General features: G+C 62.9%; 106 protein-coding genes, 5 pseudogenes and 3 riboswitches (1 of these 114 only partly in view). Of the genes and pseudogenes, 38 read left to right on the top strand and 73 right to left on the bottom strand.

The window, feature by feature from the left end; genetic code table 11:
- On the bottom strand, positions 1–169 hold the beginning of the coding sequence (locus ACRTG1_RS00555; protein ID WP_432515527.1) for a response regulator transcription factor. It extends 824 nt beyond the left edge of the window; only the first 169 of its 993 coding nucleotides appear in the window; the start codon lies at positions 167–169; the stop codon falls past the left edge of the window.
- Between the two features lie 682 nt (positions 170–851).
- Here ACRTG1_RS00555 and ACRTG1_RS00550 point away from each other — a divergent pair.
- Positions 852–1,781 carry a mechanosensitive ion channel family protein gene (locus ACRTG1_RS00550; protein ID WP_206995875.1) on the top strand — a complete coding sequence of 310 codons (930 nt, stop codon included), beginning with the start codon at positions 852–854 and terminating at the stop codon, positions 1,779–1,781.
- Between the two features lie 115 nt (positions 1,782–1,896).
- Here ACRTG1_RS00550 and ACRTG1_RS00545 read toward each other — a convergent pair.
- From ACRTG1_RS00545 to ACRTG1_RS00530, 4 genes and pseudogenes are all read right to left on the bottom strand, one after another.
- A pseudogene (locus tag ACRTG1_RS00545) lies at positions 1,897–2,037 on the bottom strand (YegP family protein); the annotation flags it as partial.
- Positions 2,038–2,070: 33 nt separating this feature from the next.
- Positions 2,071–2,232 (bottom strand): annotated as a pseudogene (locus ACRTG1_RS00540) (YegP family protein); the annotation flags it as partial.
- 112 nt (positions 2,233–2,344) lie between these two features.
- On the bottom strand, positions 2,345–2,929 hold the full coding sequence (locus tag ACRTG1_RS00535; RefSeq protein WP_206995876.1) for an NAD(P)H-dependent oxidoreductase: 585 nt from the start codon (positions 2,927–2,929) through the stop codon (positions 2,345–2,347).
- Positions 2,930–2,936: 7 nt separating this feature from the next.
- Positions 2,937–3,323: a hypothetical protein gene (locus ACRTG1_RS00530; protein ID WP_206546410.1), complete on the bottom strand. Its 387-nt coding sequence runs from the start codon at positions 3,321–3,323 to the stop codon at positions 2,937–2,939.
- Positions 3,324–3,480: 157 nt separating this feature from the next.
- Between ACRTG1_RS00530 and ACRTG1_RS00525 the strand changes: the two genes are divergently transcribed.
- Complete coding sequence (locus ACRTG1_RS00525) at positions 3,481–3,813, top strand: c-type cytochrome (protein WP_113156989.1); 333 nt, start codon at positions 3,481–3,483, stop codon at positions 3,811–3,813.
- A gap of 25 nt (positions 3,814–3,838) precedes the next feature.
- Positions 3,839–4,681, top strand: coding sequence for a universal stress protein (locus ACRTG1_RS00520; RefSeq protein WP_206546411.1), 843 nt, complete (start codon positions 3,839–3,841; stop codon positions 4,679–4,681).
- Positions 4,682–4,822: 141 nt separating this feature from the next.
- Here ACRTG1_RS00520 and ACRTG1_RS00515 read toward each other — a convergent pair whose 3' ends face one another.
- The 3 genes from ACRTG1_RS00515 to ACRTG1_RS00505 are packed head-to-tail and all read right to left on the bottom strand — an operon-like array spanning position 4,823 to position 9,211.
- A complete protein-coding gene (locus ACRTG1_RS00515) occupies positions 4,823–8,032 on the bottom strand; it encodes an efflux RND transporter permease subunit (RefSeq protein WP_432515526.1) in 3,210 nt (1,069 codons plus the stop codon).
- Positions 8,029–8,991: an efflux RND transporter periplasmic adaptor subunit gene (locus tag ACRTG1_RS00510; RefSeq protein ID WP_113156992.1), complete on the bottom strand. Its 963-nt coding sequence runs from the start codon at positions 8,989–8,991 to the stop codon at positions 8,029–8,031. Before ACRTG1_RS00510 ends, ACRTG1_RS00515 begins: the two co-directional genes overlap by 4 nt.
- Positions 8,992–9,010: 19 nt before the next feature.
- Positions 9,011–9,211: a YgaP family membrane protein gene (locus ACRTG1_RS00505; RefSeq protein WP_113156993.1), complete on the bottom strand. Its 201-nt coding sequence runs from the start codon at positions 9,209–9,211 to the stop codon at positions 9,011–9,013.
- Between the two features lie 181 nt (positions 9,212–9,392).
- Between ACRTG1_RS00505 and ACRTG1_RS00500 the strand changes: the two genes are divergently transcribed.
- A complete protein-coding gene (locus ACRTG1_RS00500; RefSeq protein WP_113156994.1) occupies positions 9,393–9,707 on the top strand; it encodes an ArsR/SmtB family transcription factor in 315 nt (104 codons plus the stop codon).
- On the opposite strand, the gene ACRTG1_RS00495 is transcribed toward ACRTG1_RS00500, so the two are convergent.
- Positions 9,683–10,606: a DMT family transporter gene (locus tag ACRTG1_RS00495; protein WP_206995881.1), complete on the bottom strand. Its 924-nt coding sequence runs from the start codon at positions 10,604–10,606 to the stop codon at positions 9,683–9,685. The genes ACRTG1_RS00500 and ACRTG1_RS00495 overlap by 25 nt on opposite strands.
- Before the next feature lie 99 nt (positions 10,607–10,705).
- Positions 10,706–11,809 (bottom strand): saccharopine dehydrogenase family protein, encoded by a 1,104-nt coding sequence (locus ACRTG1_RS00490; protein WP_113156996.1) that lies wholly within the window; start codon positions 11,807–11,809, stop codon positions 10,706–10,708.
- A 123-nt stretch (positions 11,810–11,932) separates the two neighbouring features.
- Here ACRTG1_RS00490 and ACRTG1_RS00485 point away from each other — a divergent pair, with 123 nt between their 5' ends.
- Complete coding sequence (locus tag ACRTG1_RS00485) at positions 11,933–12,364, top strand: Lrp/AsnC family transcriptional regulator (protein WP_113156997.1); 432 nt, start codon at positions 11,933–11,935, stop codon at positions 12,362–12,364.
- Between the two features lie 59 nt (positions 12,365–12,423).
- On the opposite strand, the gene ACRTG1_RS00480 is transcribed toward ACRTG1_RS00485, so the two are convergent.
- The 4 genes from ACRTG1_RS00480 to ACRTG1_RS00465 all read right to left on the bottom strand — a co-directional run bounded on the left by ACRTG1_RS00480 (position 12,424) and on the right by ACRTG1_RS00465 (position 16,764).
- Positions 12,424–13,230: an ABC transporter permease gene (locus ACRTG1_RS00480; RefSeq protein ID WP_206546414.1), complete on the bottom strand. Its 807-nt coding sequence runs from the start codon at positions 13,228–13,230 to the stop codon at positions 12,424–12,426.
- 190 nt (positions 13,231–13,420) lie between these two features.
- Positions 13,421–14,302, bottom strand: coding sequence for an ABC transporter permease (locus tag ACRTG1_RS00475; protein WP_113156999.1), 882 nt, complete (start codon positions 14,300–14,302; stop codon positions 13,421–13,423).
- Positions 14,295–15,359 carry an ABC transporter ATP-binding protein gene (locus tag ACRTG1_RS00470; protein WP_432515525.1) on the bottom strand — a complete coding sequence of 355 codons (1,065 nt, stop codon included), beginning with the start codon at positions 15,357–15,359 and terminating at the stop codon, positions 14,295–14,297. The genes ACRTG1_RS00475 and ACRTG1_RS00470 overlap by 8 nt, the downstream gene beginning before the upstream one ends.
- A 280-nt stretch (positions 15,360–15,639) precedes the next feature.
- Positions 15,640–16,764, bottom strand: coding sequence for an extracellular solute-binding protein (locus ACRTG1_RS00465; RefSeq protein ID WP_113157001.1), 1,125 nt, complete (start codon positions 16,762–16,764; stop codon positions 15,640–15,642).
- Positions 16,765–17,004: 240 nt separating this feature from the next.
- Here ACRTG1_RS00465 and ACRTG1_RS00460 point away from each other — a divergent pair, with 240 nt between their 5' ends.
- Together ACRTG1_RS00460 and ACRTG1_RS00455 are read left to right on the top strand one after the other, a co-directional pair.
- Positions 17,005–17,754 carry an SDR family oxidoreductase gene (locus tag ACRTG1_RS00460; protein WP_432515524.1) on the top strand — a complete coding sequence of 250 codons (750 nt, stop codon included), beginning with the start codon at positions 17,005–17,007 and terminating at the stop codon, positions 17,752–17,754.
- A 419-nt stretch (positions 17,755–18,173) separates the two neighbouring features.
- Positions 18,174–19,391 carry a GTP-binding protein gene (locus tag ACRTG1_RS00455; protein ID WP_113157003.1) on the top strand — a complete coding sequence of 406 codons (1,218 nt, stop codon included), beginning with the start codon at positions 18,174–18,176 and terminating at the stop codon, positions 19,389–19,391.
- 233 nt (positions 19,392–19,624) lie between these two features.
- On the opposite strand, the gene cobF is transcribed toward ACRTG1_RS00455, so the two are convergent.
- The 8 genes from cobF to cbiE are packed head-to-tail and all read right to left on the bottom strand — an operon-like array spanning position 19,625 to position 26,655.
- Positions 19,625–20,386, bottom strand: coding sequence for a precorrin-6A synthase (deacetylating) (cobF, locus tag ACRTG1_RS00450; RefSeq protein WP_432515765.1), 762 nt, complete (start codon positions 20,384–20,386; stop codon positions 19,625–19,627).
- A 2-nt stretch (positions 20,387–20,388) separates the two neighbouring features.
- Positions 20,389–21,402 carry a nicotinate-nucleotide--dimethylbenzimidazole phosphoribosyltransferase gene (gene cobT, locus ACRTG1_RS00445; protein WP_432515523.1) on the bottom strand — a complete coding sequence of 338 codons (1,014 nt, stop codon included), beginning with the start codon at positions 21,400–21,402 and terminating at the stop codon, positions 20,389–20,391.
- A 9-nt stretch (positions 21,403–21,411) separates the two neighbouring features.
- Positions 21,412–22,176: an adenosylcobinamide-GDP ribazoletransferase gene (gene cobS / locus ACRTG1_RS00440; RefSeq protein ID WP_432515522.1), complete on the bottom strand. Its 765-nt coding sequence runs from the start codon at positions 22,174–22,176 to the stop codon at positions 21,412–21,414.
- Between the two features lie 4 nt (positions 22,177–22,180).
- Positions 22,181–23,494: a cobyrinate a,c-diamide synthase gene (locus ACRTG1_RS00435; RefSeq protein ID WP_432515521.1), complete on the bottom strand. Its 1,314-nt coding sequence runs from the start codon at positions 23,492–23,494 to the stop codon at positions 22,181–22,183.
- Positions 23,491–24,267: a uroporphyrinogen-III C-methyltransferase gene (cobA, locus tag ACRTG1_RS00430; RefSeq protein ID WP_432515520.1), complete on the bottom strand. Its 777-nt coding sequence runs from the start codon at positions 24,265–24,267 to the stop codon at positions 23,491–23,493. Before cobA ends, ACRTG1_RS00435 begins: the two co-directional genes overlap by 4 nt.
- The gene (cobM, locus tag ACRTG1_RS00425; protein WP_283801034.1) at positions 24,264–25,028 is read right to left on the bottom strand and encodes a precorrin-4 C(11)-methyltransferase; all 765 of its coding nucleotides are present in this window, start codon (positions 25,026–25,028) and stop codon (positions 24,264–24,266) included. Before cobM ends, cobA begins: the two co-directional genes overlap by 4 nt.
- Entirely contained in the window at positions 25,025–25,411 is a 387-nt protein-coding gene (locus ACRTG1_RS00420; RefSeq protein WP_432515519.1) for a cobalamin biosynthesis protein, read from the bottom strand. Before ACRTG1_RS00420 ends, cobM begins: the two co-directional genes overlap by 4 nt.
- Entirely contained in the window at positions 25,408–26,655 is a 1,248-nt protein-coding gene (cbiE, locus tag ACRTG1_RS00415) for a precorrin-6y C5,15-methyltransferase (decarboxylating) subunit CbiE (RefSeq protein WP_432515518.1), read from the bottom strand. The genes ACRTG1_RS00420 and cbiE overlap by 4 nt, the downstream gene beginning before the upstream one ends.
- Between cbiE and ACRTG1_RS00410 the strand changes: the two genes are divergently transcribed.
- Complete coding sequence (locus ACRTG1_RS00410) at positions 26,654–27,427, top strand: cobalt-precorrin-6A reductase (RefSeq protein WP_432515517.1); 774 nt, start codon at positions 26,654–26,656, stop codon at positions 27,425–27,427. The genes cbiE and ACRTG1_RS00410 overlap by 2 nt on opposite strands.
- Here ACRTG1_RS00410 and ACRTG1_RS00405 read toward each other — a convergent pair.
- Genes ACRTG1_RS00405 through cobW form a run of 6 tightly spaced genes read right to left on the bottom strand, consistent with a single transcriptional unit; the run spans position 27,391 to position 35,110 of the window.
- Entirely contained in the window at positions 27,391–28,155 is a 765-nt protein-coding gene (locus tag ACRTG1_RS00405; protein WP_317562172.1) for a precorrin-3B C(17)-methyltransferase, read from the bottom strand. The two genes, ACRTG1_RS00410 and ACRTG1_RS00405, sit on opposite strands and share 37 nt — an antisense overlap.
- Complete coding sequence (locus ACRTG1_RS00400) at positions 28,152–28,892, bottom strand: precorrin-2 C(20)-methyltransferase (RefSeq protein WP_432515516.1); 741 nt, start codon at positions 28,890–28,892, stop codon at positions 28,152–28,154. Before ACRTG1_RS00400 ends, ACRTG1_RS00405 begins: the two co-directional genes overlap by 4 nt.
- Complete coding sequence (locus tag ACRTG1_RS00395; RefSeq protein ID WP_206548973.1) at positions 28,889–29,521, bottom strand: precorrin-8X methylmutase; 633 nt, start codon at positions 29,519–29,521, stop codon at positions 28,889–28,891. Before ACRTG1_RS00395 ends, ACRTG1_RS00400 begins: the two co-directional genes overlap by 4 nt.
- Positions 29,522–30,733 carry a precorrin-3B synthase gene (cobG, locus tag ACRTG1_RS00390; protein ID WP_432515515.1) on the bottom strand — a complete coding sequence of 404 codons (1,212 nt, stop codon included), beginning with the start codon at positions 30,731–30,733 and terminating at the stop codon, positions 29,522–29,524. It lies immediately after the preceding gene.
- Positions 30,730–34,068, bottom strand: coding sequence for a cobaltochelatase subunit CobN (cobN, locus tag ACRTG1_RS00385; protein ID WP_432515514.1), 3,339 nt, complete (start codon positions 34,066–34,068; stop codon positions 30,730–30,732). Before cobN ends, cobG begins: the two co-directional genes overlap by 4 nt.
- A gap of 4 nt (positions 34,069–34,072) precedes the next feature.
- Entirely contained in the window at positions 34,073–35,110 is a 1,038-nt protein-coding gene (cobW, locus tag ACRTG1_RS00380; RefSeq protein WP_432515513.1) for a cobalamin biosynthesis protein CobW, read from the bottom strand.
- 176 nt (positions 35,111–35,286) lie between these two features.
- A riboswitch (cobalamin riboswitch) is annotated at positions 35,287–35,487 on the bottom strand.
- Between the two features lie 61 nt (positions 35,488–35,548).
- Positions 35,549–35,748: riboswitch (cobalamin riboswitch) on the top strand.
- 35 nt (positions 35,749–35,783) lie between these two features.
- Here cobW and ACRTG1_RS00375 point away from each other — a divergent pair.
- The 3 genes from ACRTG1_RS00375 to cobO are packed head-to-tail and all read left to right on the top strand — an operon-like array spanning position 35,784 to position 37,573.
- A complete protein-coding gene (locus ACRTG1_RS00375; protein WP_432515512.1) occupies positions 35,784–36,404 on the top strand; it encodes a HupE/UreJ family protein in 621 nt (206 codons plus the stop codon).
- Positions 36,405–36,420: 16 nt separating this feature from the next.
- Positions 36,421–36,957 carry a bifunctional adenosylcobinamide kinase/adenosylcobinamide-phosphate guanylyltransferase gene (gene cobU / locus ACRTG1_RS00370; protein ID WP_432515511.1) on the top strand — a complete coding sequence of 179 codons (537 nt, stop codon included), beginning with the start codon at positions 36,421–36,423 and terminating at the stop codon, positions 36,955–36,957.
- 1 nt (position 36,958) lies between these two features.
- Positions 36,959–37,573: a cob(I)yrinic acid a,c-diamide adenosyltransferase gene (gene cobO, locus ACRTG1_RS00365; RefSeq protein ID WP_206553102.1), complete on the top strand. Its 615-nt coding sequence runs from the start codon at positions 36,959–36,961 to the stop codon at positions 37,571–37,573.
- Positions 37,574–37,795: 222 nt separating this feature from the next.
- Here cobO and cbiB read toward each other — a convergent pair whose 3' ends face one another.
- Positions 37,796–38,764, bottom strand: coding sequence for an adenosylcobinamide-phosphate synthase CbiB (gene cbiB / locus ACRTG1_RS00360; RefSeq protein ID WP_432515510.1), 969 nt, complete (start codon positions 38,762–38,764; stop codon positions 37,796–37,798).
- Here cbiB and cobD point away from each other — a divergent pair.
- Entirely contained in the window at positions 38,757–39,803 is a 1,047-nt protein-coding gene (gene cobD, locus ACRTG1_RS00355; protein ID WP_317088404.1) for a threonine-phosphate decarboxylase CobD, read from the top strand. The two genes, cbiB and cobD, sit on opposite strands and share 8 nt — an antisense overlap.
- Complete coding sequence (locus ACRTG1_RS00350; protein WP_432515509.1) at positions 39,803–40,309, top strand: tyrosine phosphatase family protein; 507 nt, start codon at positions 39,803–39,805, stop codon at positions 40,307–40,309. Before cobD ends, ACRTG1_RS00350 begins: the two co-directional genes overlap by 1 nt.
- Before the next feature lie 64 nt (positions 40,310–40,373).
- Here ACRTG1_RS00350 and nhaC read toward each other — a convergent pair whose 3' ends face one another.
- The 4 genes from nhaC to ACRTG1_RS00330 all read right to left on the bottom strand — a co-directional run bounded on the left by nhaC (position 40,374) and on the right by ACRTG1_RS00330 (position 45,344).
- Positions 40,374–41,885 carry a Na+/H+ antiporter NhaC gene (nhaC, locus tag ACRTG1_RS00345; protein ID WP_206546436.1) on the bottom strand — a complete coding sequence of 504 codons (1,512 nt, stop codon included), beginning with the start codon at positions 41,883–41,885 and terminating at the stop codon, positions 40,374–40,376.
- A gap of 198 nt (positions 41,886–42,083) precedes the next feature.
- A complete protein-coding gene (locus tag ACRTG1_RS00340; RefSeq protein ID WP_432515508.1) occupies positions 42,084–43,088 on the bottom strand; it encodes an LLM class flavin-dependent oxidoreductase in 1,005 nt (334 codons plus the stop codon).
- A gap of 86 nt (positions 43,089–43,174) precedes the next feature.
- Complete coding sequence (locus ACRTG1_RS00335; protein ID WP_432515507.1) at positions 43,175–44,365, bottom strand: CaiB/BaiF CoA transferase family protein; 1,191 nt, start codon at positions 44,363–44,365, stop codon at positions 43,175–43,177.
- Between the two features lie 13 nt (positions 44,366–44,378).
- Entirely contained in the window at positions 44,379–45,344 is a 966-nt protein-coding gene (locus ACRTG1_RS00330) for a hydroxymethylglutaryl-CoA lyase (protein ID WP_432515506.1), read from the bottom strand.
- 150 nt (positions 45,345–45,494) lie between these two features.
- Here ACRTG1_RS00330 and ACRTG1_RS00325 point away from each other — a divergent pair, with 150 nt between their 5' ends.
- From ACRTG1_RS00325 to ACRTG1_RS00310, 4 genes are read left to right on the top strand one after another with little or no spacing between them, the layout of a single operon-like run.
- Positions 45,495–46,187, top strand: coding sequence for a GntR family transcriptional regulator (locus ACRTG1_RS00325; RefSeq protein ID WP_297559067.1), 693 nt, complete (start codon positions 45,495–45,497; stop codon positions 46,185–46,187).
- Between the two features lie 60 nt (positions 46,188–46,247).
- Positions 46,248–47,216, top strand: a complete 969-nt coding sequence (locus ACRTG1_RS00320) for a Bug family tripartite tricarboxylate transporter substrate binding protein (RefSeq protein ID WP_206548962.1) — start codon at positions 46,248–46,250, stop codon at positions 47,214–47,216.
- On the top strand, positions 47,213–47,644 hold the full coding sequence (locus tag ACRTG1_RS00315; protein WP_162742448.1) for a tripartite tricarboxylate transporter TctB family protein: 432 nt from the start codon (positions 47,213–47,215) through the stop codon (positions 47,642–47,644). Before ACRTG1_RS00320 ends, ACRTG1_RS00315 begins: the two co-directional genes overlap by 4 nt.
- A 4-nt stretch (positions 47,645–47,648) precedes the next feature.
- The gene (locus ACRTG1_RS00310) at positions 47,649–49,157 is read left to right on the top strand and encodes a tripartite tricarboxylate transporter permease (protein ID WP_317088408.1); all 1,509 of its coding nucleotides are present in this window, start codon (positions 47,649–47,651) and stop codon (positions 49,155–49,157) included.
- 425 nt (positions 49,158–49,582) lie between these two features.
- Here ACRTG1_RS00310 and purU read toward each other — a convergent pair whose 3' ends face one another.
- The 11 genes from purU to ACRTG1_RS00255 all read right to left on the bottom strand — a co-directional run bounded on the left by purU (position 49,583) and on the right by ACRTG1_RS00255 (position 60,236).
- The gene (gene purU, locus ACRTG1_RS00305; protein WP_113157158.1) at positions 49,583–50,437 is read right to left on the bottom strand and encodes a formyltetrahydrofolate deformylase; all 855 of its coding nucleotides are present in this window, start codon (positions 50,435–50,437) and stop codon (positions 49,583–49,585) included.
- Positions 50,438–50,574: 137 nt separating this feature from the next.
- Positions 50,575–51,324, bottom strand: coding sequence for a hydroxymethylpyrimidine/phosphomethylpyrimidine kinase (locus ACRTG1_RS00300; protein ID WP_432515505.1), 750 nt, complete (start codon positions 51,322–51,324; stop codon positions 50,575–50,577).
- Positions 51,315–51,920: a thiamine phosphate synthase gene (locus ACRTG1_RS00295; protein WP_206553092.1), complete on the bottom strand. Its 606-nt coding sequence runs from the start codon at positions 51,918–51,920 to the stop codon at positions 51,315–51,317. The genes ACRTG1_RS00300 and ACRTG1_RS00295 overlap by 10 nt, the downstream gene beginning before the upstream one ends.
- Positions 51,917–52,690: a thiazole synthase gene (locus ACRTG1_RS00290; protein WP_113157032.1), complete on the bottom strand. Its 774-nt coding sequence runs from the start codon at positions 52,688–52,690 to the stop codon at positions 51,917–51,919. Before ACRTG1_RS00290 ends, ACRTG1_RS00295 begins: the two co-directional genes overlap by 4 nt.
- 1 nt (position 52,691) lies before the next feature.
- Complete coding sequence (gene thiS, locus ACRTG1_RS00285) at positions 52,692–52,889, bottom strand: sulfur carrier protein ThiS (protein ID WP_432515504.1); 198 nt, start codon at positions 52,887–52,889, stop codon at positions 52,692–52,694.
- Positions 52,873–53,847, bottom strand: a complete 975-nt coding sequence (gene thiO / locus ACRTG1_RS00280; RefSeq protein WP_432515503.1) for a glycine oxidase ThiO — start codon at positions 53,845–53,847, stop codon at positions 52,873–52,875. Before thiO ends, thiS begins: the two co-directional genes overlap by 17 nt.
- 3 nt (positions 53,848–53,850) lie before the next feature.
- Positions 53,851–55,668, bottom strand: coding sequence for a phosphomethylpyrimidine synthase ThiC (thiC, locus tag ACRTG1_RS00275; protein ID WP_432515502.1), 1,818 nt, complete (start codon positions 55,666–55,668; stop codon positions 53,851–53,853).
- Between the two features lie 113 nt (positions 55,669–55,781).
- Positions 55,782–55,906, bottom strand: a riboswitch (TPP riboswitch).
- A gap of 109 nt (positions 55,907–56,015) precedes the next feature.
- Positions 56,016–57,206: an acetylornithine deacetylase gene (gene argE, locus ACRTG1_RS00270; protein WP_432515501.1), complete on the bottom strand. Its 1,191-nt coding sequence runs from the start codon at positions 57,204–57,206 to the stop codon at positions 56,016–56,018.
- Positions 57,199–58,692: a tripartite tricarboxylate transporter permease gene (locus ACRTG1_RS00265; protein ID WP_206546450.1), complete on the bottom strand. Its 1,494-nt coding sequence runs from the start codon at positions 58,690–58,692 to the stop codon at positions 57,199–57,201. The genes argE and ACRTG1_RS00265 overlap by 8 nt, the downstream gene beginning before the upstream one ends.
- Positions 58,693–58,717: 25 nt before the next feature.
- Positions 58,718–59,230, bottom strand: a complete 513-nt coding sequence (locus ACRTG1_RS00260) for a tripartite tricarboxylate transporter TctB family protein (protein WP_206546451.1) — start codon at positions 59,228–59,230, stop codon at positions 58,718–58,720.
- 28 nt (positions 59,231–59,258) lie between these two features.
- Entirely contained in the window at positions 59,259–60,236 is a 978-nt protein-coding gene (locus tag ACRTG1_RS00255; RefSeq protein ID WP_113157038.1) for a Bug family tripartite tricarboxylate transporter substrate binding protein, read from the bottom strand.
- Between the two features lie 137 nt (positions 60,237–60,373).
- Between ACRTG1_RS00255 and ACRTG1_RS00250 the strand changes: the two genes are divergently transcribed.
- The gene (locus ACRTG1_RS00250; protein WP_113157039.1) at positions 60,374–61,282 is read left to right on the top strand and encodes a LysR substrate-binding domain-containing protein; all 909 of its coding nucleotides are present in this window, start codon (positions 60,374–60,376) and stop codon (positions 61,280–61,282) included.
- 9 nt (positions 61,283–61,291) lie between these two features.
- On the opposite strand, the gene ACRTG1_RS00245 is transcribed toward ACRTG1_RS00250, so the two are convergent.
- The 3 genes from ACRTG1_RS00245 to ACRTG1_RS00235 all read right to left on the bottom strand — a co-directional run bounded on the left by ACRTG1_RS00245 (position 61,292) and on the right by ACRTG1_RS00235 (position 63,051).
- The gene (locus ACRTG1_RS00245; RefSeq protein WP_113157040.1) at positions 61,292–61,597 is read right to left on the bottom strand and encodes an XRE family transcriptional regulator; all 306 of its coding nucleotides are present in this window, start codon (positions 61,595–61,597) and stop codon (positions 61,292–61,294) included.
- Positions 61,598–61,668: 71 nt separating this feature from the next.
- A complete protein-coding gene (locus ACRTG1_RS00240; RefSeq protein WP_432515500.1) occupies positions 61,669–62,505 on the bottom strand; it encodes a universal stress protein in 837 nt (278 codons plus the stop codon).
- 96 nt (positions 62,506–62,601) lie between these two features.
- The gene (locus ACRTG1_RS00235; protein ID WP_206995926.1) at positions 62,602–63,051 is read right to left on the bottom strand and encodes a pyridoxamine 5'-phosphate oxidase family protein; all 450 of its coding nucleotides are present in this window, start codon (positions 63,049–63,051) and stop codon (positions 62,602–62,604) included.
- A gap of 244 nt (positions 63,052–63,295) precedes the next feature.
- Here ACRTG1_RS00235 and ACRTG1_RS00230 point away from each other — a divergent pair, with 244 nt between their 5' ends.
- The 6 genes and pseudogenes from ACRTG1_RS00230 to ACRTG1_RS00205 all read left to right on the top strand — a co-directional run bounded on the left by ACRTG1_RS00230 (position 63,296) and on the right by ACRTG1_RS00205 (position 68,601).
- On the top strand, positions 63,296–64,588 hold the full coding sequence (locus ACRTG1_RS00230) for an NAD(P)/FAD-dependent oxidoreductase (protein WP_206553088.1): 1,293 nt from the start codon (positions 63,296–63,298) through the stop codon (positions 64,586–64,588).
- A 12-nt stretch (positions 64,589–64,600) separates the two neighbouring features.
- Positions 64,601–64,960, top strand: coding sequence for a DUF5368 domain-containing protein (locus tag ACRTG1_RS00225; protein WP_113157044.1), 360 nt, complete (start codon positions 64,601–64,603; stop codon positions 64,958–64,960).
- A 163-nt stretch (positions 64,961–65,123) separates the two neighbouring features.
- The gene (locus tag ACRTG1_RS00220) at positions 65,124–66,551 is read left to right on the top strand and encodes an ISNCY family transposase (RefSeq protein ID WP_432515499.1); all 1,428 of its coding nucleotides are present in this window, start codon (positions 65,124–65,126) and stop codon (positions 66,549–66,551) included.
- Positions 66,552–66,680: 129 nt separating this feature from the next.
- Positions 66,681–67,289, top strand: a complete 609-nt coding sequence (locus ACRTG1_RS00215) for an exonuclease (RefSeq protein ID WP_206996251.1) — start codon at positions 66,681–66,683, stop codon at positions 67,287–67,289.
- Positions 67,290–67,658: 369 nt separating this feature from the next.
- Positions 67,659–67,793 (top strand): annotated as a pseudogene (locus ACRTG1_RS00210) (helix-turn-helix domain-containing protein); the annotation flags it as partial.
- A 289-nt stretch (positions 67,794–68,082) separates the two neighbouring features.
- Complete coding sequence (locus tag ACRTG1_RS00205; protein ID WP_206546455.1) at positions 68,083–68,601, top strand: helix-turn-helix domain-containing protein; 519 nt, start codon at positions 68,083–68,085, stop codon at positions 68,599–68,601.
- Here ACRTG1_RS00205 and ACRTG1_RS00200 read toward each other — a convergent pair.
- On the bottom strand, positions 68,563–68,898 hold the full coding sequence (locus ACRTG1_RS00200; RefSeq protein ID WP_432515498.1) for a DUF1801 domain-containing protein: 336 nt from the start codon (positions 68,896–68,898) through the stop codon (positions 68,563–68,565). The genes ACRTG1_RS00205 and ACRTG1_RS00200 overlap by 39 nt on opposite strands.
- A gap of 7 nt (positions 68,899–68,905) precedes the next feature.
- Positions 68,906–69,295 (bottom strand): VOC family protein, encoded by a 390-nt coding sequence (locus ACRTG1_RS00195; RefSeq protein WP_206546457.1) that lies wholly within the window; start codon positions 69,293–69,295, stop codon positions 68,906–68,908.
- A 279-nt stretch (positions 69,296–69,574) separates the two neighbouring features.
- Between ACRTG1_RS00195 and ACRTG1_RS00190 the strand changes: the two genes are divergently transcribed.
- Both ACRTG1_RS00190 and ACRTG1_RS00185 read left to right on the top strand, forming a co-directional pair.
- Entirely contained in the window at positions 69,575–70,156 is a 582-nt protein-coding gene (locus tag ACRTG1_RS00190; protein ID WP_432515497.1) for a TetR/AcrR family transcriptional regulator, read from the top strand.
- A 6-nt stretch (positions 70,157–70,162) separates the two neighbouring features.
- Entirely contained in the window at positions 70,163–70,450 is a 288-nt protein-coding gene (locus tag ACRTG1_RS00185) for a YciI family protein (RefSeq protein WP_206546459.1), read from the top strand.
- A gap of 501 nt (positions 70,451–70,951) precedes the next feature.
- Here ACRTG1_RS00185 and ACRTG1_RS00180 read toward each other — a convergent pair.
- The 11 genes and pseudogenes from ACRTG1_RS00180 to ACRTG1_RS00130 form a co-directional block, all read right to left on the bottom strand.
- Positions 70,952–71,191 carry a YMGG-like glycine zipper-containing protein gene (locus ACRTG1_RS00180; RefSeq protein WP_113157161.1) on the bottom strand — a complete coding sequence of 80 codons (240 nt, stop codon included), beginning with the start codon at positions 71,189–71,191 and terminating at the stop codon, positions 70,952–70,954.
- Between the two features lie 302 nt (positions 71,192–71,493).
- Complete coding sequence (locus tag ACRTG1_RS00175) at positions 71,494–71,961, bottom strand: VOC family protein (protein ID WP_317088415.1); 468 nt, start codon at positions 71,959–71,961, stop codon at positions 71,494–71,496.
- A 143-nt stretch (positions 71,962–72,104) separates the two neighbouring features.
- Complete coding sequence (locus ACRTG1_RS00170; RefSeq protein ID WP_113157050.1) at positions 72,105–72,857, bottom strand: ABC transporter ATP-binding protein; 753 nt, start codon at positions 72,855–72,857, stop codon at positions 72,105–72,107.
- Positions 72,851–73,918, bottom strand: coding sequence for a FecCD family ABC transporter permease (locus tag ACRTG1_RS00165; protein ID WP_206553084.1), 1,068 nt, complete (start codon positions 73,916–73,918; stop codon positions 72,851–72,853). Before ACRTG1_RS00165 ends, ACRTG1_RS00170 begins: the two co-directional genes overlap by 7 nt.
- Complete coding sequence (locus ACRTG1_RS00160; RefSeq protein WP_432515496.1) at positions 73,915–75,090, bottom strand: ABC transporter substrate-binding protein; 1,176 nt, start codon at positions 75,088–75,090, stop codon at positions 73,915–73,917. The genes ACRTG1_RS00165 and ACRTG1_RS00160 overlap by 4 nt, the downstream gene beginning before the upstream one ends.
- Entirely contained in the window at positions 75,083–76,303 is a 1,221-nt protein-coding gene (locus tag ACRTG1_RS00155; protein ID WP_432515495.1) for an MFS transporter, read from the bottom strand. The genes ACRTG1_RS00160 and ACRTG1_RS00155 overlap by 8 nt, the downstream gene beginning before the upstream one ends.
- Complete coding sequence (locus ACRTG1_RS00150) at positions 76,300–78,189, bottom strand: IucA/IucC family protein (protein ID WP_432515494.1); 1,890 nt, start codon at positions 78,187–78,189, stop codon at positions 76,300–76,302. The genes ACRTG1_RS00155 and ACRTG1_RS00150 overlap by 4 nt, the downstream gene beginning before the upstream one ends.
- Positions 78,189–79,328 (bottom strand): annotated as a pseudogene (locus tag ACRTG1_RS00145) (NAD/NADP octopine/nopaline dehydrogenase family protein). The gene ACRTG1_RS00150 and the pseudogene ACRTG1_RS00145 overlap by 1 nt, the downstream one beginning before the upstream one ends.
- A pseudogene (locus ACRTG1_RS00140) lies at positions 79,325–80,334 on the bottom strand (PLP-dependent cysteine synthase family protein). Before ACRTG1_RS00140 ends, ACRTG1_RS00145 begins: the two co-directional pseudogenes overlap by 4 nt.
- Complete coding sequence (locus ACRTG1_RS00135) at positions 80,267–81,709, bottom strand: Y4yA family PLP-dependent enzyme (RefSeq protein WP_432515493.1); 1,443 nt, start codon at positions 81,707–81,709, stop codon at positions 80,267–80,269. Before ACRTG1_RS00135 ends, ACRTG1_RS00140 begins: the two are co-directional and overlap by 68 nt.
- A complete protein-coding gene (locus tag ACRTG1_RS00130) occupies positions 81,706–82,137 on the bottom strand; it encodes a ParB N-terminal domain-containing protein (protein ID WP_432515492.1) in 432 nt (143 codons plus the stop codon). Before ACRTG1_RS00130 ends, ACRTG1_RS00135 begins: the two co-directional genes overlap by 4 nt.
- 204 nt (positions 82,138–82,341) lie before the next feature.
- On the opposite strand from ACRTG1_RS00130, the gene ACRTG1_RS00125 reads away from it, so the two are divergent.
- The 3 genes from ACRTG1_RS00125 to ACRTG1_RS00115 are packed head-to-tail and all read left to right on the top strand — an operon-like array spanning position 82,342 to position 83,753.
- Positions 82,342–82,809 carry a group III truncated hemoglobin gene (locus ACRTG1_RS00125; protein ID WP_206548946.1) on the top strand — a complete coding sequence of 156 codons (468 nt, stop codon included), beginning with the start codon at positions 82,342–82,344 and terminating at the stop codon, positions 82,807–82,809.
- Positions 82,802–83,284, top strand: coding sequence for a DUF4149 domain-containing protein (locus tag ACRTG1_RS00120; protein WP_432515491.1), 483 nt, complete (start codon positions 82,802–82,804; stop codon positions 83,282–83,284). Before ACRTG1_RS00125 ends, ACRTG1_RS00120 begins: the two co-directional genes overlap by 8 nt.
- 4 nt (positions 83,285–83,288) lie before the next feature.
- The gene (locus tag ACRTG1_RS00115) at positions 83,289–83,753 is read left to right on the top strand and encodes an RrF2 family transcriptional regulator (protein WP_206546470.1); all 465 of its coding nucleotides are present in this window, start codon (positions 83,289–83,291) and stop codon (positions 83,751–83,753) included.
- A gap of 39 nt (positions 83,754–83,792) precedes the next feature.
- On the opposite strand, the gene ACRTG1_RS00110 is transcribed toward ACRTG1_RS00115, so the two are convergent.
- The 6 genes from ACRTG1_RS00110 to ACRTG1_RS00085 form a co-directional block, all read right to left on the bottom strand.
- Positions 83,793–84,257, bottom strand: coding sequence for a pseudoazurin (locus tag ACRTG1_RS00110; protein ID WP_432515490.1), 465 nt, complete (start codon positions 84,255–84,257; stop codon positions 83,793–83,795).
- A 114-nt stretch (positions 84,258–84,371) separates the two neighbouring features.
- Positions 84,372–85,838 (bottom strand): M81 family metallopeptidase, encoded by a 1,467-nt coding sequence (locus ACRTG1_RS00105; RefSeq protein WP_432515489.1) that lies wholly within the window; start codon positions 85,836–85,838, stop codon positions 84,372–84,374.
- 25 nt (positions 85,839–85,863) lie between these two features.
- Positions 85,864–86,229 (bottom strand): RidA family protein, encoded by a 366-nt coding sequence (locus ACRTG1_RS00100; RefSeq protein ID WP_113157060.1) that lies wholly within the window; start codon positions 86,227–86,229, stop codon positions 85,864–85,866.
- Between the two features lie 21 nt (positions 86,230–86,250).
- Positions 86,251–87,075: a carbohydrate ABC transporter permease gene (locus tag ACRTG1_RS00095; protein WP_206995810.1), complete on the bottom strand. Its 825-nt coding sequence runs from the start codon at positions 87,073–87,075 to the stop codon at positions 86,251–86,253.
- A complete protein-coding gene (locus tag ACRTG1_RS00090) occupies positions 87,072–87,947 on the bottom strand; it encodes a carbohydrate ABC transporter permease (RefSeq protein ID WP_113157062.1) in 876 nt (291 codons plus the stop codon). The genes ACRTG1_RS00095 and ACRTG1_RS00090 overlap by 4 nt, the downstream gene beginning before the upstream one ends.
- Positions 87,948–88,042: 95 nt before the next feature.
- On the bottom strand, positions 88,043–89,275 hold the full coding sequence (locus tag ACRTG1_RS00085; RefSeq protein ID WP_432515488.1) for an ABC transporter substrate-binding protein: 1,233 nt from the start codon (positions 89,273–89,275) through the stop codon (positions 88,043–88,045).
- 274 nt (positions 89,276–89,549) lie between these two features.
- On the opposite strand from ACRTG1_RS00085, the gene ACRTG1_RS00080 reads away from it, so the two are divergent.
- The 5 genes from ACRTG1_RS00080 to ACRTG1_RS00060 all read left to right on the top strand — a co-directional run bounded on the left by ACRTG1_RS00080 (position 89,550) and on the right by ACRTG1_RS00060 (position 93,938).
- Positions 89,550–90,323, top strand: a complete 774-nt coding sequence (locus ACRTG1_RS00080) for an SDR family NAD(P)-dependent oxidoreductase (RefSeq protein ID WP_244974885.1) — start codon at positions 89,550–89,552, stop codon at positions 90,321–90,323.
- A gap of 11 nt (positions 90,324–90,334) precedes the next feature.
- Positions 90,335–91,405, top strand: coding sequence for an ABC transporter ATP-binding protein (locus tag ACRTG1_RS00075; RefSeq protein WP_113157065.1), 1,071 nt, complete (start codon positions 90,335–90,337; stop codon positions 91,403–91,405).
- 2 nt (positions 91,406–91,407) lie between these two features.
- Positions 91,408–92,319 carry a MurR/RpiR family transcriptional regulator gene (locus ACRTG1_RS00070; protein WP_113157066.1) on the top strand — a complete coding sequence of 304 codons (912 nt, stop codon included), beginning with the start codon at positions 91,408–91,410 and terminating at the stop codon, positions 92,317–92,319.
- Between the two features lie 4 nt (positions 92,320–92,323).
- Positions 92,324–93,382: a D-TA family PLP-dependent enzyme gene (locus ACRTG1_RS00065; protein WP_432515487.1), complete on the top strand. Its 1,059-nt coding sequence runs from the start codon at positions 92,324–92,326 to the stop codon at positions 93,380–93,382.
- 70 nt (positions 93,383–93,452) lie between these two features.
- Positions 93,453–93,938 (top strand): hypothetical protein, encoded by a 486-nt coding sequence (locus tag ACRTG1_RS00060; protein WP_206546475.1) that lies wholly within the window; start codon positions 93,453–93,455, stop codon positions 93,936–93,938.
- A gap of 64 nt (positions 93,939–94,002) precedes the next feature.
- On the opposite strand, the gene ACRTG1_RS00055 is transcribed toward ACRTG1_RS00060, so the two are convergent.
- The 6 genes from ACRTG1_RS00055 to ACRTG1_RS00030 all read right to left on the bottom strand — a co-directional run bounded on the left by ACRTG1_RS00055 (position 94,003) and on the right by ACRTG1_RS00030 (position 106,104).
- Positions 94,003–95,076 carry a sn-glycerol-3-phosphate import ATP-binding protein UgpC gene (locus tag ACRTG1_RS00055; RefSeq protein ID WP_297559110.1) on the bottom strand — a complete coding sequence of 358 codons (1,074 nt, stop codon included), beginning with the start codon at positions 95,074–95,076 and terminating at the stop codon, positions 94,003–94,005.
- A gap of 16 nt (positions 95,077–95,092) precedes the next feature.
- Positions 95,093–95,929, bottom strand: a complete 837-nt coding sequence (ugpE, locus tag ACRTG1_RS00050; RefSeq protein WP_113157070.1) for a sn-glycerol-3-phosphate ABC transporter permease UgpE — start codon at positions 95,927–95,929, stop codon at positions 95,093–95,095.
- 12 nt (positions 95,930–95,941) lie between these two features.
- Positions 95,942–96,823, bottom strand: a complete 882-nt coding sequence (gene ugpA / locus ACRTG1_RS00045; RefSeq protein ID WP_432515486.1) for a sn-glycerol-3-phosphate ABC transporter permease UgpA — start codon at positions 96,821–96,823, stop codon at positions 95,942–95,944.
- A 59-nt stretch (positions 96,824–96,882) separates the two neighbouring features.
- Entirely contained in the window at positions 96,883–98,208 is a 1,326-nt protein-coding gene (gene ugpB / locus ACRTG1_RS00040) for a sn-glycerol-3-phosphate ABC transporter substrate-binding protein UgpB (RefSeq protein ID WP_113157072.1), read from the bottom strand.
- Positions 98,209–98,653: 445 nt separating this feature from the next.
- On the bottom strand, positions 98,654–100,444 hold the full coding sequence (locus ACRTG1_RS00035; RefSeq protein ID WP_432515485.1) for a ShlB/FhaC/HecB family hemolysin secretion/activation protein: 1,791 nt from the start codon (positions 100,442–100,444) through the stop codon (positions 98,654–98,656).
- A gap of 2 nt (positions 100,445–100,446) precedes the next feature.
- The gene (locus ACRTG1_RS00030) at positions 100,447–106,104 is read right to left on the bottom strand and encodes an MBG domain-containing protein (protein ID WP_432515484.1); all 5,658 of its coding nucleotides are present in this window, start codon (positions 106,102–106,104) and stop codon (positions 100,447–100,449) included.
- A gap of 644 nt (positions 106,105–106,748) precedes the next feature.
- On the opposite strand from ACRTG1_RS00030, the gene ACRTG1_RS00025 reads away from it, so the two are divergent.
- Genes ACRTG1_RS00025 through ACRTG1_RS00010 form a run of 4 tightly spaced genes read left to right on the top strand, consistent with a single transcriptional unit; the run spans position 106,749 to position 109,355 of the window.
- Positions 106,749–107,387 carry a lysophospholipid acyltransferase family protein gene (locus ACRTG1_RS00025; protein ID WP_432515483.1) on the top strand — a complete coding sequence of 213 codons (639 nt, stop codon included), beginning with the start codon at positions 106,749–106,751 and terminating at the stop codon, positions 107,385–107,387.
- Complete coding sequence (locus tag ACRTG1_RS00020; RefSeq protein WP_432515482.1) at positions 107,387–108,337, top strand: phosphatidate cytidylyltransferase; 951 nt, start codon at positions 107,387–107,389, stop codon at positions 108,335–108,337. The genes ACRTG1_RS00025 and ACRTG1_RS00020 overlap by 1 nt, the downstream gene beginning before the upstream one ends.
- On the top strand, positions 108,334–108,720 hold the full coding sequence (locus ACRTG1_RS00015; protein ID WP_206546481.1) for a hypothetical protein: 387 nt from the start codon (positions 108,334–108,336) through the stop codon (positions 108,718–108,720). The genes ACRTG1_RS00020 and ACRTG1_RS00015 overlap by 4 nt, the downstream gene beginning before the upstream one ends.
- Complete coding sequence (locus ACRTG1_RS00010; RefSeq protein ID WP_432515481.1) at positions 108,717–109,355, top strand: CDP-alcohol phosphatidyltransferase family protein; 639 nt, start codon at positions 108,717–108,719, stop codon at positions 109,353–109,355. The genes ACRTG1_RS00015 and ACRTG1_RS00010 overlap by 4 nt, the downstream gene beginning before the upstream one ends.
- Positions 109,356–109,453: 98 nt before the next feature.
- On the opposite strand, the gene ACRTG1_RS00005 is transcribed toward ACRTG1_RS00010, so the two are convergent.
- On the bottom strand, positions 109,454–110,388 hold a 935-nt coding region (locus tag ACRTG1_RS00005), incomplete at its 5' end, for a histone deacetylase family protein (RefSeq protein ID WP_432515480.1).

Here is a 110,388-nt window from a genome sequence, read left to right as displayed (position 1 = left end):
TCACGTCGCGGCTTTCAGCCGCTCCGCCGCCCCAGACCGCGAAATCGAAATCGATCAGCTTTGTGAGCCGCTCCAGCGTACGAAGCCGAAAGGCCTCGGGATGGCAGTCGGCCGCGTCCGAATAGAGTTCGAGCAGGAAATCGGAAGTGGAGGCAAGCCGGTCGTTCATGCCAGTGAATCGTGGTTTTCAGCGAGTGAAATGAATGAAGTGAATCTGCATTTTCCTTACGTAAGGGCAATAGAAAATTTCAGATTCAAGAAATTTGTCAATCAACCACAATTCATGGAAATTAATCAGACGGGAAATGCCAATAAAAACCAAACAAATGGCTCCATTCATAAGCGAATGTCTCATTTGAGCGATGGTTTCTGATTATTATTGGATTCTGAGCTTGAAAACCAAATTTTTATAATTAAATAAAAACCATGCTTATGATTCTGAAAAACGCGACGATCAGGTGCGCCCGGGAAACTCATGTTTCTCCCGGGGCGGTGTGTCGTTGAGATAAGCATAAGTTCTCTTCCGTCCCGGGTGCCAGCCAGAGCATCGATCCAAAAAGTGGAAGCCGGTTTTCGGTTTCCTCCGATGCTCCATCGAAACTCTGGACCGTCTTTGGCGCGTCCGAATGGGTGCACGGCGATCCAAGTGCCTGGAAGAGATCACCAATGTCGAGAAAAATTCAGCCTCTGGTTTGCGCGCATTGCGGAAGCCTGTCTCCGCGCGCCGCTTCGCGGTGCCTTCACTGCCTGAGCCCCATTCGCCCGGACGATCAGCCGGTCAAACTGCCTGCGCGCCCGCGCGAGCGCCCCGGCCGCGGCTTCCGCCATGTCGACCTGGAGGTGAGCCTGATATGAGTGCGATCCGCAAAACCTTCCTGCGCATACTCTGGCCGCTGCTTTGCACCGGGCTCGCCATTGCCGCCTATATGCTGCACCAGCCGGTCATGGAGTGGCTGGAACTGGGCATCCCGCCCAAACCCATTCGCGTGCTGACAGGCGCTGTCGCCTATTTTTCGGCGGCGTGGCTGGGCGGGCGTCTTGTCGCCATGGCGCTGGAGCGGGCCGGGCGAAAGCGCCGTCAGGTGCCAAAGCTTCTGCCGGAGCTGATCTCGGCTGCCCTGTTCCTGGCCGCGACGCTGGCGACGGTGATGCTGGTGATCGGACAGAGCTGGAGCGGCGCGCTGGCCGGTTCCGGGCTTATCATCGCAATTCTGGGCTTCGCGCTGCGCAGCACACTGGCGGATGTCTTTGCCGGCATCGCGGTGGGCATCGAAGCGCCGTATCGCATAGGCGACTGGGTTTCCATCGACGACCAGACGCGCGGGCGGGTGATAGAGATCGGCTGGCGCACCACGCGCCTGTTCACCCGCAACGACACCTATGTGATCCTGCCCAACAGTCAGATCGCACGGCAGAAGCTCACCAACTACAGCGCTCCGAACCGGAAATACCGGACGCAGGTGGAAGTGGTGCTGTCTCACGCCTTTGCCGTCAGCGATGCGCGCAAGCTTCTGGCCGAGGCCGCCAGCCGTTCACCGATCATCGTTCAGACGCCGGCGCCGGACGTTCGGGTCGCGTCATACGATCCGGAAGGCATTCGCTATAATGTGCGGTTCTGGGTGCCCAGCTTCGCCGATGACATCGACTGCCGGGATGCAATCTTCGCCGAGATCGATGCGGCCCTGCGCAATTCAGGCCTGCCGCTGCCCGTGCCGGGGATACGCATTCTGAATGGTGGAGCGGAGGCGACCTCCGCTCCACGCAAGGTCATGGAGCACTAGAGGGAAAGCCGGGCTTGGAGCGTTTCCGCTTTTCGTTGAATTGCGAAAACGCCCTACTCATTGTTTTTACGCAATTCCGGTCGGAAAACCGGTTCCCACTTTTCCTGGAATTGCTCTAGGCCGTCAGATCTTCCAGCTTGGCGTCCGGGGCGTTGTTCTTCACGGACTGGATGCCGTTCTCGCGCGCGCTTTCGCTGCTGTAGGATTCGCTCGTGCCGATCACCTGGCCATTGGAGGCCTTCAGGTTGAACATGGGCTTGCCCGAAGAAGTATCCTTGCGCTCGTAGCGCTCGTCCTTGGGAGAGTTGGTGCGAACGGACTCGATGCCGTTCTCCGCGCTCGACTTCTGCTTGTAGCCTTCGCTGGCCAGAATGATCTCGCCATTGCCGGCTTTCAGGCGAAACCTGAATTCACCCGCCTTGTCCTTGTAGAGTTCGAACTTTCCCGCCATTGCGGATGCCCTCCTGATGATGATGCGTCGTCACGTCTGGATCCGTGAATCCATATGCGCAAGATGCTTTGTTATGCCGGGTCTGTCACCCCGGGCGGTGTGGATTTCACAACTAGAGAGCACTCTTGCCCAGCACGCGGACCTCTTCGATCCAGCTTTTGCGCTTTTCTTCACTCGCTTCTTCCACTGCGCCGAACAGGGTTTCGCGCACGGGCGAAAAACCGACGAATTTCAGCACGTGGCGGCGAAGGCTGCGCAGGCTGTGCGAGAAGAACCAGAGCCGGTAGATCAGCGCCGGCATGCCCATGGTAACGATAACCCGCGCCGACTTGCCCTTGAGCAGCGTTTCGGGAAACCCTTTCTCCTTGTAGGCAAAGGCAACGCCCGGACGCAGGAGCTGTTCGAGAAAACCCTTCAGGAGCGCCGGCATGGTGCCAAGCCACAGCGGGTAGATGAACACCACATGCTCGGCGGCGGTCACCGCCTCCTGCGCCGGTTTCAGCACGTCGGGCAGTGCTCCGTGCAGAAAATCCTGCTGTGAATTCAAAAGCGGGAAGTCCAGCGCCGCCAGATCGATGATGTCGACCACATGCCCGGCCCCCTGCGCCCCTTCCGCATAGGCGGCAGCGAAGGCGCGGCAGAGCCGGTCGGGGCTGGGGTCGGGATGCCCCAGCACGATGGCGATGCGCCGGGTCATCGGGCCGCTAAAGCCGTTCGACCAGCTTCACCTGAAAGGTGTGCATCTGGCCTTCACGGGAGATGGAAACATATTCGCCCTGCCGGAAGCGTTCCTCTCCGAGGCGGAAGCCGATCTCGTCATCGCGCTCGCCTTCCTCATAGTCGAAATACCACTGGCCGCCGGGCTTGCGGCGCAACCGGCCAATCTTGTCCTGCGCGTCCGGTTCAAAGCGGCGCACGCGGCACTGCATCTGGTGCTTCTTCCACTCCACGGGGTCGAGGCGGCCCTCCGTGTCCAGCGGTACGAGCAGATCGTAGCCCTCGTCATGCTCACCCATCGGGTGCCCTTTTTCGCGGGCGAGTTCGAGCCGGACATGGCGAAATTTCGGAGAGAGGTCAGAAACTGTGGTCATGCTGGATCCTTTCGTTCTTCACCACCCTAGAAAGCCGATTCTGAAGGCGCTTTGACAAAGATCAAGTCATTGTTTGCCACTGTTCCTTGACCCGCATCAAAGTTTGCTATGCTAAAGCTGATAGTTCTTGAATCAATTATGATCCGAAAGGCTGGAAATGCAGAACTTCACGCTCCGCACGGGCGTCTTCGCGGCGCTCTTCGCAGCAGCCTGCGCTCAGGCGATGGCAGACGAAGCTGATGAACTCGTGGCCTATGGCCGGGAGCTGATCGAGACGAACTGCTCCAGTTGCCATGCCGTCGGCGCGACCGATGAGAGCACGCATCCGGAGGCGCCGCCCTTCCGCGAGCTCTCGCAGCGCTATCCGCTGGAGGCGCTGGAAGAGGCGTTTGCAGAAGGCATTGTCGTGGGCCATCCCGACATGCCGGTCTTCATCGCCGAGCCTGACCAGATCGACGCGATCCTGACTTATCTCGCCACGCTCCAGTAGCGCTTTTTTAAGAAGGAGAAGAACCATGGCCGATAAACCGAAATGCATTCTTGTCGGCCTTGAGGCCAGCGAGGGGTTTACCTCCACGCCGGCGCTCGATTATGCGGTGGCGCTTGCCGCCCATCATGGTTCCTGTCTCACGGTCTGCGCGCTGCCGCCATCCATCTACCTGCCGATCTCGCGCACCGGTGGCGGTCTGGCCAGCATCGTCAAGAAAGAGCTGGACGCACTGGAAGCCACCACGCGCGAAACCGCAAAGGCTGCGGCGCGGCTTGCCGCAGGGGCCGGCGTGGAATGCGTGACCGAGCAGTCGCTTTCGCGGCTTGAGCCACGCAGCGCACGCCTTGCGCGCCTCGCAAGGGTCAACGATCTGTGCGTGCTCGACGCGCCGGGCGAAGGCTCGGATATGAAAAGCGATGTGGTCGAGGATGTGCTGTTCGACAGCGGCCGGCCTGCGCTTCTGGTGCCGCAGGCGGGTGGCAATCCAGCGCCGAAGCGTGTTGCGGTTGCCTGGGACGGCAGCGCCCGTGCGGCGCGCGCGGTGGACGATGCGCTGTCCTTCCTGCAGGAAGCAGAGCAGGTGTTCATCGTTTCGGTGACCGGCGAGAAGGATCTCTCGCGCATGGCGCCGGGGGCCGACCTTGCCGCCTATCTCGTCCGCCACGGGGTCAATGACCCGCAGATTGAAACACTCACCGCCATTGATGGCGATGTCACGGCGCGGCTGAATGCGTTTCTGTCGGCAGAGCAGGTGGAGCTGATGGTGATGGGCGCTTTCGTTCATTCCCGCTTCCGCGAGGCTGTCCTCGGCGGTGTCACCCGCACCATGCTCCAAAGCGCGCCCGCACCGCTTCTGTTAGCGCACTAAAGAAATTCCAGGAAAAGCGGGAACCGGTTTTTCGTCCGGAATTTCGTAAAAACAATGCGTCAGGGGGAGGGGAGAAGTGCCTTCCCCCTGACGGGCACATGTGCGCCCGTATGAGGGGGAAGGCGAGGGCTTTCGCCGCAATCAGGTGCGCAGCACACGGTAGATCGCGGGGATAACCAGCACGGTCAGCAGCGTCGAAGACGCCAGACCGAACAGGAGCGAGATCGCCAGACCCTGAAAGATCGGGTCCGCAAGGATCACCGCCGCGCCGATCATCGCCGCAAAGGCGGTGAGCAGGATCGGTTTGAAGCGGATCGCACCGGCTTCGATCAGCACCTCGGTCAGCGGCCGCTCGGGCGACGCCGCATGGCGGATGAAGTCCACCAGCAGGATCGAGTTGCGGACGATGATGCCGGCAAGCGCGATGAAGCCGATCATCGACGTGGCCGAGAAGGGCGCGCCAAACAACCAGTGCCCGCCGAGAATGCCGATGAAGGTCAGCGGGATCGGCGTCAGGATCACCAGCGGCACCTTGAACGAGCCGAACTGCGCCACCACCAGAATGTAGATGCCGAGCAGGGCAACCATGAAAGCAGCGCCCATGTCACGGAAGGTGACCCAGGTCACTTCCCACTCGCCATCCCACAGAAGCGTGGGGGTGCTTTCGTCCGAGGGCTGGCCGTTCAGGCTGATGGTCGGCTTTTCGAGCCCCGTCCAGTCCTGCGCATCCAGCGCCTCCTGCACGGCCATCATGCCATAAAGCGGAGCCTCGAAATCGCCGGCCAGTTCTGCCGTCACCATCTCGGCCGCACGGCCATTGTGGCGGAACACCGGATAGGAGGCGCGCTCCTCGGAAATCTGCACGACATCGCCCAGCTCCACCACGCCGCGGCTGCCCGGCAGCACATTGGCGGGAATCGGCGTCGTCAGGAAATCCTCGTCCAGCGTCTTCTCGCCCTTCGGCCGCTCAACACGGATCGGGATCGGCTGTCGGCCTTCGCCGCGATGCGAATAGCCAACGGTCTGGCCGCCATTGAGGATGGCCAGCGTGTCGAACACGTCGCTTTCCTCGACACGGTAGAATTCCGCATCATCGGTCGAGACCGTGGCGCGCAGACGCCGGGCAGGATCGCCGAAGGAGTTGTCCACGTCCACCACGAAGGGAACGGAGCGGAACGCAGCCTCTACCCGCTCCGCCACCTGGCGGCGCGTTTCGGCATCAGGACCATAGATCTCGGCCAGCAGCGTCGCCATGACCGGCGGGCCGGGCGGCGGCTCAACGACCTTCAGGCTCGTGCCCTCGGGCACCGGCAGCGTGGCAAGGCGCTCACGAATGTCGAGCGCGATGTCATGGCTGGCGCGGTCGCGCTCGCCCTTGCCGGTCAGGTTCAGCGCCACGTCGCCCTGTTCAGGGGCTGCACGCAGGAAGTAGTGACGCACCAGCCCGTTGAAGTTGAACGGAGCGGCCGAGCCCGCATGGGTCTGCACCGAGCGCACCTCGGGCAGTTCGAGCACGTTGCGCGCAACCGCCTGGGCAACCGCATCCGTGGCTTCCACGGAAGAGCCCTCGGGCAGGTCGATCAGCACCGCCAGTTCCGACTTGTTGTCGAACGGCAGCAGCTTCACGGTCACGTCCTTGGTGTAGAACAGACCGAGCGAGCCAAGCGTCACGAGACCAACGGCGATGAGGAAGAACCAGCTCCGCCCCTTGGTCTTGAGGATCGGCCGGGCAGCCCAGCTATAGATGCGCCCGAGCGAACCGCCCTGGTGATGACCGTCGCCACCATGCGCAGCGATGGGGGCCTTGCCGGCGGTCTTCATCATCAGCCACGGCGTGACCATGACGGCGACGAAGAAGGAGAAGATCATCGCAGCCGAGGCGTTGGCCGGGATCGGGCTCATATAGGGCCCCATCATGCCGGACACGAACAGCATCGGCAGAAGGGCGGCCACCACGGTCAGCGTGGCGACGATGGTCGGGTTGCCCACTTCCGCCACGGCCTCAATGGCCGCGCGGCGGCGGTCGCGCCCGTCACCCATGCCCCAGTGGCGTGCGATGTTCTCGATCACCACGATGGCGTCATCCACCAGAATGCCGATGGAGAAAATCAGCGCGAACAGCGAGACGCGGTTCAGCGTGTATCCCATCACGCGGGCGGCAAACAGGGTGAGCAGGATGGTGACCGGAATGACGATGGCCACCACGATCGCTTCCCGCCAGCCAATGGCAACCCACACGAGCGCGATGATCGAAATCGTCGCAAGAGCCAGGTGGAACAGCAGCTCATTGGCCTTTTCATTGGCCGTTTCGCCATAATCGCGGGTGATCTCCACGGAGACACTGTCGGGAATGACATTGCCTTCGAGCAGCTCCACACGCTCCAGAATCTGGTGCGCCACGGTCACGGCGTTTGCGCCGGCGCGCTTGGCGACTGCCAGCGTGACGGACGGAACGCGTTCGATTGCGCCATCCTCGCTGCGGGTCACGGTCGAGACCAGCGCTTCGCTGGCATCCGTCGTGAAGCTCACATCGGCCACATCACGCACATAGACGGGGCGTCCGTCACGCGCGGTCAGCAGCAGATTGCCGATTTCGGCCGGCGTGCGCAGCGTTTCGCCCGCAACAACGGTGATCTGCTCACCCGCATCGCGCACCTGCCCGACGGGGAAGGCGCGGTTTGCGCCCGACACCTTGCCGGCCAGCTGCTGCAGCGTGATACCGTTGAGCGCCAGGCGGCGCGGATCGGGCGCGATGCGGATCACCTCGCCGGTTTCGCCAACCAGATAGGTCAGGCCGACATCCTCGATCTTGGCGATCTCGGTGCGCAGCTCGCGGGCGATCCGGGTCAGATCGGTCGCCGTGGTGCTGTCGGCGGCCTCGGGCTTCGGAGACAGGGTGAGCGAGACGATGGCGACATCGTCGATCCCGCGTCCAACGATCAGCGGTTCGGGAATGCCGACGGGAATGCGGTCCATATTGGCCCGCACCTTGTCGTGCACGCGCAGCACTGCGGCGTCGGACGAGGTGCCGACAACGAAACGCGCGGTGACCATGGTGCGGTCGTCGCCGGTCTGCGAATAGATGTGCTCGACACCGTCAATGCCCTTGACGATGGTTTCCAGCGGCTCGGTCACGAGCTTGACGGCGTCTTCCGCCTTCAGCCCGTTGGCCTGGACGTGGATGTCCACCATGGGAACGGAGATCTGGGGCTCTTCCTCGCGCGGCAGGGTGGCAAGCGCCACCAGCCCGAAGGCGAAAGCCGCGATCAGGAAGAGGGGGGTGAGGGGCGAATTGATGAAGGTGCGCGTCAGCACACCGGCAATACCCAGCTTTTCTGGTGCTTGGTTCATGGCGCGATGACCGTGTCTCCGGCAGCGAGGCCGCTCAGGATTTCAACAAAGTCACCATCGTCGCGGGTAACGGTTTCGCCCGGAACCACCGTGCGTTCGATGGTTGCCCCGCCTGCTTCAACGGTGACGAAATCGATGCCCGAGCGCGTGGTGACGGCAGCGGCGGGAACGAGCAGCGCTTCGCGTTCGCCCACCGGCACACGCACGAGCACACGCGCATCGACAAAGGCAGTGTCGAGGCTTTCCACCTCCACATCCGCGATAACGCGGCCATTCTCGATCTGCGGATAGATCTTGGCGAGACGGCCTTCCACTTCCTGCCCCTGGCTGGTGATGTGAATGGCTGCATCTTCTTCGAGCGCAGCTGCGTGCCGTTCGGGGATTGCAAGACGCAGGAAGAACCCACCGCCGCCAATCGTGGCGATCGGTTCACCGGGCAGAACCACGGCGCCCCTTGTGACGGGAACCGTCAGGATCCGGCCATCGAGCGGCGCAAAGATTGCGCCCTCGGCACCCTGCTGTTCGATCACCGAACGCTGTGCTTCGGTGGCGGCGATCTGGTTGCGGATCACGTCCACCTGCGTGCGCAGCTGGTCGAGCCGCTGGGTGGTAACAACGCCGCGTTCCACCAGTGTCTGGCCGCGGGCGAGTTCTGATTCCGCCGTTTCCATCTGCGCCTCCAGCGCGCGCAGCTGCGCATCTAGAGCGGCGATCTGGAATGCGATCTTGTCGTCACGGATCGTGCCGATCTGCTGCCCCGAAGTGACATTGTCGCCCTCGCTGACATTCAGTTCGACAACGATGCCACCGATGCGCGCACGCGCCGGCACCGTATCCCGGGCTTCCACGCGGCCATAGACCGGCTTCCACTCGGTTATCGCAGTTGGCGTCAGGGTGATGTTTTCGGCGAGTGCCGGGCCTGCTGAAAGAAACCCGGCGAGAAGAAGTATGGCGCGCATCGGAGCCTCACTGTGGTGATTAAAACGCGGTGCCGGACTTCACGCCCAGCTTGCGGAATAGGAACGCGGCCGGGCAGAAGCCCGTGAAAGCCGACTGTAGCATGTTCAGGCCGATAAAGACCGTGAACCAGATGAACAGTGGCGAGACCCACATGGTCAGAACCACGGAGAGAAGTATCATGATGCCAGCAAAGGCGAGAACTGCGCGATCGAGTGTCATGGCTATGCCTCCTTGAATATTATGATGTCTTCATATATTAATATACGAGTGAAATGCAAGACCCGATGATTTGAACTTTCCCGCAACGATATGGATCGGATTGTGCAGCAGCCCGCGAGAGCGCTTGACATGACTGCCCGCGCACCCGACATCTGAGATGCTCATAAATTCATGTATTCAGATGAACGAAAACGACATCGCCGCCTTTGAAAGCAAGGCGCGGCAAGCCTCGGACCTCCTCAAGGCCATGGCCAACCAGAACCGGCTCATGATCCTTTGCCACCTGCTCGATGGCGAAGCGAGCGTGAATGCGCTGGCGGAAGCGGTTGGCATGTCCCAGTCGGCCTTATCCCAGCAGCTCGGCAAGTTACGGGCGCTGGGGCTGGTGGAGACGCGGCGAGACGGCCAGCAAATCTATTACAGCCTTGCCGCACAGGAAGTGGAGCAGGTGCTCCAGACTCTCTACGGAATCTATTGCGCGTCCGGCAAGGGCTGAGTCTGCATATCCCTTGCAATGGCCCGCTCGCGGAAAACGATGTAGAGCCCCGCGCCAATGGTGATGGCGATGCCGAGAGCGGCGAGCCCGTTGGGCAGGTCGCGGAAGATCAGCCAGCCGATCACGGTGGCGAAGGGAATCTCCAGATACTGGATCGGCGCCACGGTGGCCGATGGCGCAAAGCGCAGCGACCAGGTCATGAGCAGGTGCCCGAACGTTCCGAAAAAGCCCGATGCGATCAGGAGCAGCGTCTCCCGCAGGTCTGGCTGCACCATGCGCAGTTGCGGCAGGTCGAAGCCGAGATTAATGAACGCGACCGCCGCAAAACCGATGACGGCGTAAATGCCGCTCACCACCTGAAGCGCAATCGGGTCGGCCACGCGCGAGATCTTTCGCGTCACCAGCATGTAACCTGAGAAGGCAAAGGCGACGACCAGCGGCAGCAATGCCGGTGCGCCCACGGTCACGAGGTTCGGCTGCACGACCAGAAGCGTGCCGATGAAGCCGACCGTGCAGGCGGCAAGACGCCTTGGGCCAATCGCTTCGCCAAGAAAGAACTTTCCGAAAGCGAGCATGATGAACGGCATGACGAAGGCGATTGCCACGGCGTCGGCCAGCGGCAGATAGCGCAGCGACATGAACATTGCGCCGATGCCGGTGATGTGAAGCGCCGTGCGCAGCACCGTCAGCCGCATGACGTATCCGGGCAATGCGAGCCGCGTGCCGCTCCACCAGACGATAGGCAGAAGAAAGACCACCTGCGCGGCGAAACGTACGACCAGAAGCTCGAACAGCGGAATGGTCTCGCCCAACAGTTTCGCGATCGAGTCGCCCAGAGGGGCGACCGCGCAGAAACCGATCATCAGGAGGATGCCGACAAGCGGCCGGTCGTTTGTCATCGCGCGAGATTATGGACGGGCTCTGACCCGCGCAATGTCACATGAGGCCGAAACGGTACGGCCAGCGACCTATTTCGCCGCTGGCCGAAAAATGCCCGATCAGGCCGCTTTTGCCTGCGGGCCGCTGTCCGGCTGATAGGTGCGGCCGAAGCGGTTTGCCAAAAAGTCTTCCAGCGCAATGTCTTCCTGCTGCACGAAGCCTTTTGCGGGAAGTTTGCCATTGGCGAGCAGGTCAAGCACGGTGCAGATGCCGGCTGCCGTCGTCTTCTGGATGGCGCTGCGCGCATGCGGCCCTGCCGGATCGGCGAACACGGAGTTGGCGTAGCTCTCCTGCACCAGACGGCCATTCTTCAGGCCCGTGATCGTCACGAAGATCACCACCACGTCCTGCATGGTGGTCGGCAGTGCGTGCTCGAAGATCTCCTTCAACAGATCGCGGCGCTCGATCAGGCGCAGATCGTTCAGCAGCATCTTCATGATCGAGGCATGGCCGGGATAGCGGATCGTGCGGTAGTTGAGATTGCGCACACGCCCTTTTAGCGACTCGCAGATGGAGCCCAGGCCACCGGACGTGTTGAACGCTTCGTAGCGCACGCCATCGAGCGAGAACTCTTCCAGCCCTTCAAGCGGTGCGACTTCCTTCATTTCGCCATCGACGATGGCCTCGCAGGATTCGCAATACTCGTTGATCACGCCTTCCGGCGACCAGGTGAGATTGTAGTTGAGCGCATTGGCCGGAAACTGCGGCAGCGCGCCGACGCGCATCCGCACATCGTGCAACTCATCAAAGCGCTTGGCGAGCGAATTGGCGGCGATGGTGATGAAGCCCGGCGCGAGACCGCACTGGGGAATGAAGGCCGTGTCGGCGGTCGCCGCGATCTCCTTCACGCGACGCGTGCTTTTCACATCCTCGGTGAGGTCGAGGTAATGCACACCGGCTTCGGCTGCGGCCTCGGCAATGGGAACGGTCAGATTGTAGGGCGCGGCGTTAAGCAGGGCGAACTTGCCCTTCAAAACGGCAGCCAGCGCCTTAGTGTCGGAAAGGTCGACCTCGACACCCGCAATCTGCGGGTGCTCGGGCAGGGCCGCGAGCTGTTCGGCCGAACGGTCGGCAACGGTGACCGAATAATCGCCCGAGGCGACCAGCATGTCAGCAATGGCAGCGCCGATGCGCCCGGCTCCGGTGACGACGATTTCCTTCATTCCGTTCCCTTTCGATTCTGTAGAATGTGCACCAAGTGTCACCCCGATCTGCGTTGAATCGAAGAGATAAATCGGGTAATTTGACTTATCATTTTAAACATATTGACGATAAGATTGGACAATATGACGGTATCGCAAGCGGATCGTGCGGTGATCGCTCTCCTGCGGGAGAATGCCCGCATGTCGGTGTCGGAAATCGCACGACGGCTCGGGGTCTCGCGCTCCACCGCGCAAAGCCGGCTCGAGCGGCTGGAGCGCAGCGGCACAATCGCCGGCTATGCGGTGCGGCTCTCAGGCGAATATGACGCCGCGCAGATCCGCGCGCATCTTCTGGTAACGGTTTCGCCAAAGCTCTCCGGCGATGTCATCGCAGCCATGGAGAAGATGCCGGCCGTGCGCGCGGTCCATTCCGTCAGCGGCTCGTTCGACATGATCATCGTCGTCGAAGCGCCCTCGGTGGCCGAGCTTGATGCGGTGATAGACACGATTGGCGCACTGAAGGGCGTCGACCGGACAATGAGCTCCATCATCCTGTCGACGCGGATTGATCGTTAGATCGCTGGGCTAGAGCAATTCCGGAAAAAGCGGGTCCCGGTTTTCCGTCCGGAATTGCTCTAATCCGCCGCCATCCGCGCGGCGCTGCGGCGGCGGGCGACCTCATAGGCGATGGCTCCAAGCACCGTGATCGCGATCATGATCAACGCCAGCGCATTCACGGCGGGCGTCAGGCCCGTGCGCACCTTGGTGGCGATGTAGACCGTCAGCGGCGTATCGAAACCGCGCACGAACAGCGTCGTGTTGTAGTTCTCGATGGATTGCAGGATCGCCAGGAAACCGGCTGCGATGAGCGCGGGTTTCAGGAAGGGCAGGAGCACGCGGCGGAACACCATGAATTTCGATGCGCCGAGGCCAAGGGCCGCTTCTTCCTGTGTCGGGTCGAAGCGCTGGAGGCGCGCCGTGATCATCAGCATGACATAGCAGATGATGAAGCTCGCCTGCGCCACCACGATCAGAAACACGCCGCCGCCGACGCCGAGCTGCCGCCACAGAACCAGTGTGGCGATGCCGATGACCACGCCGGGCGTGAGCAGCGGCGACACCATGACCGCATACATGAAGCTGCGGGCGCGCGCATGCAGGCTCGTTAGAACAAGCGCTGCCGCCGTGCCGATGGGCAGAACGGTGATCACAACGAAGAAGGCGACGATGAAGGAGGTCCACAGCGACTGCCACATGCCGCTGTCGCTCCACAGCGCATCGAACCATTGAAGCGTCGTGCCGCGCCACGGCGTCACGGTCGGGAAGCGGCTGGTGTTGAATGTGGCGATGCCCATGATCGCAAGCGGTGCGAACAGGTAGAGAAAGAACGCCACCATATAGAAGCCGAACATGGCCCGGGCGATGCGGTCAGCGGCACTCATGCGCGAACCTCCGGGTCTGTCCAGAGAGGCTGGCGCTGCCCCTCACCTGCCTGCCGGCATCCTCTCCCCGTAAACGGGGCGAGGAAAGGCTGCGGATATCTCGGCGCGTTTCCTTCTCCCCGTGCGCGGGGAGAAGGTGCCCGAAGGGCGGATGAGGGGCAGCGCCTGCATGGACTAATGAACGCCAGACTCATTTCGCCACCTCCGTCAGGCTCACGCGGGCGATGCGCAGCGTGATCAGCACCACTGCCAGGCACAGCACCAGAAGAACCAGCGCATAGGCGGCGCCCCGGTTCCAGTCACCGCCTTCGAAGAACCAGTTGTAGATGATCTCGGTGAACCAGCGGCTGCCGGGCGCGCCGAGAAGGGCTGGCGCGACATAGCTGCCGGCGGCGAGCATGAAGGTGAAGACACAGCCCGTGGCGATGCCCGCCTTGGCATGCGGGATGACCACCCGCCAATGAATGCGCCAGGTGGATGCGCCAAGATCGCGCGCTGCCTCGATCTGCGATTTGTCGAGAGACTCAATCGCGTTGTAGATCGGAAACAGCATGAACAGGATGTAGGCGTAGGTCATGCCGGCCAGCACGCCGCCATCGCCATACCAGCGCACCGGTTCATCAATGATGCCAAGCGACAGAAGAAAGGCGTTCAGCGGCCCGCGAAACGCAAGCAGGATATACCAGGCAAGCGTACGCAACACCTCGTTGATCCAGAACGGAATGGTCAGCGCGAGAAGCACGATGGCCGTCTGGTTCACCGTCGCGTTCTGGGCAAGCCAGAAAGCCATCGGATAACACACCAGAAAGGTGATGAAAGCGACAAGCGCGCTCGCCCACACGGTCTTGAAGAAGATCGCACGGTGAACACCCTCATTCGCGAGGTAGAGAATGTTGTCGAGCGAATAGACATCATTCGGCCCGCCGAGCTGCGATGGCGGCAGGTTGGGCCGCAGCGCATAGTCGATCATCATCACATTGGGCGCGAGCACCATGCCGGCGAGCCACGCTCCGACCAGCGCCAGAAACAGCGTGCCAAGCCCCCCGCCAAAACGTCTGTAGAGGTCAGACATCGGGCAGCACCACAGCGTTTGCGCTCTCAAAGCCGAAACCGGATTTCTCGCCAATGGCAGGTGCGGCTGCGAGTTCCGTGCTGGCGATGGAGGCAACCAGCGGCATGCCGTCCCCGGCCATGCCGTGCGCGAGTGCAAAAGCGCCCTCGAAATCGATCCGCTCGATGGTGGCGGCCAACCGGTTGGTTCCACCGTTCGGCTTCAGCGCCTCGGGGCGCACATAAAGCTTCGCTGTCGCACCCGCTGAAAGCCCGTCGCCCGCGCGGCCGCTCAGCGGGCCATGGGCGCTCTCCACCGTCGCGATGCCGTTCTCGATGCCTTTCACCGTGCAGGGCAGGGCGTTGGTCTCGCCAACGAAGGTGGCGACGAAAGGCGTGGCCGGATTGTCGTAAAGTTCGCGCGGTGCGCCCACCTGCTGCACCACGCCGGCGCTCATCACCGCAACGCGGTCCGACATGGCGAGCGCCTCGGACTGATCGTGCGTGATGTAGATGAAGGTAACGCCCGTGCGTTTCTGCAGCGCCCGCAGCTCGGCGCGCATGTGCTGGCGCAGCTTGAGATCAAGCGCGGAAAGCGGCTCGTCGAGAAGCAGCACCTGCGGCTCGACCGCGAGCGCGCGCGCAATGGCCACGCGCTGGCGCTGTCCGCCGGAAAGCTCGCCCGGCATACGGTCGCCATAGCCTTCAAGCGCGATCAGTTTCAGAAGCTCGTCGGCCTTTTTGCGCCGCTCGGCCTTTGCGATGCCACGTGCCTCCAGCCCGAAGGCTATGTTTTCCCAGACTGGCATCAGCGGGAAGAGCGCAAGCGACTGGAAGATCATCGCGGTGGGGCGCTGATTGGGCCCCAGCGGGGTCATGTCCCTGTCGCCGATCAGAACGCGGCCTTCGGTCGGCTTCAAAAAGCCGGCGATCACCCGCAGCAGAGTGGTCTTGCCACAGCCGGAGGGGCCGAGAATGGAGAAAAACTCTCCGCCTTCGACCGTGAAGGAGACGTCGTCGACGGCACGGGTCGCCCCGAAAGTAACGCCGACATGATCGAGCTCTACGGAATGTGACATGGTCCCCCGATTATTAGTGGGCTTTCGCAATGCTTGTCCGGTAGCGACCGCCCCTCATCCGCCTGCCGGCACCTTCTCCCCGTATACGGGGAGAAGGAAGATGGCCGCAACCTCTATGCCTCCCTCTCCCCGCAAGCGGGGAGAGGGTAAGGGTGAGGGGCGAGCGCCGTCATTTCATCCGGAGCGTTTTCGTTTCTCCCTGAAACGCTCCATCTTTTTTGCTTTGCGCAATTCAGGACGGAAAACCGGCTCCCGCTTTTCCCGGAATTGCTTCAGCCCCTCAGGCCGAGAGGAAACGGTCCTGATATTCGTTGCGCTTGGCGACGAACCAGCTTTCCTGGATCGGCCACCACCACAGCTTGTCCAGCGCGTCGCCGGGATAAGCGGCGGCGAAGAAGGCCTTGGCCTCGTCCGTCGTCTTGTCGGCAGCGCCAACGGCGGTGGAGTTGATCGAGGTTGCATTGGTGTACATGGCGCCGGCTTCCGGCGTCAGGAACCAGTTGATGAAGGCATAGGCCTGCTCAAGGTTTTCCGCACCCTTCGGGATTGCAACGCCTTCCATCCACGCCAGCGCGCCTTCCTTCGGCGCGATGAAGCCGACGGGAAGACCTTCCTTGCCGAGAGCCGCTGCAGTGGAATCCCACGTCTGGCCGATGGTGCAGCCATTGATGCGGAATGCGCCCTGCGCTTCATTCTCGTTGGACCAGAACTGCGCGATGTTGGCCTTGCGGGCAATCGCTTCCTCGAGAATCACGTCATAGATCTTGACCATGTTCTCTTCGGACTTGAAGGCGTCCGCCATCGGCATGGGCAGCTTGCCTTCGGCTTCGAGCCAGAGGCCGAGACCGACAAGACCCGAATGGCCGCGCACGGTGGCCTTGCCCTTCATTTCCGGCTTCCAGATGTCGCCATAGGAGGCGGTGCCGTATTCCAGCGGAGCCTGATCCTTGTCGAAGGAAACCGCTTCCGTACCCCAGTCGGTGGGCACCTGATAGCGCTTGCCGTCGATGACCGCGCCGAGATTTTCAGAATTCTTCCAGGCGCTCGGCAGGCAGTTGTCGACGTTGACCTTGCTTTCGTCGATCGGCTGCACCAGCTCGAACTCGACATAATTGGGCACGCGATCGACCGTCGGCCAGATGATGTCGAACCCGCCGCCATTGTTGGCGCGAAGCTGGTTCAGCAGTTCGTCATTGGTGCCGTAGGGGGTGTAATTGGCCTTGATGCCCGTCGCCTTTTCGAAAGCGCCGATCATGTCGTCGTTGAGGTAACCGGCCCAGGCGAAGATGTTGACCGCGCCGGAAGAGCCCTGCGCATAGCTGCGCGAGATGAGCGGCGCCGCCAGCGACAGTCCTGCCACAGCGCCCGCGCCCTTGATGAAGTTGCGTCGTTTGATCAAAGTCATGAAAGCACTCCCATTGTTTCTGCGTTGATATCGCAGCGGTTATTCCCGCCATGTTACAGCGCGATGACCGGTCGGCAACAAAAATCAGTCTAACGGACCGTCAATGTTGATGATCCTGCGTGGACATCAGTGTTTAGCGCACAAATTATCCTCTCTGGCCCATTTGTTCCACGCGAAAAGGCTGCTTGTATGCAAACGTTTGTAGCGGGCTGCTGTCCGACAGTGAGGGGAGAACTTTGCATGCGACTTCAGGGTAAGCGGATTCTGGTATCGGCAGCAGCTCAGGGCATCGTCCGGGCAAGCGCGCTGGCCTGCGCAGCAGAGGGGGCGTCGGTCGTGGCCGTCGATATCAACGAGGAAGGGCTTGCCTCTCTTGCCGCTGAAAACGCGTCCATCGAAACGCACCGGCTGGATGTGCGCGACCGCAGCGCAATCGATGTGCTCGCCGGCAGGGTCGGCCAGCTCGATGGCCTCTTCAATTGCGCCGGCTTCGTCCATCACGGCAGCATTCTCGATGTCTCCGAGGACGACTGGGCGTTCAGCATGGATCTCAATGTGACCTCCATGGTTCGCATGACGCAGGCGTTTCTACCCGGCATGCTGGAACGGGCCGAAGAGGCGGGCAGCGTGTCCGTTCTCAACATGGCGTCGATGGCGTCATCCATCAAAGGCTTCGTCAACCGCGCGGTCTACGGCGCCACGAAGGCGGCCGTGATCGGCCTCACAAAGTCCGTTGCGGCCGATTTCGTAAAGCAGGGCGTGCGCTGCAATGCTCTCTGCCCCGGCACAGTCGACACGCCGTCGCTGCGCGGTCGCATCGCCGCCGCACCGGATCCCGTTCAGGCCGAGAAGGATTTTATCGCGCGTCAGCCCATGGGGCGGCTTGCAACGGTCGACGACATCACACCGCTGGTCGTGTTTCTTCTGTCGGACGAAAGCCGCTTCGTCAGCGGTCAGGCCGTTCTCGTGGATGGCGGCGTGACCATCTGATTTCAGGGCAGGGTGGTTGATACTCTCCGCCCTTGTTCGGTGATATCGAATTTCTACAAAAAACCGGGGCGCGCCAAAGTGTGCGCCCCGGCATTTTCCGACCCGGCGTCCATCTTCCGGAGAACGCTGCATTGCCGGCTGGACCCATGCAACTCCGGGAAACGATGATCGGCAGCACTGTATCCGGCTTCGGAGCATGCCTTCGGTCTCCACCTCCAGGCTGGCACGAACCACAGAAACCGCTTGCCATCACCCAGGGCAGGAGCGAACCTCCACACCTCCACACCTCCACACCTCCACACCTCCAAACCTCCAAACCTCCAGGCCCCTAGGCCCCTAGGCCCCAAGGCCCCAAGGCACGTCTTGCGCTTCGTATTCGTTATGATATTACATACCATATTGCAGCAAAGGAACCAAACATGCCGAACCAGGACAAACGCCTGCCCGTCACCGTGCTTTCCGGGTTTCTGGGGGCGGGCAAGACGACGCTCTTGAACAATGTGCTCAACAACCGGGCAGGACGGCGCGTCGCGGTGATCGTCAACGACATGTCGGAAGTGAACATCGACGCCGACCTCGTGCGCGAGGGTGGGGCGAACCTGTCGCAGACAGACGAAAAGCTGGTGGAGATGACGAATGGCTGCATCTGCTGCACGCTGCGCGACGATCTTCTGAAAGAGGTGCGGCGTCTGGCGGCGGAGGGGCGGTTCGATTACCTGCTGATCGAATCCACCGGCGTTTCCGAGCCATTGCCTGTGGCCGCCACATTCGAGTTTCGCGACGAGCAGGGCCACAGCCTTTCCGATGTCGCGCGGCTCGACACGATGGTCACAGTGGTCGACACGCTGAACCTGCTCGAAGACTATGCCAGCCATGATTTCCTGCGCGACCGGGGCGAAGTCGCGGGCGAGGGGGACGAGCGCACGCTTGTGGACCTGCTGGTCGACCAGATCGAGTTTGCCGATATCGTGATCCTGAACAAGGTCAGCGACGCCGGCCCGGAGCGCCTTGATGCGGCGCGCAAGATCGTCACCGCGCTCAATCCCGATGCGCAGATCATCGAGACAGACCATTCCCGCGTCGCGCCCGCCCGCATCTTCGATACAGGCCTTTTCGATTTCGAGACGGCTCACCAGCACCCGCTCTGGGCCAAGGAGCTTTATGGCTTTGCCGATCACGTGCCGGAGACCGAGGAATACGGCGTTTCCTCCTTCGTCTATCGCGCGCGGCGTCCCTTTCATCCGCAGAAAGTGCATGCGGTGCTGAATGCCCCGCTGCCCGGCGTCATCCGCGCCAAGGGTCATTTCTGGATCGCAACCCGGCCCGACTGGGTTGCCGAATTCAGCCTCGCCGGCGCTTTATCCAGCGTGAAGCCGCTTGGCACCTGGTGGGCGGCGGTGCCGCGCGAACGCTGGCCAAACCACCCGGAAGCGAAAGCCTTCATGGACCGCTACTGGAGCGAACCCTACGGAGACCGGCGTCAGGAGCTGGTCTTCATCGGCACCGGCATGAACCGCGAACGCATCACCGCAGCGCTGGACGATGCGCTGGTGGGCAGTGAAACCGACTTCGAGCCAGCGCAGCACCGTGCGCTGGCGGACCCTTTCCCGCGATGGCAGCGCGCGCAGGCCGCCTGAGGGGCGGTGGTTGCCTTCTCCCTCGCCCTTCGCCCTTCGACAAGCTCAGGAGGCTCAGGATGAGGGAGAAGGCAGGCAAAAGCTGAGACTGATGCAGGGGCTCAGAAGCTATAACTTACAGCCAGAGACCCCACAGGAGCATGAAAGCATTTGGCGCACCACACAGCCCTCATCCTGAGCCTCCTGAGCTTGTCGAAGGGCGAAGGGCGAGGGCGGCATGAAGTCCGCCGAACCTACCTCCTGACCCGCAAAAGATAGGTATCCATGATCCAGCCCTTGTCTTCCCGCGCCCTGACCCGCGCCTCCACAATCTGCCCGGCAACATCCCCAAGCGGCCCGGCGATCAGAAGCTCATCCGGCGTACCCAGATACGCGCCCCAGTAAATCTCGTAGGCATCGCCATCGAGCATTTGAAAGGCGCAGTCGCCGTCGAGCATGACGAGAAGCGTATCGGCATTCGGCGGGAAGCCCTCCGCTTTCAGCCGCCGACCGGTGGTGATCAGGATCGAACCGCCAATCGTGTTGATCGGCATATGGTGGCTGGCCGCGAGCGCCTGAATGCTGGTGATCCCCGGCACCACTTCCAGCGCGACGTCAAGCCCGACTTCCCGGCGCATGTGCTCGATGATCCGCAGCGTGCTGTCATAGAGCGAAGGATCGCCCCAGACGAGAAACGCCGCGCGGCCCGTCTCGCCTGTATGCGCCGCAAGCAGATCGCCATAGGCGCGGGCGATGGCCATGTGCCAGTCGTCCACGCCCCGGCGATAACTCGGATTGGCGGCGTCACGCACCGGCAGGTCGAATTCCACGATCCGCGTCTGCCGGTCTTCCAGAAACCGCTCGCAGATGACACGGCGCAGATCGGCCAGATCCTCCTTCGCTTCCCCCTTGCGGGGGATAAGGATCACGTCAGCCCGGTTCAGCGCATTGATGCCCTGAACCGTCATGTGTTCGGGATTGCCGGTGCCAATGCCGATGAGCGAAAGCGTGCGCATCATCAGCCGTCCGAAACGCCGGCTTCGGCAAAGGTCGCCATGCCGTTGTGGCAGGCAAGCGCGCCGCGCAGAATGTTGATCGCAAGGCATGCGCCAGAACCTTCACCAAGCCGCATGTCGAGATCGAGCAGCGGCTTGAGGCCCAGCTCGCCAAGCAGCCTGCGGTGGCCGGGTTCGGCGGAAACATGGCCGGCAATGGCATGCGCCAGACCGTCTTCGCCAAGGCGCGCAAGCGGGGCGACTGCCGATCCGCACACGAAACCATCGAGCAGCAGCGGAATGCGCCTCTGCCGCGCGGCAAGGGCCGCACCGAACATGGCGGCAAGCTCGCGACCGCCGACGCGGCGCAGCGCCTCCAGCGGATCGGAAAGCGCCTCGCCATGGCAGGCAAGCGCTGCATCCACGGCCTCAGCCTTGCGCGAAAGGCCGGCATCGTCAACGCCTGTGCCCCGGCCGACCCAGTCGGCTCCCCGGCCACCGAACAGCGCGGCGGCAAGTGCCGCTGCGGCGGTGGTGTTGCCGATACCCATTTCCCCGAGCGAGATGAGATCCGCTCCCTCCGGCACCGCATCGAAACCGGTCTGAACGGCCTTCAGAAAATCCGCTTCATCCATGGCCGACGCTTCCGTGAAATCCGCCGTGGGGCGCTCGATCTCGAGTGACGTGACGGTGAGGCTCGCCCCTATCTGTTTCGCAAGCTGGTTGATGGCCGCGCCCCCGGCGGAGAAATTCGCTACCATCTGCGCTGTCACCTCGGCTGGAAAAGCCGAAACACCGCGTGCGGTCACGCCATGGGAGCCCGCGAAGATCAGCACATGAATCCGCTCAAGCGCAGGCTTTTCGCGTCCCTGCCAGCGGGCAAGCCGGATGGCCGCGTCTTCCAGCCGGCCAAGGCTGCCGGGCGGTTTGGTCAGCACTGCCTGGCGGGCGGTTGCAGCCTGCGCGGCGTCCTCATCGCCACTGGGACGGACATTACAGGCGGCGCGCAGATCGTCGATTTTGAGAAAGCGGGTCATGGAAGTCCTTCAGATGAAATAAGCGACGGCGGCGATGAGCACGGTGGTTTCGGCAAGCTGCTGCAGCGCGCCAAGCACATCGCCCGTCTGTCCGCCGATCTGTTTTTCGGCGAGCCGTTTGATGAAGAAGAGCGCCAGCAAGAGAAGCGGAGCGGTCACAAGCACGAAGCCGGGACCGGAGATGAAAAGCAGCGCGCCACCAATCGCGAGCGCCACGAGAACGGTAGCCGTTTCCGGTCGCCCTGCGCCTGCCGAGAGCCCGTTTTCGCGCGCCGGTGGCGAAAGGCGCATCAGCGCCGGCATCAGGGCGCGCGAGGCCGTGTGCGCCATCAGAAGGGCGGGAACCGCGACAAGCCCGAGCGACGAAAGCGCCGTCCAGCGCATGAGAAACGACAGGATCAGTGCGGCAACGCCATAGGACCCGATGCGGCTGTCCTTCATGATCGCGAGCTTTTTCTCACGCGTCGAACCGCCGCCGAAACCATCGGCCACGTCTGCAAGCCCGTCCTCATGCAGCCCGCCGGTCACAAGCGTCCCCACTGCAAGCGCGAGGGCGGCTGCAATCGTGGCCGGCAGGCCAAGCATCGCCGCGCCGATCAGCATCGCACTGCAAATCGCGCCGACCACCAGACCGGTCAGAGGCGCTGCCCATTGGGCGGCCGCAAACCCGTGCGCCGGCATCTCGAACGCAGGCAGCGGCAGCCGCGTGTAGAAGCCGAGACAGGCGGCCACATCGCGAAGGGCTGCCACGAGCATCGAGCGGGGTCCGGCCATCGCGTCAGCTCCGCGCTATGGCGTGAAAATAGGTGCCGGAGACATGCCCGCGCCGCGCACCGGATGGGCCGAGAGCGCGGCCCTGTCCGTCCGCGAGCATGGCGAGCGGCGCATCGCTGCCCGGCTCCACCAGCCGCGAATAGTGGAACTCATGACCACGGATCGTCTCGCCCGTGCTGCCGATGGCGCAGTCACTCATCAGCGTTGCCTGCCGGTAGCCGAGGTTCATTTTGCGCTTCGCATAGCTCGTCACATGACCGAGCAGCCCCAGCATGGCGTGGCGAACGCCTTCGGCATCCTCCAGCGCCTCGCCCAGAACCATGAACCCGCCGCACTCGCCATGAACGGGCCTCGTCTCCGCAAATGCCTCCATCGCAGCGCGGAAGTTCTCTGAAGCGGCGATCCGCCCCGCATGAAGTTCGGGATACCCACCCGGCAGCCAGCAGGCGTCGGCGCTTTCCGCCGGTCCTTCATCGGCAAGCGGCGAGAAGGGCAGGAGTTCTGCTCCCGCCTCGCGCCAGTGCCGGGCGAGATGCGGATAGACGAAGCTGAAAGCGGCATCCCGCGCGATGGCGATGCGTTGCCCCGGCGGCGGCACAAGCCGCGCCGCATCGCCCGCCTGCATGGAAAGCGGCACGGCGGCCTTCACCACAGCGTCGAGGTCGATGTAATGTTCCATCACATCGGCAAGCCGTTCGATGAAGGCTTCCAGCGCAGCATGTTCGCTCGCCTGCACAAGGCCCAGATGCCGCTCCGGCAGCGCCATGTCCGGGTTGCGGTAGACCGCGCCCAGAACCCTGATGCCGATGGCCTCAATGGCGTCGCGCGCCATCGCTTCATGTCGCGGGCTCGCCACCTGGTTGAGCACGACGCCGGCAATCCGCACCTTCGGGTCGTAAGCTGCAAACCCCTTTGCCAGCGCGGCTGCGGTCTGCGACTGGCCGGACACATCGAGAATGACAATGCAAGGCACATCATAAAGGCGCGCAATGTCCGCCGCAGCGCCGGAGCGACCCGGCTCCGACACGATACCGTCAAACAGGCCCATGGCGCTTTCGATCAAAAGCATGTCGGCGTCTTCACCCTGCCGGCTTCCCAGATGGGCGAGCAGATCCGGATGCATGGCCCAGCTGTCGAGATTCACGCCGGGCTTCCCGGTCGCCGCCTGATGAAAGCCGGGATCGATGTAATCGGGGCCGGATTTCGCGCCATGCACGGCGAGGCCACGCCTCTTGAGCGCGCGCATCAGGCCGATGGTCACACTGGTCTTGCCCGAACCCGAACGGGCCGCGCCGATGATGATCGCCCGTGCCGTCATATCAGCGCCTCGCGCAGCGCCACGATGCCGCCGATCACGATGATGGACGGCGAGCCATACCCTTCCACCGATGCGTCGGAGACAAGCGTGGAAAGCGCCGTCGTCAGAATGCGTTCTTCCGGTTTCGTCGCGTTCATGATGAGCGCCGCCGGCGTATCGCCCGCCATGCCGCCGGATGTGAGCGCGTCCACGATCAGGGCGAGCTTGTGCATCCCCATATAGATGACGATGGGCTGACCCGTTTTCGCCAGCGCCGCCCAGTCCAGATCGTCCGGCGTGCCGGCGGCGTGGCCGGTCGCGAAGATCACCGCCTTGTTCACGCCGCGCATGGTGGCGGGAATGCCCGCATCGGCGAGCGCCCCCACCGCCGAGGTGACGCCTGGCAGAAAGCGGAAGGGAATGCCGGCGAGTGCCAGCACCAGCGCTTCTTCCCCGCCACGGCCAAACATGTTGGGGTCTCCGCCTTTCAGGCGCAGCACCCGCTGTCCCGCCTCGGCGTGTTCCACCAGAAGCCGGTTGATTTCATCCTGCGCCGTGGAGGGCTGGCCGGCGCGCTTGCCGACGAAAATGTGCCGGGCGTCCGGCGCGGCCTTCAGAATATCCGGATCCACCAGCGCGTCATAGATCACCACATCCGCCGCATCGAGCGCAGCCAGAACACCGAGCGTCAGGCAGCCGAAGCCACCAGGCCCGGCACCGGCAAGCCACACATGGCCCGGCTCAAAAGGCGTTGGTTCAAAAGGCAGGCGGTTGAGCGCCTCAAGCGTGCTCATAATCCCTCCCGCCCGCGAAACCGGCGCTGATAATCGGCGCTGTAGAGCGCGCTCTCGCGAAAATCCTTGGCGCCCAGCCCCGGCCCGACGAGAATGAGCGCCGTGCGCTCGATGGGATCTTTCGCCATCTCCGCTTCGATGGTGGAAAGCGTGCCGCGCAGAATGCGCTCATCCGCCCAGCTTGCGCGGGCAACAATGGCAACCGGGCAGTCGGGTCCGTAATGCGGGGTCAGCTCCGCCACCACACGGTCCAGCGCGTGAATGGCGAGATGAATGGCGAGCGTCGTGCCGGTGGCCGCGAAATTGGCGAGCGTTTCACCCTCCGGCATTTTCGAGGCGCGGCCGGAAATGCGGGTCAGGACAAGGCTCTGCGCCACTTCCGGAATGGTCAGCTCGCGTCCCAGCGCCGCCGCAGCCGCCGAGAAGGAAGGCACGCCCGGCGTCAGCGTGTAATCGATGCCGAGCGTCGAAAGACGGCGGATCTGCTCGGCCACCGCGCTCCAGACGGAAAGATCGCCCGAATGCAGCCGGGCGATATCCTCACCCGCTTCATGGGCGCGGATATATTCCGCCTCGATCTCTTCCAGCGACATGGGTGCGGTGTTGACGATGCGCGCTCCCGGCGGACAGTGCGCGAGCAACTCCTCCGGCACCAGCGAACCGGCATAAAGGCAGACCGGGCAGCGCGCGATCAGGTCGCGGCCGCGAACGGTGATGAGGTCGGCAGCGCCCGGTCCGGCGCCAATGAAATGAACGGTCATGATTTTCTTCCGGTGGTCGCGATGGCGCAGGTAACGCCGTCAAGTGTGATCCTCGGCCCGAGAAGCCGGCCTGCCGGGCCGCAGACGGCCAGCGCCGCCGCCTCTGAGGCCGATGGCAGGCCCGTGGCTGAGCGCGCCTGTTCCGAGCGGGTCAGGCAATGCATCGCCGCCGCCTGAAGTGCCGCATCATCGGCAATGACAAGCGGCAGGCCGAGCGCCTTTGCAGCGTCCGTCAGGCCGGGCTCGTCCCGCTTCAGTGGCACGGTCGCCACCGCATCGAGCCTCTCCCGCGCGATGTCATGCGTTGTCAAAGCGGCGTCGAGCGCGGCAAGAACAGCAACGCGCGTGACGCCTTTTCTGGCTCCAAACCCGGCGCAGATCATGGTTTCCTCCAGCGCCATTGAAGCACCGGCATGGCCGGGCGCAGCGCCGTCATGCCGCCAACGGGCGCGGCGCGCGCGACGGCGATCTCGATCAGTTCTCCGCCGTGCCGCCCGTGGCAGTCGATCAGAAGCGCCTGCGTTTCGAGCGTCACCCCGTTTGCGACAAGACGCCCCCCGGTTCCAAGAGCGGCCATCGCCGCCTCCATCAGCCCTGTCGCAGTCGCCCCGCCACCGATGAAAACCACGTCGGGCGCGGCAAGGTCTGCGAGCGCGGCGGGAGCCTTTCCCTCAACCACGGTGAGCTGCGGCACGCCCATGCGCTCCGCGTTGCGGGCAATGCGCGCCGCGCGCTCCGTGTCCGCCTCGATGGCGATGGCGCTGAGCGATGGGTGCTGCCGCAGCCATTCGATGGAAATGGAGCCTGAACCCGCTCCGATATCCCAGAGCCGTTCACCGCGTTTCGGGGCAAGCGCCGACAGGGTGACGGCCCGCACCTCCGATTTGGTGATCTGCCCGTCATGCTCGAAAAGCGCATCTTCCAGCCCGGTTCCAAGCGGCAGGATGCGCGCATTCTCATCCGCCGCCACCTCGATTGCGACCACATTCAGATCGTCAAAGCGGTCTGCGGAAAGCGCGGAAGCCATGAAGCTTACCTGCCGTTCGCGCGGTCCACCCAGCGCTTCCAGCACGTGAAAGCGGGAGGGGCCAAACCCCTCAGCCGTGATCAGCTCGGTTATCGCAGCCGGAGCCGCGCCATCGGATGTGAGCGCGAGAATGCGCGCGCCGGGATGAAGCAGCGGGCGGATCAGCGCGATGGGCCTGCCATGCAGCGAAACCGTCTCAACCGATTGCAGCGGCCAGCCAAGCCGGGCAGCAGCAAGCGCAAAGGAAGAAGGCGCGGAAAAGACACGCATCTCGTCCGCCGGAATGCGCCGCGTCAGCGTCGCGCCCACACCGAAGTGAAACGGATCGCCGGAGGCGAGCACGCAGACCTTCTTGCCTCTCAGCGCTTCGATCTCATCAAGCGCTTTGCCAAAGGGGGAGGGCCACTGCCGCGTCTCGCCGGAAATCTGGTCTGCCGCCAGTTCGAGGTGCCGCGCACCGCCGAACACGATCTCCGCATCGGCAATCGCGCGGCGTGCTTCCTCACCGAGCCCGGCCATACCGTCCTCGCTGACCCCCACGATGGCAAGCCAGCGCTTAGCGCTTTCCGCCTGACTGCAAAATGCTCTAGAAGACGTCATGGCGAACCAAACCCTTCTCATTCTTGGTGGAACAGGCGAAGCGCGGCGGCTTGCGGAGCGGCTTTGCGCGCGCAGCTCGCTGCGCGTCATCACCTCGCTTGCCGGGCGCACCCGCACACCGGAAGCCTTGCAGGGTGAGGTGCGTGTGGGCGGTTTCGGCGGCGCTGAGGGGCTTGCGCGTTATCTCGAGGGCGAGGGCATCAACCTGATGGTGGACGCCACGCATCCCTTCGCCGCGCGCATGGCGCGCAATGCAGCGGAAGCCGCCAGCCTGACCGGCGTGCCGCTCATCACGCTCATGCGCCCCGCCTGGCAGCCGGTCGCCGGCGACAACTGGCAGATCACGTCCGGCATGGCCGAAGCGGCAACGCTGCTCGGCCCTGAGCCCCGGCGCGTCTTTCTGGCCATTGGCCGGCAGGAAGTTCAAATGTTTCGCGCGGCGGCGCAGCATGATTATCTGGTGCGCAGCGTGGAGCCGGTCGAACCGTCCCACCTGCCGGCGAATGCCGCATGCATTCTGGCGCGTGGTCCGTTCTCTGAAGACGATGAAATCGCGCTGCTCGCCGATCACCGCATCGAGATCGTGGTTGCCAAGAACAGCGGCGGTGCTGCGACCTATGGCAAGATCGCAGCCGCGCGCAGGCTCGGCCTGCCGGTGATCATGATCGACCGGCCAAAGCCGACTGGCGCAGCCGTCGTGGCCGACATCAAAGATGCGATGGGCGCGATCGACACTCACCTGGCGGCTCCCGTCGCCGAGCGCGGCGCATAGACCAGCGGCGGTTTGCCGGGGCGCTCGATCATCCGCGTTTCGGGCGAACCGATGATGACGCAGGTGGCCATGTCGGCCATCTCGCCACGCGCCTCATTCAACGGAACAATCGCCATGCGCTCGTCGGGCCGGCCTGCGGCGCGGCCGAACACGACAGGCGTGGAGGCCGGGAGAATGCCGCTCAACAGTTCAAAGGCGCGGCCAAGCTGCCAGGGCCGGGCGCGGCTGATCGGATTGTAGAGCGCGATCACAAAGCCCGCACCGGCGGCAGCCGCAAGCCGCGTTTCGATCAGTTCCCAGGGTTTCAGATTGTCCGAAAGCGATATGGCGCAGAAATCATGACCGAGCGGCGCGCCCACGCGGGCGGCCACCGCAAGCATGGCCGTCAGCCCCGGCACGATCTCCAGATCGAGCGCACGCCATTCCTGCGGCCCTTGCTCGATGGCCTCGCACACGGCCGCCGCCATGGCGAAAACACCAGCATCCCCGCCCGAAACCACGGCCACATGCCTGCCTTCAGCGGCCATGGTGAGCGCCGCCTTGGCGCGGGCCAGCTCTTCCCGGTTGTCGGAGGCGTGACGGGTCTGGCCGTCATTCAGTTCAAGCCGGTCGAGATAGGGACCGTAGCCAAAGAAATCGCTTGCCGCCGCAATGGCTGCGCGCGCCTCCGGCGTTGTCTGTGCCGGTTTTCCGGGGCCGGTGCCGATGACGACGAGACGCCCGCTCATGCCGCGCCCTCCTGCGGCCTGGCCTGCCAGCCCGGTCCGAGCACGAGCGAGAAATAGGGGGCGGTGTCGTCAGCCTTGTCCGCAAGCGGCGTCATACTGGTATTGTCCATCGTGCCGCGTTCCACATAGACCGCGCCGACGAGCCTGCCGGCCCGCGCCAGCGCCCGGCGGATTTTCGGCAGATTGCGCCCCACCTTCATGATGACGAAGGCTTCCGTGTCGTTCACACGGCGCAGAAGCTCGTCTTCATCGAGCGTGCCGGGCAGGACGGTCAAGATGTCGTCGCCCTGAACGATCGCGATGCCCGCCTGCGACCAGCAGCCGGACATGGCCGTGATGCCGGGGATCACCTCCGTCGGGTAGAGCGCGGCAAGCCGCACATGCAGGTGCATGTAGGAGCCGTAGAACAGCGGATCGCCCTCGCTCAGAACCGCAACCGTTCGGCCCGCTTTCAAATGCACTTCCACCGCGCGCGCCGACTCCTCGTAAAAGCCGGTGATGGCTTCGATGTAGCGCGGGTCGTTCTTGTCGATTTCGGTCGTGACCGGATATTCCAGCGGCAGCTCCACCGCCGCCTCCGGCAGGAGGTCGTCGACGATCTTGCGGGCATTGCCCCGGCGTCCGCGCTTTGCGAAATGCGCCACCACGTCCGCCCGCTCCAGCGCCTTCAACGCCTTAACGGTGATGAGTTCGGGATCGCCGGGTCCGGTGCCGACGCCAATCAGGGTTCCGCTCACAGTCCCGCCCTCGCAAGTGCGTTGATCGCCGCCGCCGTCATGGCGCTGCCGCCCATGCGGCCGCGCACGATGGCAAAGGGAATGCCAAGCCCGCTCTCGGCGAGCGCGTCCTTGGATTCCATCGCGCCCACGAAACCGACCGGCATGCCGATGATGGCGGCAGGCTTCGGCGCACCGGCGCGCAGCATGTCGAGCAGGTAGAAGAGTGCGGTCGGCGCATTGCCAATGGCGATCACCGCTCCTTCCATGTGTTCGCGCCACAGTTCCAGCGCAGCGGCGGAACGCGTGTTTCCGATCTCCCGCGCAAGCTCCGGCGTGCGCGCATCGCGCAGGGTGCAGATCACCTCATTGTCGGCGGGCAGCCGCGTGCGGGTCACACCCCGCGCCACCATCTCCGCATCGCACAGGATCGGCGCGCCGGCTTTCAGCGCCGCGCGACCTGCCGCAACGAACCCTTCGGAAAAGACGAAATGCTCCGCCGCCTCGACAAGCCCGCAGGCATGGATCATGCGGATGGCGACATCGGCCTCTTCCGCACTGAAGCGCGCGAGATCGGCCTCGGCGCGTATGATCGCGAACGACTTTTCATAAATGGCGTTGCCGTCGCGTATGTACTCGGTTTCTTGCATTCAGCCTGTCTTTCGAAGAAGGGCAGCACGCAGCTTCTCGCCGCGCTCGATGAGAAAGGTGCGAAGGCGTTCGGAAGGCTCCGCGCCAATGGAGGAAAGGGTGCAGCAACCCTCGGCCGCGATCAGGTTCACCGCAGCCCCGGCGGGCTGGGCGCAACATTTTTCGCAGGCCGAGAGGTGTAGACGAAACGAACCGTCCGGCAGACCGGCTTCCGCCGCCTCGGCGGCAAGCGCCTTGGCGTCGAACCGCGCCGAGGCACAGGCCGGCGCACCGGCGCAGGCCGCTATGGAAAGACGCGGATCATGCCCGTCCGTGACAAAGCCAAGAGCCTCGGCCGCCCGCGACAGCGCATCCTGCCGGGGCTCATCAAGCCCGATCAGCAGCAGGCCGCTGCGCGGCGCAAGGCGTATTTCCCTGGCATCCGAGGCGGCCTCGCAAAGCGCGACCAGCGCCTCCGCAGCGATCTGACCGAAGGGCAGGGCGATCCCGATCGCGCTATCCCCGTCTTTCAGCGTAAACTGGCCAACCGGTGCGCTGTCAGCCCGTGCGGCATATTGAACGGCTGGCTCAAGCCCGGCCCGGAGCGCCTCTCTCTTCGCCTGCGAAAAATTACGCGCGCGTCCGCCGGTCTGCGCCAGCAGATCAAGAACCGCAAGCGCTGCAGCGCCCACCGCCTGCTCATCGCCCTGGCCTAACCAGCCCGCCGTCGCGCCATTGCCGCCGACACCGATCTGCCAGAGACCGTCTCCCAGCGCCACAAGCTTGATGTCGGCTCCGATAGCGTCAAGATGCAGCGTCCCGCCACCATCGACCGTGACCGAGACCTTGGGCGCAAGGCGCGGGGCAAGGCAGTGCGCGGACGCATACTCATCGATCCGCCGGGCAAGCGCCATCGGGTCACCCAGCGCATCCTGCGCCAGACCATCAAGCGCTCCCGTCTCCACCGCGAAGCCATCCACGGCCCCAAGATCGAGCGCGTTGATTTCCGCCCCGAGCAAAGGCGTGCTCTCAGCGGTCAGGCCCCGGATCTGCAACTTTCCACGCGCGGTCACTTCCAGAATTCCGTTGCCATGGCGGCGCGCGGCCCGCGCGATGCCCGCAAGTTTTTCAGGCGTCAGCGCGCCATGGGCCGGCGCAATCCGCGCGAGCAGCCCGTCGCCGGTCTTCATGGGGGCGGAGAGTGTGGGGCATGCGCCGCGCCGCATCGTCATGCCGTCGCCTCCGCGAGTAGTGCCGCCAGATCGTCATCGACAGAGTTGCGCTGCGGGTGCCAGAGGCCGCGCCTGCGCGCAGCGTGAAACCGTTCCGCCATCGCCCGGGCCGCCGCCGGGTTCTCTGCAAGCAGGAAATCGCGCACACGCTCATCGCCGAGATAGGCATCGAACACGGCATCGATCAGGCTGCCTGAAACCGCATCCGTAGTCTCGGCGAAGCCGATCAGCCGGTCGACCGTTTCCGTCAGTTCCGCCGCGCCGCGCGGGCCGTGGCGCAACTGCCCTTCGATGAAGCGCGGATTGACCGCACGGGCGCGCACGGTGCGGGCAATGGCCTGCGCCAGCGAGCGGGCGCGCGGGCGCTCCGGATCGGTTGTGTCGAGCACCACCAGATCGGCTTTGCCGCCCAGCGCTTCCACCGCCGCCGCGAACCCGCCGATAAAGGCCACATCCGCCGAGCCTTCGAGAATGTCCCGCCCGGCATCGTCGCCCGTATGGATGAGCATGTCGGCATCCGCCACCTGCCGCGCAAACGCGCCGTCTTCCCGCCGGCCTTCGCCCTCCGCGCCGCCGAAGGCAAACGCGCCGGCGTCCAGATAGGCCTGCCCGAGTTCGGCGCGTTCCTGCCAGTCTCCGCGCGCCAGCTTTTCTTCCGGTCCCGCGCCATAGGTGCCCGGCGCGGAACCGAAAATACGCGCCGGAGCCTTGCCGGCCACGCGCGCAGCAGCGGCAAGCGGGTTTTCGCTCTCGTCTTCGTCGCGCGCGGCCACGGCGGCAACCGCAGTGTCGAGCAACGCGATCTGGGTCGGGAACATGTCGCGAAACAGGCCTGAGATGCGCCACGTCACGTCAATACGCGGGCGACCAAGGCTGGCCGGCGGCAGCACTTCAATGCCCGTCACGCGCCCCGTCGCCTGATCCCATTGCGGCTGGCACCCCATCAGCGCCAGCCCCTGTGCGATCTCCTCGCCGCCAGTGCGCAGGCTGGCGCTGCCCCACAGGTCGATGACGAGCGAGCGCGGCCAGTCGCCATGCTCCTGCAGATAGCCGCGCACGGCCTCATCCGCCGCCATCCTGCCCAGTGCGGTTGCGGTCGGCGTCGGCAGGGTGCGCGGATCGGCGGTGAAGATGTTGCGGCCGGTCGGCAACACATCGGTACGCCCCCGCGCCGGCGCGCCGGAGGGGCCGGGCGCGATGTGTCGGGCATCGAGTGCGGCCAGAAGCGCGCGCTTTTCGCTCTCCGCGCAGGCGCTGCGTTCAGGCCCTTCATCCATGCCGCTGCCCCGGCCATAGATGTGCAGCCCGTCCTTGATGGCGAAATCTTTCAGATCACAGAGCCAGGCATCGATCTGCATCAGCGCCGCATCCGTGTCGCCCGTGTCCTCAACGCCGGCATCACGGGTCAGACCGGTGCGCTCGGCGGTTTCCACGATCAGCTGCGCCAGCCGGTCGCGGCGGCGGCGGTCCAGCCCGTCGGCCTGCGCATATTCGTCCACCAGCCGTTCCAGTTCCTGCTGGTCCTGCGAGAGCCCTGCGCCCGCCAGTGGCGGCGTCAGATGCCCAAGCGTCACAGCGCCGATCCGGCGCTTGGCCTGCGCCGCTTCACCCGGATTGCTGACGATGAAGGGATAGACCACCGGCAGCGCACCAGCCACGATCTCCGGAAAGCAGGTTTCCGTCAGCGCCACGGTCTTGCCCGGCAGCCATTCCAGCGTGCCATGCGCACCCACATGGATCAGCGCATGGGCATCGAGCCCCTCCCGCATCCAGTGGCCGAAGGCGACCAGCGCATGGCGCGGTGCAAGCGTCGGGTCATGATAGTCCACGCGTCGGTCTGCCGAGCGCCCGCGATCCGGCGCAAGCGCCACGGTGACATTGCCGAACCGCGCCGCGCGGAACGGAAAGACGCCATCTTCCGCATCGTCTTCCGCCGGTCCCCAGGTGGCGAACAGCGTTTCGCGCGCCTCTTCGGGCAGCGCATCAAAAGCGCACCGGTATTCATCCAGCGAAAGCGCTTCCGACGGCTCTTCAAGCTGCTGCATCAGCGCCCTTGGGGTCTCCGGAACACCAGAAACCGCATAACCCGCTTCATCAAGGTCATGCAGCATGGCGAGCACGCTCGATGGCACGTCGAGCCCCACCGCATAGCCGGTGCGGCCGGGCGCGCTTGGATAGTCCGGGATGAGAACGACAATGCGGCGCTCAGCCACCGGAGTGCCACCGAGCTTCAGAAAGGCGGCGATCCTCGCCGCAACCTGCCGGATGCGCGCGGGTTCGGGCCGGTTGCGCTGAACGCCAAAGAAAAGCCCTTCATCCAGCGCCGCCTCATCCTTGAAGGAAATCGCGCCGGCCATCAGCCGGCCATCGAGTTCCGGCAGCACCACATGCATGGCGAGGTCCGCAGGCGCGAGACCGCGCTGCCCTTCCTGCCACGCTTCGCGCCGCGTGGTGGCGGTGACCACCTGAAAAACCGGCACGCCAAAGCGGTCGAACAGCGTTTTTTCGCCGGGCTCCGCGCCGCTCGAAAAGGCCGTCGCGGTGATGAGCGCCTGCGGCTTCAACGCCTCCACGGCGTTGCGCACGAGATCGGCGGCAACCGGGTCACGCAGGCTGGAAACGAAAAGGGGAACCGCACACAGCCCCTGTTCCTCAAGCGCCTCCACCAGCGCGTCGATGGGCGCAACATCGCTTGCCAGCAGCATGGAGCGATAAAAGAGGATCGGCACGACAGGCCTGTCGGCATTCGCACTGGCCGGGAAGAAGGATGGCTCAACAATGCCATGACCCGGTGCATAGAAGCCGGCCTTGGCCACTGGTTCCGCCTCGGGCGCTTCGATGTCCCGCCCGGCGAGGCGCGCCAGCTGCATGGTCAGCGCGCGCATATTGTCCGGTCCGCCTTCGCGGAAGCAGGCGAGCAGCGCCGCGCGCGCTTCCGGCGAAACGGTGGAGCGCTCGGCAAGGCGCGGGTCGTCCTGATGGCATTCGCCGGGAAGCAGCGCCAGCGCGATGCCCTTTTGCCGGGCCAGTGCTGAAAGCCGGTCGCAGCCATAGCGCCACCACTCATAGCCGCCCAGCACCCGCACCAGAATGACGCGCGCATGCGCTGCCGTGTTGTCGATCCACAGATCGACCGACATGGGGTGTCTCAGGTCGCGCAGTGCGGCGAGGCGCAGCGCGGGCAGGGCCTCGCGCTGCGCCTGCCATGCAGAGGCGATCCCCGCCAGATCGCTGTCGGTGAACGACAGCGCCACCATGTCCGCCGGCGACTGCTGCAGATCGACAGGCTCGATCAGATCGTCGAGTGAGGCACTGGTGGTGGCGAGGATGTGCATCGGATCAGGCCGAGAGAAGGCTTTCGATACGCGCGCGGTCGATGCCCTTGAGGCCGATCACGACAAGCCGCGTCTCGGCGGCTTCGCCGGCCTTCCACGGGCGGTCGTAATGGTGCGACACGCGCGGACCGACTGCCTGCACCTGCAGGCGCATGGGCTTGCCCTTCACATGCGCAAAGCCCTTGAGGCGCAGAACCTCGCCGGTCTCCACCGCCGCATTGACACGTGCTTCCAGATCTTCGGGCCGCAGAACCGATGGCAGATCGACAACGAATGTATCGAAATCGTCGTGCTCGTGGTCATGCGCATCGTCGTGATGCGTCTTGCGGTTCTCGATGTCGTCCTCGACGGCAAGCCCGAGACCCAGCAGCAGGGCAGGGTCCACCTTGCCATGCGCGCTCGGCACGATCTGCACATTGCGCGACAGATGTCCCGCAATCCGCGCGCGGGCGCGCCCGGCGGCTTCGTCATCCAGAAGATCGTTCTTCGACAGAACGATCAGGTCAGCGCAGGCCACCTGGTCGTCGAACACTTCTTCGATCGGATCATCATGGTCGAGCGAATCGTCGGCTGCGCGCTGTGCATCCAGCGCGTCCATGTCCGCAGCAACCTGACCGTCGGCAAGTGCCGGCCCGTCCACCACGGCAATCACGCCATCGACCGTCACACGGTTCTTGATTGCCGGCCACTGAAAGGCCTGCACCAGCGGCTTTGGCAGCGCCAGACCGGACGTCTCGATCAGGATGTGATCGACCTTCGGCTCACGTGCGAGGATCTGGTCGAGCGCCGGCACGAAATCATCGGCAACCGTGCAGCAGATGCAGCCATTGGCGAGTTCGAGAACGTTTTCCTCGGGGCAATTGTCCAGCCTGCAGCTTTTCAGCACCTCGCCATCGATGCCGGCATCGCCGAACTCATTGACGATGATCGCCAGCCGCTTGCCATGCGCGCCTTCCAGAACATTGCGGATCAGCGTCGTCTTGCCGGCACCGAGAAAGCCGGTCACGACGGTGCAGGGAACCCGGTCGAAACTCGTGGTCATGGGATATCCTTCAGGTGATGGAGTGTGGAGAACGATAAGACGCGGGTGAGGGGCGCACGGGCCTTTTGCGGCCGCGTACTGGCAGAGACACCATGAATGGTCGGGAGAAGGCGCGCAGCGGCGCTGTCAGCAGTCACAATGCACACTCCTTGCCCGGGACACCCGCCAGGCGGTCAGGATTTCATTCGCAGACGGCAGGTTTCCTGGCTCACGGGTCGATGCGCTCTCCAGCCTTCCCAGGGCAAACCCCAGTGGCGTGTCAGGTGCGCTCTCCGCTTACAGTTGCGGGGACAGCTGCGGCATTGGGCAAGGCCCGCACCGCATTCCCTCTTAGCCCTCTCCATTGCGGGAGAAGGACCGTCTGCTGCGCATTTACGGCTCGCCCGCCACGTCTGTCAATGCGGGCAACAAAGCGTTTGCGGGGCGTGGCGATTCTTGTATGCTCCGCCCGCTGTCGGTTCCGCTGAAGCGGACCCAGAGGGAACGTGGTGCGGCGCAATCGCGCCAAGACCACGGCTGCCCCCGCAACTGTAAGCGGAGAGCGTTTTCCTGATCGCCACTGAGGCATGATGCCTTGGGAAGGCTGGAAAGCGCATCGACCCGTGAGCCAGGAAACCTGCCGACGGCCTGAAAGAAACACCGTAACCCTCGGGTGGAGGGGAAAGGACCGGACATGAACACGCGTTTCCTGCGCACTTTTTCCGCATTCGCATTTGCATCGCTCTTCGCAACCAGCGCCCACGCCCATCACGCCATGGACGGGCAGACGCCCACGACCCTTTACGAAGGGCTGGTCTCAGGGCTCGCCCATCCCGTGATCGGGCTTGATCATCTGGCCTTCATCCTCGCTGCCGGCCTGTTTGCCGCCGTCGCCGGCATGAGCCTTTTCGCGCCGCTTCTCTTTGTTGCCGGCTCGCTTGTCGGCGTCGGCCTGCATCTGATGCTGCTCGATCTTCCGGCAGCCGAAATCGTCATCGCGGCAAGCGTTCTTGCTGGCGGCTGGCTTCTGGCGCGCGGTCGGGCCGTAGAGAGCCACATGCTTGTCTTCGCCCTGTTCCTGGTGGTCGGCGTGTTCCATGGCTATGCCTTCGGCGAAGCCATTGTCGGCAGCGAGCAGACGCCGCTCATCGCCTATCTCGCAGGCCTTGCCGCAATACAGAGCGCCATCGCGCTTGGCGTCTATTTTCTCGTCCGCTCGCGCGGCTGGGCGGTTGAGGCCATGCAGCCCCGGCTTGCTGGCGCCGCCATTGTCGGTGTCGGCGTAACCTTCCTTGCCGGACAGCTTGTCGGCTGAGCCGGCGGATCTGACGATGCGTTCACTTCATTTCGTTCTGGGCGGCGCGCGCTCCGGCAAGAGCCGCCATGCCGAAACGCTGATCGAAGCCGCGCCCGCGCCCTGGCACTACATCGCCACGGCCCAGGCCTTCGATGACGAAATGCGCGAGCGCATCGCCATTCACCGCGCGCGGCGCAAAGGGGCATTGGCGGGGCCGGGGGAAGTAGAGGGGGCGTGGCAGACGCACGACGCCCCGCTCGACCTGCCGGGCATGCTTCAAACCCTGCCGGCCCGCGAAACGGTTCTGGTCGATTGCCTCACCCTGTGGCTCAGCAATCTCATTCTCAACGACCATGAGCTAAAACCTGCCGCCGAGCGACTGCTTGCAGCTCTTGCCGCAAGAGAGGGAACCACGGTTCTCGTTTCCAATGAAGTCGGCTTCGGCATCGTGCCGGAAACCCCGCTCGGACGCCGTTTCCGCGATGAGGCGGGGTTCCTGAACCAGAAAGTCGCCGCCGCTGCCGACAGCGTCACGCTGGTGGTTGCCGGCCTGCCCATGAAAGTGAAGTGACATGCGAGAGATCGACGCAAACGAAGCCGGGCGCCACAAGGCAAAAATGGCCAAACGCAAGGCCGTTCAGGATGCCGAGGTGCGCGACAAGACGGTCGAAAAGGGGCTTCTGATCGTCAATACGGGGCCGGGCAAGGGCAAGTCCACCGCCGCCTTCGGTCTTGCGCTGCGCATGCTCGGCCATGGCCGCCGCGTCGGTGTCGTGCAGTTCATCAAGGGCGCATGGCATTGCGGTGAGAAGGATGCCTTCGCCGCCTTTGGCGATCAGGTCTCCTGGCACACGATGGGCGAGGGCTTCACCTGGGAAACACAGGATCTCCAGCGCGACATCGCCGCCGCCGAGCGGGCGTGGGGAAAGGCCGAGGAACTGATGGCCGATCCGACCATCGGTCTTGTCGTTCTCGACGAGCTGAACATCGCACTGCGCTACGACTATCTCGATCTTGAACGCGTCGTGACCACGCTGACCAACCGGCGCGACGACCTTCATGTGGTCGTGACCGGCCGCAACGCCAAGCCAGCGCTCACCGAGGCCGCCGATCTCGTCACCGAAATGGGGCAGGTAAAACACCACTTCGCCGCCGGTGTGAAAGCGCAGAAGGGCATCGAGTTTTAGATCGCCCTGCTTTGAGGTGGTGCGTGGTTCGCCTTCGACAGGCTCAGGAGGCTCCCATCAGGGATGGTGGTGTCCTGAAAGCCTGTTCATCAACATGGAGAACGGAGTTGCAGCGCCTCCCCCTCCCTCATGGTGAGCCTGTCGAACCACGCACCACGCAGCTGCCAGAAGATCAGAGAGCGTGGCAATCGGCCCCCACGCCTCCGCCCCAATCCGCCAATCTCAGAAAGCCAGATGCCAGAGCCCGGCGGCAAGCGCCACAAGCCCGATCAACAGCCCGTCTGCAATCCGATAGAGCGTGAGCGCCCGGCGGATGTCGCCGGCATTGGCCTCGCGGCGGCCGCCATCGCCCATCACCGCGTCATCCACCACCTCGCCGCCATAGCGGCGCGGGCCGGCAAGGGCGAGGCCGAGCGCGCCCGCCATCGCCGCTTCCGGCCAGCCGGCATTGGGCGAGCGATGATGGCGCGCATCGCGGCGCACCGCGCGCCATGCCGCTCCGGCCGAGGCATCACGCATGAAGAACGCGGCGGCAATGAAGAGAAATGCTGTCAGGCGCGAAGCGGGCAGGTTGATCAGATCGTCGAAACGCGCCGCCGCCCAGCCGAAATGAAGGTGCCGCGCGGTCTTGTGGCCGATCATGGAATCGGCCGTATTCGCAGCCTTGTAGAGCGCGCCGCCCGCCAGTCCGCCAACCGCCAGCCAGAACACCGGCGCAACCACGCCGTCGGAGCAGTTTTCGGCAAGGCTCTCGATGGCCGCGCGCGAAACCCCGGCCTCGTCGAGGCTTTCGGGGTCCCGGCCAACGACCTGCGAAACCGCTTTTCGGCCTTCCGGAAGCCCGCCGGCGTCCAGCCCGTCCGCCACCGCTTTCACATGGCTTGCAAGGCTCCGCTGGGCGATCAGCGAACTGCCGGCGAGAGCGGCGACCAGCAGCCCGGCCCAGCCGGAAAGGGCCGTCTGGATCAACCAGCCGGCCAGACCTGCGAGCATCAGAATGCCGACCAGCGCAAGCGCGCCATTCAGGCGGCGCGCACCGGGCGAAAGGGTTTCGACATTGCATCGCGCGTCCGCCAGCGCGATAAGACGGCCAATCCAGGTGACGGGATGACCGATCAGGCGAAAGAGCTGCTGCGGATAACCGATGGCGAGCTCGACCAGCATGGATGAAAGGGCGATCAGAATGGACATCAGGCCTCGACTGGCTGACCGGGCGGCGGAGAAGGTGACCGATCACGGCGGCAGTCTCGTTCGGGCTTCGGCACAGTTTCCAGACGCGCCGACACCCTGGCTCGATCTGTCCACCGGCATCAACCCGCACCCCTATCCTTTTTCGCCCCTGCCTGCCAGCGCCGTCGAGCGCCTGCCCGAAGAAGCCGACATTGCCGCGCTGACCGCGCACGCGGCCCGGCATTACGGCGCGCCGTCTGCGGCAAACGTCATCGCCGCGCCCGGAACGCAGCTTCTTCTCCCGCTGGTCGCATCGCTTCTGGCACCCGGCCCGGCCCGCATTCTCGGCCCCACCTATGCCGAACACGCGCGCGCAGCCGCACTGGCCGGGCATGCGGTCGAAGAGGTGGAGAGCTTCGATGCGCTTCGTGGCGCGCGGCTCGCCGTGGTGGTCAATCCAAACAATCCCGACGGGCGGCTGATCGGTCGAAGCGACCTTCTCGATCTCGCCGCAAGCATGCGCGCTGATGGCGGCGTTCTGGTGGTCGATGAGGCTTTCATGGATGTCGGCCCGCAGGCCGAGAGCCTCGCCGGCGATCTGGAAGCCGGCAACATCCTCGTGCTGCGCTCGTTCGGAAAGTTCTTCGGTCTCGCAGGCCTGCGCCTGGGGTTCGCGCTCACCTCCACTGAACGCGCCCAAAAACTCTCAGGCTGGCTCGGTCCGTGGGCTGTTGCAGGGCCGGCGCTCCACGCCGGGCTCGAGGCGCTTGCAGACCATGGCTGGCAAAGCGCCATGCGCCAGAGGCTCGAAACAGAGCGCTTACGTCTCGACGCGCTCTTTCACGAAAAGGGTCTGACCATCGCCGGCGGAACGGATCTCTTCCGCTTCCTGCGCCATCCGCGCGCGGCGGATCTTTTCGATCATCTTGGCCGCAGCGGCATACTCGTTCGGCGCTTCGCCGGACGGCCGGATTGCCTGCGCATCGGCCTGCCGGGCGATGATGAGGCTTTCGAGCGCGTGCGCGCCGCACTTCAAAGCCGGGACGGGGGAGGGGCATAATGCTTTATGTCTGCCCCGGCACGCATCTACAGCGCATGCTCAAGGCCACCGGCGCACAGCACATGATTTCGCTCACCTCGAACGGCGAGCCCCCGGCTCTGGATGATGCCAGCGCCGTGCCGAACCGCCTGCATCTCGCCATGCACGACATCGCGGATCTGCGTCCCGGCCTCATCGCGCCGGAGCTCGATCATGTCGAACGCCTGCTCGATTTCGCACAGGACTGGGACTGGCGCTCGCCAATGGTCGTGCATTGCTATGCGGGCATCAGCCGCTCCACGGCCGCCGCCTATGTCATCGCCAACGCCTTCGCCCGCGAGATGGACGAATTCGCCCTTGCGCAGATGCTGCGCGAGCGCGCCCCGAGCGCCACGCCCAACCGGCGCATCGTCGCACTGGGCGACCGGCTCCTTGAGCGCGAAGGCCGGATGATCCGCGCGATCCACCAGATCGGCCGTGGCGCAGAAGCCTTTGCGGGCGAGCCGTTTCACTACCCCGCCCGCTGAATGTGAAACAGGCCCCGTAGATCACCGCGCGTCCATCCAAGGGGCCTGTCCGTGTCACAGCGGCTTATTCCGCCGGTGTCGTGCTCGGTATGGCGGGTGTCTCCCAGCCATGGTCGCTCAGATCAGCGATGGTCTCACCGCTATCGTGCCAGCCCTGTATCTCCGCCTCGCTCGCCCGTGGCGAGAAAAGCCCCGTATAGGCATAGACGAGCCCAATCACCGGTGAGAGCCAGCAGGCAAAGGCGAGCGGAATGTAGAGCAGGTTCTCCAGATGCCCGTCCGAGACGCCGAGCGCCAGCGCGCTGATGACGAATGCGCCGCCAGCATTCCACGGAACCAGCGGCGAAATCAGCGTACCGCCTTCCTCGATCGCCCGCGACAGGTTGAGCGTGGAATAGCCCATGCCGCGATAGACCGGCGCATACATGCGGCCGGGCAGCGCGATGGAAAGATAGGGATCGCCTGCTACCAGATTGGTCGCCATCGAGGTGCCGACGGCAGCCGTCTGGATGCCGGCGAAGCTCTTCACCTTCATCATGATGGCGCGGATGATCGTCTCCAGGCAGCCGGTCTTCTCCAGAGCCCCGCCGAAGCCCAGCGCGATCAGCACCAGTGAGATCGTCCACATCATCGACTGGATGCCGCCGCGATTGAGCAGCGAGTCGATTTCGCTCACACCCGTGTCGATCTTGTAGCCGCTATTGGCGTAGGTGAAGACATCATGCAGCCCGACGCCCTGCACGAGCATCGCCGTCAGGCCGCCAGCCAGAACGCCTGCAAAAAGAGAGGGGATAGGCGGCATGCGCTTCACGGCCAGCGCGATCACCAGAATGGCCGGCAGAAGCAGCCAGGGCGAAATCACGAAATTGTCCTGCAGCGACGAGGTGATCGCGGTGATCTTGTCAAAGGATGCACCACCGGACTCGATCAGCGCATAGCCGGCGAAAAGGTAGATACCGAGCGCAATCAGCATGGAGGGAATGGTGGTCGGCATCATGTTCTTGATGTGCGAGAACACGTCCACACCCGTCACCGCCGGGGCAAGGTTCGTCGTGTCGGAGAGCGGCGAAACCTTGTCACCGAAGAACGCGCCGGAAACCACCGCGCCTGCCGTCCAGTAGACGGGTATGCCGAACCCCGCGCCAATGCCCATCAGCGCCAGGCCGACCGTGCCGACCGTGCCCCACGAGGTTCCCAGCGACAGCGAAACGACCGCGCACAAAAGCATGGCGGCGGCGAGGAATATCTGCGGAGACAGGATGGTGAGACCGTAATAGATCAGCGTCGGCACCGTGCCGCTCGCGATCCACACGCCGATGATCATGCCAACCGTGATCAGAACCGAAACGGAAGGCAGTGACACGTGGATGACGTGGAACACGCCCTTTTCGATGTCTTCCCAGTCAAACCCCAGCTTGACGCCGACAAGGCCGGTAATCGCCAGCCCTATGGCCAATGGTACATGCGGGGTGAAATCGTCGAAGTAGAATAGCTGTACGCCAAGCACGATGAGCGTGAGCAGCACCGGCGTGAGCGCAAGCGGTAAGCTCGGCAATGCCTTTTGCGAGGACGACATGTCTCTCTCCCATTATCGTTCGAAGAAAGGCGCGTTTTCCCCGCGCTCTTGTTCACTCGACGATAACAGGAGCAAAAACTCGTTTGGTCTTAATTTGCCGATTTCAAGGTCGATCAGACCAAATTTTCCAAAATCCTTGGATCAGTTCAGGCTTAAAGCATATCTCTAACAGAGCTGTTATGGGGCCATCCTGTCACCTCAGACCTCCTGCGAAGTCCGGGTTTCTGAAAGAATTTCCGCCGCGATCCGGAAGGATTTGAGGCGCGCCTCATGGTCGTGGATCTGGCCGGTGATGATGATTTCATCCGGCCCGTAGCGGGTGATGAAACCATGCAGCGCATCGCGCACCGTCTCCGGGCTGCCCGCCGCCGTGCAGGCCAGCGCCTGCGCCACACCTGCCGCGATTGCCGGGTCGAATGTTGCTTCCACATTCTCCATCGGCCGGGGCAGGGGGCCTGGCCGCCCGAGGCGCAGATTGGCAAAAGCCTGCTGCATTGTGGACTTCAGAAACAAGCCTTCCGCGTCCGTATCGGCTGCAAAAACGTTCAGCGCCATCATGAAATACGGCTTCTCCAGATGCTCCGAAGGACGGAAGGTCTGGCGATAGATCTCGCTCGCCTGTTCCAGCGCCGCGGGTGCAAAATGCGAGGCGAAGGCGTAGGGCAGGCCCAGATGCGCCGCAAGCTGCGCGCCATAAAGGCTTGAACCGAGAATCCAGATCGGCACATGCGTGCCCGCGCCGGGAATGGCGCGCACTTGCTGGCCGGGCTGCCCGTCGCCGAGATAGGCCATCAGTTCCATCACATCGCGCGGAAAGCCGTCGCCATCTTCCAGCCCGCGCCGCAGCGCACGCGCCGTCGCCATGTCGGTGCCGGGCGCGCGACCAAGACCGAGGTCGATGCGGTCGGGATAAAGCGTCGCGAGCGTGCCGAACTGTTCTGCGATGACCAACGGCGCATGGTTTGGCAGCATCACGCCGCCCGCACCAACGCGGATCGACTGTGTCGCCGCAGCCACCTGGCCGATAAGCACTGCGGTGGCCGCACTGGCAATGCCGCTCATATTGTGGTGTTCGGCCAGCCAGAAACGGCGATAACCCCAGCTCTCGGTGTGGCGCGCCAGATCAAGCGTATTGCGCAGGGCGTCTCCAACGCTCGAACCCTCGGGAACGGGAGCCAGATCGAGAACGGAAAACGGAACCATGGGGAAACTCCGGAGGGGCAGGATACTCCCCGGCATATGGGTGCCGTTCAACGCCGATCCAAGGGTGGCGCGTTGAATGCCACAGCCTAATTGCTACCGATGGCACCTTCTCTTGCCAGCGCCTCAATCTCGTCTGCAGAGAAACCGCTCGCTTCCAGAACCGCCCTGGTGTCTTCCCCCAGTGCGGGGGCGGGGTGGCGTAATCGGCATGGCGTTCCACTCAGCTTCACCGGAAAACCCAGCATCCGGATCGGCCCATGGTTCGGCTGGTCCACCTCGATCACCATTTCCTGCGCGCGCGTCTGCGGGTCGTTCAGCGCCTCGGCCAGGTTCTGCACCTTGCCGCAGGGCACACCGGCTGCGTTCAGGCGCGCAATCCAGGCCTCCTGCGTGTCGCCGCCGACCGCGCCGTTGATCATCTCGTTCAGTTCGGCGCGTCGGCCGAAACGCTTTTCATTCGTGTCATAGCGCGCGTCCTCAAGCAGATGGCCAAGCCCCAGCACATCGAGAAAGCGCTTCAGGATCACATCATTCGATGGAGCCACCGCAATTTCGCCATCGCTCGCCCGGAACAGCCCGTAAGGGGCGACCAGCGGGTGGTCGTTGCCGGTACGGGCGGGCAGTTCCCCGGTGGTGAAATATTCGGATGCCAGATAGGCCATCATGCTGATTGCGCCATTCATCATGGCGGTTTCCACATGCTGTCCCGTGCCATTCAGGTCGCGGGCGCGCAGCGCGTTGACGATGCCGAAAGCGCAATAGAGCCCGGCCACCAGATCGGTGATCGGCTGCGCAACCCGCATGGGTTCCCCGCCTTCCGCACCGTTCACGCCCATCAGCCCGCTCATCGCCTGTGCGATGAAGTCGAAAGCCGGGCGCTCCACATAAGGGCCGGTCGAGCCGTAGCCGTTCACATTGGCGGTCACCAGCTTCGGGTTCAGCGCCTTCAGGCGCTCTTCGCCAAAACCCATCCTGGCCATCACGCCGGGACGAAAATTGTCGACCAGCACATCCGCGCCGGCGATCAGGCGTTCCAGAACCTGCCGGCCGCTTTCACTGTAAAGATCGATGACGACCGACTTTTTGTTGCGGTTGAAGCTCGCATAATAGGCGGAAAACCCATCCCGCAGCGTGCCCTGTTCACGGATCGGATCGCCCTTGGCGGGCTCCACCTTGATGATTTCCGCGCCCATGTCGCCCAGCATCATGGTGCAGAAGGGGCCGGAGAGAACGCGGGTCAGGTCGATGACGCGGATACCGTCTAGAGGCGCTTTCATGTCGGTCATCCCGTCAGCCATTGGCCGTCGCAACACTGTCCATGCCGTAGGTTTGAAGCCGTGGCCCCGCCTTCATAACCTGGCCGGGCAGGGTGCGCCCGATCACCGCTTCCGCCTGCCGCGAAACCCTGATCAGCCTGTCGAGATCGACGCCGCTTTCCACGCCGCATTCATCCAGCATGTAAACCAGATCTTCGGTGCAGATATTGCCCGTCGCATTCGGCGCGAAGGGGCAGCCGCCGAGCCCGCCAATGCTTGCCTCATAGCGGGTCACGCCTTCCAGAAGCCCGGCATAGACGCAGGCCAGCCCCACACCGCGCGTGTTGTGAAAATGCAGCGCGATGTCGGCTTCCGGCACCGCCTCGCCAAGCGCGCGGCAGCGCTCCTGCACCAGCGGCGGCGTGGCCATGCCGGTGGTGTCGCCCAGCGAAAGCGTGGTGATGCCCATGTCCCGATAGGCCCGTGCAATGTCCACGATGGCGCTCACCGGCAGATTGCCCTCAAACGGGCAGCCGAAAGACGTCGCAATCGCGCCGAAGACGGGAATGTTCGCTTCTCCGGCAATCCGCACGATGTCCGCAAATCCTTCCAGAGACTGGGCGCGGGTGCGGTTCACATTCTTCAGATTGTGGCTCTCCGACGCCGACATGAAAACGACCATCGCGTCGATGCCGGCCTCGGCTGCACGAACCGCGCCCTTTGCGTTGGGCACCAGCGCAGTCAGCACCGCACCCTTCGAGCGGTCGATCCCGGCCAGAACATCTGCTGCATCACGCAGTTGCGGCACCGCGCGCGGCGAAACGAAGGAGGTCACCTCCAGATGACGGATGCCGGCATCGATCAACCCGTTGACGAGGGCGATTTTCCGGTCCGTCGGCACGAATTCCGGTTCCGATTGCAATCCGTCGCGCGGCCCCACCTCGATGACGCTGACGGTCTCGGGGAAGCCCTTCACATGGTGGCCGGTTGCTGCTGTCACGATTTTTCCTCCCACCTGATTGCATCGGTAGACCGGATTGGTATACCGTCTCGCAAAGTCCGGTCAATGGCCCTTCAGAAAATGGCGACCGGAAGAACAATGGCGCGGCCCGGGCATCGGCTGCGCATCCGGGAGGAAGACAGACGACCCATGGGTGAGGCCGCGCGCGACATGTCCGAACAGCCGCTTGGCGAGCGCGTCCTGTCGCGCATTCGCGGCGATGTGCTGTCGCTCAAGCTCGCGCCGGGCGAGGTCGTCTCGGAGCGTTCGCTGGAGGCCGCCTATGGCGTGTCGCGCACGCCCATCCGGCAGGCGCTGGCGGAACTGATCCGCGAAGGGCTCGTGGTCAAGGCAGAACGCGGCTACGCCATTGCGCCATTCGATCTCCAGCAGCTCGAAGAGATCTTCGAATACCGCGAGATCGTCGAGGATGCGGCGATCCGCCTTGCCTGCGAACGCGCCAGGCCCGAAGAGCTGGATGTCATTCTGCGCACGGTGGATGAGGGCTTAAGCGATTTCACGCCGGACGACTGGTTCGAGGCCGGGCTCGACGTTCACGTGCAGCTTGCGGCCCTTTCGGGAAACCGCTTTTTGCGCGACGCGGTGCAGGATGCGGTCAACCGCACGATCCGCGCCCGCTGGCTGGTTGCCAGCTCGCCGGAGGCGCGCGCGATCGCCCATCGCGAACACAATGAAATCATAGCGCTTGTAAGGCAGCGGAGGACTGAGGAGGCCGCCGCCGCCATTCGCAGGCATGCGCAGGATGTGCGTGGGCAGATCCTGCAGGCGCTGGAGGATTCGCGTCGCCTTTTTGGCGCGCGCGGGTTCGTGGAAGGAGGCTGAGGCCGGTCAGGGAAACCGGTTTCGGGATCTCGCATCTCGGTTTCAACAAGGGAGGACTTGATGAGGAAATTATCGAAGCTCTTTGGAGCGGCCGTCGTTTGGACGTCGCTCTCCGTTGCCGGCGCGACGGCAGCCGAATGCATTGCGCCCGCCGACCCCGGCGGCGGCTGGGACTTCACCTGCCGCACCATCGGCAAGATGCTCTTTGACCAGAAACGCGTGGACGCCCCGGTGCAGGTCACCAACATGCCGGGCGGCGTGGGCGCAGTTGCCTATGCCAAGGTCATGTCCTCGCGCGCCGATGACGCGGATCTGATGGTCGCCACCTCCACGGTGGGCGTCACGCAGATCGCGCAGGGCAAATATCCGGCAGACACATCCGTGATGCGCTGGGTTGCCATGCTCGGCACCGATGTCGGCGTCATTCTCGTGCCGAAGGACTCCGAATTCAAGACGCTCGACGATCTGGTTGCGGCGCTCAAGAAAGACCCGAGCGCGCTTGCCGTCGCCGGTTCGTCCGGTGCGGGCGGCTGGGACCACATCCGCCTTCTCATGCTGGCGCAGGCCGCAGGCCTTTCCGGCGATGACTACAAGCAGATCCGCTGGGTGCAGTTCGACGGCGGCAGCCCGGCCGTCACGCAGATGATCGGCGGTCAGGTGCAGGCGGTCTCCACCGATCTCGGCGAGATCGCAGGTTTTGTGGAATCGGGCGATGTGCGTATTCTCGCAGCCCTTTCCGACGACCGCATTCCAGCCTTCCCCGACGCCCCGACCGCCAAGGAGCAGGGCCTCGACGTGACCGGCTACAACTGGCGCGGTTTCTACACGGGCGGCGAGGTGTCCGACGAGGGCTACAGCGCCTGGGTCGACCGTCTGCAGAACCTCTATGACACCGATGACTGGAAAGAGACGGCGCAGGCCAACGGCCTTGTTCCGGTCTGGCGCGGCGGCGACGAATTCGAAGCCTATGTGAAGGACCAGTCCGAGCAGATGCGCAAGATTTCCCAGGAGATCGGAGTCATCAAGTGACAGACAGGATCGTCGGCCTTTTTCTTCTGGCCATTTCGATCTGGTACGGCGTGACCGCGGGAGACTATGAGGCGAGCTTCGGCGACCCTCTTGGCCCCGCGGCCTTCCCCGTCATGCTGTCCGTGCCTGCGGCCATTCTCAGCCTGGTCATGATCATCCGGCCCGATGAGGAACCGGCCTGGGTCACGGGCAAGCCGCTGTTGCTGCAGGTGGCGGCGGTCTCGCTGCTGCTTGCCTATGCGGGCTTTCTGGAAGTGCTCGGTTTTCCGCTTGCCACCTTCATCGCCGTCGCGCTTTTCGGGCGCATTCTGCGCAGTTCCTGGCCGAAATCCATCGCTTCGGCGGCAATCATGAGCGCGTTCCTGTTCCTCACCTTCGACAAGCTGCTCGGCCTGCCGCTGCCGCTTCTCCCAGAATTCGTGAGCTGATTTCATGGATATGCTCTCCGCCCTTGCGCAAGGCTTTGCGGTCGCCATCACGCCGACCAATCTGGCTCTGGCGCTGTTCGGCTGCTTTGCGGGAACGCTGATCGGCGCGCTGCCGGGCCTTGGTCCGGTAAACGGCGTTGCCATTCTCATCCCGCTCGCCTTCTCGCTCGGGCTGGAGCCCACCTCGGCGCTCATCATGCTGTCGTGCATCTATTATGGCTGCATGTATGGCGGGCGCATTTCGTCGATCATGCTCAACATCCCCGGCGATGAACCGGCGATCATGACAACGCTCGACGGCTACCCCATGGCGCGCGCCGGCAAGGCGTCGGAAGCGCTCGCCATCTCCGCCGTCGCCTCCTTCATCGGCGCGACCTTCGCCACCATCGGCCTCACCCTGTTTGCGCCGCTTCTGGCCAAGGCCGCCATCTATTTCGGCCCCGCCGACTATTTCGCGCTCTATGTCATGGCGTTCGCCACCATTGGCGGCATCACCTCGGTCAATCCGTTCAAGACGCTGCTCGCGGCCTTCATCGGCCTGATGATCGCGACGGTCGGTCTCGACCCGGCCACGGGCACCGCGCGCTACACCGCCGGTTCGTTCCATCTCTATGACGGGTTCGACCCCATCGTCGCCATTGTCGGCCTGTTCGCCATCTCCGAAGTGCTGGTCTATCTGGAGCGGGTGCATCAGGGCGAAACCAAAATGGTCCCGCTTGGCCGTGCGCTGCCGCGCTTCAAGGACATGATGTCCGGCGGCTGGGCCAATCTGCGCGGCTCGGTCATCGGCTTTGTCTGCGGCATCCTGCCGGGCGCCGGCGCATCACTCGGCGCGTTCATGTCTTACATCGCCGAACAGCGCTGGAGCGCCAAGGACGGCAAATTCGGGCAGGGCGATCCGCGCGGCATCGCTGCGCCCGAGGCCGGCAACAACGCCGCGTCCGGCGGCGCGCTCATCCCCATGCTCACGCTCGGCGTGCCCGGCAGCGGCACCACCGCCGTCATGCTGGCGCTGCTCATCTCGCTCAACATCCAGCCCGGCCCGCTGCTCTTCGACCGGCAGCCGGAACTGGTCTGGGGCCTCATCGCCGCGCTCTACCTGGCCAATGTCGCGCTGCTCATCATGAACATCCCGATGATCGGCCTGTTCACGCGCATGCTTTCCATGCCGCAATGGGTGCTGATGCCCTTCGTCGTGATGGTCAGCTTCCTGGGCGTCTACTCGATCAGCCATTCCACCTTCGACCTGTTCGTCATGGTGGGGTTCGGCGTGATCGGCTACATCCTGCGCATGCTGGGCATCTCGCTGGTGCCGGTCATTCTGGGGCTGCTTCTGGGTGCGGACATGGAAAACAATCTGCGCCGCGCACTCTCCATCTCGAATGGCGACTTCCAGATTCTGGTCTCAAGCCCCATCGCGCTGACACTCTACGCCATCACCGCAAGCATGCTGGGCCTCGCCTTCCTGCTCGCCTTCCGCGCCCGCAGGCGAAACCGCGCTGCGGCGGGCTGAACCAGCTCCAGCCCACCTCCACACCTCGTCATCCTCGGGCCCGACCCGAGGAGCCACGCCAGAACCGCAATCATTTTCACAGACGACGGCATGGATACCCGGCTCAGGGCCGGGCATGACGAAAACCGGAGAGCAAAGCGGGACGCCCAACCCTCAGCGTGATCGGCGACATCCTGCGCATGCCAGCCCCCGCCTTCCTACGCACTTTCCGCGCGCAGAGGCAAAACAGCGCTACCGCGAGCTGAACACCCCCAGCCCACCTCCACACCTCGTCATCCTCGGGCCTGACCCGAGGATCCATGCCAGAACCGCAATCATTTGCGCCGACGACGGCATGGATACCCGGCTCAAGGCCGGGCATGACGAAAACCGGAGAACGGGATCAAAACACCAGAGCGCCCTTCACGACACTCTGTTGACAGGTGTCACCCGAAGACGACCGTCTTGTGCCCGTTCATCATCACCCGGTTTTCCAGGTGCAGCTTCACGGCGCGGGCCAGAACCCGGCTTTCGATGTCGCGGCCGGTGGCAACGAAATCCTCTGCCGTCATGGCATGCGTCACACGCTCGGTTTCCTGCTCGATGATCGGCCCCTCATCGAGATCCGGCGTCACATAATGCGCCGTCGCGCCGATCAGCTTCACGCCGCGCTCATGCGCCTGATGATAGGGCTTCGCGCCCTTGAAGCTCGGCAAAAACGAATGGTGAATGTTGATCACTTTGCCGTAGAGACGGTTCGAGAGCTCGTTCGAAAGCACCTGCATATAGCGCGCGAGGATGACGAGATCCGCGCCCGTCTCCTTGAACAGCTCAAGCAGCTTTGCTTCCTGCTCCTGCTTGTTCTCCTTGTTCACCTTCCAGCAGTGATAGGGGATGCCCTCCATCTCCGCCGTGCGGCGTGAATCCTCATGGTTCGAAACGATGGCCACCACCTCGGCGTCCAGCCAGCCGACACGGATCTGGTAGAGCAGGTGCAGCAGCGCGTGATCGAACTTCGACACCATGATGATGATCTTCGGCCGCCGCGTCGTGTCGCTCATCGCGGTCTTCATGTCGAAGCGCGCAATGGCCGGCTCCAGCGCGCGCATCAGCCCGTCGCGTTCCACGCCCTCGGGCGCGGTCGCGGCAATGCGCATGAAGAAGCGGTTGCTCTGGCGATCCCAGAACTGGTTGGATTCAGCGATGTTCGCACCCAGACCGGCGAGTTCCGTCGTCACTGCCGCCACGATGCCGGGGCGATCTTCGCAGGTAAGATTGATGTGAAACGTCTTCTCGGTCATGGCTTTGCCTGAACTTGTGATCTGAAAGGAAAAGCGCCCGCAGGCGCGGGGCGTTTTATACGCCATCGAACGAGGATTGAAATGGTTTTAGTGTCTCACCAAGGCTGACGCTGAGTGACAGCCGGGTGCAGCCTGCCTCAGGCAGCCAGCCAGCGTTCGGAAAGATGGGTTTTGGCCGTCCGCACGCTTGCCTCAAGTGCATCGCCCCGGGCAAGGCCAGCCGCGACGGCGCTCGCCAGCATGCAGCCGGTGCCGCGCATTGCGCCGGGCAGGCGCGGTCCGTCAAAATGAAGCGGTGGCCCGTCCGCCCGAAAGAGCGTGTCAACCGCGCGAACACCACGCGCATGTCCGCCCTTCACCAGCAGCGCGCGCACGCCCCCGGCAAGCATCCGGCCTGCCTGGGCATGCCGGTTAGCCTCGCATTCCGCTTCTTCCTCTCGCGTCAAAATCGCCAGTTCCGGCAGGTTTGGCGTAACAAGGCTGCACAGCGGCATCAGCTTTTCGCGCATGGTTTCAATCGCGTCTTCGGCAAGCAGCGCCCGCCCGGAAGACGAAGCGATCACCGGATCGAGCACCACCGGAATGTCGGCATTTGCGCGCAGAATGGCCGCGACGCGCTCCACCGTCTCACCGGCTCCCAGCATGCCGATCTTGATCGCCGTCACCCGGTTGGCCGAAAGGGCGGCAAACATCTGCGCTTCCACCATCTCAGGGGCGCAGAGGTCGACGCGGCTCACCGCCTCATGCGTCTGCACGGTCACTGCCGTCACGGCAAGGCATGTCTTCACGCCGAACGCCGAAATCGTCTCGATGTCGCGCGCAATACCGGCCCCGCCGGAGGAATCCGAGCCGGCGACCACCAGCACATGCGCCGCACTCATCGCCATTTCTCCGTCGCCGCAAGCCATTCGCGGGTGCGCGCTTCCGGATCGGGGTTCAGCGTTATGTCCGTCACCACGGCGGCGCTGTCCGCACCCGCTTCAAACACGCCGGGCAACCGCTCCGGGTTCAGCCCGCCAATCGCCACCAGCGGCACATCGCCGACACGCTTTCGCCAGTCGGCCAGCCGGTCGAGCCCCTGCGGCGCCCATTTCATCTTCTTCAGGATCGTTGGATAGACCGGGCCGAGCGCCACATATTCCGGTTTTTCGGCGAGCGCCGTGCGCAGTTCCGCTCCATCATGGGTGCTGATGCCAAGCTTCATCCCCGCCGCGCGGATCGCGCCAAGATCGGCTTCCGCCAGATCTTCCTGTCCCAGATGGATGAAGTCGCAGCCCGTCTCGATGGCAAGCCGCCAGTGGTCGTTGACGATCAGCTGGCAGTCGTGACCGGCGCAGATGCGCTTTGCCTCGGCGATCTCGGCCTTGAGGTTTTGCTCATCCATCTCCTTGATGCGCAACTGCACCAGCTTCACGCCCAGAGGCGCAAGCCGGGCAATCCACGCCGCGCTGTCAACGATGAGATAAAAGGGATCAAGCTTCATTCGAAAACGGCCTTGCCAATAATCGGGGTTGAGGGAACGGCCATGTCGCGCGGCTCCAGCGGCCCGGCGCGAAAGGCCACGTGGCCGGCCTCGACCGCCCCGGCAAAGGCTGCCGCCATCGCTGCCGGATCGCCGGCCTTTGCAACGGCCGTGTTCAGAAGAACCGCGTCGAAACCAAGCTCCATCACCATGCCCGCATGCGAGGGGCGTCCAAGTCCCGCATCCACGATCAGCGGAATGTCGGGGAAATGCGCCCGGATCGCCCGCAATCCGTCCACGTTCACAGGCCCGCGCGCCGAGCCGATGGGCGCGCACCAAGGCATCAGAACCTCGCATCCCGCCTCAAGAAGCCGTTCGGCCACCACCAGATCGTCGGTCGTGTAGGGAAACACCCGGAAACCCTCGGCACTCAGGATGCGCGCGGCTTCCACGAGGCCAAACACGTCCGGCTGAAGCGTGTCATGGTGGCCGATCACTTCGAGCTTGATCCAGTCCGTGCCGAAAAGCTCGCGTGCCATCTGCGCCGTGGTCACCGCTTCCTTCACCGAGTGGCATCCGGCCGTGTTGGGCAGAACCCGCACGCCCAGTTCCCGGATCAGCTCCCAGAACTGCCCGCCCGTGCGGTTTCCCGCCGTCTCGCGTCGCAGCGAAACGGTCACGATATCGCAGGCCGAAGCCCGCACCGCCTCGGCCATGATGGCGGGGGAGGGGTATTGCGCAGTGCCCAGCAGAAGCCGCGATGTCAGTGTTTCGCCGTAGAGCGTCAGCATGTCAGCCTCCCTGCATGGGCGAGAGGATTTCGATCCGGTCGCCTTCATCGAGTGTGCAGAGAACGCGCTCTCCCGCCGGCACCAGTTCGCCATTACGCGCCGTGGCGAGAAAGTCGGGCGCATAGTCGAGTTCGTCGAGAAGGGCGGCAAGCGTCGTTGCCTTCACGCGCTGCTCCTCGCCATTAACCGTGAGCTTCATTCAGAGCCTCCACGCGTTCTTTCAGGATCAGGGCCGCCGCCTCCTGCGCCATTGCGGGCGAGAGCAGAAAGCCATGGCGATAAAAGCCGTTCACGCTGATCCCCTCCCGGGTCTGCTTCACCCGCGGCAGATTGTCGGCATAGGCCGGGCGCACGCCGGCGCCCGTCTCCACGATCTTCGCTTCCGCAAAGGCCGGGTGCAGGCTGTAGGCCGCGTTCAGGAGTTCCATTGTCGAGCGGGCGCTGATCGGCCCGTCATCATCGCTTTCGATCATCGTCGCGCCGACCATGAAGTGATGCCCTTCACGCGGCACGATATAGACCGGAATGCGCGGATGAAGCAGACGCACCGGGCGTGAAAGGCTGATCTCTTTCGTGCGCAGCAGAAGCATTTCGCCGCGCACCCCGCGCAACCCGTCGTCAGCGGCCGCCATGCCGGTGCAATCGGCAATCCTGTCCGCCTCAACCGGCGTATCATTACCGTAAGCGAAGCGTACACCTGCCGCTTTCAACCCGGCGATCAGCGCCGTCATCGCCCGGCGCGGGTCGAGATGCGCTTCGTCCCGGAAGAAAAGCCCACGCCGAAACCGTCCGGCGAGATCGGGCTCCAGTGCCGCCACGCCGTCGCCATCCAGCCAATCATGGCCGCCCGTGCGGGTGGCGAAGCGGTTGAGTTCTGCTGCATCGCGCGCAGGCGCGACCACCAGCGTTCCATTGCGCAACACATGGCCGGGCAGCGCCGTGTCCCACCAGTCCGCCGCAAGGCGTCCCAGTGTCAGAACCGGCTGTTCCGCGCTTTCACGCTCGCACCAGGGCGCAAGCATCCCGCCGGCAAGCCATGAGGCGCTGCCCGCCGATCCGGTGCGAACGTCGCAGACAGTCACCTGCGCGCCCGCCCGGACAAGCTCATGGGCCAGCGTGAGGCCGGCAATGCCGGCCCCGCGAATGAGGACATGCATGGGTCAGTCCCCGTTCTCCGCCGCCACCTGGTCGAGCGGCATGTAGAGATCGCCGCCCTCGCGGAACTTCTCCGCCATCTTCGCCATCCCCTCCTTCTGCGCCTCGGCGCGGATGTCGTGGGAAATGCGCATGGAGCAGAATTTCGGGCCGCACATGGAGCAGAAATGCGCCACCTTGTGCGCTTCCTTCGGCAGGGTCTGATCATGGAAATTACGCGCCGTTTCCGGGTCCAGCGAGAGGTTGAACTGATCCTCCCAGCGGAACTCGAAGCGCGCCCGCGAAAGCGCATCATCGCGGATCTTCGCCGCCGGATGCCCCTTGGCGAGGTCCGCCGCATGCGCCGCGATCTTGTAGGTGATGACGCCTGTCTTCACGTCATCGCGGTCAGGCAGGCCCAGATGCTCTTTCGGCGTGACGTAGCAGAGCATGGCCGTGCCATACCAGCCGATCATCGCCGCGCCGATGCCGCTCGTGATGTGGTCATAGCCCGGCGCAATGTCCGTGGTGAGCGGCCCAAGCGTATAGAACGGGGCCTCGCCACAGACCTCGAGCTGCTTGTCCATGTTTTCCTTGATCTTGTGCATGGGCACATGACCGGGGCCTTCGATGATGACCTGGCAGTCCTTCTCCCAGGCGATCTTCGTCAGTTCGCCCAGCGTTTCCAGCTCGGCAAACTGGGCTGCGTCATTGGCGTCGGCGATGGAGCCGGGCCGCAGGCCGTCGCCCAGCGAGAACGACACGTCATAGGCGCGGCAGATGTCGCAGATTTCCGCAAAGTTCTGGTAGAGAAAGCTCTCCTTGTGATGGTGCAGGCACCACTTGGCCATGATCGAGCCGCCGCGCGAAACGATGCCCGTGACACGGTCGACCGTCAGCGGAATGTAGTGCAGGCGCACACCCGCATGGATGGTGAAATAGTCGACGCCCTGTTCAGCCTGTTCGATCAGCGTGTCGCGGAACACCTCCCAGTTCAGGTCTTCGGCAATGCCGTTCACCTTTTCCAGCGCCTGATAGATCGGCACGGTGCCGATCGGCACGGGCGAATTGCGGATGATCCATTCGCGGATGTTGTGAATGTTGCGGCCGGTCGACAGGTCCATCACCGTATCGCCGCCCCAGCGCGTCGCCCACACCATCTTTTCCACTTCCTCTGCCATGGAGGAGGTGACGGCGGAATTGCCGATATTGGCGTTGATCTTCACAAGGAAGTTGCGGCCGATGATCATCGGCTCGGCTTCCGGGTGGTTGATGTTGCAGGGGATCACGGCCCGGCCGCGCGCCACCTCGTCACGCACGAATTCCGGCGTCACGAAATCGGGGATCGATGCACCAAAACTCTCGCCGTCGCGGGCAAGCGCGGCCTTGGCCTGCGCGCGTCCGAGGTTTTCGCGGATGGCGATGAATTCCATCTCCGGCGTGATGATGCCGGCGCGCGCATAGGCGAGCTGCGTGACGGCCGTGCCGTCCTTCGCTTTCAGCGGCTGATGGCGAATGGGAAATTCCGGCGTCAGCCGGTCGCCGGTGGCAAAACCATTGTCTTCCGGTTTGACGTGGCGTCCCTCATAGGCTTCCACGTCGCCGCGCGCCTTTACCCAGGCTTCGCGGATGCGCGGCAGGCCCCTGTCGATCTCGATCAGCATGTCGGGATCAGAGTATGGGCCGGAGGAATCGTAGACGGTCACCGGCGGTTCGCCGGCGCTCGGGTGCACCGCGATTTCGCGCATGGGCACGCGAATCTCGGGGTGAAGCGTTCCGGGTTTGTAGACCTTGCGCGACGCCGGCAACGGGCCGGTGGTTACGGTCGGGGCAAATGCGTCCATGGGTTCAGAGCCTCCTCTGCTCGTTCAGCAATGGAGACCCAGTTCGTGCCGAGAGGAGGAAGAGCTGTGACGTTCCTGTACGGAAACGGTTTTCGGCCGCGATAAGCCTGTGACCCGCCAAGCGTGCACCATCCCTACGCCAGTATGAACTGGATCAGGTTCATCGGGTCACTGCGCTGCATGGAAAACCATGCCAGCAGAATCTCAGCCCCTTGGCGGGACCCCCCAGGTGAGGCTTTAGGGTGGGCGAAGGCGGTGCTGCTTGTCAAGCAGGCTGACGCGGTTGTGCAGAACTCCGCGTCAGGGGAGGCCCGGCCGCGATGAGCGGCCGGGCCGGAATGCTTCGGTCAGGCCGGTTCGGTGACCTTCCAGGCGACCTTGCCGAGAAAATCGAGGCAAAGGTCCAGCTGTTCGATTGCAACGAATTCGTCGGGCTTGTGCGCCTGGCGAATCGAGCCGGGGCCGACAATCACCGAAGGGATGCCGCCGATGGTCTCGAACACACCGCCTTCCGAACCGTAGGACACCTTGCCCGACCACTCCGGCATGATGTCGCGGAAGAAGGCGAAGCCGTCGGTCGACGTGCTGTCGCCCATCGCCGGATAGGCGAAAATTTCTTCCCATTCGATGCCGGTTTCGGCGCATTTCGCCTGCATTTTCGGCAAAATTTCTTCGTTTGCGCGCTTTTTCAGAGATTCCAGTTCGGCCCGCGCATCATGGGTCGGCAGGCTGCGAATCTCGAAGTTGAAGCTGCACAGATCCGGCGTCACATTGGTGGCGACGCCGCCGGAAATCATGGTCGCCAGCATGGTCGAATGCGGCACCGTGAAATCGCGGTCGAAGGGGCCTTCCTCGCCGATCTGCTCGCCGCGTTCGGCGATCATCGAAACGATGCGCGCCGCATAGTCGATGGCGTTGACGTGATCAGGCGCGAAGGAGGAGTGGCCGGACGTGCCATGCACATGGCAGCGCATGGCGATCTTGCCCTTCTGACCGGTCACCAGCGTCATGTCGGTCGGCTCGCCGATGATCGCCAGCATGGGCGGAACGTCGAGCGCGGCCAGCCATTCGGCGATGGCCGGCGCACCGAGGCAGCCCACTTCCTCGTCATGGGAGAAGCAGAGCCAGACGGGCCTTTCCAGCTTCGCGGCTGCCAGCTGCGGCACCATCGCCATGACACAGGCGGCGAAGCCCTTCATGTCGCAGCTTCCGCGGCCATAGAGCTTTCCGTCGCGCTCGGTCAGGTCGAACGGACCGGAAGTCCAGCCCTTTTCCAGCGCCGGCACCACATCGGTGTGGCCGGACAGCACGACGCCGGGAACGTCTGCAGGGCCGATGCGGGCGATCAGGTTTGCCTTCTCGCCCGTCTCGTCCAGCAGTATGACCGGCTCGATGCCGTATTCCCGCAGGAACGCCGCCATGTGGTCGATGAGCGGCCGGTTCGAGTAGCGGCTCGTCGTATCGAAGGCGACCAGATCCTTCAGGTGGCTCTTGGCATTCTCAAGCAGTGACATGGTGGACTTTTCGGCCTCAGGCATTCTGTGCAGCACGGTTCTCTCGGTATTTTTGCCACTCCCGGCGGATCGTCAGGCCGACGAAGAACACGATCAGACCTGCGAAAATCCAGGAAATGGCGGACTGGAAGAAGACGGACGGGTCACCGCGCGAAATGGCCAGCGCGCGGCGCAGATTGTCCTCGAACATCGGCCCCAGAATGAAGGCGATCAGGAACGGCGCCGGGGGGATGTTCAAAAGCAGCATGATGAAGCCGACAACGCCCATGATGAGCAGGACGGTGACGTCGAACATGTTGCTGGAAATCGAATAGATGCCATAGACGCACAGCATCAGGACCACAGGCGTCAGAAGCACCTGCGGGATCGACGCGATGTGCGAGAAGAAGCGCACCGTCAGCTTGCCCGCGCCGAACAGCAGGACCGAGGAGAACATCATGCCGATGAACAGCATGTAGACCTCGTTCAGATTGTTCTGGAACAGAAGCGGGCCGGGCGTGAGGCCCTGGATCATGAACGCGCCGAGCATGACGCCGGTGATCACGTCTCCGGGAACGCCGAGCGCCAGAAGCGGGATCATGGTCGCGCCGCAGCAGCCATTGTTGGCCGATTCAGAAGCCGCGATGCCCTCCAGCTCGCCCTTGCCGAAATTCTCGCTGTTGGGGGAGGAGCGACGCGCCTCACCATAGGAGAAGAAGGCGGCGGCCGACGGCCCGATGCCCGGAATGGCGCCCATGATCACACCGATGAAGCTGCCGCGGATGATGGATTTCACCGAGCCGCGGAATTCCGCCAGCGTCAGCCGGTTGTCGCCAAGTTTCATGGCCTGGCCATGGTTTTCCTCGCGGAAAACGATGAGACGCAGAAGCTCGGGCAGGGCGAACAGACCGATCAGAACGGGTGCCACGGAAAGGCCACCCTTCATGTCCTCGGTCATGGCGAAGCGGAACGAGCCGTACATGTCCTCGCCGACGGTTGCCAGAAGCAGACCGAAACAGGCCGACACGACGCCGAGCAGCAGCGAGCCGCCGGAAATGGAGGCGACCATGGTCAGCGCGAAGGCCATCAGCATGAAATATTCCGGCGGACCAACGCGCAGCGCCAGAAGCGCCAGCGGGGCCGCGAGGAAGATCAGCGAAATGTTGGACAGGAAATCGCCGATACAGGACGAGATGAGCGCCATGTTGAGCGCCTTGCCGGCCTTGCCCTTCTGGGCCAGCGGCCAGCCATCAAGCACCGTACAGGCGGCGGACGCCGTGCCCGGCGTCTTGATGAGGATCGCCGAGATCGACGCGCCATAGGTGCTGCCCTTGTAGAGCGCAACGAGCAAAAGAATGCTGGTGACGGGCGACAGATAGAAGGTGAAGGGCAGGGCGAGCGTCACCGCCATGGTGCCGGTCATGCCCGGAATGGCGCCGATGATCACACCGGCCAGGATGCCCGCGCCCATGGCCAGCACATTGGCCAGCGTGGCGACGGATTCGAATGCGAAAAGAAGATCGTTCCACATGTGTTGAGCGGTCCTGGTGGCGTTCTCAGTTGAAGGTGGGGAAGATGCCCCAGCTCCCCTGAGGGAAGGGCGTGTGCGTTACATTACCGAAGAAGAGCTGCAGGCCGAGCGGCAGCAGGACGGCCAGCGCAAGCACTGCGACCCAGCGCGACGAAGCTCCGGCGAGAATGAAGGCAGCGAGCGCCAGCAGCATCGATGACGGCAGAAAACCGAGGCGCGGCGCAAGAAAGACGAAGCCTGCAAATGCGGCGAGCGCCAGCGCGAGCCGGATCAGCCGGTTGCGCCATTCCGCAGGCGAGGCAGGCGAATATTCCGCCTCTTCCGGAGCTGCGCGCCCGCCGCTGAGAGCTACAAGCACCATCGCCAGAATGCCGAGCGCGAGGCCCAGAATCGAGACGGTGCGCGGCCACATGTCTGGCGGGGGCGCGAAGCCTGGAATGAAGGAAGGACGCGGCACGTGGATCGGGATCAGTGCAAAAAGCACCACGCCGAAGAAAAGGGCGATCAAAAAGCCCCGGAGCATTCCCTTGTTCAGCATGCCGCGTCCTCCTGGTTCTTAAGTTGGCTTACTGAATGTAGCCGAACTCGCGGGCGAGCCCGTTGAACAGCTCGTACTGCGACTTGGCATAGGCAGGCATGTCTTCCTTGCCAGCCGTGGAGATGGAGCCGCGGCGCTTGGCCAGCTCAAGCCAGGTCTCGTCCTCGCCAACCTTGTTGAGGGTTTCCTGCCAGCGGGTCACGACCTCTTCCGGCAGATCCTTCGGGCCGTAGAGTGCGCTCCAGCCGGTGATCTGGCCAGCCTTGTCGAAGCCGAGCTCGGCTGCGGTCGGGACGTCAGGCAGCGTGTCCATGCGCGACGGTGCGTAGACCATCAGAGCGCGCATCTTGCCGGACTCGATGTGCGGCATCAGCGAACCGGCCGCGATGGCGAGGAAATCCACATGGCCGCCCAGAAGCGCGGTCGCGAGAGCGCCGCCGCCCTTGTAGGGCACGAGGGTCGCTGCCGTCAGCGGGTCGAGTTCATTGTCGGCCAGCAGCGCCTGAACGGTGAAGCCGTCAATGGCGGTCGCGCCGGATGCGCCATAGGTGAGGGCGCCCGGCTCGGCCTTCATCGCCGCGATGAGCTCTTCAGCCGACTTGTAGGGGGAGTTTTCCGCCACGGCGAGGATCATCGGGGTTGCTTCGAGCGAACCGAGGAAGGTGTAGCCATCCCAACCGACCGGGGAGCTTTCCTGAACCGCCGGGTAGAGCGCCATGCCGACGCGGGCGAGAAGAAGCGTGTAACCGTCCGGCTCGATCTCGGAAACGAAACGAGCGCCGATCATGCCGCCATTGCCCGGCTTGTTGACCACGACAACCGGCTGGTCGCCGAGATAATCACGGGCGGTCTCGGCCAATGCGCGCGCCGCCATGTCCGAAGCGCCGCCTGCGCCATAAGGCGCAACGATGGTCACGGCCTTTTCCGGATAATCGCCCGCGTGCGCCGTGCCGGCTGCGAGAACGAGAGCGGCAGCAGCCACAATGTTTTTCAGTACAGATTTCATGCAGGGTCCTCCCTGGGAGAGTGAAGCCATTCGCCCGGATGGACCGAGCGCACGCTTTTTTTGCACAGTATGCTTTATTTCGCAAATTATGCCTGTTAGTATTACTATTATTAATAGTGACTATTGAGGATGCGCAGATGAACCTGAAGCAGCTCGAGGCGTTCGACGCCTTCATGAGCCATGGTTCCGCGACGCGCGCGGCAGCGGCGCTGAAGATCAGCCAGCCCATGGTGAGCCGCCTTCTCGGCCAGTTGGAGGAGACGATTGGCTTTCCCCTGTTCGTGCGCAAACGCAACCAGCTCATGCCGACCCATGAGGCGATCCTGTTCCACACAAATGTCTCGCGTTCACTGACCGCGTTTCAGGAGCTTGAGCGCGAAGCGCGCGCCATCGCCAACCGGCAGGTGGGGCGCATCGTGGTGGCTGCACAGCCGATCTATGTGGACACGTTCCTGCTGGATGTCGTCGCGCGCTTCAAGCAGACGCATCCGGACGTGGCGGTGAAGATCGTCGATACGGGCCTTGAAGAGCTTCTGCGCATGTTCAACGAGGGAAGCTGCGATCTGGGCGTCGGCATCACGCTGGATGCGAGCCCCTATGGCGCGAGCCTGATTAACCTGGGGGCCTGCGAGGCGCGCTGCCTGATCCCGAAAGGGCACAGGCTGGCGGGCAGGGATGTGGTGCAGATTGAAGATTTGCGGCGCGAAGTGTTTGTGGAGCTGGCGATCGGCAGCCCGCTGCGCACCCGCGTCGACTACATGATGCAGACCGCCGGCGCGCAGCGCCAGATCGCGGCGGAGGCGCGCACTCTGCGCGCGGTGCACGGCCTCGTGCGGCGTGGCGTCGGCATTGCCATCGTCGATCCGTTCAGCAGTCTTCTGCCTTCGGGCGACGATGTGATCGAGCGGCCGCTAAAGCCCTCCATCCCATGGGAAATGGCGATCTTCCATCACGAAGACCGCCCGCTGAGCCGCATCGAAAACGCCTTCATCGACACGATCCGCGCCGAGATCGGTATGCTGCGCGAGCAGGGCGTTCTCTCCTGAAGAAGGCCCTCAGGGCACGTCATTGTCGGCGGCGCGGCCGCCTTCGCTTTCCCAGTCGGACATGCTTCTGGAAAGGGTCGCATCGAACCGAAGGCGCACACCTGCGCCGCCATATCTGTCTTCATCGATGAACTCCGCGCCAAGCGTCTCAAGCGCCGTCTCGATGCTTTCAAGCTGCGCATCATCCGGTTCCGACAGCATCTGCTCATATTGCTCGATCACGAAGATCGGCACATTCGCGGCATTGGCCAGCACCTCTCTGGAAACGCGGGTCATGGCCCGCGCCGCGCGGCACTGTTCGGGTGTGATCGACATTGCAGACGTTTCCCTTTCGTCGGTTTGGCGCGCCTCTCGTTCAGCGTGCCCCCATTCAGCGTGCCCCGCGCTCAGCGCGCCATGAAGACCGGCACTGCCGGTTCTTCGACCATCGACCGCGTGACGCCGCCGAAAATGCGTTCGCGCAGCCGCGAATGCCCGTAAGCGCCCATGACCACAAGATCGGCCTGCATGTCCTGCGCGCGCCGCTGAAGCGTTTCGGCGACGCTGCGGCCGGAACTGGTGACGCGCTCCACGGTCACTTTCGCACCCAGGCGGGCCAGATAAGTCGCAAGATCCGCGCCCGGTTCTTCGCCATCCGCGCGCTCGCCGGCCTCGGGGTCGATCATCACCACATGGACATTGCCGGCAGCCGCGAGCAGGGGCCTTGCCTCATGCACGGCCCGCGATGCCTCCAGACGGCAATCCCAGGCAATCATGATGTTGCTCGCGACGAGCGCCATGGGCCTGTCGTCCGGGAAGATCATGGCGGGAATCTGGGCATGGAAGAACAGGCCGTTCAGCACCGGGCCGCGCAGATCCTCGTTGTTTCTGAGATCCGCTCCAATGACGGCGAGATCCGCATAGCGCGCCCGGCGGCCGACCACATCGTCCACCACGGTCCGCTCCACGAAAACACTGTCGACATCCGCCGAAACCTGCGCCCTGGCGATGATATCATTGACCTCTTTCACCCGCTGGCTGAGGCGCTCGATATCTGCCTGGCGCTCGACGGCCCAGGTTTCCGAAACGGTGGCGGCATAGGTGCCAACCGGCGGTGGAGCGGCGATGCCGAGCACCTGAACGGCCAGATGAGACTCGTTCTGCTCGCAAAGCGTCAGCGCCTGCTTCAGGTCATTGTCGCCCTGACTGGCAGAGATCACACAGAGTATTGTCTTGTAAGACATCGTCGCTCTCCCAAAACCGTTGAATGCAATCAAGTATGGTCCCTGTCCGGCCCTTCCGCCTTGTTCTGGATCAAGGCGGAAGGCTGCGCCATGGCTCTACTCCGCCTCACGGTCGGCCAGCCGGCCCGACATTTCCTCGACCCCAATGCGGAAGAACAGGTGCGGCTGTTTCGTCGTGACGGGAAGAACCGGCTTCAGACCGCCAGGCAGCCACCAGTTTTCGTGCTGGCTCAGCAATTGCCACGCCTGCTCACGCTGCTTCTTGTGGCCGATCTCGTTTGGCAGTTCCTCGAAACGGCCATTAACGACCACGCTGCGCCAGCCCTTCTCGTCCTTCTCCTCAATCAGCATCGAAACACGCGGATTGGCGCGCATGAAATCGATCTTGCGACCGGGAAGCGAGAAGGCATAAAGGCTGCCCTGCGCATGCACATAGTGGATCGTCGCCAGATAGGGCTCGCCATCCCGGGCGCAGGCAAGCCGGCCGAGCCGGTTGCGATCCAGCACCGCGACGCATTCTTCTTCTGTCAGGGAGCGAATGATCATCGAGCCTGTTTCCTGCTGCTGCCATTGCCTCTGACCTTCAGCCGAAACCGACTGAAAGTCGTTGATGCAGATCAAGGGCATTCCATTCCTGTCGACAGGATGCAAGATCTGCGCGTCGACAGTATTGCATCACCCCGCTTGATCTTAATCAAGGAAAATAGCCGTCTATTGTCTTATCCATCGCAATGAATGTGGCTCCGGATGAAGTATCCCGCAGGCCACGACAAGCAGGGAGGCTCTGACCTTGAACAGACGCCAGTTCATCACTCTTTCCGCCGCCGGCGCCCTTCTTGGCGCATCCGCCCACACCGCGCCGGCCCAGACCGTGAAAACATCCGCTTCCATCGTGATCATCGGGGCAGGGGCCGCTGGCACATCGCTCGCCAACCGCCTGGTGCGCAGGCTCGATGGCGCGAAGATCACCATCGTCGATCCAAGCGAGCGGCATCTTTATCAGCCGGGGCTCTCCCTCGTTGCAGCCGGGCTGAAACCGGCAGATTACGTCGTCTCCTCGACGGCGCACTGGCTGCCGGACGGCATCGACTGGATTGCCGAGGCCGCCACGGAAATCGACCCGGAAGCCCGCACGGTCACGACCAGCGGCGGCCAGACGGTCCGCTATGATTTCCTCGTTGTGGCACCGGGCCTGGTTCTGGATCACGACGCCATCGAGGGGTTCTCGCTCGACATGGTCGGCGAAAACGGCATCGGCGCGCTTTATGCGGGACCGGACTATGCCGCGCGGACCTGGGCTGCGGCCTCGAAATTCACCGAGGAGGGCGGTGTCGGCGTGTTCACACGGCCCGCCACCGAAATGAAATGCGCGGGCGCGCCGCTCAAGCACACCTTCCTCATCGACGACATTGCCAGAACCAACGGCAATGCCGGCAAGACGGAGATCATCTACGCCAACAATTCGCAGGCGCTATTCGGTGTGCCCATCGTGGCCGAAAAGGTGCGCATGCTGTTTCAGGATCGCGGCATCGCGCCGGCGCTCTCGCATGTGCTGAAGCGTGTGGACGCCGGCCGCCGGATCGCCACCTTCGACACGCCGGAGGGCGAGAAGGAGCTTGGTTACGACTATCTCCACGTGATCCCGCCGCAGCGCGCGCCCGATGTGGTGCGCCAGTCGGGCCTTTCCTGGGCGGACAAATGGACCGATCAGGGCTGGGTCGAGGTGGACATGCAGACGCTGCGCCACCTGCGCTATCCCGATGTTTTCGCGCTGGGCGATGTGGCCGGCGTGCCCAAGGGAAAGACCGCAGCCAGCGTGAAATGGCAGGTGCCGGTGGTCGAGGATCATCTGGTCGCGGCCATTGCGGGGAACGAAGGCACGGCAAGCTACAATGGTTACACCTCATGCCCGATGATCACCCGCGTGGGCCGGGCGATGCTGGTCGAGTTCGACTATCAGAACAATCTCGTTCCATCCTTCCCGGGCATCATCGCGCCGCTGGAAGAATTATGGATCAGCTGGCTGATGAAGGAGCTGGCGCTCAAGCCGACCTACAACGCGATGCTGCGCGGCGAAGCCTGAGAGGACAGGATCATGAAAGACCTTACATTTGGCACGATGATCGCGGTGTTCGAAGAAATGTTCGGACGCGGTCTGTTCTGGTTTCTGGTTGTGGCGGCCGTGGTGATCACGCTGGCCTATATCTATGTGCTGATCCGCGACCGCTCGGTTTCCATGAAGAAGTTCCTGTGGGCGCAGCTTTCCATGCCGTTCGGCGCGGTGGCGGCGGTGGCGCTGGTGCTGTGGGTGACGAAATCCAGCCTGTCGGATCTCGGCGGGCCGATAGATGTGATCATCTTCCTCGGCATCGCGGCGCTGGGCGCGGTGGGACTTTCGATCCTCGTCTACACCGCCGGTTCACTCATCGCACCACCGGAGCGCTCGGAGGGTTAGATTGGTTCCATAATGTATGTTATGCGATCATTTGATATAGCAGCCATTTAGTAATGCGACAGTTGGGCCCGTTAGAGATGCGACAGTTTTCGCCCTTCTAGCTGGTCAAGTTCAACGCTGGAAGGAAGACTGTGCTCTGAGGCCACATGCTGATGGAGCCGCCATGTCTTGTTTGATGACCATGTCGCAAAAAGAACTGAACCGGCTGGAAGCTGTTCAAAAGATCAAGGATCGAAGGTTGAGTGTCGTTCAGGCAGCAGAGATGCTGTCCCTGAGCCGAAGCCATATGCATCGCTTGTTGCAGGCTTATGATCGTGATGGTGCTATTGGTCTTGTTTCGAGGAAGCGCGGTCGGCCCAGCAACCGGCGTCATAGCGATGAGTTCCGCAACGCTGTGCTTGATCTGATACGCGAGCGCTATCACGATTTTGGCCCCACGCTGGCGCGCGAGAAGCTGATTGAGCTGCATCGGATTGCCGTTGGCAAAGAGACCCTGCGGCAATGGATGACGGGCGCCGGAATCTGGACCTCACGGCGCGAACGCAAGCAGCGCATCTACCAGCCGCGCGCTCGGCGTGATTGTTTGAGCGAACTGGTTCAGATCGATGGATCGCACCACTGGTGGTTCGAGAACCGGGGGCCAAAATGCGCCCTGCTCGTCTATATTGATGATGCGACCGGCAAGCTGCTTCACCTGCGCTTTGCACCGTCCGAGAACACGTTCGATTATCTTCAGGCGACGAAGACCTATCTGGAAGAATGGGGCAAACCGATTGCCTTTTACAGCGACAAGCATGGCGTTTTCCGCTCCACGCACGCATCCGAGAAGGACCGAACCAGCGGTCTGACGCAATTCGGCCGCGCACTTTACGAGCTCAACATCGACATCATCTGCGCGAACACGCCGCAAGCCAAAGGCCGCGTCGAACGGGCGAACAGGACATTGCAGGATCGATTGGTCAAGGAGTTGCGGTTGCGTGGCATCAGCACGCTTGACGACGCAAATGCTTTTGCGCCTGCATTCATGGCGGATTTCAATCGGCGGTTCGGCAAGGAGCCGCGCAATCCGAAGAACATGCACCGTGTTCTTGCCGAGCATGAGAATCTGGACGGAGCCATGTGCCGCAAGGAAGTCCGCACACTCTCACAATCCCTCACCTTGCGCTACGACAAGGTGATCTTCATCCTCGATCCGACCACCCATACGAAGAAGCTTGCCGGGCAGAAGGTTATCGTTTGCGACTATCCCGATGGCAGGCTTGAGATCATGCATGAAGGCATCACCCTGCCCTACAGAACTTTCGATACGCTGCGATCGGTTCATAGGTCGCAAGTCGTGGAGAACAAGCGCCTGGACGACATTTTGGCGGTAGTCGCCGAGACGCAGGCCAAGCGGCAACAGCAGCGCAGCAAGAGCGCTCCACGGCGCACCGGCCAGAAGGATCATATGTTCGGCATTCGGGACGGCAGCACAGCCAACGGATACCAGAAGCGCGGGACAAAGCCGGGACGGCGGACGGATTTTGTGAGTGATCCGGAGGTCAATGCCAAAAGCAAGAAAGCGATTGAACGGATGGACGCAGCGGAGTGATCGAATGCGGAGTTGGATTGCTGCCATTAAAGATAGGCTGCACCAATGTCTGCTATGCGGACCTGGCTGCCGTTGCCGGCACCGCCGCCAGAGAACAGGATTTCCCCTGATTGCTAGGAGGATGGCTGCTTGAGACATACCTTGGTTTTTGATTGCGAATTTCTCACCGCAGAAGGTTCGCCGTCCCGGTTCTGGTGTGGGCCGTATGATCCCGACCCTGTCGTTGCGCAGATCGGGATCGTGAAGATCGGGCTGGAAGCCGACTTCCCCATCTTAGATACGCTGCGTCTCCATGTGATACCACGAAGCCGCCAAGGAGACCGCTACGTGCTTGATCCTTTCTTCACGAAACTGACAGGCATTGCGGAAGACGACATTGAGCGGGAAGGAACTTCTCTGGAGCAAGCCCTTGAGAAAACCAGGGAGTTTGCCTCCGGGAAAAAGCTCTGGTCTTGGGGAAAGGACGAATTCAACATGGTTGCGATCAGCTGCTTTGTCGAAGGCCTGGTGCCTCCTATTCCTGCAACGCAGTTTGGTAACGCCTGTCAAATTCTTCTCAGGGCCGGAATGCCATACGAGGATATGAAGAAAACGCCGAGCAATCGACTTGCCAGCTATTATCAACTTGAATGCCCGCCGCTACGTGGCCACGATGCATTGGATGATGCCCTTTCCGTCTCCTACGTCATCCAGCACTTACTTAGACAAGGAGCGTTGAAGATGTCGGACTTTGATTGACCTGCGACGGTCCTGTGCAAATGACCACTCCGGGCTCAAAGTTGCCATTCAAGCACACAACCCCGAACGACCGAAACGGGTGCTAAGCTGCCGTTGGCAAAATCCATGTTTGATTGTTTTAGCGCTGTCAGAGCTAAAGCCAAAGGGTCGCCCCTCATCCGCCCCCTGTCGGGCTTTGCAACCCTGACCAGCCAGCCCGTCAGGGGGCTGACCGTCCGAGCAAGCGGCAGTTCACGAGTGTCGCATTTCTATCCGGCCAGACATGTCCCGCCCCTATTCAGCTTTGACAAGAAACTATAACCGGTGCGTTCTATCTTGAAGTGCGACTTTGCAGCGATATCAATCGGTTATCGTATGCAAGGAAACACCATGAAGCGCACCTACTCCCAACTCGATTTGGATGACCGCCGCAAGATTGCCCGCTGGCGGATGGCCGGCATTAGCGTTGACCACAACGCCGCGAAACTCGACCGGCATCGTTCAACGTTTTTCCGCGAGGTCAAATAGCCGGCATTCGTGACAAAGCCACCTGCCAGCAGCCCCCAATGACTGTCATGCGGACGAACCAGCCGTTGCTTCGCTCTGGATCAGCGGCAGCTATTCGTTTACTTTGACTGTCATGCCCGCATTGACCCAAGCTACCCCCCCCTGCGTTCATCGCTGGACCTACGCAGTCGGGGCCAACGAAGTCTCGGTGGTTCTTCCAGATGGTTGTGTCGATCTGCTTGTCTTGTCCTGCGGCAGGGCGGGAAGCGAGGTTCTTCAAGTCACTGACTGGGACTTCGCGCCAAGGTTGGTCAGGCTCGACGCAGGAACCTGCCTGACTGGATATCGGCTGCGGCCTGGCACCACGCTAGACCTTGCCGAATTCGAGATCGCGGACCGTGACGTGTCGAACCTTGATACAGAGATCGAAGCCCTCACGCGGCATGACCAAGAGATTTCGGAAATCATCGATGCCCTTTGCTTGCCGGGCAACAGCGTTCATCGCCTGGCCCGGCAACAGGGCGTATCGGAAAGAACCCTGCAACGTCGGTTCAGGCACCTGTCGCTTCCAACCCCGGCCTTCTGGCGTCAGCTGGGTCGGGCCCGGCGGGCGGTTCAGGCCCTGCCATGTCGTGTTCCGCTTGCCGAGATCGCGGCACACTACGGCTATAGCGACCAGGCCCACATGACGCGAGAGTTCGTGCGGTGGTTCGGCTGGACGCCCGTCCAACTCCGCCGGAACCCTGCTGCCATTGCCGATCTGGCGCAACCCGGGCTTGGCAACTGGTCATTGGAAATCGGCTTGGAGATCGCGGGCCTGACGTAGGAAATGCCCGCATCGCTTGTCCACGATGTCGGCGAGGCTGGCGAGCTTGATGTGACGCCGGTGCTTTCCGCCGCCTTCTAGCACCTTTTCCGGATCAGCCAGCTGCGCGCCGTTGGTGAACTCTAGGGAAACGTGGTCCTTGTAGGCGAAAATCCCGCAGAACTGCGATTTGGGCTGCCCGGGAACGCTCTCGACCATGGTTCCCCCATATTTCGCGATAAAGGCCGCCTCCGGCTCGACCGTTGCGACAACAGCTTTCAACTGAGCGACAATTTTGGCTTTCTCTGACTCCTCCATCATGGCCTCAACCCGGCAACTGTACTGCTGTGCAGATTTCGATCAGATACCCATTCGGGTCCGCCACGTATGACGTTGTCTGCCCCCATGGTTCATCGCGCGCGTCCTGAATGAGCGTGGCCCCCGCGTCGAGCGCCCTTTGCAGGGTGCCAGCCACATCCTCCGTCTCGAATGCGATCTCGAACGTCGGGGCGTCCGGTCTCGGCAGCGCCGGGTCCTTGTCCAACTGACGCATGAGGGTTCTTGAGGAGAAAGCCAGTTTGGTTTCCCCTGTTAGCAGCTCGCCGTAATCGCCGCTTTCGTGAAGGAAGCCGCGTTCGAACCCAAAAGCCTTTACGAAGAAGTCGAGCGACGACGAGACGTCATCCACGTAGAGAATCGTGTAGCGAAAGATCATGTGAGGTGTCTCCAACAATGCGACCACAACGATAGGCCGCGATGGGACGGCGGTCTTGAAGAAAGCCGACATTCAGCGGCTGCGCAGCATCACGCACTCCGGGCTCCAACCCGCCATTGTGACAGCAGCCATTCGGATTGCTGGTGTACGGCCCAGCGACCGCTCTGAGCCCATGCTACCGAATGCTGCGCGATGCACGACGGCCGCTTTCGGAGTTCACGTTTGACAGATTAGGACGTTTGTCCTAATCTTGGCTATAGCGACTCTTCAGGGGCCTCCATGTCACCATCAGCCACTCGCAAACGTATCGAAGAAAAGGCCGATGCCCTCTTCTACGAGGCAGGTTTCGAGGCGACATCCTTTGCGGACATTGCGGGAGCGGTCGGCATCTCCCGCGGCAATTTCTACCACCACTTCAAGTCCAAGGACGATATTCTCGACGCGGTCATTGACCGTCGCCTGGCAGCAACACAGACACTGCTCGAGGCCTGGGAAACGGACGCCGCACCGAAAGACCGAATACGGTCTTTCATCCGTATCCTCATCACCAATCGGACCAAGATCATGGCATTCGGATGCCCGGTCGGGACGCTAACGACCGAGTTGGCCAAGCTGGATCACATCGCAGAATCGCGCGCCGCAGAGATTTTCGGCCTGTTTCGCGACTGGCTTGCGGATCAGTTCAGGGCGCTCGGGCATAAGGATGATGCCGATGCTCTGGCGTTGCATGTTCTCGCCCGCTCGCAAGGCATCGCAGTGATGGTCTCCGCCCTCAAGGATGAGGCATTCCTCAGGGCGGAAGTCTCCGCGCTGGAGGCGTGGCTTGACCGACTTCCCGTTCAAACCTCAACGAAAGACTAGACAACAGTGTTCATCATCTATCTCCGCTTCTCCGAAAACAAATCAGCCGCCTCGGATTTCATGCCGGCCCACAACGAATGGATCGCTCAGGGTTTCGGCGACGGCATCTTTCAATGTGTGGGCTCCCTGACACCGGAAGGCGGCGGCGCGATTCTGGCGACAGGAGAAAGCCGCGAAGAGATCGAGAGGCGTATCAATACCGATCCGTTCGTAGAGCACAATGTCGTCGTTGCCGAGATCACCGAAGTCGACGTCAAGAAGACAACACCCGCGCTTGACTTCTTGAAAGCCTGAACGATGCCAAAGCTCTTCACATGAGCCGATGGTGAACCACGCTGTAGCTGGTCAGGTGCGGCGCCGGAGTTCCTCGACTATTACGACAAGGAATGGGGTTCTCCGGTTGCCGTCTACGCTCGGAACGCCAGCTTTCGGGCAGCCGCCAGTACTCATGGGATGACAGAGATGGAGCAGCCACCTGTCCTTCTCCAGAAGGAGACAATCAGGCTGTCAAAGTAAAAGCCAGAGGACTAAGGACAGAAAAATGGTGCGAAACCAGCAGAGATCAGCCTGCGGTGAGAAAACGGCAACGCCGAACATCGCCGCAAAAGATCACGAAAATGAAGTGCGTCAATTCATAACTGTCTAAGGCCCAGCGAAAGCGTCACCGGGCCGAACAATGAAGTTCCCTGGGCACGAACGATTGTCGATGCCTCGGGGATTGCGGCGCGTCCGACAGAAAATTCTGTCGGACGTCTAATTCCGCCACGTCGAAATCCTGTAAAATCGGATCGGGAACTACTTACGGCACCGGGCCCTGTAGATCCGACCGTCGCGACCGCGATACTCGCAATATCCATTGCGAAGGTTTCGAACGAGAAGACCGCCCAACGCCCCTGCGCCGGCGCCAATAAGCGCTCCTCGACCACCGTCGGCCAATCCGCCGACAACAGCACCTGCTGTGGCTCCCACGCCAACGTCCCGCTCTGTGGTGGTGCAGCCAGCTATGGCAAAGGCGGCTGCTGCAACGACAAGCATATTCCGAACCATCGTGTACCTCACAAAAATCCACCCATTGGCACCCCAAAAGGCTACACTTGTTGCAATCTTCAAACAAGCGGCTCCGTCTCACCATCGATTTCAAGAGGATGCAGGCAGGCGCCAGCGCGTTGATTTACGGTGAGCAAATTCGCGTAAGGAACCATGCTAGCGTGGAGTTCTCCGGCTCATGACAAACTTCCGGTTCCTCAGGGACGAACTACACAACTCCGTAACAAGCATGCAGCCGCCGGCGTTTCACTCTCCGCCATCGCTCTGGCTTCACTACTCCCATCACACACCTACTCCCCGTGCCAGCCCTCAATGGACCAGCCTGTCAGGTTCTGAACCTCCTCGCGCGAAACGGATCGGACAGGCTGGATGAATGTCCAGACATGTCCCTCGGGATCGCGTGCGCGATAGGTGCGGTCGCCGTAGATCTGGTCTTCCGGCTCCTGCAAGATCTCTGCGCCGGCCTGTCGGGCGTGCTCGCAATGATCGTCGAGCCCGCCCTTGAGCTTGATGTAGAGAGCCTGCGTGTTCTTCGCACCCACCGAGGCCGGGCTGGCGACATGGGAAGACCATTCGGAATCGACGATGATACAGGCATCCCCGATGCGCATTTCGGAGTGAACGAGTTCACCGTCCCTGTCCCGCACCACGGTATGACGCTCAAAACCGAATGCCCGTTCGAGCCAGTCCAGCGCGGCGGTCGGATCGCGGTAGAAGACGCCCGCCCCCAGCGTGGCGCGCCTGAATGGGTCCTGCATGTTGCCGCTCCCGAAATCGGCCGCGATGTGCGCAGGCGCCGATCAGGCAAGCCATGATGCACTCAGCCACAACAGTTATAGATTGCAGCCGGTTCGAAGCATTTCCGGGCGGGTCGCGCAAGACTGAACGTCGAATGGCTCCCTCAGATCGCCTCATCCACGATGAGATGCGGTTCGCCCCGTGAGCAGGGCTCGACGCGGGCGCGCACGCGGAAGCTGGTGGCGAGGTTGTCGGGGGTCAGTACATTGGCCGCCGGCCCAAAAGCATGAAGCGTTCCGTTTGACAGAATCGCCACCTCGTCGGCGAATTTCAGCGCCAGGTTGAGGTCGTGCAGCGCGATCAGGACGAGCATGTCCTTTTCGCGCGCCAGCCCGCGCACACAGCTCAGGGCTTCCAGCTGGCGGTTCATGTCGAGCGCGCTGGTCGGCTCGTCCAGAAGCAGCACCTGCGGATCGCGCACGAGGCACTGGGCAAGCCCGACAAGCTGGCGCTGCCCGCCACTCAGTTCCGACAACACCTCGTCGGCGAGATGGTCGATGCCAAGCGTTTGAAGCGTCTGGTCGACCGCCATCAGGTCACCGTTTCGCAGCCGCCAGCCGCTCACCTGCTTGCGGGCCAGAAGAACGGCCTCGAAGACGGTCAGAACCGCACTGCCGCTCTGGTCCTGCGGCATGTAGGCGATGGCCCGGGCGGGATCGCGCACATTTCTGATGCTGAAGGAGCCCGGCCCCGGCAGAAGGGCGGCGATGCGGCGGAAGAGGGTCGACTTGCCCGCCGCGTTGGGGCCGACAATGGCAACCACCTTGCCGCCGTCGCAGGGCGGCAGCGTGATGTCGCGCAGCACATCGCGCGACCCGAAGCGGACGCCGAGGCGATCCGTGCTCAAAACTACCATATCTCTCTCCCGTTCTTGAGGATCAGATAGAGGAAGACCGGCAGGCCGACGGCCGCGGTCACGATGCCGATGGGCAGCACGACGCCGGGCACGGCGACCTTTGCCAGGATCGAACTCAGCGACATGATCAGCGCGCCGGTCAGCGCGCTTGCCGGCAGGAGAAAACGCTGGTCCTCGCCCACCATCATGCGCGCGATATGCGGGCCAACGAGCCCGACGAAGCCGATCGTGCCCACAAAGGCCACCGGAATGGCCGAGAGAAGCGACACGAGGATCAGCGTTTCAAGCCGCAGGCGGCGCACCGGTATGCCGAAGCTGGCCGCCCTCGCCTCGCCCAGCCGCAGCGCGGAAAGCTGCCAGCGGCGGCGCAGGAAGATGGGCAGCGTGATGGCCACGGCAAACGCGGTCATGAAGAATTTCGGCCATGTGGCCTTGGCGAGGCTCCCCATGGTCCAGAACACGATGGCAGCAACCGCCTCCTGATTGGCGAAATACTGGGTGATGGCCAGCGCGGTGTTGAAGCTGAAGACAAGCGCGATGCCGAACAGAACGATGGTCTGGATGGACGCCCCGCGCCTGATGCTCGCCATGTGGATGAGACAGGCCGTCGCCATGGCGACCACGAAAGCGTTGACCGCGACCACATATTCGCCCGCTGCCGGAATGAGGGCGACACCGAAGGCGATGGCCAGCGCCGCGCCGAAGCTCGCGCCGGCTGAAATGCCCAGCGTGAAGGGGCTCGCCAGCGGGTTGTTCAAAATGGTCTGCATCTGCGCCCCGCCAATGGCGAGCGCCATGCCCACGACGATGGCCATTAAGGCGGCCGGCGTGCGGATGGACCAGACGATGACCCGCATCTGCGCATCGGCCTCGGCCGGCGCGATCAGCGTGCGCGCCACATCCCAAAGGCCGTAGCTTGCAGGTCCGGTGGCGATGTCGCCGATCAGCGCCAGAACGAGAGCGACGGAGAGAGCGGCGAGAACGAGCTTTCGCCGCAGGGTCAGCGCCTGATAGGAGGTGCGCCCCGAAAGGGGCGCTGTTTCACTGCGAATGCCGGTCATGACGGATTGTCGGACAGGCTCACGGCGTAGCCCGGCAGATAGTCCACGGGCAGGAAGCGGCGGTGATAGTCCGCAAATGTCTCGTCCGGGTCCAGATCGGCAAAGAGCTCGGGATGGAACCATTTCGCCATCTGCTGCACGGCCACGAAATCATAGGGGCTGTTGTAGAACTGGTGCCAGATGCCGTGGAAATTCTGCTTTTCCTGCGCCTCGGTGCCGGCATAGGCATTGCGCGTCGTGTACCAGTCCAGCTTTTCGCGCGCGTTTTCGGTGTCTTCGCCCGGACCGACCGGTATCCAGCGTCCGCCTGGAACATAGGCTTCCCAGTCCGCGCTGGTAACGACCACATGCTCCGGATTGGAGACGATCACCTGCTCCGGGTTGAGCTGGCCGAAGGTCGCGGGCAGGAAATCGCTACCTATATTGTGGCCGCCGGCGAGCTCGACATATTTGCCAAAGTTCTCCGGCCCGAATGTGAGGCAGCATTCCTCCGAATAACCGCCGATGCGCTCGATGAACACGTTCGGCCGTTCAGGCCTCTGCGCGGCGATGACATCGGTCACCTCGGCCATTGCCTTGCGCCGAAAGGCGACGATTTCCTCGGCCCTGTCCTCGCGGCCCATGATCTTGCCGAGAAGGCGGATTGTCGGATCGGTGTTTTCGAGCGGCATGTGCCGGAAATCCACATAGAGAACCGGAATATCGAGCGCGGCGAGCTTCTCGACATATTCGGCGTCCTCATTGGCGCGCATGGCCTCGAGATTGAGCAGAACCACATCGGGCTTCTGGATAATGGCCGACTCGATGTCGATCAGACTGTCTTCCTGCCCCTTGAACGTGGTGAGGTCCGCAAGCTCGGGAAACGCCATCAGATATTGCGCATAGGTGGCGGGGTCCGCCTCGATCAAGTCGTTGCGCCAGGCAACGATGCGCGAAAGCGGGTTTTCCGGGGCGAGCGATGCAATGAGGTAAAGCTGTCTGCCCTCGCCCAGCAAGATCCGCTGAACGGGCGCCTGAACGGTGACCTCGCGGCCTGCAATATCGGTCACGACAAGCGGTGCCTGCGCCTGAGCCGCCGGCTTGTCATTGGCAAGAGCCAACCCTGATGGCACGGTCAGGGTCAGCAGAACTGCCATGGCGATGGAGCCAAGCAGGGTTCGTCTTTCAGTCATTTGAAATCTCCTGTTTGTTTGAGTGTCGCTCCCTCAGCCATGTGCCGAGCGCGATGCAGGTGGAGAGGGCGTAGAGGGATGAGACGAGTGGGAACGCGGCTTCCAGTCCCAAGAGCCGCGTTGCGATGACGCCGGCGGTGATGCCGATCACGGATGCGCCCTGCTGCCAGCTTTGCGCGAGGCCAAGCGCCCGCCCCTGCCGGTCGCCCGGCGTGGCTGCCGAGACAAGCGAGAGCAGAACGGGCGTGGTGCCGCCCAGAAGCACACCCCAGAGGAAATAGAGCATGGTGAATGTCGCAACGGAGCTGGTGGCCCCGGCGAGATGCGTGACGAGCAGGCACGCGGTCGAGATCAGCACGCTCCAGCCCAGCACAAAGGCGTTGGGCCGCTCTTCGAGGAACCGCGCCCACAGCGGCGCGGCAAGCACGAAACCGAGAGCCAGCAGGCCGTAGCTGAAGCCGGCAACCCAGTGGGCCGCGCCGAAGACCTGCGTCATGTAAAGCGCAAACGGAACCTGAAGCACCATGCGGCTGGCAATGAGCGTGCTCATCAAAACAAAGAGCGCGGTGACAGGCGCCTCGGCCGGCCGCGCCTGCACCCTGCCCGCGCCCACGGCGGGCGCTTCGCCCTGCGGTGTCGGCAGGCTTAGCCAGGCGACAAGGGCGCAGAGGGCGCAGACCGCGCCAGCGGTGAGGTTGATCACGGCGAAGGGATAGGCATCGAGGATCAGCCCGCCCAGAAACGCGCCGCCGAGCGAGCCCACATTGGTGGCCACCTGGAGCCAGGCGAACAGGCTTGTGCGGTCCCTGCCCCCGGTGACCTGAACCCCATATGCCTGCGCCGGGGCGATATAGCCCGCGCATCCCCCCTGCAGAAAGCGCAGGGCCATGATGGTCCACACATCGGTTGCGAAGGCCACCAGCAATTGCGTGACGGCCAGCCCCGCAAGCGCGCGCACCATCATCAGCCGGTTGCCGTAGCGGTCTCCCATCCGCCCCCAGAAAGCGCTGGTCAGCGATATGCCGAGCATGGGGAGCACGTAGACGCCGATGCCGGCAAGGGCGAAGGCGTTTTCAGAAGCGCTCAGCGCCTCGATGTGCAGCGGCCAGAACGGCCCGCTCATCTCCATCGCGCCCATGGAAACGAATTGCAGCGCAAAGAGCAGAACAAAGACCGGCCCAAAGCCGCGAATGACCGTTGCCGTGAGCGTCATTGCGCCTCCGCCAGCGGGTTGGGCAGCGTGTGCTCGGCGCGGTAGTCGCGGTATCGCTCCAGATGCATGCGCAGAACGGATCGCGTCGGCCAGGGCTCTTCGAGAAACGCCGTTCGCTCCCGCTGCCAGAAGGCGTCGCTCAGCATGCGCGGGCGCAAAGCGTCGAAAACGCTTTCCGTTTCTTCTCTGAGAATGCGCCACAGGCCCGTGTCGCGGAGCTCATAGTGATCGGTGAGGGTGAGCGCGATCTCGTGCAGATGGCAGACGAAGCAGGCATCGATGAGGAAGGACCGCACCGGGCCGATATCCTCGTCGAACGTGGTGGGCAGAATGCCCTCCCGCACAAAGGGTTTCAGCCGGAAGCCGCGTTCCTCGAAAAGCGGTGCGAAGCTGCGGCCATCACCGAAATCGCGGATCAGCAGTTTTCGTGGTCTGCCCGCCGCATCGAACAGGGTGGTGCTGTTCTGCTGATGCGCCTCGAAGGCGATGCCATAGAGCAGATACATGGTGAGCACGGGCTCGATGATGGTGCGTGCATAGGAGCGGAAGAAGGCTTCCACCGCCGCATCGCCCTCGCCGCCCTCGTCTCCCCGGGCGATCAGCTCGCAGATGAGAGGCCGGCCATCGAGCGGGCTTTCGGCAAGAAGGGCGGCAACGGCGACCGCGATCTGACCGTCGGCAAGCTTCAGCACATCGGTGTTGCGATAGACAACCGAGAGAAAGCGGCCGGGATGCTCATCGCCCGTTTCGGGATCGCGGAGGATCGCGCCCAGCTCCTCAGTGAAAATGTCGAGCCTGTCGGTTAGCGCCTCCCCCTCGCGCATCAGGATATCGCGGATCATCGTGCTGAGGCGCGGCCCCATATGGATGGACTTGGCCTGCAGGGTGCGCTGCTCGCTGGTCATCCAGATCGCGACCGGCAATTTGATGAAGGGGCGCGGGGTTTGCGTCTCCGGCAACATGGTGCGGAACGACATGGAAGGCAGCATCACCAAGTCGGGGCCTTCCGGGTCGAGCACGCCACGGGCGATCTCGTCTGCAAATTCGTGGCGCACGAAATGCGTCAGATGCCAGGCATGGATCGGCAGCGGTATCCACTCCGTCACCACCTGGCCGCACGCCTCCAACCGGTGCAACCAGTCCCGCCAGCAATCGGGGAAATTCTGCGCGAACCAGTCGGAATAATCGGCCACATGAGGCATTCTCTCGACATGGGCCCAGTCCCTGCGCAGCGCGGCAATGCGCACCGGCACCCGCGCGCCGAACTCGGGCGAGAACGCTTCCACGTCTTCTGCCGAGAGGCCCGGGCGCGCCTTCCACGTTGGATAGAAGGGGTGCCCTTCAAGCGCGCCCCATTGATCGAGGAACATCGCCGCCAGATGGGGCGGCAGGGTCTCCTGCAGATAGGCAAGGAGGCCGGGGGCCTTCCCATCATCGATCCGGCGTCGCAGCCCCGCGCTCCAATCCGCGCGGTAGCGACGCGCCAGAATGTCGTTTGCCATGCTGTTTTCGATGTCGCGCAGGAGATGTGTGATGCCATTGGCCGCGGGCGACATGGCAAGGCTCGGGGCAATCGCCCGCACCAGCGTGACGGGATGCTCGATGCGGGCGCGAACGCCTGCCGCATCCACAAGCTCCATCGGTCCGAAATTCCGCAGTGTGCCTGCGGGCGCACGACGCAGGTCAGCGAAATGGAGAACCCGGCGCGATGGCCAGAGCGGAAGTTCCGCCTCATTTCTGTCCCCGGCCCATTGCAGGGCCGCCGGATCGAGCAGGCCTTCGGCGAACAGGCAGCGGATGAGCCTTCGCAGTGCGTTCTGCACTGCGTTTTCCCGCAAAGGCGCTTCATCGAGACTGGCGGCGGTGTAAAGGCGAATGTCATCCATCACGCAGCCTCCGACCAGTTGCGGGGCAGATAGGCCGGCGCGGTTTCGGCCAACCCGCCGTGATAATCACAGGCCCAGCGATAGGTTTTCGCGATGTTGGGAACCGCCACGCCGAGCCGTTTCGCCATCTCAACCAGCAGGGCCTGCCCGAAACCGATGTCCTCGTGGAAGGCGCGGCTTTCGCGGTCAATCACCAGCCCCCGCCCCTGCGGATCAGGCGTCATGGGGGCTTTGATACCGGCATAGGCGCGGTTCGTGCGCAGGAGCGAATAGAGGCTTCGGGCATCCCCGATCTAGTCGCCATAGGCTTCGATCAGCTCCTGCCGGAGCGGCTTCACGCTGCTGAGATCGATGCCGAGCTTCGCCTCTGCCGCATGGCGGATCGCCTGATTTTCCGCATCACACGCCTCAAGGAGATCCGCGCCCTTTTGCGGACAATCGCTCCACCAGCAGACGGGTGCGTCGAACGCTCTGCCCTGCCATGGCCCGTCCGGGCCGATCAGGCCATAGAGCACGGCCGGGTGCATGAGTGCATTGCCGGGGGTGAGCGTGATTTCCAGATAGTCGCGCAGCATCGTCACCGGGGCCGCAAACAGCGTGGCAAGCAGGCCAGCCAGTTCCGCACCGTGGGCGTCATCCTCGCGGCGGTGAAGCGCTGCATAAAGCTGCGCCTTTGCACCGCCCATGCGCACGCGCTTTCCGGGCGTCAGGTCGAACGCCGTGTGGGGCACATCCTTCATGCCCCAGATCACGACATTGTCGTGTCCAGCAAGAATTTCGGCGGCCAGCCAGTCGAACCCGCAAAAGCCGGGGATCGCGCCGAGAAAGACGCGCCTCTCCTGCGGAAGGTGCGGCGCAAGCTGTTCAAGAAGCCCGGCGCGCGCCTGTGCGGGCTGGGTCACCACGACGAGATCCGTCTGGGAGAGCGCCCGCTCGGCATCCGCGCCCACATAGTCTGGCCGCGCCGAGAGCACACCGCCGTCAGCGGTGTGCGCCTCCCACTGGCTCTCGCCAGAGGCCCAAAGTTCAGCCAGTTCGGCGTTCCGGGTGAAGACGGAAACGCTGACATTCGGCTGCTGCCTGTAAAGCACTGCGTTGAGATGTCCGGTGCGGCCCGCGCCGCAGATCGTGACCTTCATGCCGCGCACGCCATGCCGGAGAGCCAGAATTCGAGCTGCTCGCCAATCGCGGGGTCGAGCAGGTTGCGTTTGTGCATCCAGTCATCATCGAAGATGGAGCCCAGATATTTCTCGCCGCCATCGGCCACCACGGTGACAACCGTGCCCGAAAGATGGCCCGACGCGATGAATTCCAGCGCCTTGTAGATGGTTCCGCCCGTGGAGCCCCCGACCAGAAGACCATGATGGCGGGCGACATGGCGCGCGGTTTCAAACGCCTGCGTGTCGGTAACCTGTACGCCTTCATCGATGCAGGTGTAATCGAGCACTTTGCCCACTTCGTCGCCGGCCGGGGTTCCCGTGCCAGACTGATAATAGGCATGCCCCGGCTTGCCGAAGACGATGGAGCCGGCAGGCTCCACCGCGATCGTGCGAATGCGCGGGTTGTGCCGCTTCAGACGCCGGGCGATGCCGGTCATGGAGCCGCCGGTGCCGACACAACCCACAAAGGCGTCGATCCCTCTGGGAAACTGAACGAGCAGTTCATCGACAAAGCCGGCATAGCCATCCGGGTTCGCCGGATTGTCGGACTGGTTCATGAAGAGCGCGCCGGGTAGCTGCGCGCCAAGCTGTGCGGCAAGCCGCTGCCGCTCCACCACCGCAACCTCGTCTTCGCGAAAATCGCCTTCGACAAAGCGGATCTCCGCGCCGAGCGCCCGCATGGTGCGGATCTTGTCGGGTGCTGCATGGTGGTCGACCACGGCGATAAAGCGCAGGCCGAATTCCTGCGCGGCAAGCGCCAGGCCTATGCCGGTATTGCCGGAAGAGGATTCGACAATCGTCCCGCCGGGGGAAAGCCTTCCGTCTTCAAGCGCGGCAATGACCATGCTGCGCGCCATGCGGTCTTTCATCGAACCGCCTGGATTGTTCTTCTCGATTTGAGTGCCAGCGTAGCGTCGCTATTCGGCACAGGGATCGTCATGACCGGCGTGTAACCGATCAACTGGCCAATGGTGCTGCAAAGCATGTGCGCCTCTCGTCAGTGAGTCAGGAACAAGAGCTGGCTGCCCATTTGAGTCCTGAACCACGCGAAGGCGGCCCGGCATCGGGTGGCGATGAAATTCGTTTTCGAGGAGGTCCATCTGGTAGCCGCCAGTGTTGGCGCAGACCAGAATGTCTCCGGCGCGTGGAGCAACCGGAAAGGTGAGCCAACGGTTGCAAAGCACGTCTTCATCCAGGCAGCTGTGGCCTGCGATGTAGGCACGAACGGGCCTGAGTAAGCGTGCGGAGCGACCCGTCGGCAAAAGGACCGGATCGACCAGAAATTCGGACGAAAACCACGTCTCGCAGGCGCTGAAACTGCTGCCTTCGACAAAGATCACATGGTCTCTGGCCGTGAGCGCCTTGACCCGCAGTATCCGAAAGAGCGTCAGCGCCGTCTGATCGGCGAGCGCGCGCCCCGGCTCCAGCCCGAGCGTCAGCGCTTCGCGCTTCAGATAATCCGCAACGCTGTGGCCATCACCCATGGGAGCGTCGAGCAGATGGCGCAGCCAGTCGGCGGCGGAAAGCGCGCCCCCATAGGGATAGAACGCGGATGGCACTCTTCCGGTTCGATAATCGTCAGGCCTCTGCGCCTGCAAATGCGCGCGATAGGCGTGCGGATCGACATATTGCGCCGGCAATCCGCCGCCAATGTCGATCATGCGCGGGGCGAACCCCATGGCGCGGGCTTCAGCGATCAGCGGAGCGGCTTCACGCAATGCTTCTGCGCGCTCTTCCCAGGCATAACCACTTATATGAAAGTGCAGCCCATCGAAGCGCAGTCTCTTTTCGGCGGCAATGCGCGCAAAGCAGGCGCGCAGGCGCGGTGCGGGCATGCCGAAACGGCTCTTTTCATGACCGGCAGGCTGCAGGCGCATAAGCACCGGCTGCGCGCTCGTCCGGTCTGGAAGGCGGGCGATCAGATCGTCGAGTTCTTCCGGTGAATCGACCGAAATCAGGGCCTGACAATCGATCAGGGCTTCGTGAAACGCCCGGGATTTTGCCGGTCCCGTTGCCACGAGCTTTCCCCCATCGGCTCCGAGATGCAGGGCGTCCTGAAGCTCATAGAGGCTCGACACGTCAATCCCGGCACCGGCTTTCAATGCCGTGGCCATGAGGCCCGGTGATTTGTTGACCTTGGCGCCATAATAGACCGCATGGGCGACGCGACACTGCGCGAAAACCGCCTCCATCGCGGCAAGATTCTTCGCCAGCTGTCCGGGCCAGATCAGGTTGAGCGGGGAGCCGTGCCGGTCGATCCACTCCATTAGAAGCGTGTTTTCTTCGGCCAGAAATCTTGCGATTTCCGGACTTAAGACGGGGGAGAGCCCGGCATTGGGCTTGTGGCCATGAAACGTCACGGGCGCGCCTCGGGCGCTGGCCCGAAGAAACGCGGCGCGATGCCCGGGTGACGCAAATGGCCAAGCGGCAGCGCGCAGTCGGGCAGTTCCTCTACGAATAGATGCCGCGTGGTCTTGCTCGGGAATTTGCGGCCGCTGCGCGCCATCGCAAAGATGCGCGCTGGCGTTATCGTCATGCCCGGCCGCCAGCTCTCCACCTTCACATCGCAATAGTCGCGCAACACGACCGGAACGACGGCAAGACGCAGGCGCTGGGCGACGGCGAGACGATGATGGCCATCCATCACGAACAGGGCGCTCCTCTCGACCGCGATGGGCACGGTCCAGAAGCCATGGCGCAAAATAGCGTCCTGAAGCCCGGCAACCCGGTCGGGGTCGACGTCTTCGGTTGGTATCAGGCTTTCTGGCGAAAGGAGACGATACTGCATCACGAGTGATCCGCTGTTTTCGTTCCCAATCATCATTAATATGAGTATCTTTGTCAAGATTAAATGAGAGGCGCTGCACAACCCATGGCTGAGACCGCCGCCCCCTCGCCTGCCAGGCAGATCGGCGCTGCGACATCGCGTCTGTTGAGTGGACGCGCCTTCATGATAAAAGTGGCGTAGAATATATCACTTTAGGAGCATGCCATGAGCGATGCATTGTCGGCGCGCCCAAGGCCGCAGCCTGACGAGGCCCTGAAAGACCCGGCGGTGGACCGCGCTTTCATCGGCCGTCTGGTGCGGGAATTCTATCGCCGTGTTCGCAGCGATGCGCGTCTCGGCCCGATTTTCGCCGGAGAGATCAAGGACGACTGGGAACCGCATCTGGAAAAGATGACGGACTTCTGGTGCGCCGTGATCCTGAAGGATGGCAGCTATCACGGCCGACCCGTGCCTGCGCATGTGAAGCTCACCACCGTCGAGGAATCCGACTTCGACATCTGGCTCGGCATCTTCCGGCAGACGGTTGCAGATCTGTGCGCGCCGGGCACCGCGGCGGTCTTCGTCGAGCGGGCCGAGCGCATTGCAAGGAGCCTGCGGCTGGCCATGTTCTTCCGCCTGCCTGCAGCGCTCGGACCGGATGCGGCGCGTGCGAGGAGTGCAGGCAATGCGTGAGAACGAAACCAGCCCCGCAGCGCTCGCCGCCTATGGCTTCATCGCCCTCATCTGGCTGGGCATGGTGTGCGGCGTTTCCTTTTTGGCCACACCGGTGAAATTTCAGGCGGGCTCGATGTCGCTGCCTGTCGCGCTGGAGATCGGCAATGTCACCTTCGCAGCCTTTTCGCGCGTTGAATGGGCGCTGGCCGTCCTGCTGATGATGGCGACGGTGTTCGTTTATCGGCGACGCGTGCTTCTTCTGGCGACGGCGCTTCTGGTGGTGATCCTCGCCGTGCAATCATTCTGGCTTCTGCCCGTGCTTGACGCGCGCATGGCGGCCGTTATCGCCGGTTCGCCGCTGCCGGCCTCCATGCACCACTTCATCTACGCTTCCGGCGAGGGCCTTAAAGCGCTCATCCTGCTTGGCGCATCGCTTTGCGCCCTGTTCGGTCTGGTGCGCTCCCACAGGGTTTCCGGCGCAGCGCAGGGGTGACGCCATGCGTATGACGCAGCAGACGGATTATGCGCTCAGGATGCTGATTTATCTGGCGCTGCGGGGCGATGCCGGTTGCACGGTGAGCGAGGTGGCGAATGCCTATGATCTGTCGCGCAACCATCTGCTGAAAGTCGCGCGTCGGCTTTCGCAGATGGGTGTGGTGACCACGGAGCGCGGCCGCTCCGGTGGCATCGCGCTGGCGCGTGCGCCGGAGGAAATCACCCTTGGTGCGGTCGTGCGGGAGATGGAGGAAAGTTTCGCGCTGGTCGCCTGCATGGGCGGTGGCGCGACGCGCTGCGCACTTAACCCGGCCTGTCGCCTGAGGGGCGTCGTGGCCGAAGCGCTGGATGCATATCTGGCGGTGTTCGACCGCTATTCGCTTGCCGATCTCGTGGCCGAGCGTTCCGCGCTTGCCGGGCTTCTGGGCCTTGCGCTGGAGCCTCCCGCGGCCCCGGCCCTGAATTAAAGCCGGGCAGGAAACCCGCCCGGCATAGCCCTGCCCGGATCAGTTGGCGGCGAGTTTTTCCGGCAGCGCTTCAAACAGTTCGGCAAAGTGCTTCTTCGCCTTGCCGGGGTGCTTGACCTTCGCCGCAGCATCGGCATTTCCCGGCTCGCCGACCACCACCAGGGCGACCATCCCCATGCCGTAATGCGGGGTGCATTTGACGCCGTAAATGCCTTCTTCCGTCAGCGTCACCGAGAAATCCTTGCTGACCTTGCTGCGGAATGTTTCGGCGCCCTCAGGAACCATGCCCTTGATGGTCTCGGCATTGTGGCCGGGATCGACCGAGACGAAATTGATCGTGTCGCCGGGCTGCGCGCGAACGAAATCCGGCTCGAAAACCATCACGCCCTTCTCGCCCTTGTTGAGCATCCTGATCTCAAACTCGGCGGCGAAGCCGGGCGTTGAGACGATGCCAAGGGCAAGGCCGGCAACAAGTGCCACGGCGGCGGTTTTGATCGCTTTCATGAATGGTCTCCTGGGTTCGGCTTCGAACGCTTGATATCGACGGCTCCTTCTAGCCGTCGACATGGAGACACACTTTGCGATTGGTCAAACAGGCCGCATTTGAGCGCAGGTTTTCTACTGGAATGCGTTCTCGTCTATCGGCCAGATTGGGCGGGCGAGTTTGGTGTATCCCGCCGTCTTCGGATTGTTCGGATAGCACCCTTCCACCGCCGCGTAGATGATCTCTTCCGCGATGGGCGCAAAACCCGCATGGAAGTGGTTGGTCGACTTGATGAGAAGCACCTGCTTTTCCAGCGGATCGACCCCGAGATTGGAAAAGATATCCGGCTCGAAGGTCTGGGTGCGGTTGGTGTTGAGCACGATGTCGATCTCGGTGCCGACAAGCCGCACCACAGCCGCCGGGCCAAGCGTGACGCGGCTGGTGCCGAAGGTCTGCCACCCTTCTTCCGCCAGCCTGCGGATTTCGAATGTGCCGTCGAATGGCGTGCCACTGGCCGCATTCGCCTTGCCGCCGATGCGCATGTCGAGAATGGTGCCCTCGCCCGCGCCATGGGCAAAGCCGACGGCCTGCGGATCCCAGATGGTCGCGACACCCGCGCGCGTGATGCCGCTTTCAACAAGCGCATGCAAAAGCGCGGTGTTGTCGCCTGCGGTTCCGCCACCGGGATTGTCCCACATATCCGCGATCACGACGGGTTTTCCGCTCCTGCCGCCGGCACCGGCTTTCGCGATGGCGTCTTCGATGGAGAGGCTGTTCATCGCGGTCATGCCACGCATGCCGCGCACCTCCAGCCCCAGTTCTTCGGCCAGTGCGTCACCGGCCTCCGGCGCATTATCGGTGACGACCATGACCTGGGTGCCAAGCTCGGGCACGTCGCCGCCCATGAAGCCATGGATCAGCGAGACCGAAAGAACGTCCCCCCTGCCCTGCAGCGCCTTCATGCGGTCCACGAAGGAGCGCATGGGCTCGCGGCTCGTGGGAAAGACGTCGACCATGCGGCAGTCGAAGGTGGAGATCACGGGGCGGATTTCGCCGCGCGTGGCGCGCAGCGCCAGATCCACCACATGCTCGGCGCGCTCGAGAAAATCCGTATGCGGAAACTCCAGAAAGGCGGCGAGAATGTCCGCCGCCGCAACGCGCTTCGCCGTCAGATGGCTGTGCGGGTCGAGTTCGGCGGCAACGATCACATTGGGGCCGACGATCTCGCGCACACGGGCGAGCAGATCGCCCTCGCAGTCGTCGAGCCCGCGCGCCACCATGGCCCCGTGCAGGCCGAGCACCACGCAGTCCACCGGCATGGCGGCCCGGAGCTGATCGAGAATCTCATCGCGCAGCGCCTCATAGACATCGAGACGGACATAACCGCCCGGTTCCGCCCAGGTGGCGGTGCCCTCGATCAGGGTGAAACCCTCCTCCTTCGCCCGCCGCCGCAGAACCGGAATCGGCGCGGAGCAGAGCGTCGGGGTTTCGGGATGGTCGCCGGGTTTGGCGTAGAAAGCCATCTCGAAATCCCCGCGATCCGTGGGGATGGGCGAAAAGGTGTTGGTTTCGGTGGCGAGCGACGCCGTGAAGACACGCATGCGATGAGATTCCGGTTTGTCTGGATCAGAGCGGCTTGTAGGCGACGGCCTCGACCTCGATCTTGATGTCGAGCATCAGCCGCGATTCAACGGTGGTGCGCGCCGGCGGATCCTTGGGGAAGTGCTTTCCATAGACGGCGTTGAAGGGGCCGAAATCGCGCGCGTCTTCCAGCCACACGGTCGTCTTGACCACATCGTCCAGCGAGCAGCCGGCGAGCGCCAGCGCGGCCTTGACGTTGGCCATCACCTGCTGGGTCTGCTCGGTGATGCCGCCCTGAACGACAACGCCATCCTCACCCACGGGCACCTGGCCCGAAATGTAGACGAAGTCGCCGGCGCGAACGGCGGGGGAAAGCGGCACATGGGATGTGCCAAAGCACTGCTTGGTCATCGATAAACTCCGTTTTGAGACCTATTTCACCGCGCCGATCGCGAGGCCGCGCACGAGATAGCGCTGCAACCAGGCAAAGATGATGGCGACGGGAATTGTGGCGACGAACGTGGCCGCCATGACATGGTGCCATTCGACCGTGTAGCGGCCGGCAACCAGCGAGAAGATCTGGATCGGCAGCGTGTAGCTCTCCTGCCGTCGCAGCATGGTGAGTGCGATCACGAACTCGTTCCAGGCATTGATGAAGGAGAAGATGGCGGTAACCGTCATGGCCGGAAGGGCAAGCGGCAGGAACACCATAACCAGCGCCTTTGCCGGGCTCGCGCCCTCGATCCAGGCGGCTTCCTCCAGATCCTTCGGGATGGTGGAGAAATAGCTCTGCAGCATCCACACCGTGAAGGCGACGTTGAACGCGCCATAGACGAAGACGATGGAATTCACATTGTCGAGCAGGCCGAGCCACACGACCAGTCGGAACAGGCCGATCACCAGCACGATGGGCGACAGCATCTGCGTGACCAGAAGGAACTGGCGGAAGAAGCCCTGTCCCGCGAAACGGAAACGGCTCATCGCATAGGCTGCGGGAATGGAGACGGCGAGCGCCAGCACGGTCGACAGAACCGACACATAGACCGAGTTCCACAGCGCATTGCCGAAATTGGTGACGGCCCACATGTCGATAAAGTTGCGCCATGCCGGCTCGCGCGGCCACCAGGTGGGCGAAAGCACTTCATTTGCCGGCTTGATCGCGGTGATGAACATCACGGCGAACGGGAACAGGATCAGCACGATGAGCGGCGAGAGCAGCGCCCAGTAGAGGAGGGATTTTTTCAGCTTCGGGCTCATGTGCGTTCCCTCCGCATGGCCAGCGAGACATAGAGAACGGTGAAGGCAAGCAGCAGCACGAACATCATCACCGAAAGGGCCGAGGCCTCGCCGAGTTTCCCGAAGCGGAAGCCCAGCTTGTAGAGATAGGTGACGAGAATATCGGTGGAGTTCGCAGGACCGCCCTGCGTGGTGGCCCAGATGATCGGGAACGAGTTGAACACATAGATCATGTTCAGCACGATGGAGATGTTCAGGAACGGCTTCATCAGCGGCAGGGTGATCTCGCGGAATGTCTGCCAGCGCGACGCGCCCTCAAGCTTCGCCGCCTCATAAAGATCGTCGGGAATGGAGGAGAGTCCTCCGAGAAAGATCGTCGTGGTGAAGGGCACCGTGACCAGAATGCCGATCATGATCTGCACCGGAAAGGCGGTGGAGGCGCGGGCGAGCCACTGGATGTTCTGGTCGATGAGACCGAGGCCATGAAGGCCGGAATTGAGCATGCCGCTTTCGCCGTTCAGCGCCCAGCGCCAGACAATGGCGGTCATGGTCAGCGACACGGCCCAGGGCAGCATGATGATGACGCGCGCAATCGCGCGGCCATAAAAATCCTCATTGAGGATCATGGCGACGGGCACGGAAACGACGAGCGTGCCGATGACGATGGCGCCGGTCCAGATGAAGGTGCGCCACAGCGCGCCCAGAAAATCAGGATCGGTGAAGACCGCCACGTAATTTTCGACACCGTTGAAACCGCGCAACTGGCCGAAACGATTGACGTCATTGAGCGAAATCGTGCCGAGCTGGTAGAGCGGCCACAGGATGATGAACGCGGCGAGCAGGAACCCCGGCAGGATCAGCAGATAGGGATTGGTCAGAGGCGAGCGGATCATGGTCCCGTCACGTTTTGCCGGCTCATCGCCGGATGAAACTTGGAAGTCGGCATGCGCGGCGCTGGGCCGCGCATGCCGGTTCGGTCAGGCCGTGATCAGTTGCCGAGAATGCTGTTGATCTCGCCGGCAGCGGCATCAAGCGTGGCCTTGGCCTCGCCATTGCCCAGATAGATGGTCTGGACCGCATCTGACGTGGTTGCCGCGATCTCCTCCCAGCCGGCGATGACCGGTGCAAAGCGGGCGTCCGGCAGAAGCGCGGTGAACTCCTTCAGATCGGCATTGTCGGCAAAGGCCGGCTGCGCCGCGACTTCCGGATTGACCGGCAGGAAGCCCTCGCCGGAGGTGAACTTGGCGCGCCATTCGGTGGTGAACAGCTGATCGAGGAACTTCCAGGCCAGATCCTTGTTCTCGGAATTCTCGAACATGATGATGGAATCGGTCACGCCATAGGTGCCACGGTCACCCTCGGGACCGGCCGGAATGGCCGCCACGCCATATTTGAGATCCGGCGCTTCTTCCTTGATCTGGTTGGAAAGGAACGGCGCGGTGATCATCATGCCGACCTTGCCCTGCTTGAACAGGTTCTGCACGTCCTCACGATTGTAGGAGGTGACGCCCGGCTGCGTTGCGCCGGAATCGATCAGCGACTTGTACATCTCCGCCGCCTTGTAGCCGGCATCGGTGTCGAGGCCGGACGTGCCGTCTTCTTCCACCAGCTCGCCGCCATAGGCCCAGAACGCATAGTAGAAATAGACGTCCGTCTCGATTTCCTTGCCCTGAAGTCCGAAGCCGGCAATATCATCGCCCAGCGCGCCGATCTTCCTGGCTGCCTCGGCAAGCTCATCCCACGTGTCGGGAACTTCGGTAATGCCGGCCTGCTCGAACAGGTCCTTGTTGTAATACATGGCGCGGGCCGATGCGGCGACCGGCAGCCCATAGGTCTTTTCCTGCATCACCGAAGGCTCAAGGAAGACCGGGAAGAAGCGATCTTTGAAGTCCTGAGTCATGTAATCATCGAGCGGTGCGGCAATGCCCTGATCCACGAAGTCGATCAGCCAGCGCGTGCCGATGATCGAGAGATCGGCATTGGCGCCGCCGGAAATATCGGTGGTCAGCTTTTGCAGAAGCACATCCCACGGCACCACTTCGACCTGGATTTCGGAGCCCGGATTGGCTTCCTCAAAGGCTTTTGCGGCTTCCTCGAAATACGGGCCGGTTTTCGAGCTGTATTCCGCAACGGTCACGCGCACAGTCTCTGCATGCGTCCATCCCATCGCGGCTAACAAAGCAGCGCCGGCAACGGCTGTCCTGAGTGCAGTCCTTTTCATGTCTGTCTCCCTGTTCCTCTCTTGGGTTCCTGTTCCATCTCCCGTTCGGGAGGCGGCGGCCGACCTGTTTTCCCGGTTGCCTTCTCGGCGTGAGCGGCAATCTTTTATGTAATTTTTTTACAGAAATTCGCTTCTGGCAAGGAAAATCGCACAATCGTGTTGCTAAATTACGATTTTTCGGCAAGCTTTAGATGTCGGCTGGTGTAACTGCCGACGCCCCGTCTGCCTGTGAAACGAAAAACACGAGCACAAAAGCGGCGGACGAAACGAGCGAATGAATGGGAGTGCAATGATCGATCTTGGTGGCCAGAGAATCGTCGTAACGGGCGCGGCCGGTGGCATTGGCCGGGCCATGGTGGAGGTTCTGTCGGGTTTCGGGGCTTCAGTCGTCGCGTGCGATCTGGATGAGGCCGATTTATCCTTCGCCGGCGTCGCAGAGGCGCAGCGTTTCGACCTGCTGGACGATAAAGCGGTCGAGGCGGCTGCAAAACGGATCTGCGAAAACGGGGTCCCTTCCGCCATCATCTCCAATGCCGGGTGGACACGCGCCGAAACGCTGGATGACGTCACGCCCGAAGCGCTGACCCATGAGCTGAACCTCAATCTGCGCAGTGCGGCGCGTCTTTCGCAGGCGTTTCTGCCGGCCCTCCGCCAGCGCGAAGGCGGCGCGGCCTTCGTCTTCATCTCATCGATCAACGCGCTCTCCCATTACGGCAACCCCGCCTATGCGGCTGCCAAGGCGGGGCTGATCGCCTGGATGCGCGCGGTCGCCACGGAAGAAGGCCGGCACGGCATCCGCGCCAATGCGATCACGCCTGGTTCCGTTCGCACCATGGCGTGGGATCATCGCATCGAGCGCGACCCGGAGATTCTCGGCAAGGTCGGAGCGCTTTATCCGCTGCGCCGCATGGTGGAGCCTGCGGAGGTGGCGCGCGCCGCCGCTTTCCTCGCCTCCCCGCTTTCAAGCGGCATCACCGGCACGGTGCTTCCCGTGGATGCAGGCATTTCCGCCGGAAACCTGCCCTTTCTCGAACAGATCGCCGGCTAAGGAGCCCCTTCATGGCTGAGTTGAAACTGACGGATATCTGCAAACGCTACGGCTCTCTGACAGTCATCGAGAAACTGTCTCTGGCCATCGACGATGGCGAGTTTGTCGTTCTGGTCGGGCCGTCCGGCTGCGGCAAGTCCACGCTTCTGCGCATGATTGCGGGGCTGGAAGCGATCAGCGCCGGCGACCTCATGATCGGCGGCGCGCGCGCCAACGATATCCCGCCACAGAAGCGGGACACCTCCATGGTGTTCCAGTCCTATGCGCTCTTTCCGCATATGAGCGTGCGCGACAATATCAGCTTCGGTCCGCGCGTGCGCGGCGAGCCCAAGGACGAAACGGAGCGCCGCATCAAGAAGGCGGCTGAAATTCTCAATCTTGGCGACTATCTGGATCGCAAGCCGGGACAGCTTTCCGGCGGTCAGCGCCAGCGCGTCGCCATGGGCCGCGCCATCGTGCGCGATCCGAAAGTATTCCTGTTCGACGAGCCCTTATCCAATCTCGACGCCAAGCTGCGCATCCAGATGCGCACCGAGATCAAGGCGCTGCATCAGAAGCTCGGCACCACCATCGTCTATGTGACCCACGACCAGATCGAAGCCATGACAATGGCCGACCGGATCGTTGTCATGAATGGCGGCAATATCGAGCAGGTGGGCACGCCGCTGGAGCTCTATGACAACCCCGCAAACACCTTTGTCGCCGGCTTCATCGGCTCGCCTGCCATGAGCTTCCTTCAGGCGCGGACGGAAAGCGCCGATGGCGCGCCGGTTGCCGTTCTGGGCGATGGCAGCAAACTGCCCATCGCCGCCGGCGCGGGCGACGGACGCCCGGTCACGATCGGCATCCGGCCTGAATCCTATGTGCGTGACCCGCAGGGACCGCTGGCGCTCAAAGTGGCGGTGGTGGAGCCGACAGGACCGGAAATCCATGTGTTCGGAACGATTGCGGGCGAGGATGTGCGCGTCGTCCTGCGCGACCGCGATCTGCCGCGGCCCGGTGAGGAATTGCGGCTTGCGGTGCCCGTCGAGCACGTGCATCTGTTCGACCACGACAATGGCCAGCGACTGAAGGCAGCCTGAGAATGGACGAACGCGCCCCCAACGATACGGAACGAACGGTCGATATCATCGCCCGGCTGCAGGACCGGCTGGAGCGGGGGCGCGGCGCGGAAATTCGTCTGGTCGAGAGCATTCTGGCCGATCCGCATTTCGCGGCGCACGCGCCGATTGCGCAGATCGCCGAACGGGCGGGCGTGAGCGAACCGACCATCACGCGGCTGGCGCGGGCGCTCGGTTTCCCCGGCACGCGCGACATGCGTTTTCACCTTGCGCAGGCGCTCGCCATTGGCGGGGCCTATCTGCGCGAGCCGAGCGCGCCGGTGGAGGAGCTGCCGCTTTCCGGTCAGGTGGTCGCAAAGGTGGCGACCGGCGCACATGCCGCGCTCGACCTCATGTCGATGGCGCTGGCCGATATCGATCTGGAGCCGATGGCCCGCAGCATCAGCCGGGCAAGCCAAATCCTGATCTATGGCACTGGCGGCAGCTCGTCCTTTGCCGCCGTGGAATTGCAGAACCGGCTCTTTCGCCTTGGCCTGCACGTCACCGCCCACACCGATCCGCAATTGCAGCGCATGAGCGCTTCCGTTCTGGAGCCGAAAGCGGTGGTGATCGGGTTTTCCGTTTCGGGCCAGGCGCCCTCCGTCATGGATGCGGTGACCATCGCCCGCCAGTATGGCGCGCGGGCTTACGTGGTGACGACGCCCAACACGCCGCTGGCCGAGGCCGGCGACGCGCTTCTGCCGCTGACCTTCAAGGAAGACGGCAATCTCTACAAACCTTCCTCCATGCGGTATGCGCTGCTGGCGAGCGTCGACATCATCGCCATGGCGACGGCCCTGACGCTCGGCAAGAAGGTGCTTGAACCGCTGCGCCGCGTGCGCCATAGCCTTGCCAGCCAGAATATCCGCGATCCCGAACTGCCCATTGGAGACTGATGCCGTGCGCATTCTCGACCTGGAAACGCCGGCGGTGGTCATCGACCGCGCCAGGGCGAAAGCCAACCTTGTTCGTGCCCAGGCCTATGCCGACGAACATGGTCTGAAGCTACGCCCGCACATCAAGACGCACAAACTGCCCATGTTCGCAAAGCTTCAATGCGACCTGGGCGCAGTGGGCATCACCTGCCAGAAAATCGGTGAGGCCGAAGTGATGGCCGATGCCGGGATTACCGACATCTTCATCCCCTACAACATTCTGGGCGCGGGCAAGCTCGACCGGCTTCTGGCGCTGCACCGGCGCATCACCATCTCGATCACCGCCGACAGTGCGGTGACGGTGGCAGGCTATGCCGCGCATTTCACCGATCCCGATCATCCCCTTCCGGTTCTCATCGAGTGCGATACGGGCGCGGGGCGCTGCGGCGTGCAGACGATGGAAGAGGTCGTGACGCTCGCGAAAGAAATCGACGCAGCACCTGGCCTGCGCTTCGAAGGCTTGATGACCTATCCGCCGCGCGGGAAACTCGCCGAGGTGGAAGAATGGCTGAGCGAGGCCATCGCCGCACTTGAGAAAAACGGCCTCAGGGCGAACACGGTTTCCAGTGGCGGCTCGCCCGATTTCTACGAGGCGGGAAGCGTGAAGAGCGCGACCGAGCACAGGCCCGGAACCTATATCTATTCAGACCGGATGCAGGTGGCTTTCGGCCATGGCACGCTGGAAGACTGCGCGTTTACGGTGCTTGCCACGGTGGTGAGCCGCCCGACGGAGAACCGCGCGGTCATCGATGCGGGCTCCAAGGCGCTCGCCGCCGACCTCGCGCCCGTGCCCGGCCATGGTCACATCGTGGAATATCCCGATGCGGTGATTACCGGGCTCAGCGAGGAGCACGGCGTCATCGATCTTTCAGGCTCTGCCAAAAAACCTGAAATCGGCGAGAAAGTGCGCATCATTCCCAACCATGTCTGCCCGGTGTCCAACCTCTATGACGCGGTGAACCTTGCCGATGGCGACACCGTCACCGAGACCGTTCCGGTCGCTGCGCGTGGCCGCCTGACCTAGAGCAATTCCAGGAAAAGTGGGGACGCTCTAGATCCTGCCCCCAAACCCCATCATCAAGACGGAGGAGCTGATGAACTACGACAAGAATCCCTTTCCCGAAGGCGACGCCGACCGTCATTACTTATGGGAGATGCTGGTGCGGCGCGACATCGACGCGTTCCTCTCGCAGGACTGGTCGATGGTGGAAGGGGATTTTGCCGAAGACCGCTTCTTTGGCATGCACGCGCATTTTTTGAGCGATGCGGATTCCTGGCGGCTTCAGTTTCCCAACGTCGAGACCTATCGCGACGAGTGGCTGCGTCAGGGCAAGGAGACGGCGGCCACTGCGTTTGCCGAGCCGCTGCGCGAAGCCCTGTTCCGCGTTACCAATATGCGCGACATCGACATCGATGGCGACCGCGCGGTCCTGCACAAGAAATTCAACGGCATGGTTGCCAAGGCCGACGGCACCGTCGACCGGCTGAACTGGCAAACGCTCTATTTCTGCTCGAAGATCGACGGGCGCTGGAAGATCACCGGCTTTGTCGGTTACATGCCGAACCCGCTTTGCACCTGATTTTCAGAAACTTGCGCTAATTTTTTCAAGCGCCGTCGGGCCTTTCGCCCGGCGGCGCTTTTTGTCAGAGGCGCTTGCCGGTCTCGGCATCGAAGAGATGCGTCATGCCCTTCTGGATGGCAAGCGGCAGCGTGTCGCCGGGAGCGACCTGCGCGCTGCCGGACAGCCGGGCGATCAGCTCGCCGCCCGCGCCATTTGCGCCGGACAGTTTGCCGTGAGCAAGCGTGTCCGCACCAAGCGTTTCCACTGCGGTGACCGACAGGTTGAGCGTGGCCTCATCCGCCGAAACAAGCTGCAGATGCTCCGGGCGCACGCCGAAGAGAAGCGGCCGGCCAGCTTCTGCGGGCTGGGCGTCGAGCGCCAGCTTGCCCCCGCCTTCCAGCTCAAAATCCGAGCCCGAGACGCTGCCCTGCAGAATGTTCATGGCCGGCGAACCGATGAAGCCGGCGACAAAGCGCGTGGCCGGACGTTCATAGACATTCATCGGCGTGTCGATCTGCTCGGCAATGCCGCCATTCATGACCACCAGCCGATCGGCCAGCGTCATGGCTTCCACCTGATCATGCGTCACGTAGAGCGCGGTGGTGCCCACCGAGCGCTGCATCTGCTTGATCTCGAGACGCATCTGCACACGCAGCTTGGCATCGAGGTTGGAAAGCGGCTCGTCGAACAGGAAGACGGCGGGATTGCGCACGAGCGCACGGCCCATGGCGACGCGCTGGCGCTGACCGCCGGAAAGGGCGCGCGGCTTGCGGTCGAGATAGGGCTCGAGCTGCAGCATGGTGGCGGCCTTGTCGACGCGCTGGCGGATCTCGTCCTTCGTCTTGCCGGCAATCTTGAGGCCATAGGCCATGTTGTCGAACACGCTCATATGCGGATAGAGCGCGTAGTTCTGGAACACCATGGCGATGTCGCGCTCGCGCGGTTCCAGATCGTTGACCACCCGGCCGTCGATTTCCATCGTGCCGCTGGTGATGCGCTCGAGGCCTGCGACCATGCGCAGAAGCGTGGACTTGCCGCAACCGGAGGGGCCGACAATGACGATGAACTCGCCATCGGCCACATCGAGGCTTACGCCGTGAATGACCTCGGTCTTTGCGTAGGATTTGCGGATATCGCGAATGGAAATCGTCGCCATGCCGATTTCGGTCCTTCTATTTTTCTGTCTCGACGAGGCCTTTGACGAACAGGCGCTGCATGAAGATCACCACAGCCACCGGCGGCAGAACGGCCAGCATGGCGGCTGCCATAGTCACGGGCCAGTTGCCGTAGTCATCGGCGGTCGGCATCATCTGCTTCAGACCCATCACGATGGTGTTCATCTCCGGCTTTGTGGTGATGAGCAATGGCCAGAGGAACTGGTTCCAACCGTAGATGAAGAGGATCACGAACAGCGCTGCGATGTTGGTCACCGAGAGCGGCAGCAGGATGTCCTTGAAGAAGCGCAGCGGCCCCGCGCCATCGACGCGCGCAGCCTCCACCAGCTCGTCCGGCACGGTCATGAAGAACTGGCGGAAGAGGAAGGTGGCGGTTGCCGAGGCGATGAGCGGCAGGATCAGGCCGGTATAGGAATTGAGCAGGCCAAGCGAGGCCACGACCTCATAGGTCGGCACGATACGCACTTCCACCGGCAGCATAAGCGTCATGAAGATCGCCCAGAAGGCGAGCATGCGGAAGGGGAAGCGGAAATAGACGATTGCATAGGCCGACAGGATGGAGATCGCGATTTTGCCGATCGCAATGCCCATGGCCATGATGAACGAGTTGAACAGCATGCGCCCGACAGGCGCGGTCACGCCCGAAGCCAGCGCCTCGCTGTAATTGTCGATGAGATGCGGCCCGGGCAGCAATGGCATGGGCGGGCGGATGATATCAAAATGCGTCAGCGTCGAGCCGACGAAGGTGAGATAGATCGGGAAGCAGACGATGGCGATGCCGATGATCAGCACCGCATGCATCAGAATGGTTCCAAAACCCCGTTTTTCGACCATGATCCGCCCTCCTCAGTAATGCACGCGCCGCTCGATGAAGCGGAACTGGATGACGGTCAGAATGCCCACGACAACCATCAGGATGACGGACTGGGCGGCGGAGGAGCCGAGGTCCTGCCCGACGAAACCGTCGGAGTAGACCTTGTAGACGAGAATGGTGGTCGACTGACCGGGGCCGCCTGCGGTCATCGTGTGAATGATGCCGAACGTCTCGAAGAAGGCATAGACGATGTTGACCACCAGCAGGAAGAAGGTGGTGGGCGACAGAAGCGGGAAGATGATCGTGCGGAAGCGGTGCCACTTGCCCGCGCCGTCGATGGCGGCAGCCTCGATCAGGCTCTTCGGAATGGCCTGCAGACCGGCCAGGAAAAACAGGAAATTGTAGCTGATCTGCTTCCACGCGGCAGCGAGGATGACAAGCGACATGGCCTGACCGCCATTGAGAACCGGGTTCCAGTCGATGCCGATGGCCTTCATATAAAAGGCGATGACGCCGATGGAGGGCTGGAACATGAACAGCCACATCACGCCGGCAACGGCAGGCGCGACGGCATAGGGCCAGATCAACAGCGTCTTGTAGGTCCCCGCGCCTTTTATGACCTGATCGGCCATAACGGCGAAAAGCAGCGCGACCGACATGGAAACCACCGTCACGAAGAAGGTGAAGACCGCCGTCGTGATGAACGACTTGAGATAATACGGGTCGCTGAAGAGATATTGGAAGTTCGAGAACCAGACGAACTGCGCGCCCAGACCGAACGGATCAGGCAGAAGCAGCGACTGGTAGAGGGCCTGTGCGGCAGGCCAGAAGAAAAAGACAATGGTCACCAGAAGCTGCGGCGCGAGCAGCAGGTATGGCAATAATCGATTGTCGAAGGTAACGCGTTTTTCCATGGGCCGACCAAATGATACGGGGCCGGCAGCTGTTGTGCCGGCCCCGCAATTTTACAAGATTAGCGCGTCGACTGCTCGAAGCGGCGCAGCAGCTGGTTGCCGCGGTTCACAGCTTCGTCGAGTGCGGTCTTGGCGTCTTTCTCACCCTGCCATACGGCTTCCAGTTCCTCGTCGATGATGGCGCGGACCTGATCGAAATTGCCGAGACGGATGCCCTTGGAGTTGTCCGTCGGGGCCTTGCCGGTCATCTGCAGAATGGCGATGTCGGTGCCGGGGTTCTCGTCGTAGAAGCCCTGCTCCTTGGTCAGCTCGTAAGCGGCGGTGGTGATCGGCAGATAGCCGGTGTCCTGGTGCCACTGAGCCTGCACTTCGGCGCTGGAGAGGTAGTTCAGGAAGTCGGCAACGCCGGCATATTCCTCGCCCTCATGGCCCGACATGACCCACAGCGATGCGCCGCCGATGATCGTGTTGAAGGGCGCGCCTTCCGCATCCGCCCAGTAAGGCAGGTTCGTCACGGTGAACGGGAAGTCGGCCTCGGCCTTCACACCGGCATAGCCAGCGGAGGATTCGGTAAACATGGCGCACTCGCCCGAACGGAAGCGCGCACCGCCCTCATTGCGGCGGCCGGAATAGCTGAACAGGCCGTCTTTCGCCCATGCGCCCATCTTGTCGATGTGCTTCACCTGCAGGTCGCCATTGAAGGCGAGCTCGGTGTTGGTGCCGGCAAAGCCATTGGCTTCCGTGGCAAACGGCACATTGTGGTAGGCGCTCAGGTTCTCAAGATGAATCCAGGACTGCCATGCCGTCGTGAGCGGGCACTCGGAGCCCGATTCCTTCAGCTTGACGAGGATTTCCTCGACTTCCGACCAGGTAGCCGGCTTGGTCTCGGGGTCGAGACCGGCAGCCTCAAGCGCGTTCTTGTTGATGTAGAGAACGGGCGTGGAGGAGTTGTAGGGCAGCGACAGCATCTCGCCGTCGGTGTTCGTGTAGTAGCCGGCAACCGGCGCGAGATACGCGCTCGGGTCGAAATCGGCTTCGGCTTCCGCCATCACTTCGTAGACCGGCTTGATCGCGCCCTTGGCAGCCATCATCGTCGCGGTGCCGACTTCGAACACCTGCAGGATGTGCGGCTGTTCGCCGGCGCGGAAAGCGGCAATGCCTGCGTTCAGAGCTTCCGAATAGTTGCCCTTGAGCGTGGCAACGACTTCATACTGGTCCTGGCTGGCGTTGAAGTCCGCTACCTGCTTGTCCAGAAGTTCACCGAGACGACCGGTGAAAGCATGCCAGAACTGGATCTGGGTTGCTTCGGCCTGTGCGACGCCGACCATTGCCGGCAGCGCCACCGTTAAAGCAGTCGCGGCGGAAAGCATTGCGCGAAATTTCATCTCTTATCTCCCTGTAGAGCTGGTCGCCGATTTTGAAACCGATCTCTCTTGACCAGCTATTGTTACCGTTGGATGACAACACCTGAAGAACAATATGTCTATACCTGTCGGACACAGAATTTTCATATTGCTTTCATTTACCTTCGTTTTTGGCATAGCGAAAGAGGCATTCGATGCGGCGTTTTTGTCGCGGATGCGGCGCGCGGAAGCACACTGCTTTCGCGTGTCACCGCGGCAGTGTGCATCAATTGGCAGGGTATTCAGACAACGCGCCTGGCAGCCACGACAATTGCATTTATTTAATTGTGGATGGCATTGCAGCCGCGCAGGGCGACGGGGAACAGCCGCCATCACTTGGCGACAGCAGCCGTCTCACGGCCTGAAGGAACATCCGAATCGTCAATGCCATGAGCCGGCGCGCATGGGACGGCGTCGGTCCAGACAGCTAGAAACGCGCCGTTATGGAACCCTGCAGGTTCCAGTCACCGGCCTGCGTGTTTCCACCGTCACTGAGAGCAACGCCGGCTATGAAACTGGCTGAGAAGGTTTCGCCGACACTGTAATCGAACCCCACTCCAAGCCCGCCCAGCGTTGTGCTCCGGTCCGTGCTGTGATCGCCCCCGAAGCCGAGATCGGCGAAGAAGTAGGGGGACAGGCTGTCCTGAACGGGCGGAAGCCAGTCGCCCCCGACCCGGTCTCCCAGCAGCGAGATGTTCGGCAAACGCAGTTCGTTGCGCCAGATGATGCCGCTGTCCACGCTCACATCATCGTAATTGTAACCGCGCACCGCATAGCGCCCGCCAAGAGAGACGCGCTCGGTATCCGGCAGCGCCTCGCCGGCAAGGGTTCCCGAGAGTGAGGAAATCCAGGAGAGCTGCGCCGGCAGTGGTGTGGCGCGGGTGAGATCCATGGCCAGGTAGGCGTATCGAAGGTCATCGATGCGGCCATTGGAAAATGGGTACCAGCTGGCCATGTCATTGCCGTGAAGCACACCGCCCGGATTGGCTTTCACGCGCACATCGACGACCGTTTTGCCCCAGCGGTCTTCGAAATCCCCGCTCCAGCCCAGCACCAGCTGGAAAAGCTCCGCACTTCCCTCTGCCACCGACACGCCGTTGAACAATGTACGGCGTTCGAGACGCTTGAACTCAACACCGCCATAGATATCGCCCCAATAGCGTCCCGGCAGGATGTTGGAGACCGCCGACCGATAGATCACCGGCAGTTCGAACGTGGTGTTCTCAATGGTGAAAAAGCGGTTCGGCCGGTCGCTGCTCGCAACCAGGGCCGGGGCGATTTCCAGACTTTGGCGGGCGAAGGTCGGGATGGTCAATCTGCCCGCATGACTGATGTAACCCGGATAATCACCCTCCCGCGGAATGATGATCCCCGGGTCGCTCCAGATGTCGTCGCTTGCCGTCATCTGATAGGAAATCCAGGGTGCGCCCGGCAGGGGCAGACGCGCAGAACCACCAAGGAAATAGCGGTCCCGCCCGGTGTCGCTTGAGCCGGAATTCGACCAGCCGGCAAAGACCTGCCAGGGCCGCTGCGTCCGGATCATGACGTCAAGATTGCTGAGCGCGGTGTCCTCGCCGGGCCGAAACACCCCTTCGGCGCGCCGGTATGGAGTGCGGTTCAGCCAGTTCAGATCCTCTTCCAGCGCCCGTGCATCGATTTTCTCTCCGCGCGCTGCGCGCAATCCCTTCCGAATGCCCTCGGCTTCGCCGGCGGCAACGCCTTCGACCGTCACTTCACCGGTGCGAAACTCTATGACACGGACCTGCAGCACACCGCTGGTGATTTCCTGCGGCGGCAGGGTGACGGAGACAAACGGGTAACCGGCATCCCTGTAGACGCGGGCGATTGCGGCCTGGATCCTGCCCGCCAGCGCCAGCGTCAGCGGCTCACCGATGAACGCGCCCAGTGCAGTCTCAGCGGCCTGCCAGTCGATGATCTCGATTTTTCCCCCGACGCCTTTCGGCGGTGCAGCGGCAGCCGCATCATCTTCTCCGATCAGATAAACGCCGGCCAGATCAACCCCGAGCGGCGTCGTATCTGTCGCACCGAACTCCTGTTCATCAACGCCGAGAGAAACCGGCTCACCCGGCGCAACCTGCGGCAGGTTGCGCTCAAGGGCGGACTGCGCAAAGGCAACGGGTTGAAAGAGGAGAATGCCAGCGCTCAGTGCGATGGGCAGCGTCAGCAGATGCTGACGGATCGAAAACTCTGATGTCATCATCATTCCACCGCAGCGCTCAGCCATGCGCCGTAAGATCGGTTACAGGGGTAAACGGCCAGCGGGCCGCTTTCGCTGACAGCCACCGGTTCGCAGGTCTCGGTCTCTCCATCTCCTGCTTCGATCAGCAGAGGCGGTGAAGACTCATATGCCTGAGGCTGGATATCGGGTGTCGGGATATTCGACCCGTCGAGGACGGTGAGAATGCCGCCGAGATAGGTCAGTTCGTAATTGGGCGAGAGCGCCAGTGAGCCCTGACCAATGGCGTATGCGCCGACCGGGGAGTTCAGGTTCGCCGTCGTGGACAGGCTGCCGCTCATCTGGTCGCCATTGACCAGCGATCCGGAAACGATGGCGTAGGTCAGCGCGGGATTGGCTTCGTCAATGTCGCGCTGCAGATCGTCCGCCCGCACCGTGACTGCGCGCCTGTTGACGGTCACGTCAGCGCCGGTGAAGGCGATCTGATAGTTGCCGCCAGCCGATAACGACCCCTGCGTGATCCCATAGGCGCCCACATTGCTGGTGGAGGTCGCGCCACTGGACAGCGCTCCGGTGAATACCGATGTGTTGTCGCCGCCGACCAGTCCGCTGTGGGAATAGCCAAGGGTCGGCGCACCGTCGCCATAGGTCATGCTCGCCGCATTTGCCGTCACCCACAGGGTGGCGGGCGTGATGGCGAGAGAACCCGATGCAAGCGTCAGATCATAGCCAAACTGGCCGGAATAAAGCCCCGCCAGGGTCAGGTTGCCGCCCGTATAGGTGCCCGCATCTGCGTTGGCTGCAAGATAGCTGGCCGTGCCGAAAATCCGGGAGCCGTCATAGGGGCCGCCATAAACGAGCGTTCCCACATCGGGACTTGCTGCGCTGCCGTCATAAACCTTGCTGACGCTGCCGCCCGTCACGCTGAGACCGGTCATGAAACCGCGCAGGAGCGGGGTCGTATACCCATCGTAGATGCGCCAGACCGCGCCTGTCCCGCCCTCATCATCAATGTTGAAGCCATAAGCGGTGAAGGTCGAGAGCTGCGTCATCTGCGCGCCTGTAAGGCCGGTCACGCCGGGAACCGTGGGATCATACGAGAAGCCGACAGCATCCGTCAGGCCAGACGCATCGGTGTCCCATAAAGTCGCACTGAAGGAAGCGCCGGTATCAACGAGCCCTGCAATGCCGCCCTCATTGCCGTCGCCGGCAGAGGCGGAGCCTGTGGCATAGGCTCTTGCAACCGATCCGGATGTAGCCAGTTGCCCCAGAAGGCCGCCCGCGAACGCGGCAGCCGACACGGCGCCCGTCGCATAGGAATCCGTGATCGACCCGTCATTCACGCCGGCCAGGCCACCGGCCCCGTTGCCGCCTGCCGTCACATTGCCGGTAGCGAAGGATTGCGTGATGGAGCCCGTATTGTACCCGACCAGACCGCCAAAGTTGAAGTTCAGGTTGATCGCGCCGCCGACAGTCACATTGCCGGTGGCGTAGGACTGATGGATCGTCGATCCGCTATAGGTGACACCAACCAGCCCCCCGATATCGCTGACGCCGCCAATGCCGGTCACCGCACCGGTGGCGGAGGATCGGGCGACCGTCCCATCCAGCGTGCCGACCAGACCGCCGATGCTGTGGGCTGTGCCGGAAACGTCCGTCGAGGTCTGCACATCACCGATGGTGGATCCGGCGTATCCAGCCAGTGCGCCAACATGACCATTGCCGGAGACGCTTCCGCCGGACAGGATGAGATCCGACAGGGACGAACCGGCAGCGGCATAGCCGAACAGGCCGACATAGTCGTCGGCTGCGCGGTCGATGGTCAGACCGCTGATCGCATGCCCCTGTCCGTCGAGACTGCCGCTGAATTCGGCGCCGTAGACGCCGATCGGGTCGAAGCCTGCACCGCCATTCCAGCCTGCCGTACCCGATGCATCGATATCGTTGGCAAGGACAAAGGCGCTGCCGAGAAGACCGCTCGATCCCACGCCCTGCAATCCATAGACATCCGCGATCTGATAGGGCGTTGCAGATGACCCATCGCCCCCGAGCGCACGAAGGAACTCGCCGCCCGCTATGTTGAAATCATTGGCGTGGAAACCCGGAAGTGTGCTGCCGACCTGCGTCCAACTGGCGTCAGACTGGAACCGGTCGACATAAATGTCGCCGGTCACCATGGCGGCGATGTTGGTTGCGGTGCCTGTCCGGTCAACGCGCAGCCTGCCACTGGCGGCCGTCACCGATCCGTTGACCGTGATCGAAGTGTTGCTGGCATGACTGTAGAGAGTGAGTTCATTGGAACTCGCCCAGGCAAGGTCCCCGTTTACCGTCAGGTCGCCATTGACGGCCCCGACAAACACGGAACTCTTGTCGACAGAGAATGTGCCGCCGGTTGAAGCGGTCAGCCCGCCCCCTGCGTGCATACTCATGTTGAGTGAAAAGTCAGATCCGGCGTCCAGAACAATATCAAGGCTCTTGCCATTGTTGTCCGATCTCAGAACGCTGCCCGGAAGATTGGTTATGAAATCCAGATCGCTGTCGCTGAACGAACCCAGCGTGGTCTGCAGGTTCGTGGAAACATCCGTAAGCGCCGCGGCGTCCGTCTCGACCCGGAACGTGTTGCCCCAGATGTCCGCGCCGGAGACCCCGCTGGCAGTCATGCGGTCGGAATAGGTTGCGCTTTGCGTGCTCTCGCCATCGAGATAGGTGAGAACGCCGGCAGCGTCGAGCGATCCCGCATCGGTCAGGATATAGTAGTAGCCATTGGCGCCGGTAACGGCAGAGCCAAACAGGCTGCCGCCGGAAATGCCGCTGACATCAGCCCCGGAAAGCGGTGTGCTGCCGCTGTCAGCATAGGCCGTGCCCGAAACGGCAACCGGCGTCGAAGCATATTGCCAGCCGAAATAGGGGTAGAGGTCGTTGCCAGTGGCCCAGATGGTGTTGTTCAGGCTGAAGCCAAGCCCGAAGTCGAGCGAGCCCTGCATCTGCGCGGTGGTCCGGCTGCCGGTGTTGGTAACTGTCGGAGTATAGAACGCCGTATATCCGATCGCGTCGCTCTGTCCGGTCGTGCCAATGTCCCAGGCCGCGTTGGTCATGGATACATTGTTATTCCGGAGCGTACCAATAAGTGCGCCCGCATAGCCATCGGTCGCCACGCGCCCCGTGACAAAGGAGTTCATAATGGTCGTGTACCGGTCGGCCTCGCCAATGAGACCACCCGCAGAAGCACCATTGATGCCGAGCACCTGTCCGGAAAAATAGCTGTTCTCAATCGTGAGGTCCTCGGAGCCCCCGACAAGACCTCCAGCCACACGGAAGTTGCCTGACGCAACAACCGTCGCGGTCGAGTAGGAATTTTCGACCCTGTTGCTGTTGTCATTGGCGGTTCCAACGAGTCCGCCAGAACGCGATCCGGTTATTGTTCCAGTCGAGCTGGAATTCGATATGGTCAGCCCCTCAGTCACAATGCTCACCAGGCCACCGACGGCGCTGCCCGTGCCGTTTTCCGTGACAGAAACATCCGCATGCACATTGGTCATCGTCGATCTGTCGAGGTTTCCATGAAACCGGCCTACGACGCCTGCGCCCCACGTTTCTGTCTCAACCGTACCGCTGACAGTGACATTCGACATGTGATGACCGATGGCCCCGCCGCTGTTCTCACCGACCAGGATCGCTGTCTGGGAACCTCCGGTCACGCTGGCATTGGTGACGTTGAGGTCCTTGATTTCCGGCTCCGACGGAACGGCCCCCCCCCAATAAGAAATGAGTGCAACATTGTGACCTGAGGGCCGGTTTATAAACAGCCCGTCGATCGTATGGCCCTGGCCGTCCAGATTGCCTGCCAGTCTGACGGGCCTGAACCCTGCGCCGCTGTTCCACCCCGACACTGGCGACGCATCGATGTCACTGACGAGCTGATAACTGAGTTGAGCAAACACCCCTGCTCGACGATCCCTGTCTGTGATTCCCTGAAGCCCGTAGATATCGGAGAGCTGATACGGGTTTGCTGCGGTCCCGTCCCCGCCGCGCGCCCGCACAAACTGCCCAGCATACTCATCAACCCGGAAGTCGCCCGCCTTGAATGATGGCAGGGCAGCCCCGACCTGCCCCCAATAGCCGCGCTGAAGGGTGAAGGTCCCGACATCGACAAGGGCATAGTTGGAATGGGTGTGGATCGTGCCGACGCTATCGGGTCCGCCCTGACCTTTTGCGATCAGCGTCAGGCCGCCATTCGGCGCCAACACGCCAGCGTTCATCTCGATATCGTTGTAGGCGTCCAGCGTCAGCGTGTTTGTGCTGCTCCAGGCCAGGCCATTGTTCACGATAATGTCGCCGGCGCCAGGGGTGCCGGCCACGGGGCCGTTTGCGGTCGTCGCCGTCGTTTGCAGCGTGACGTTCGAGTTTGCGAGGGCGTTCTGAATCGTCTGCGCCGGCCCGTAAGTGATGATGATGTCTTCCGGGTCGATCAGCCAGTTGCCCGTCGTACCGCCCGCAGCGGATGTGTCGATCGAGACGCCGTTGAAGTCGACGGTCTTCCTGCCCGAAGTCTCGATAAAGCCACCCGTGCCGCCGGTCCCGCCCCGCGCGCTGAGCGCGCCGGAGACGGTTGTGTCCTTTTCGGCGAAGATCATGATCTCGCCACCCCTGTCGCCATCGCTTTCAGCGGAGGCGTCAAAGGTTCCGGTGACCGTGATGTCCCCGCCGGTGACGGTGATCGTTCCGCCCTCGCGCGCCGGACGCGGTGTCGGAATGGGCACGTTCGCCGCCATCCTGCGTGCCTTGAGGCGACCGCTGGCCCTTACCTTGCCCGTGGCCCCGGCGGTCAGAAAAATGCGGCCGCCGGAACTGGTGACGCCCGTCGCCTTGATGACATCGTCCGTGTTGCCGGCCAGTGCATAGACATTGCCGCCATTGGCGCGGATCTCGGCATTCGCGGCAGCAATCGTGCCGGAATTCACCGCTTCTGTGTCCGGGCCACCAAGTTCCACGGAGAGGAGCCCGTCCGTATCGGCGGCATCTTTCATCAGCACCTTGTAGCCTGCGCCAAGCGCGGCGGTGCCGTTGGGGGCTTCCAGTGTGCCGGTATTCTCCACCCGCCGGGCAATCAGGGCGATGTCGCCCTGTGCAGAGCGGATCGTGCCGGCATTCGTCACCTCGGCGGTGCTGTTGCCGGAGAAGGTCATCCCGCCGCCATTGAGGAAATCACTGTCGGTCACGTCATGCGTGGAGGCGACAAACGAACCTCCCGTAGCGACCAGACCGCCACTGCCGACCACCACACCGGCTGGATTGATGAGGAACACGCTGCCGGTCGCGGTGAGGCTGCCGTCGATCTGGCTTGAAACATTGCCGGTGACGCGATTGAGCGTCGCGCCGTTGCCGTTGTCGAAATGAACCTGATTGCCCGATCCTACAGAAAAGCCGCTCCAGTTCACGACGCCGGTTTCGGTCGTCTGGCGGATATCCAACCGCGGGCCGTTTGCCGATATTGTCCCGTTGCCGGTCGTAAACTGTCCCCCGGTGGGCAAAACGTCATCGGCCATGGCGGTGGCGGGAACGAGCGCCGTGGTCAGCATGAGCGACGCGTACAGCGCGCGGGAGAGCCGGACACGCTTGGATAAGGTCCTGCTACCCCTCCCGGTTTCCGTCGCACAGAAACCAACCATCCGATCCGTCATGCCTCAATATCCTCCCGGAAGACACGTGTTCCAGCCGATATCACTTTCAATACAGAGTGTTTCAGGTCAGATTCCACCTACCAATTCTGACCAATACTGACTGAATCTGACGACCGGGCTGACGGACAGCCATCCGTCATCGTGAAACCACAGGGGTTATTGTGCGGGCGTTGTAACGCTGCCTCTTTCCCGGCTCGCGCACGGTCTGGAAAACCTGCTGGCCTCCTCCAGTGCCATCACAGCGAGCTATAACGATCCACATACTTGCGCATGTAAACGGCGACACGCCGTGTAAACACCTTCTCAATCTGCAAGCGAAGACGTCGTGGTTAGCAAGGCCGGGTGCAACGACGATTTCAAAATAGGAAAACTAGCTTATGTGCCAATAAGCCCCGCATGGCCCGCCCTTCAACCTGAGCGGAGGCGATGACAGTACAGGAAATGAAAATGCCCGCTCTGCACCGCCACGGGACAGTCGAGCACGACCCGTGGCGCTGTTAACGTGTCAGGCTCCATTACATCCATGCCTTTTCGGGCATGGAGAATTCATGCTGTTTTCAATCGCCGTTATTATTTGGCCGCACGCTGCAACCGTTCTATACAGCGTCTGAATCTGGTTTCCACGCAAAGCTCCAGGGGACACAATGGCATTTTTGTCGCGGGTGGCGGCAGGCGCGATCACGCTGTTTGCACGTTTCATCACCGCTGTACGCGCCGACTGGCAGGGCATCGAGCCGGTTCCCCGTCAGCGCGTCTATTTCGCCAATCATGTGAGCCATGGCGATTTCATCCTGCTATGGACGGTGTTGCCGCCGCGCATGCGCCGGCAGACCCGGCCCGTCGCCGGCGCCGATTACTGGCTGAAATCACCCGTCAGGCGCTTCATCGGCCGTGACGTGTTCAATGCGGTTCTGATCGACAGAAACCGGGACACGCGCGCAAGCGACCCCATCGGGCAAATGGCCGATGCGCTGGATGGCGGGGCCTCCCTCATCATCTTTCCCGAAGGCACGCGCAACGAGACCGACGCGCCGCTGCTCTCTTTCAAGAGCGGCATCTACCATCTGGCCAAGACGCGGCCAGACGTGGATTTCGTTCCGGTGTGGATCGACAATCTGAACCGCGTCATGCCCAAGGGCGAATTCGTGCCCGTACCGCTCATCTGCACGGTCACGTTCGGTGAAGCCATGCGGGTCGGCGATGACGAAACGAAAGAGGCTTTCCTCACCCGGGCGCGCGATGCGCTTCTTTTCCTCTCGGCAGCTTCGGAAGGTGACGCGTGATGAGTGAACATCAGATCGACCTTTTGAAACTGCTCGGCGGATTGGCCGGCGTGCTGATTGCGGCATCGCTGGTGGGCTATGTGCTTCAGCGCAAATTCTCGCCCGATGGCACCAACACGGCCATCGAAAACCTCAACGACCGGGTGAACGCCTGGTGGGTGATGATCATCCTCATGGGCGGCGCGCTGATGTTCGGCCGGGTTGGCGCGATCCTGCTGTTCGCTTTTGCATCATTCGCCGCACTGCGCGAATTCGTAACGCTGACCAACACGCGGCGCGGCGACCACTGGGCGCTCGCCTCGGCCTTCTTCATCTTTCTGCCGCTGCAATATTATCTCATCTATATCGACTGGTACGGCCTCTATTCGATCCTGGTGCCGGTCTATGCGTTCCTTCTTCTGCCCATTGTCTCGGCGGTGCGCGGCGATACGGATCATTTCCTCGTCCGGGTGGCGGAGGTGCAATGGGCGCTGATGATCTGCGTCTTCTGTGTGTCCCACGTGCCCGCGCTCCTCACGCTGGATATCCCCGGCTATGAGGGACGCAATTTGCTTCTGATCGCCTTCCTCGTGGTGGTCGTGCAGTCGAGCGACGTCCTGCAATATGTCTGGGGCAAGCTGCTCGGGCGCACGAAGATCGCGCCCAACCTCTCGCCCTCCAAGACACTGGAAGGTTTGATCGGTGGCGCGCTCAGTGCAACGCTGGTGGGCGCGGGGCTGTTCTGGATGACGCCCTTCACCCCGGTTCAGGCCGGGCTTCTGTCCTTCGTCATCGTGCTTCTGGGCTTTTTCGGCGGGCTCGTCATGTCTGCCATCAAGCGTGATCGCGGCGTGAAGGACTGGGGGCATCTGATCGCCGGGCATGGCGGTTTCATCGACCGGCTGGATTCGGTCATCTTCTCGGCCCCGATCTTCTTCCACCTGGTGCGCTACTGGTGGTCGCTCACATGAGCCCTGCGCTTGCCCGACTGGCGAGATCGAGCGCCGTTCACATGGCGTTCGCGTTTCTCGCCATGGGAAGCTGGGCCGTGTTCGCCAACCGGGGGCACGCAATGCCGCGTCCGCTGGTGGCGGGCATGGTGCAGGGGCTTTTGTCCGCCTGCATCACACTGTTCCTGAAGCGCATCGTGGAGTGGCTGACCAGTCGCTTTTCCGGCCTTGGCGCGCTGGTTCTGCCGCCGCTCATCGCCTGTCTCGTTTCCGCAACGCTTCTGTCCGCGATCCACGCGGCAGCGGGCACGCCCGAAATCCTTGCGACGGTCGCCCTGCCGCTGACGGTCGCCACATCCTATGCCGCCCTTTACACCTACACCCTATGGAGCGCCCGACCGTGAGCGATACTGAGAACCGACGTCCGCTGGCCAGCCGCGACACCGGCTGGGCGCACAGCATCACGCGCTGGCTGGCCGCCACAGCCATCACGCCAAACCAGATTTCCATGGCGAGCATGGGCTTTGCAGCCCTCGCCGGTCTCGCCCTTTGGCAGGCGGGATCTGCCGATGGCGTGATCCGGGCAGTGCTTCTCATTCTGGGCGGGCTGTTCGTGCAGTTCCGCCTCCTGTGCAATCTGTTCGATGGCATGGTTGCGGTCGAGGCGGGCAAAAGCGCGCCGGACGGCGCTTTCTGGAACGAGTTTCCCGACCGGGTCGCCGATATCGCGATCCTCATCGGTGTCGGTTATGGCCTTGGCCTGCCAGCACTTGGCTGGGCGGCGGCGGGTTTTGCCGTCCTGACGGCTTATGTGCGCGAGCTCGGTCGCGCCTGCGGCCAGCAGGCAGACTTTTCCGGCCCGATGGCCAAGCCGCACCGCATGGCGACCATCACGGCGGCGGCCGTGCTGTCGCTCTTCGAGCCGCTCTGGAACGGGCGCAGTGAAGTGTTGACCGTGGCGCTCTGGATCGTGGCCATCGGCGCGGCCCTCACTGCGCTGCGCCGTTCGGCGCGTCTGGTGAAGGCGCTTCGCGGATAGCGCGTTTCGCTTTCAGCTGAAATCCGCACAAATACGAGAGCAGATCGAGCATCGCGCCATCACCCCGTTTGAAATCCGGGGTGATGGCATGTCCGTTGTCAGTCCGCCGCGCTCGCCAGCGCGTCACGGCTGGCGGTGAGGAAGATTTCCGCATTTTTCGACAATGACGGGCCGAGATAACCGCCCTCCTGGATCAGCGCAGTCGGCAGGCCGAGCCCGACGATCTCGCGCGCCATGGTCGCGAACCCTTCGCCTGTAAGTTTCACCTCCGACAGTGGATCGTCTTCCGCCATGTCGAGGCCGAGCGAAACCACCAGCGCTTCCGTGCCGAAATCCCTGAGCGCCGCGAGCCCTTCGCGGAAGCGCGTCAGGATCGTCTCGGTGTCGGAGCCGGGTTTCAGGCAAAGATTGAGCGTCGCCCCCTCGCCTTCGCCCTCGCCACGCTCATCCTCATAACCCAGATAATAGGTCGGGTAGAGATCCGGGTCCGTGTGCAGCGAACAGACGAAAACGTCACCGCGATCATAGAAGATGTCGAGCGTGCCATTGCCGGTGTGGGTATCGATGTCGAGCACCGCCACCTTGCCGAAACGCGAGCGCAGGCTCTGCGCGGCAATGGCCGCATTGTTGAACAGGCAAAAGCCGTTCGAGGCGTTGGAAAGCGCGTGGTGGCCCGGCGGGCGGCACAGGCCATAGACCATGCGCGCGCCTTCCTTCACCCGTTCGGCGGTTTCAAGCGCTGTCTGCGCCGACCAGTAGACCGCGTTCCACGTGCCTTCCGTCAATGGCACCGACGTGTCGGTCGCCCACCAGCCGAGCTGACCGAAAACGGAGGATGACGGACGCCCCCGGCGCGGGCCGGGATGACAGTTCGGGATCGGCTCCTGATCCGGCGCTTCGGCGCGCCAGCGCTCATAGGCGTCCTTCCAGAAATCCACGTAATCGGGATCGTGCACGGCCTTGATCGGATCCTCGCCGAAATCGCGCGGGGTCTCGATTGGGAAGGCGTTGCGCCTGAGCATGTCGCGGATGA

It is taken from the genome of Nitratireductor sp. PBL-C9, assembly GCF_050877045.1.
Classification (GTDB): Bacteria; Pseudomonadota; Alphaproteobacteria; order Rhizobiales; family Rhizobiaceae; genus Nitratireductor; species Nitratireductor aquimarinus.
Note: the sequence above shows the minus strand (reverse complement) of the source record. Positions and strands in the feature narration are given on the sequence as shown.

What these genes read in the sequence shown, in the direction of transcription:
- ACRTG1_RS00115 (WP_206546470.1), top strand. Translation starts at nt 83,289, where the DNA reads ATGCGTATGACGCAGCAGACGGATTATGCGCTCAGGATGCTGATTTAT.
- ACRTG1_RS00350 (WP_432515509.1), top strand. Translation starts at nt 39,803, where the DNA reads ATGCTTTATGTCTGCCCCGGCACGCATCTACAGCGCATGCTCAAGGCC.
- cobM (WP_283801034.1), bottom strand. Translation starts at nt 25,028, where the DNA reads ATGACCGTTCATTTCATTGGCGCCGGACCGGGCGCTGCCGACCTCATC.
- cbiE (WP_432515518.1), bottom strand. Translation starts at nt 26,655, where the DNA reads ATGACGTCTTCTAGAGCATTTTGCAGTCAGGCGGAAAGCGCTAAGCGC.
- cobG (WP_432515515.1), bottom strand. Translation starts at nt 30,733, where the DNA reads ATGACGATGCGGCGCGGCGCATGCCCCACACTCTCCGCCCCCATGAAG.
- ACRTG1_RS00295 (WP_206553092.1), bottom strand. Translation starts at nt 51,920, where the DNA reads ATGAAGCTTGATCCCTTTTATCTCATCGTTGACAGCGCGGCGTGGATT.
- ugpB (WP_113157072.1), bottom strand. Translation starts at nt 98,208, where the DNA reads ATGAAATTTCGCGCAATGCTTTCCGCCGCGACTGCTTTAACGGTGGCG.
- argE (WP_432515501.1), bottom strand. Translation starts at nt 57,206, where the DNA reads ATGCCTGAGGCCGAAAAGTCCACCATGTCACTGCTTGAGAATGCCAAG.
- ACRTG1_RS00325 (WP_297559067.1), top strand. Translation starts at nt 45,495, where the DNA reads ATGGGTGAGGCCGCGCGCGACATGTCCGAACAGCCGCTTGGCGAGCGC.
- ACRTG1_RS00235 (WP_206995926.1), bottom strand. Translation starts at nt 63,051, where the DNA reads ATGATCATTCGCTCCCTGACAGAAGAAGAATGCGTCGCGGTGCTGGAT.
- ACRTG1_RS00085 (WP_432515488.1), bottom strand. Translation starts at nt 89,275, where the DNA reads ATGAAAAGGACTGCACTCAGGACAGCCGTTGCCGGCGCTGCTTTGTTA.
- ACRTG1_RS00265 (WP_206546450.1), bottom strand. Translation starts at nt 58,692, where the DNA reads ATGTGGAACGATCTTCTTTTCGCATTCGAATCCGTCGCCACGCTGGCC.
- cbiB (WP_432515510.1), bottom strand. Translation starts at nt 38,764, where the DNA reads ATGTCCATTCTGATCGCCCTTTCATCCATGCTGGTCGAGCTCGCCATC.
- ACRTG1_RS00095 (WP_206995810.1), bottom strand. Translation starts at nt 87,075, where the DNA reads ATGAGCCCGAAGCTGAAAAAATCCCTCCTCTACTGGGCGCTGCTCTCG.
- ACRTG1_RS00495 (WP_206995881.1), bottom strand. Translation starts at nt 10,606, where the DNA reads ATGACAAACGACCGGCCGCTTGTCGGCATCCTCCTGATGATCGGTTTC.
- ACRTG1_RS00025 (WP_432515483.1), top strand. Translation starts at nt 106,749, where the DNA reads ATGGCATTTTTGTCGCGGGTGGCGGCAGGCGCGATCACGCTGTTTGCA.
- ACRTG1_RS00335 (WP_432515507.1), bottom strand. Translation starts at nt 44,365, where the DNA reads ATGAAAGCGCCTCTAGACGGTATCCGCGTCATCGACCTGACCCGCGTT.
- ACRTG1_RS00165 (WP_206553084.1), bottom strand. Translation starts at nt 73,918, where the DNA reads ATGACCGGCATTCGCAGTGAAACAGCGCCCCTTTCGGGGCGCACCTCC.
- cobA (WP_432515520.1), bottom strand. Translation starts at nt 24,267, where the DNA reads ATGAGCACGCTTGAGGCGCTCAACCGCCTGCCTTTTGAACCAACGCCT.
- ACRTG1_RS00470 (WP_432515525.1), bottom strand. Translation starts at nt 15,359, where the DNA reads ATGTCACATTCCGTAGAGCTCGATCATGTCGGCGTTACTTTCGGGGCG.
- ACRTG1_RS00485 (WP_113156997.1), top strand. Translation starts at nt 11,933, where the DNA reads ATGACGGTATCGCAAGCGGATCGTGCGGTGATCGCTCTCCTGCGGGAG.
- ACRTG1_RS00255 (WP_113157038.1), bottom strand. Translation starts at nt 60,236, where the DNA reads ATGAAATCTGTACTGAAAAACATTGTGGCTGCTGCCGCTCTCGTTCTC.
- ACRTG1_RS00260 (WP_206546451.1), bottom strand. Translation starts at nt 59,230, where the DNA reads ATGCTGAACAAGGGAATGCTCCGGGGCTTTTTGATCGCCCTTTTCTTC.
- ACRTG1_RS00500 (WP_113156994.1), top strand. Translation starts at nt 9,393, where the DNA reads ATGAACGAAAACGACATCGCCGCCTTTGAAAGCAAGGCGCGGCAAGCC.
- ACRTG1_RS00520 (WP_206546411.1), top strand. Translation starts at nt 3,839, where the DNA reads ATGGCCGATAAACCGAAATGCATTCTTGTCGGCCTTGAGGCCAGCGAG.
- ACRTG1_RS00505 (WP_113156993.1), bottom strand. Translation starts at nt 9,211, where the DNA reads ATGACACTCGATCGCGCAGTTCTCGCCTTTGCTGGCATCATGATACTT.
- ACRTG1_RS00035 (WP_432515485.1), bottom strand. Translation starts at nt 100,444, where the DNA reads ATGACATCAGAGTTTTCGATCCGTCAGCATCTGCTGACGCTGCCCATC.
- ACRTG1_RS00250 (WP_113157039.1), top strand. Translation starts at nt 60,374, where the DNA reads ATGAACCTGAAGCAGCTCGAGGCGTTCGACGCCTTCATGAGCCATGGT.
- ACRTG1_RS00535 (WP_206995876.1), bottom strand. Translation starts at nt 2,929, where the DNA reads ATGACCCGGCGCATCGCCATCGTGCTGGGGCATCCCGACCCCAGCCCC.
- nhaC (WP_206546436.1), bottom strand. Translation starts at nt 41,885, where the DNA reads ATGTCGTCCTCGCAAAAGGCATTGCCGAGCTTACCGCTTGCGCTCACG.
- ACRTG1_RS00405 (WP_317562172.1), bottom strand. Translation starts at nt 28,155, where the DNA reads ATGAGCGGGCGTCTCGTCGTCATCGGCACCGGCCCCGGAAAACCGGCA.
- ACRTG1_RS00550 (WP_206995875.1), top strand. Translation starts at nt 852, where the DNA reads ATGAGTGCGATCCGCAAAACCTTCCTGCGCATACTCTGGCCGCTGCTT.
- ACRTG1_RS00105 (WP_432515489.1), bottom strand. Translation starts at nt 85,838, where the DNA reads ATGCGTGTCTTCACGGCGTCGCTCGCCACCGAAACCAACACCTTTTCG.
- ACRTG1_RS00460 (WP_432515524.1), top strand. Translation starts at nt 17,005, where the DNA reads ATGCGACTTCAGGGTAAGCGGATTCTGGTATCGGCAGCAGCTCAGGGC.
- cobT (WP_432515523.1), bottom strand. Translation starts at nt 21,402, where the DNA reads ATGACCCGCTTTCTCAAAATCGACGATCTGCGCGCCGCCTGTAATGTC.
- ACRTG1_RS00080 (WP_244974885.1), top strand. Translation starts at nt 89,550, where the DNA reads ATGAATGGGAGTGCAATGATCGATCTTGGTGGCCAGAGAATCGTCGTA.
- cobW (WP_432515513.1), bottom strand. Translation starts at nt 35,110, where the DNA reads ATGACCACGAGTTTCGACCGGGTTCCCTGCACCGTCGTGACCGGCTTT.
- ACRTG1_RS00110 (WP_432515490.1), bottom strand. Translation starts at nt 84,257, where the DNA reads ATGAAAGCGATCAAAACCGCCGCCGTGGCACTTGTTGCCGGCCTTGCC.
- cobO (WP_206553102.1), top strand. Translation starts at nt 36,959, where the DNA reads ATGCGAGAGATCGACGCAAACGAAGCCGGGCGCCACAAGGCAAAAATG.
- ACRTG1_RS00340 (WP_432515508.1), bottom strand. Translation starts at nt 43,088, where the DNA reads ATGGTTCCGTTTTCCGTTCTCGATCTGGCTCCCGTTCCCGAGGGTTCG.
- ACRTG1_RS00320 (WP_206548962.1), top strand. Translation starts at nt 46,248, where the DNA reads ATGAGGAAATTATCGAAGCTCTTTGGAGCGGCCGTCGTTTGGACGTCG.
- ACRTG1_RS00465 (WP_113157001.1), bottom strand. Translation starts at nt 16,764, where the DNA reads ATGACTTTGATCAAACGACGCAACTTCATCAAGGGCGCGGGCGCTGTG.
- ACRTG1_RS00200 (WP_432515498.1), bottom strand. Translation starts at nt 68,898, where the DNA reads ATGGAGGAGTCAGAGAAAGCCAAAATTGTCGCTCAGTTGAAAGCTGTT.
- ACRTG1_RS00130 (WP_432515492.1), bottom strand. Translation starts at nt 82,137, where the DNA reads ATGCAGTATCGTCTCCTTTCGCCAGAAAGCCTGATACCAACCGAAGAC.
- ACRTG1_RS00190 (WP_432515497.1), top strand. Translation starts at nt 69,575, where the DNA reads ATGTCACCATCAGCCACTCGCAAACGTATCGAAGAAAAGGCCGATGCC.
- ACRTG1_RS00175 (WP_317088415.1), bottom strand. Translation starts at nt 71,961, where the DNA reads ATGCAGGACCCATTCAGGCGCGCCACGCTGGGGGCGGGCGTCTTCTAC.
- ACRTG1_RS00030 (WP_432515484.1), bottom strand. Translation starts at nt 106,104, where the DNA reads ATGACGGATCGGATGGTTGGTTTCTGTGCGACGGAAACCGGGAGGGGT.
- ACRTG1_RS00225 (WP_113157044.1), top strand. Translation starts at nt 64,601, where the DNA reads ATGAAAGACCTTACATTTGGCACGATGATCGCGGTGTTCGAAGAAATG.
- ACRTG1_RS00090 (WP_113157062.1), bottom strand. Translation starts at nt 87,947, where the DNA reads ATGATCCGCTCGCCTCTGACCAATCCCTATCTGCTGATCCTGCCGGGG.
- ACRTG1_RS00180 (WP_113157161.1), bottom strand. Translation starts at nt 71,191, where the DNA reads ATGCTTGTCGTTGCAGCAGCCGCCTTTGCCATAGCTGGCTGCACCACC.
- thiO (WP_432515503.1), bottom strand. Translation starts at nt 53,847, where the DNA reads ATGCATGTCCTCATTCGCGGGGCCGGCATTGCCGGCCTCACGCTGGCC.
- ACRTG1_RS00120 (WP_432515491.1), top strand. Translation starts at nt 82,802, where the DNA reads ATGCGTGAGAACGAAACCAGCCCCGCAGCGCTCGCCGCCTATGGCTTC.
- ACRTG1_RS00155 (WP_432515495.1), bottom strand. Translation starts at nt 76,303, where the DNA reads ATGACGCTCACGGCAACGGTCATTCGCGGCTTTGGGCCGGTCTTTGTT.
- ACRTG1_RS00240 (WP_432515500.1), bottom strand. Translation starts at nt 62,505, where the DNA reads ATGTCTTACAAGACAATACTCTGTGTGATCTCTGCCAGTCAGGGCGAC.
- ACRTG1_RS00245 (WP_113157040.1), bottom strand. Translation starts at nt 61,597, where the DNA reads ATGTCGATCACACCCGAACAGTGCCGCGCGGCGCGGGCCATGACCCGC.
- cobN (WP_432515514.1), bottom strand. Translation starts at nt 34,068, where the DNA reads ATGCACATCCTCGCCACCACCAGTGCCTCACTCGACGATCTGATCGAG.
- cobU (WP_432515511.1), top strand. Translation starts at nt 36,421, where the DNA reads ATGCGTTCACTTCATTTCGTTCTGGGCGGCGCGCGCTCCGGCAAGAGC.
- ACRTG1_RS00290 (WP_113157032.1), bottom strand. Translation starts at nt 52,690, where the DNA reads ATGCTGACGCTCTACGGCGAAACACTGACATCGCGGCTTCTGCTGGGC.
- ACRTG1_RS00435 (WP_432515521.1), bottom strand. Translation starts at nt 23,494, where the DNA reads ATGACGGCACGGGCGATCATCATCGGCGCGGCCCGTTCGGGTTCGGGC.
- ACRTG1_RS00310 (WP_317088408.1), top strand. Translation starts at nt 47,649, where the DNA reads ATGGATATGCTCTCCGCCCTTGCGCAAGGCTTTGCGGTCGCCATCACG.
- ACRTG1_RS00395 (WP_206548973.1), bottom strand. Translation starts at nt 29,521, where the DNA reads ATGCAAGAAACCGAGTACATACGCGACGGCAACGCCATTTATGAAAAG.
- ACRTG1_RS00020 (WP_432515482.1), top strand. Translation starts at nt 107,387, where the DNA reads ATGAGTGAACATCAGATCGACCTTTTGAAACTGCTCGGCGGATTGGCC.
- ACRTG1_RS00490 (WP_113156996.1), bottom strand. Translation starts at nt 11,809, where the DNA reads ATGAAGGAAATCGTCGTCACCGGAGCCGGGCGCATCGGCGCTGCCATT.
- ACRTG1_RS00125 (WP_206548946.1), top strand. Translation starts at nt 82,342, where the DNA reads ATGAGCGATGCATTGTCGGCGCGCCCAAGGCCGCAGCCTGACGAGGCC.
- ACRTG1_RS00455 (WP_113157003.1), top strand. Translation starts at nt 18,174, where the DNA reads ATGCCGAACCAGGACAAACGCCTGCCCGTCACCGTGCTTTCCGGGTTT.
- ACRTG1_RS00055 (WP_297559110.1), bottom strand. Translation starts at nt 95,076, where the DNA reads ATGGCGACGATTTCCATTCGCGATATCCGCAAATCCTACGCAAAGACC.
- ACRTG1_RS00375 (WP_432515512.1), top strand. Translation starts at nt 35,784, where the DNA reads ATGAACACGCGTTTCCTGCGCACTTTTTCCGCATTCGCATTTGCATCG.
- thiC (WP_432515502.1), bottom strand. Translation starts at nt 55,668, where the DNA reads ATGGACGCATTTGCCCCGACCGTAACCACCGGCCCGTTGCCGGCGTCG.
- ACRTG1_RS00160 (WP_432515496.1), bottom strand. Translation starts at nt 75,090, where the DNA reads ATGACTGAAAGACGAACCCTGCTTGGCTCCATCGCCATGGCAGTTCTG.
- ACRTG1_RS00525 (WP_113156989.1), top strand. Translation starts at nt 3,481, where the DNA reads ATGCAGAACTTCACGCTCCGCACGGGCGTCTTCGCGGCGCTCTTCGCA.
- cobD (WP_317088404.1), top strand. Translation starts at nt 38,757, where the DNA reads ATGGACATCAGGCCTCGACTGGCTGACCGGGCGGCGGAGAAGGTGACC.
- ACRTG1_RS00220 (WP_432515499.1), top strand. Translation starts at nt 65,124, where the DNA reads ATGTCTTGTTTGATGACCATGTCGCAAAAAGAACTGAACCGGCTGGAA.
- ACRTG1_RS00515 (WP_432515526.1), bottom strand. Translation starts at nt 8,032, where the DNA reads ATGAACCAAGCACCAGAAAAGCTGGGTATTGCCGGTGTGCTGACGCGC.
- ACRTG1_RS00075 (WP_113157065.1), top strand. Translation starts at nt 90,335, where the DNA reads ATGGCTGAGTTGAAACTGACGGATATCTGCAAACGCTACGGCTCTCTG.
- ACRTG1_RS00480 (WP_206546414.1), bottom strand. Translation starts at nt 13,230, where the DNA reads ATGAGTGCCGCTGACCGCATCGCCCGGGCCATGTTCGGCTTCTATATG.
- cobF (WP_432515765.1), bottom strand. Translation starts at nt 20,386, where the DNA reads ATGCGCACGCTTTCGCTCATCGGCATTGGCACCGGCAATCCCGAACAC.
- ACRTG1_RS00060 (WP_206546475.1), top strand. Translation starts at nt 93,453, where the DNA reads ATGAACTACGACAAGAATCCCTTTCCCGAAGGCGACGCCGACCGTCAT.
- purU (WP_113157158.1), bottom strand. Translation starts at nt 50,437, where the DNA reads ATGACCGAGAAGACGTTTCACATCAATCTTACCTGCGAAGATCGCCCC.
- ugpE (WP_113157070.1), bottom strand. Translation starts at nt 95,929, where the DNA reads ATGGTCGAAAAACGGGGTTTTGGAACCATTCTGATGCATGCGGTGCTG.
- ACRTG1_RS00195 (WP_206546457.1), bottom strand. Translation starts at nt 69,295, where the DNA reads ATGATCTTTCGCTACACGATTCTCTACGTGGATGACGTCTCGTCGTCG.
- ACRTG1_RS00170 (WP_113157050.1), bottom strand. Translation starts at nt 72,857, where the DNA reads ATGGTAGTTTTGAGCACGGATCGCCTCGGCGTCCGCTTCGGGTCGCGC.
- ACRTG1_RS00530 (WP_206546410.1), bottom strand. Translation starts at nt 3,323, where the DNA reads ATGACCACAGTTTCTGACCTCTCTCCGAAATTTCGCCATGTCCGGCTC.
- ACRTG1_RS00150 (WP_432515494.1), bottom strand. Translation starts at nt 78,189, where the DNA reads ATGGATGACATTCGCCTTTACACCGCCGCCAGTCTCGATGAAGCGCCT.
- ACRTG1_RS00475 (WP_113156999.1), bottom strand. Translation starts at nt 14,302, where the DNA reads ATGTCTGACCTCTACAGACGTTTTGGCGGGGGGCTTGGCACGCTGTTT.
- ACRTG1_RS00015 (WP_206546481.1), top strand. Translation starts at nt 108,334, where the DNA reads ATGAGCCCTGCGCTTGCCCGACTGGCGAGATCGAGCGCCGTTCACATG.
- cobS (WP_432515522.1), bottom strand. Translation starts at nt 22,176, where the DNA reads ATGGCCGGACCCCGCTCGATGCTCGTGGCAGCCCTTCGCGATGTGGCC.
- ACRTG1_RS00410 (WP_432515517.1), top strand. Translation starts at nt 26,654, where the DNA reads ATGGCGAACCAAACCCTTCTCATTCTTGGTGGAACAGGCGAAGCGCGG.
- thiS (WP_432515504.1), bottom strand. Translation starts at nt 52,889, where the DNA reads ATGAAGCTCACGGTTAATGGCGAGGAGCAGCGCGTGAAGGCAACGACG.
- ACRTG1_RS00100 (WP_113157060.1), bottom strand. Translation starts at nt 86,229, where the DNA reads ATGACCAAGCAGTGCTTTGGCACATCCCATGTGCCGCTTTCCCCCGCC.
- ACRTG1_RS00510 (WP_113156992.1), bottom strand. Translation starts at nt 8,991, where the DNA reads ATGCGCGCCATACTTCTTCTCGCCGGGTTTCTTTCAGCAGGCCCGGCA.
- ACRTG1_RS00070 (WP_113157066.1), top strand. Translation starts at nt 91,408, where the DNA reads ATGGACGAACGCGCCCCCAACGATACGGAACGAACGGTCGATATCATC.
- ACRTG1_RS00420 (WP_432515519.1), bottom strand. Translation starts at nt 25,411, where the DNA reads ATGATCTGCGCCGGGTTTGGAGCCAGAAAAGGCGTCACGCGCGTTGCT.
- ACRTG1_RS00300 (WP_432515505.1), bottom strand. Translation starts at nt 51,324, where the DNA reads ATGGCGATGAGTGCGGCGCATGTGCTGGTGGTCGCCGGCTCGGATTCC.
- ugpA (WP_432515486.1), bottom strand. Translation starts at nt 96,823, where the DNA reads ATGGAAAAACGCGTTACCTTCGACAATCGATTATTGCCATACCTGCTG.